89 protein-coding genes and 1 pseudogene are annotated in these 95,448 nt (G+C 67.2%); 53 read left to right on the plus strand and 37 right to left on the minus strand.

Features of this window, described 5'->3' with window-relative positions; all coding sequences use genetic code 11:
- The 3 genes and pseudogenes from A9974_RS19995 to A9974_RS20005 form a co-directional block, all read left to right on the plus strand.
- Window positions 1–246, plus strand: a pseudogene (locus A9974_RS19995) (hypothetical protein); the annotation flags it as partial.
- A 67-nt stretch (window positions 247–313) separates the two neighbouring features.
- Window positions 314–847 (plus strand): YdcF family protein, encoded by a 534-nt coding sequence (locus A9974_RS20000; protein ID WP_370539661.1) that lies wholly within the window; start codon window positions 314–316, stop codon window positions 845–847.
- 32 nt (window positions 848–879) lie between these two features.
- Window positions 880–1,923 carry a histone deacetylase family protein gene (locus tag A9974_RS20005; RefSeq protein ID WP_183005921.1) on the plus strand — a complete coding sequence of 348 codons (1,044 nt, stop codon included), beginning with the start codon at window positions 880–882 and terminating at the stop codon, window positions 1,921–1,923.
- Here the strand turns inward: A9974_RS20005 and A9974_RS20010 are convergent.
- A complete protein-coding gene (locus A9974_RS20010) occupies window positions 1,911–2,810 on the minus strand; it encodes a LysR family transcriptional regulator (protein ID WP_183005922.1) in 900 nt (299 codons plus the stop codon). The genes A9974_RS20005 and A9974_RS20010 overlap by 13 nt on opposite strands.
- A gap of 143 nt (window positions 2,811–2,953) precedes the next feature.
- Here A9974_RS20010 and A9974_RS20015 point away from each other — a divergent pair, with 143 nt between their 5' ends.
- Together A9974_RS20015 and A9974_RS20020 are read left to right on the plus strand one after the other, a co-directional pair.
- Window positions 2,954–4,282 carry an aspartate aminotransferase family protein gene (locus A9974_RS20015; RefSeq protein WP_183005923.1) on the plus strand — a complete coding sequence of 443 codons (1,329 nt, stop codon included), beginning with the start codon at window positions 2,954–2,956 and terminating at the stop codon, window positions 4,280–4,282.
- A gap of 45 nt (window positions 4,283–4,327) precedes the next feature.
- Window positions 4,328–5,356, plus strand: a complete 1,029-nt coding sequence (locus A9974_RS20020) for an amino acid ABC transporter substrate-binding protein (RefSeq protein WP_183005924.1) — start codon at window positions 4,328–4,330, stop codon at window positions 5,354–5,356.
- A gap of 24 nt (window positions 5,357–5,380) precedes the next feature.
- Here the strand turns inward: A9974_RS20020 and A9974_RS20025 are convergent, their stop codons facing one another.
- On the minus strand, window positions 5,381–5,776 hold the full coding sequence (locus A9974_RS20025; protein ID WP_183005925.1) for a hypothetical protein: 396 nt from the start codon (window positions 5,774–5,776) through the stop codon (window positions 5,381–5,383).
- Window positions 5,769–7,103 carry an MFS transporter gene (locus A9974_RS20030; RefSeq protein WP_183005926.1) on the minus strand — a complete coding sequence of 445 codons (1,335 nt, stop codon included), beginning with the start codon at window positions 7,101–7,103 and terminating at the stop codon, window positions 5,769–5,771. Before A9974_RS20030 ends, A9974_RS20025 begins: the two co-directional genes overlap by 8 nt.
- A gap of 224 nt (window positions 7,104–7,327) precedes the next feature.
- Between A9974_RS20030 and cyoA the strand changes: the two genes are divergently transcribed.
- The 6 genes from cyoA to A9974_RS20060 all read left to right on the plus strand — a co-directional run bounded on the left by cyoA (window position 7,328) and on the right by A9974_RS20060 (window position 13,572).
- Window positions 7,328–8,371, plus strand: coding sequence for a ubiquinol oxidase subunit II (gene cyoA / locus A9974_RS20035; protein ID WP_183005927.1), 1,044 nt, complete (start codon window positions 7,328–7,330; stop codon window positions 8,369–8,371).
- Between the two features lie 59 nt (window positions 8,372–8,430).
- The gene (gene cyoB / locus A9974_RS20040) at window positions 8,431–10,434 is read left to right on the plus strand and encodes a cytochrome o ubiquinol oxidase subunit I (RefSeq protein WP_183005928.1); all 2,004 of its coding nucleotides are present in this window, start codon (window positions 8,431–8,433) and stop codon (window positions 10,432–10,434) included.
- Window positions 10,427–11,068, plus strand: a complete 642-nt coding sequence (gene cyoC / locus A9974_RS20045) for a cytochrome o ubiquinol oxidase subunit III (protein ID WP_183005929.1) — start codon at window positions 10,427–10,429, stop codon at window positions 11,066–11,068. The genes cyoB and cyoC overlap by 8 nt, the downstream gene beginning before the upstream one ends.
- On the plus strand, window positions 11,065–11,457 hold the full coding sequence (gene cyoD / locus A9974_RS20050) for a cytochrome o ubiquinol oxidase subunit IV (RefSeq protein ID WP_183005930.1): 393 nt from the start codon (window positions 11,065–11,067) through the stop codon (window positions 11,455–11,457). Before cyoC ends, cyoD begins: the two co-directional genes overlap by 4 nt.
- 4 nt (window positions 11,458–11,461) lie before the next feature.
- Window positions 11,462–12,268, plus strand: a complete 807-nt coding sequence (locus A9974_RS20055) for an SURF1 family protein (RefSeq protein WP_183005931.1) — start codon at window positions 11,462–11,464, stop codon at window positions 12,266–12,268.
- Between the two features lie 197 nt (window positions 12,269–12,465).
- The gene (locus A9974_RS20060) at window positions 12,466–13,572 is read left to right on the plus strand and encodes a porin (RefSeq protein ID WP_183005932.1); all 1,107 of its coding nucleotides are present in this window, start codon (window positions 12,466–12,468) and stop codon (window positions 13,570–13,572) included.
- On the opposite strand, the gene A9974_RS20065 is transcribed toward A9974_RS20060, so the two are convergent.
- Complete coding sequence (locus A9974_RS20065; RefSeq protein WP_183005933.1) at window positions 13,569–14,357, minus strand: helix-turn-helix domain-containing protein; 789 nt, start codon at window positions 14,355–14,357, stop codon at window positions 13,569–13,571. The two genes, A9974_RS20060 and A9974_RS20065, sit on opposite strands and share 4 nt — an antisense overlap.
- A gap of 91 nt (window positions 14,358–14,448) precedes the next feature.
- On the opposite strand from A9974_RS20065, the gene A9974_RS20070 reads away from it, so the two are divergent.
- On the plus strand, window positions 14,449–15,639 hold the full coding sequence (locus A9974_RS20070; protein WP_183005934.1) for an MFS transporter: 1,191 nt from the start codon (window positions 14,449–14,451) through the stop codon (window positions 15,637–15,639).
- Between the two features lie 70 nt (window positions 15,640–15,709).
- Window positions 15,710–17,005 carry a ParB/Srx family N-terminal domain-containing protein gene (locus tag A9974_RS20075; RefSeq protein ID WP_183005935.1) on the plus strand — a complete coding sequence of 432 codons (1,296 nt, stop codon included), beginning with the start codon at window positions 15,710–15,712 and terminating at the stop codon, window positions 17,003–17,005.
- 102 nt (window positions 17,006–17,107) lie between these two features.
- Here the strand turns inward: A9974_RS20075 and A9974_RS20080 are convergent, their stop codons facing one another.
- Window positions 17,108–17,716 (minus strand): glutathione S-transferase family protein, encoded by a 609-nt coding sequence (locus A9974_RS20080; protein ID WP_183005936.1) that lies wholly within the window; start codon window positions 17,714–17,716, stop codon window positions 17,108–17,110.
- A gap of 116 nt (window positions 17,717–17,832) precedes the next feature.
- On the opposite strand from A9974_RS20080, the gene A9974_RS20085 reads away from it, so the two are divergent.
- A complete protein-coding gene (locus A9974_RS20085) occupies window positions 17,833–18,819 on the plus strand; it encodes a YafY family protein (protein WP_183005937.1) in 987 nt (328 codons plus the stop codon).
- Here A9974_RS20085 and A9974_RS20090 read toward each other — a convergent pair.
- Window positions 18,812–19,180: a hypothetical protein gene (locus A9974_RS20090; RefSeq protein ID WP_183005938.1), complete on the minus strand. Its 369-nt coding sequence runs from the start codon at window positions 19,178–19,180 to the stop codon at window positions 18,812–18,814. The genes A9974_RS20085 and A9974_RS20090 overlap by 8 nt on opposite strands.
- 173 nt (window positions 19,181–19,353) lie before the next feature.
- Here A9974_RS20090 and gvpU point away from each other — a divergent pair, with 173 nt between their 5' ends.
- Window positions 19,354–19,806 carry a gas vesicle accessory protein GvpU gene (gene gvpU / locus A9974_RS20095; protein ID WP_183005939.1) on the plus strand — a complete coding sequence of 151 codons (453 nt, stop codon included), beginning with the start codon at window positions 19,354–19,356 and terminating at the stop codon, window positions 19,804–19,806.
- Between the two features lie 46 nt (window positions 19,807–19,852).
- Here gvpU and A9974_RS20100 read toward each other — a convergent pair whose 3' ends face one another.
- Window positions 19,853–20,608 (minus strand): hypothetical protein, encoded by a 756-nt coding sequence (locus A9974_RS20100; protein WP_183005940.1) that lies wholly within the window; start codon window positions 20,606–20,608, stop codon window positions 19,853–19,855.
- A gap of 452 nt (window positions 20,609–21,060) precedes the next feature.
- Here A9974_RS20100 and A9974_RS20105 point away from each other — a divergent pair, with 452 nt between their 5' ends.
- The 3 genes from A9974_RS20105 (at window position 21,061) to A9974_RS20115 (ending at window position 23,946) form a co-directional block, all read left to right on the plus strand.
- The gene (locus A9974_RS20105; protein ID WP_183005941.1) at window positions 21,061–21,711 is read left to right on the plus strand and encodes a response regulator; all 651 of its coding nucleotides are present in this window, start codon (window positions 21,061–21,063) and stop codon (window positions 21,709–21,711) included.
- 28 nt (window positions 21,712–21,739) lie between these two features.
- Complete coding sequence (locus A9974_RS20110) at window positions 21,740–22,435, plus strand: pentapeptide repeat-containing protein (RefSeq protein ID WP_183005942.1); 696 nt, start codon at window positions 21,740–21,742, stop codon at window positions 22,433–22,435.
- Between the two features lie 98 nt (window positions 22,436–22,533).
- Window positions 22,534–23,946, plus strand: a complete 1,413-nt coding sequence (locus tag A9974_RS20115) for a DUF2252 domain-containing protein (protein WP_183005943.1) — start codon at window positions 22,534–22,536, stop codon at window positions 23,944–23,946.
- 13 nt (window positions 23,947–23,959) lie between these two features.
- Here the strand turns inward: A9974_RS20115 and A9974_RS20120 are convergent, their stop codons facing one another.
- The 3 genes from A9974_RS20120 to A9974_RS20130 form a co-directional block, all read right to left on the minus strand.
- Window positions 23,960–26,200 (minus strand): phosphocholine-specific phospholipase C, encoded by a 2,241-nt coding sequence (locus A9974_RS20120; RefSeq protein WP_183005944.1) that lies wholly within the window; start codon window positions 26,198–26,200, stop codon window positions 23,960–23,962.
- 40 nt (window positions 26,201–26,240) lie between these two features.
- A complete protein-coding gene (locus tag A9974_RS20125; RefSeq protein WP_183005945.1) occupies window positions 26,241–26,393 on the minus strand; it encodes a hypothetical protein in 153 nt (50 codons plus the stop codon).
- A gap of 155 nt (window positions 26,394–26,548) precedes the next feature.
- On the minus strand, window positions 26,549–27,526 hold the full coding sequence (locus A9974_RS20130; protein ID WP_183005946.1) for a helix-turn-helix domain-containing GNAT family N-acetyltransferase: 978 nt from the start codon (window positions 27,524–27,526) through the stop codon (window positions 26,549–26,551).
- Window positions 27,527–27,597: 71 nt separating this feature from the next.
- Between A9974_RS20130 and A9974_RS20135 the strand changes: the two genes are divergently transcribed.
- Window positions 27,598–28,410, plus strand: a complete 813-nt coding sequence (locus tag A9974_RS20135) for a metallophosphoesterase (RefSeq protein ID WP_183005947.1) — start codon at window positions 27,598–27,600, stop codon at window positions 28,408–28,410.
- A gap of 43 nt (window positions 28,411–28,453) precedes the next feature.
- Here A9974_RS20135 and A9974_RS20140 read toward each other — a convergent pair whose 3' ends face one another.
- From A9974_RS20140 to nirB, 3 genes are read right to left on the minus strand one after another with little or no spacing between them, the layout of a single operon-like run.
- Complete coding sequence (locus A9974_RS20140; RefSeq protein WP_183005948.1) at window positions 28,454–29,719, minus strand: nitrate regulatory protein; 1,266 nt, start codon at window positions 29,717–29,719, stop codon at window positions 28,454–28,456.
- A gap of 7 nt (window positions 29,720–29,726) precedes the next feature.
- On the minus strand, window positions 29,727–30,125 hold the full coding sequence (gene nirD, locus A9974_RS20145; protein WP_183005949.1) for a nitrite reductase small subunit NirD: 399 nt from the start codon (window positions 30,123–30,125) through the stop codon (window positions 29,727–29,729).
- A complete protein-coding gene (gene nirB / locus A9974_RS20150; protein ID WP_183005950.1) occupies window positions 30,125–32,692 on the minus strand; it encodes a nitrite reductase large subunit NirB in 2,568 nt (855 codons plus the stop codon). Before nirB ends, nirD begins: the two co-directional genes overlap by 1 nt.
- Window positions 32,693–33,093: 401 nt before the next feature.
- On the opposite strand from nirB, the gene A9974_RS20155 reads away from it, so the two are divergent.
- Window positions 33,094–37,065, plus strand: coding sequence for a sulfite reductase subunit alpha (locus A9974_RS20155; protein ID WP_183005951.1), 3,972 nt, complete (start codon window positions 33,094–33,096; stop codon window positions 37,063–37,065).
- On the opposite strand, the gene A9974_RS20160 is transcribed toward A9974_RS20155, so the two are convergent.
- The 3 genes from A9974_RS20160 to dkgB form a co-directional block, all read right to left on the minus strand.
- Entirely contained in the window at window positions 37,044–37,802 is a 759-nt protein-coding gene (locus A9974_RS20160) for a hypothetical protein (RefSeq protein WP_183005952.1), read from the minus strand. The genes A9974_RS20155 and A9974_RS20160 overlap by 22 nt on opposite strands.
- Window positions 37,803–37,829: 27 nt before the next feature.
- Window positions 37,830–38,879 carry an NADP(H)-dependent aldo-keto reductase gene (locus A9974_RS20165; RefSeq protein ID WP_183005953.1) on the minus strand — a complete coding sequence of 350 codons (1,050 nt, stop codon included), beginning with the start codon at window positions 38,877–38,879 and terminating at the stop codon, window positions 37,830–37,832.
- Between the two features lie 114 nt (window positions 38,880–38,993).
- Window positions 38,994–39,797, minus strand: a complete 804-nt coding sequence (gene dkgB, locus A9974_RS20170; protein WP_183005954.1) for a 2,5-didehydrogluconate reductase DkgB — start codon at window positions 39,795–39,797, stop codon at window positions 38,994–38,996.
- Between the two features lie 99 nt (window positions 39,798–39,896).
- Between dkgB and A9974_RS20175 the strand changes: the two genes are divergently transcribed.
- The 3 genes from A9974_RS20175 to A9974_RS20185 all read left to right on the plus strand — a co-directional run bounded on the left by A9974_RS20175 (window position 39,897) and on the right by A9974_RS20185 (window position 41,600).
- Window positions 39,897–40,799: a LysR substrate-binding domain-containing protein gene (locus A9974_RS20175; RefSeq protein ID WP_183005955.1), complete on the plus strand. Its 903-nt coding sequence runs from the start codon at window positions 39,897–39,899 to the stop codon at window positions 40,797–40,799.
- Window positions 40,800–40,885: 86 nt separating this feature from the next.
- Window positions 40,886–41,245 carry a translation initiation factor Sui1 gene (locus A9974_RS20180; RefSeq protein WP_183005956.1) on the plus strand — a complete coding sequence of 120 codons (360 nt, stop codon included), beginning with the start codon at window positions 40,886–40,888 and terminating at the stop codon, window positions 41,243–41,245.
- Between the two features lie 4 nt (window positions 41,246–41,249).
- Window positions 41,250–41,600 (plus strand): DOPA 4,5-dioxygenase family protein, encoded by a 351-nt coding sequence (locus A9974_RS20185; RefSeq protein WP_183005957.1) that lies wholly within the window; start codon window positions 41,250–41,252, stop codon window positions 41,598–41,600.
- Here A9974_RS20185 and A9974_RS20190 read toward each other — a convergent pair.
- The gene (locus A9974_RS20190) at window positions 41,589–42,500 is read right to left on the minus strand and encodes a LysR family transcriptional regulator (protein WP_183005958.1); all 912 of its coding nucleotides are present in this window, start codon (window positions 42,498–42,500) and stop codon (window positions 41,589–41,591) included. The two genes, A9974_RS20185 and A9974_RS20190, sit on opposite strands and share 12 nt — an antisense overlap.
- 165 nt (window positions 42,501–42,665) lie before the next feature.
- Between A9974_RS20190 and A9974_RS20195 the strand changes: the two genes are divergently transcribed.
- A complete protein-coding gene (locus tag A9974_RS20195; protein ID WP_183005959.1) occupies window positions 42,666–43,832 on the plus strand; it encodes a mandelate racemase/muconate lactonizing enzyme family protein in 1,167 nt (388 codons plus the stop codon).
- Window positions 43,833–43,845: 13 nt separating this feature from the next.
- Here the strand turns inward: A9974_RS20195 and A9974_RS20200 are convergent, their stop codons facing one another.
- Entirely contained in the window at window positions 43,846–44,658 is an 813-nt protein-coding gene (locus A9974_RS20200) for a helix-turn-helix transcriptional regulator (RefSeq protein WP_370539662.1), read from the minus strand.
- A 195-nt stretch (window positions 44,659–44,853) separates the two neighbouring features.
- Between A9974_RS20200 and A9974_RS29330 the strand changes: the two genes are divergently transcribed.
- The 3 genes from A9974_RS29330 to A9974_RS20215 all read left to right on the plus strand — a co-directional run bounded on the left by A9974_RS29330 (window position 44,854) and on the right by A9974_RS20215 (window position 47,667).
- Window positions 44,854–45,771 carry a hypothetical protein gene (locus tag A9974_RS29330; protein ID WP_220806050.1) on the plus strand — a complete coding sequence of 306 codons (918 nt, stop codon included), beginning with the start codon at window positions 44,854–44,856 and terminating at the stop codon, window positions 45,769–45,771.
- Between the two features lie 121 nt (window positions 45,772–45,892).
- Window positions 45,893–47,176, plus strand: a complete 1,284-nt coding sequence (locus A9974_RS20210) for an NAD(P)/FAD-dependent oxidoreductase (protein ID WP_183005960.1) — start codon at window positions 45,893–45,895, stop codon at window positions 47,174–47,176.
- A 32-nt stretch (window positions 47,177–47,208) separates the two neighbouring features.
- Window positions 47,209–47,667, plus strand: coding sequence for a lysozyme inhibitor LprI family protein (locus A9974_RS20215; RefSeq protein WP_183005961.1), 459 nt, complete (start codon window positions 47,209–47,211; stop codon window positions 47,665–47,667).
- A gap of 77 nt (window positions 47,668–47,744) precedes the next feature.
- On the opposite strand, the gene A9974_RS20220 is transcribed toward A9974_RS20215, so the two are convergent.
- The 5 genes from A9974_RS20220 to A9974_RS20240 all read right to left on the minus strand — a co-directional run bounded on the left by A9974_RS20220 (window position 47,745) and on the right by A9974_RS20240 (window position 52,714).
- Window positions 47,745–49,256, minus strand: a complete 1,512-nt coding sequence (locus A9974_RS20220) for a tripartite tricarboxylate transporter permease (protein ID WP_183005962.1) — start codon at window positions 49,254–49,256, stop codon at window positions 47,745–47,747.
- Between the two features lie 12 nt (window positions 49,257–49,268).
- On the minus strand, window positions 49,269–49,697 hold the full coding sequence (locus tag A9974_RS20225; protein ID WP_183005963.1) for a tripartite tricarboxylate transporter TctB family protein: 429 nt from the start codon (window positions 49,695–49,697) through the stop codon (window positions 49,269–49,271).
- A complete protein-coding gene (locus tag A9974_RS20230) occupies window positions 49,681–49,878 on the minus strand; it encodes a hypothetical protein (RefSeq protein ID WP_183005964.1) in 198 nt (65 codons plus the stop codon). Before A9974_RS20230 ends, A9974_RS20225 begins: the two co-directional genes overlap by 17 nt.
- A 277-nt stretch (window positions 49,879–50,155) precedes the next feature.
- Window positions 50,156–50,707, minus strand: a complete 552-nt coding sequence (locus tag A9974_RS20235; protein ID WP_183005965.1) for a CHRD domain-containing protein — start codon at window positions 50,705–50,707, stop codon at window positions 50,156–50,158.
- Window positions 50,708–50,821: 114 nt separating this feature from the next.
- The gene (locus A9974_RS20240) at window positions 50,822–52,714 is read right to left on the minus strand and encodes a methyl-accepting chemotaxis protein (RefSeq protein ID WP_183005966.1); all 1,893 of its coding nucleotides are present in this window, start codon (window positions 52,712–52,714) and stop codon (window positions 50,822–50,824) included.
- A gap of 181 nt (window positions 52,715–52,895) precedes the next feature.
- Between A9974_RS20240 and A9974_RS20245 the strand changes: the two genes are divergently transcribed.
- The 4 genes from A9974_RS20245 (at window position 52,896) to A9974_RS20260 (ending at window position 55,336) form a co-directional block, all read left to right on the plus strand.
- Entirely contained in the window at window positions 52,896–53,945 is a 1,050-nt protein-coding gene (locus A9974_RS20245) for a sensor domain-containing diguanylate cyclase (protein WP_183005967.1), read from the plus strand.
- A gap of 44 nt (window positions 53,946–53,989) precedes the next feature.
- Window positions 53,990–54,304, plus strand: coding sequence for a helix-turn-helix transcriptional regulator (locus A9974_RS20250; RefSeq protein WP_183005968.1), 315 nt, complete (start codon window positions 53,990–53,992; stop codon window positions 54,302–54,304).
- Window positions 54,301–54,660, plus strand: coding sequence for an SRPBCC domain-containing protein (locus tag A9974_RS20255; RefSeq protein WP_183005969.1), 360 nt, complete (start codon window positions 54,301–54,303; stop codon window positions 54,658–54,660). The genes A9974_RS20250 and A9974_RS20255 overlap by 4 nt, the downstream gene beginning before the upstream one ends.
- A 70-nt stretch (window positions 54,661–54,730) precedes the next feature.
- Complete coding sequence (locus A9974_RS20260; protein ID WP_183005970.1) at window positions 54,731–55,336, plus strand: ATP-dependent Clp protease proteolytic subunit; 606 nt, start codon at window positions 54,731–54,733, stop codon at window positions 55,334–55,336.
- A 24-nt stretch (window positions 55,337–55,360) separates the two neighbouring features.
- On the opposite strand, the gene A9974_RS20265 is transcribed toward A9974_RS20260, so the two are convergent.
- Entirely contained in the window at window positions 55,361–56,608 is a 1,248-nt protein-coding gene (locus A9974_RS20265; protein WP_183005971.1) for an MFS transporter, read from the minus strand.
- A 217-nt stretch (window positions 56,609–56,825) separates the two neighbouring features.
- On the opposite strand from A9974_RS20265, the gene A9974_RS20270 reads away from it, so the two are divergent.
- On the plus strand, window positions 56,826–57,335 hold the full coding sequence (locus A9974_RS20270) for a DUF1993 family protein (RefSeq protein ID WP_183005972.1): 510 nt from the start codon (window positions 56,826–56,828) through the stop codon (window positions 57,333–57,335).
- Window positions 57,336–57,399: 64 nt separating this feature from the next.
- Here A9974_RS20270 and A9974_RS20275 read toward each other — a convergent pair whose 3' ends face one another.
- Together A9974_RS20275 and A9974_RS20280 are read right to left on the minus strand one after the other, a co-directional pair.
- A complete protein-coding gene (locus A9974_RS20275) occupies window positions 57,400–58,407 on the minus strand; it encodes a tripartite tricarboxylate transporter substrate binding protein (RefSeq protein WP_183005973.1) in 1,008 nt (335 codons plus the stop codon).
- Window positions 58,408–58,543: 136 nt separating this feature from the next.
- Window positions 58,544–59,479 (minus strand): 4-hydroxy-tetrahydrodipicolinate synthase, encoded by a 936-nt coding sequence (locus tag A9974_RS20280; RefSeq protein ID WP_183005974.1) that lies wholly within the window; start codon window positions 59,477–59,479, stop codon window positions 58,544–58,546.
- A gap of 229 nt (window positions 59,480–59,708) precedes the next feature.
- Between A9974_RS20280 and A9974_RS20285 the strand changes: the two genes are divergently transcribed.
- Window positions 59,709–62,057 (plus strand): molybdopterin-dependent oxidoreductase, encoded by a 2,349-nt coding sequence (locus tag A9974_RS20285; protein WP_183005975.1) that lies wholly within the window; start codon window positions 59,709–59,711, stop codon window positions 62,055–62,057.
- A gap of 62 nt (window positions 62,058–62,119) precedes the next feature.
- On the opposite strand, the gene A9974_RS20290 is transcribed toward A9974_RS20285, so the two are convergent.
- Genes A9974_RS20290 through A9974_RS20300 form a run of 3 tightly spaced genes read right to left on the minus strand, consistent with a single transcriptional unit; the run spans window position 62,120 to window position 64,141 of the window.
- A complete protein-coding gene (locus A9974_RS20290; protein WP_183005976.1) occupies window positions 62,120–62,569 on the minus strand; it encodes an acetyltransferase in 450 nt (149 codons plus the stop codon).
- On the minus strand, window positions 62,556–63,440 hold the full coding sequence (locus A9974_RS20295; RefSeq protein ID WP_183005977.1) for an NAD(P)-dependent oxidoreductase: 885 nt from the start codon (window positions 63,438–63,440) through the stop codon (window positions 62,556–62,558). Before A9974_RS20295 ends, A9974_RS20290 begins: the two co-directional genes overlap by 14 nt.
- A 32-nt stretch (window positions 63,441–63,472) precedes the next feature.
- Entirely contained in the window at window positions 63,473–64,141 is a 669-nt protein-coding gene (locus A9974_RS20300) for a metalloregulator ArsR/SmtB family transcription factor (RefSeq protein WP_255468253.1), read from the minus strand.
- Window positions 64,142–64,241: 100 nt separating this feature from the next.
- Here A9974_RS20300 and A9974_RS20305 point away from each other — a divergent pair, with 100 nt between their 5' ends.
- Window positions 64,242–65,669 carry an MFS transporter gene (locus A9974_RS20305; RefSeq protein WP_183005979.1) on the plus strand — a complete coding sequence of 476 codons (1,428 nt, stop codon included), beginning with the start codon at window positions 64,242–64,244 and terminating at the stop codon, window positions 65,667–65,669.
- Window positions 65,670–65,690: 21 nt separating this feature from the next.
- Here A9974_RS20305 and A9974_RS20310 read toward each other — a convergent pair whose 3' ends face one another.
- Complete coding sequence (locus A9974_RS20310) at window positions 65,691–66,662, minus strand: D-2-hydroxyacid dehydrogenase family protein (RefSeq protein WP_183005980.1); 972 nt, start codon at window positions 66,660–66,662, stop codon at window positions 65,691–65,693.
- Between the two features lie 90 nt (window positions 66,663–66,752).
- Between A9974_RS20310 and A9974_RS20315 the strand changes: the two genes are divergently transcribed.
- Together A9974_RS20315 and A9974_RS20320 are read left to right on the plus strand one after the other, a co-directional pair.
- Window positions 66,753–67,649 (plus strand): LysR family transcriptional regulator, encoded by an 897-nt coding sequence (locus tag A9974_RS20315; RefSeq protein WP_183005981.1) that lies wholly within the window; start codon window positions 66,753–66,755, stop codon window positions 67,647–67,649.
- 112 nt (window positions 67,650–67,761) lie between these two features.
- Window positions 67,762–68,553, plus strand: coding sequence for a hypothetical protein (locus A9974_RS20320; protein ID WP_183005982.1), 792 nt, complete (start codon window positions 67,762–67,764; stop codon window positions 68,551–68,553).
- Between the two features lie 60 nt (window positions 68,554–68,613).
- On the opposite strand, the gene A9974_RS20325 is transcribed toward A9974_RS20320, so the two are convergent.
- Together A9974_RS20325 and A9974_RS20330 are read right to left on the minus strand one after the other, a co-directional pair.
- Entirely contained in the window at window positions 68,614–69,375 is a 762-nt protein-coding gene (locus tag A9974_RS20325) for a class II aldolase/adducin family protein (protein WP_183005983.1), read from the minus strand.
- A 62-nt stretch (window positions 69,376–69,437) separates the two neighbouring features.
- Window positions 69,438–70,880, minus strand: coding sequence for a PLP-dependent aminotransferase family protein (locus tag A9974_RS20330; protein ID WP_183005984.1), 1,443 nt, complete (start codon window positions 70,878–70,880; stop codon window positions 69,438–69,440).
- A gap of 177 nt (window positions 70,881–71,057) precedes the next feature.
- Between A9974_RS20330 and A9974_RS20335 the strand changes: the two genes are divergently transcribed.
- Together A9974_RS20335 and A9974_RS20340 are read left to right on the plus strand one after the other, a co-directional pair.
- Window positions 71,058–71,786 (plus strand): sulfite exporter TauE/SafE family protein, encoded by a 729-nt coding sequence (locus A9974_RS20335; protein WP_370539663.1) that lies wholly within the window; start codon window positions 71,058–71,060, stop codon window positions 71,784–71,786.
- Window positions 71,787–71,934: 148 nt separating this feature from the next.
- The gene (locus tag A9974_RS20340) at window positions 71,935–72,804 is read left to right on the plus strand and encodes a glycosyl transferase (protein ID WP_183005986.1); all 870 of its coding nucleotides are present in this window, start codon (window positions 71,935–71,937) and stop codon (window positions 72,802–72,804) included.
- A 259-nt stretch (window positions 72,805–73,063) separates the two neighbouring features.
- On the opposite strand, the gene A9974_RS20345 is transcribed toward A9974_RS20340, so the two are convergent.
- Entirely contained in the window at window positions 73,064–73,561 is a 498-nt protein-coding gene (locus tag A9974_RS20345) for a hypothetical protein (RefSeq protein WP_183005987.1), read from the minus strand.
- Between the two features lie 260 nt (window positions 73,562–73,821).
- Between A9974_RS20345 and A9974_RS20350 the strand changes: the two genes are divergently transcribed.
- The 12 genes from A9974_RS20350 (at window position 73,822) to A9974_RS20405 (ending at window position 88,645) form a co-directional block, all read left to right on the plus strand.
- Window positions 73,822–75,012, plus strand: coding sequence for an EAL domain-containing protein (locus A9974_RS20350; protein WP_183005988.1), 1,191 nt, complete (start codon window positions 73,822–73,824; stop codon window positions 75,010–75,012).
- A gap of 83 nt (window positions 75,013–75,095) precedes the next feature.
- The gene (locus tag A9974_RS20355) at window positions 75,096–78,287 is read left to right on the plus strand and encodes a hybrid sensor histidine kinase/response regulator (RefSeq protein ID WP_183005989.1); all 3,192 of its coding nucleotides are present in this window, start codon (window positions 75,096–75,098) and stop codon (window positions 78,285–78,287) included.
- A 67-nt stretch (window positions 78,288–78,354) separates the two neighbouring features.
- Window positions 78,355–78,999: a response regulator transcription factor gene (locus tag A9974_RS20360; RefSeq protein WP_183005990.1), complete on the plus strand. Its 645-nt coding sequence runs from the start codon at window positions 78,355–78,357 to the stop codon at window positions 78,997–78,999.
- A gap of 45 nt (window positions 79,000–79,044) precedes the next feature.
- Window positions 79,045–80,124, plus strand: coding sequence for a PotD/PotF family extracellular solute-binding protein (locus A9974_RS20365; RefSeq protein ID WP_183005991.1), 1,080 nt, complete (start codon window positions 79,045–79,047; stop codon window positions 80,122–80,124).
- A gap of 172 nt (window positions 80,125–80,296) precedes the next feature.
- Complete coding sequence (locus A9974_RS20370; RefSeq protein WP_183005992.1) at window positions 80,297–81,034, plus strand: hypothetical protein; 738 nt, start codon at window positions 80,297–80,299, stop codon at window positions 81,032–81,034.
- A 47-nt stretch (window positions 81,035–81,081) separates the two neighbouring features.
- Complete coding sequence (locus A9974_RS20375) at window positions 81,082–81,834, plus strand: hypothetical protein (RefSeq protein ID WP_183005993.1); 753 nt, start codon at window positions 81,082–81,084, stop codon at window positions 81,832–81,834.
- Between the two features lie 53 nt (window positions 81,835–81,887).
- A complete protein-coding gene (locus A9974_RS20380) occupies window positions 81,888–82,559 on the plus strand; it encodes a DUF1120 domain-containing protein (RefSeq protein WP_183005994.1) in 672 nt (223 codons plus the stop codon).
- A gap of 38 nt (window positions 82,560–82,597) precedes the next feature.
- On the plus strand, window positions 82,598–83,233 hold the full coding sequence (locus tag A9974_RS20385; protein WP_183005995.1) for a DUF1120 domain-containing protein: 636 nt from the start codon (window positions 82,598–82,600) through the stop codon (window positions 83,231–83,233).
- A 69-nt stretch (window positions 83,234–83,302) separates the two neighbouring features.
- Window positions 83,303–84,013 (plus strand): fimbria/pilus chaperone family protein, encoded by a 711-nt coding sequence (locus A9974_RS20390; protein ID WP_183005996.1) that lies wholly within the window; start codon window positions 83,303–83,305, stop codon window positions 84,011–84,013.
- Window positions 84,010–86,436 (plus strand): fimbria/pilus outer membrane usher protein, encoded by a 2,427-nt coding sequence (locus A9974_RS20395; RefSeq protein ID WP_183005997.1) that lies wholly within the window; start codon window positions 84,010–84,012, stop codon window positions 86,434–86,436. Before A9974_RS20390 ends, A9974_RS20395 begins: the two co-directional genes overlap by 4 nt.
- Window positions 86,437–86,499: 63 nt before the next feature.
- The gene (locus A9974_RS20400) at window positions 86,500–87,228 is read left to right on the plus strand and encodes a hypothetical protein (protein ID WP_183005998.1); all 729 of its coding nucleotides are present in this window, start codon (window positions 86,500–86,502) and stop codon (window positions 87,226–87,228) included.
- 190 nt (window positions 87,229–87,418) lie between these two features.
- The gene (locus A9974_RS20405) at window positions 87,419–88,645 is read left to right on the plus strand and encodes a hypothetical protein (RefSeq protein WP_183005999.1); all 1,227 of its coding nucleotides are present in this window, start codon (window positions 87,419–87,421) and stop codon (window positions 88,643–88,645) included.
- Window positions 88,646–88,742: 97 nt separating this feature from the next.
- Here A9974_RS20405 and A9974_RS20410 read toward each other — a convergent pair whose 3' ends face one another.
- The 3 genes from A9974_RS20410 to A9974_RS20420 all read right to left on the minus strand — a co-directional run bounded on the left by A9974_RS20410 (window position 88,743) and on the right by A9974_RS20420 (window position 90,350).
- Window positions 88,743–89,144 (minus strand): PRC-barrel domain-containing protein, encoded by a 402-nt coding sequence (locus A9974_RS20410; protein WP_183006000.1) that lies wholly within the window; start codon window positions 89,142–89,144, stop codon window positions 88,743–88,745.
- A gap of 62 nt (window positions 89,145–89,206) precedes the next feature.
- Window positions 89,207–89,515: a YqjD family protein gene (locus tag A9974_RS20415; RefSeq protein ID WP_183006001.1), complete on the minus strand. Its 309-nt coding sequence runs from the start codon at window positions 89,513–89,515 to the stop codon at window positions 89,207–89,209.
- A 235-nt stretch (window positions 89,516–89,750) separates the two neighbouring features.
- Window positions 89,751–90,350, minus strand: coding sequence for a TetR/AcrR family transcriptional regulator (locus A9974_RS20420; RefSeq protein WP_183006002.1), 600 nt, complete (start codon window positions 90,348–90,350; stop codon window positions 89,751–89,753).
- 164 nt (window positions 90,351–90,514) lie between these two features.
- On the opposite strand from A9974_RS20420, the gene A9974_RS20425 reads away from it, so the two are divergent.
- Genes A9974_RS20425 through A9974_RS20435 form a run of 3 tightly spaced genes read left to right on the plus strand, consistent with a single transcriptional unit; the run spans window position 90,515 to window position 93,422 of the window.
- Window positions 90,515–91,570, plus strand: coding sequence for a sugar phosphate isomerase/epimerase (locus A9974_RS20425; RefSeq protein WP_183006003.1), 1,056 nt, complete (start codon window positions 90,515–90,517; stop codon window positions 91,568–91,570).
- A gap of 46 nt (window positions 91,571–91,616) precedes the next feature.
- Complete coding sequence (locus A9974_RS20430) at window positions 91,617–92,501, plus strand: alpha/beta fold hydrolase (protein ID WP_183006004.1); 885 nt, start codon at window positions 91,617–91,619, stop codon at window positions 92,499–92,501.
- A gap of 3 nt (window positions 92,502–92,504) precedes the next feature.
- Window positions 92,505–93,422, plus strand: coding sequence for an alpha/beta hydrolase (locus A9974_RS20435; protein ID WP_183006005.1), 918 nt, complete (start codon window positions 92,505–92,507; stop codon window positions 93,420–93,422).
- A 71-nt stretch (window positions 93,423–93,493) separates the two neighbouring features.
- Here A9974_RS20435 and A9974_RS20440 read toward each other — a convergent pair.
- Window positions 93,494–95,448, minus strand: a 1,955-nt coding sequence (locus A9974_RS20440; RefSeq protein WP_255468254.1) for an autotransporter outer membrane beta-barrel domain-containing protein, incomplete at its 5' end; no start/stop codon positions are given.

Below are 95,448 nucleotides of genomic sequence, written 5' to 3' on the forward strand. Positions count from 1 at the left end.
CCTCGCGCCGCGGGCCCGCGCCACGTGGCGGATTGGGCCGACGACCCGGTGGTGTGGCGCGCAGGCGAAGACGGCACACCGCAATACCAGGTCAGCGCCGGCAATGGCCAGTACGTGCCGTTCTTTCCCGACCTGGCGCCGGGCCGCTACCGCCTGGCCGTCGTGCTGACCGACCCGGGCCTGCAAGCGCCGGTCTACTCGAACGAAATCGAAGTCGACTACCCGTTCCCGAAACGCCCCTCCTGATTCCCTGCCGATGCCCCAAGCCTTGAAGGCCTCTTTGCCCAGGCGGTTGCTGCGCGCCGCTGCCGCCGTGGCCGCACTGATTATGGTCTGCGCAGGCGTCCTGACTGCCGCGGGCCTGTATGCCGCGGCCCCCGCCGCCGACGTGGCGGTGGTGCTGGGCAACACCGTCGCTCCCGACGGCAAGCCCTCGCCGCGCTTGGCCGCCCGGCTGGACCGCGCCTACGACTGCTACGCGGCCTCGCAATGCCGCATCCTGTTCGTCAGCGGCGGCGTGGACCCGGCCGGCCACGACGAGGCCGCCGTCATGCGCGACTACCTGCTGGCGCGCGGCGTGCCCGCCGACCGCGTCGTGGCGGACAGCCAGGGCAACGACAGCTGGGCCACCGCCCGCCATGCCAGCGCCTACCTGCGCGAACATGGCTATGCCAGCGCCACGGCCATCACGCAGTATTTCCATGTACCGCGCACGATGCTGGCGCTCAAGCGTCACGGCGTGCGCGATGTCGGCGGCGCGTCGCCCCGCTTCTTCGAAGCCCGCGACCTGTATTCGATTTTCCGCGAGCTGCCGGCCATCGCCTGGTACGCCATCCGCCCGCTATAGTTCCGTATCTTCCCTACCCCGCAGACGACCCCGTGCATATCTTCCACAACACTGTCCACGGCAAACACGATGGCCGCCAGGAAATGTTCCGCGGCAAATTGGTGCCCTGTCACGAAACCCCGGCGCGGCTGGAATATGTGCTGGATGCGCTGCGCCAGCGCGGCATCGGCGCGCTGCAAGCGCCGTCCGCGGCCGACATGGACCTGATCCGGCGCGTGCACAGCTCGCGCTACGTGGACTTCCTGCAACGCGCCTGGGCCGACTGGATCGCGCTGGATCCGGCCAATGCCGACCTGGATATCCTGCCGTCGGTATGGCCGGTGCGGGGTTTTCGCCACGACATCTCGCCCACCAATTTCGCCGCGCAGGTCGGCCTGTTTTCCTTCGACAGCGGCAGCCCGCTGACCGCCGGCACCTGGGAGGCCGCCACGGCCGGCGCCGCCTGCGCCATCGACGCGGCGCGTGCGGTGTCCGCCGCCGGCGGCCCGCAAGCCGCCATGGCGCTGACGCGGCCACCCGGCCACCATGCCGGCGCGGATTTCTTTGGCGGCTATTGTTTCCTGAACAACGCGGCGCTGGCCGCCCAGGCGCTGCGCGAGGCCGGCGCCGAGCGCGTGGCCGTGCTGGATATCGACTACCACCATGGCAACGGCACGCAGAGCATTTTCTACGAGCGCGGCGACGTGCTGACGGTGTCGGTGCATGGCGACCCCACCACCGAATACCCCTTCTTCCTGGGCTATGCCGACGAATCCGGCCAGGGCGCGGGCGCCGGCTGCAACCTGAACCTGCCGCTGCCCGCCGGCACCGATTTTGCCGCCTGGACGCAAGCGCTGGACCAAGGCATCGCCGCCGTCCGCCGCTTCAAGGCGGACGCGGTCGTCATCGCGCTGGGCGTGGACACCTACGCAGGCGACCCGATCTCCAAGTTCACGCTGCAAAGCGCCGACTACTTCCAGGTCGGCGCGCGCTTGGCACAGCTGGGCCTGCCCACCGTGTTCACGATGGAAGGCGGCTACGCGGTCGCCGAGGTCGGCATCAACGTGGCCAACGTGCTGGAAGGCTACGCCGGCTGAGCCGCCGCGCGCATCCGTTGCCACAGGGCGTCGACGGCGGGGCGCGCGTCGCTGCGGTCCTTGAACGCCAGGATCGCTACTTCGATGTCCCAGGCGCGGTTGGCCAGCGGCTGCAAGTCGGCCGCCGGCAACCGTTGCAACGCACTGTCGGCCAGCCAGGCCACGCCCAGGCCCTGCACCGCCATGTCGCCAAGCACATCGGACATCTCGGCCTCGAACAGCCGCACGCCATGCAGCGGCTCCGGCCCGCTTTCGATCGCGGCGTCGATCAGCCGCGCGAAATAGACGCTGGGCGAATACATCAGCAAGGGTACCGGCCGGGCGGTGGTGCCGGGCAGATCCAGGCCGTCACGCGCGATCAGCGCGCGCGATGCATAGGGCCGTATCAATTCATGGCCCAAGGTCAGGCTTTCGTAGCGGGCGGCATCCAGCGGCAAAGGCTGGGACAGCTGGTGAAAACAGATCAGCAGGTCGGCCGTGCCCGAGGTGAAGGCCGATACGGTGTCGTGCACATTGCCGGTCTGCAGGCTGCAACTGAGCTGCAGCCCCGCGCTCCAGCCGCGCCACCACGCCGGCAGGTGCGTCGTCGCCAGGGCATATGAGGTCGCCAGGCGCAGCTGATTGCGCGCCGGCACGGCGGCGATGCCCGCCCGCGCCTCGACCAGCTGGTTGACCAGTTCGATCGCCGCGACGCGAAAGCGCTCGCCGGCCTCGGTCAGTTGGGTCGGGAAGGCCGAGCGGTCGATCAGGCGCGCGCCGGCCCAGTTTTCCAGGCTCTGGATGCGGCGGCTGAACGCAGCCTGCGACAGATTGCGGGCCTCGGCCGCGCGCGTGAAATTGCGCAGCTCCGACAAGGTGATGAAGTCCTGCAGCCACCGGGTATCCATACCGCTCCTTGCGCGATTCGCATGGCCCATGCGCGCCATGCATGACGGCACATGCGTACTTCGCATTGGACGCCCGCGCCGCGCCGCCAGACACTGCGCCTGTCGGTTCCGCATTGGAACCCGCCTACCGCCGGAGTGTAAACATGGATCAAACCCTGCGTGCCGCCGCCCGCGAATACCTCATCCGCTACGGCGGCGACACCTTTCCCAATCTGTTCAAGTCGGCCAAGGGCACGATCGTGCGCGATGACACGGGCCGCGAAATCCTGGACTTCACCTCGGGCCAGATGTGCGCCACCATCGGCCACAATCACCCCGCCATCGTCGAGGCGGTGCACCGCGCGGGCGAAACCGCCTTCCACTTCTTCAGCGGCATGATTCCGGAAGCGGTCGCGCAACTGGCCGCGACCGTGGCGCGCGACTGGATGCCGGCCGGCATGACCAAGTCGATCTTCGTGAACACGGGATCGGAAAGCAACGAGATCGCGCTGCGCATGGCCAAGATGCACAAGAGCGGCTTCGAGATCCTGGCCATCGGCGGCTCGTGGCACGGCGTCACCAGCGGCGCCGGCTCGGTGTCGTACGCCAGCGACCGCAAGGGCTATGGCGTGCCCCCGGCCGGCGTGTTCGTCATGCCCGAGCCCAATGCTTACCGTCCCTACATCGCCGGGCTGGACGCCGAGCAGTCGGCGCTGGCCTGCCTGGAGATCGGCCTGAAAATGTTCGACATGGCCTCGGCCGGCCGCCCCGCGGCCATCATCGTCGAACCGGTAATCAGCGCCGGCGGCGTGCTGGTGCCGCCCAAGTCGTATATGCAGGCGCTGCGCCGCGCTGCCGACGCGCGCGGCATGCTGCTGATCTTCGACGAAGCGCAGACCGCCTTCGGCCGAATCGGCTGCCGCACCGGCGCGGAGCATTTCGGCGTCACGCCCGACATCATCAGCGTGTCCAAGACGCTGGGCGGCGGCCTGCCGCTGGCGGCCACCATCACCACCCCCGCCATCGAACAGGACGTGCACGAAAAGGGCTTCACGTTCTACACCAGCCACGTGTCCGATCCGCTGCCCGCCACGGTCGGCCTGGCCGTGCTGGAAACCCTGCAGCGAGAACGCCTGATCGAGCGCGCGCGCCAGCAGGGCGACTATCTGCGCCGCGGCCTGCAGGAACTGCAGCAACGCCACGAAGCCATCGGCGACGTACGCGGCCTGGGCCTGCTGCTGGGCGTGGAACTGGTGCGCGATCGCGGCACCCGCGAGCCCTACCACGAGCTGGGCGCGCTGACCACGCAGCGCTGCTTTGAACTGGGCCTGTCGATGAACATCCGCCGCCGGCCCGAACGCGGCTCGGTCTGGCGCATCGCGCCGCCCCTGACCGTGAGCAATGACGAGATCGACCGCGCCATCGCCATCCTGGACCAGGCGCTGACCGAAAGCCTGGACGCGATCGCCAAACCCCGCGCGCTGACTGCCTGAGCGGTATCCCCCTTGGCGCCGGGCCGGGCCCGGCCGGAGAATGCAATGCTGATATTCCAAACGGCGTTCCGACCCATCGCCGGCGCCCTGGCGCTGGCCGCCATCACCGGCCTGGCCCACGCCGGCCCCACCCTGGATACCGTCAAGAAGCGCGGCTACGTGCAATGCGGCGTCTCCACCGGTATCCAGGGATTTTCGGCGCCCGACAGCAAGGGAAACTGGCAGGGCCTGGACGTGGACCTGTGCCGCGCTATTGCCGCTGCCGTCTTCAACGACGCCAGCAAATTCCGGTTGACGCCGCTGACCACCCAGGCCCGCTTCACGGCGCTGCAATCGGGCGAGGTGGACGTGCTGACCCGCAACGTCACCCCGACCATGGCCCGCGACACCACCCTGGGCCTGCTCAGCGTCGCCGTGAACTACTACGACAGCCAGGGCGTGATGGTCTCGTCCAAGCTGGGCGTCAAGAAGTTGAAGGAGCTGGACGGCGCCACCATCTGCGTGCAACCCGGCACCGTCACCGAGCTGGACCTGGCCGACTGGTTCCGCGCCAACGGCCTGCGCTTCAAGCCCGTGGTGATCGACAAGTACGACGAGATCGTGCGCGCCTTTTCGTCGGGACGCTGCGACGCCTTCACGTCCGACAAATCACAGCTGGCCGCCTCGCGCACCACGCTGGAGCATCCGGACAGCTACGTGATCCTGGACGAGAACATCGCCAAGAGCCCGCTGGGCCCCATGGTCCGCCAAGGCGACGAGAGCTGGCTCAACGTGGTCCGCTGGACCTTCTACGCCATGCTGGAAGCCGAGGAATTCGGCCTGACCTCGGCCAATGTCGACAGCCAGCTGAACAGCGGCAACCCCAACGTGCAGCGCATCCTGGGCGTCACGCCCGGCATGGGCCGCAACCTGGGCGTGGACGACAAATGGGCGTATTCGGTGATCAAGCAGGTAGGCAACTATGGCGAAAGCTATGAGCGCAGCCTGGGCATGGCCAGCGCCATGAAATTGCCGCGCGCGCTCAATGCGCAGTGGCGCGACGGCGGGCTGATGTACGGCTGGCCCGTGCGCTGACGATTACGGGCGGGCGCCGCGCTATCACGTGCCCTTCGGCGCGCGCCGCCACCACAACGCCTCGAACAGCCACAACAACGGCCAGGCCAGCAACAGCACCGCCAGCATCGTCGGCATCCAGGCAACAGCGGTGCGGCCGCCTTGCAGCAAAGCCGGACTGTAGAGCAGGAAGGCCGAAACGAATCCCCGTGACCAGATATCGCGAAACCCTGGCCCGCGGCCCAGCGCCGCCGCCAGCATGCACACGATCACGAACAGCACGTCGCCCGCGCCGACATACCAGGCAGGCAACACTCGCGCATCCAGGGGACGATAGAAGGCGATCGCGGCCAGCACCGCGCCCAGCACCAGGGCGCGCGCCAGCCGCAAAAAGGAAAGCGGCGCCTGGCCGCGCGATGCCGTCATGCCCGGATCAGTCACGCGTTTCCAGCGCCCTGTTGATGCGCAGCGCCAGCAGCGTGCAGGCCGTGCCGGACAGCAGGTAGATGCTGACCGCCACCAGCCCGAACCGCGCCGACAGCCCCAGCGCCACCAGCGGCGCGAACGCCGCGCCGATCAGCCAGGCCATGTCGGTGGTGAGGGCTGCACCGGTGTAGCGGAAGCGCTTGCTGAAGTTGGCCGTGACGGTCCCGGACGCCTGCCCGTACGACAGGCCCAGCAACGCGAAGCCGATCAGGATGAAGGCGTCCTGCGCCTTGGGGCTGCCGCCCAGGAGCCACGGCGTGAACAGCGCGAACACGCCGATCAGGCCCGCAAGCACGCCCAGTGTGGTGCGCCGGCCGATGCGGTCGGCGATCCAGCCCGAAGCGATGGTGCCCAGGATGCCCACGAACGCGCCGACGATCTGCACAATCAGCACATCGGAAATCTGCTGCGTGGCGCTGACCGCGATCCAGGACAGCGGAAACACGGTCACCAGGTGGAACAGCGCGTAGCTGGCCAGCGCCGCGAATGCCCCCAGGAACAGGTTGTAGCCCTGCTCGCGCACCATTTGCGTGGTGCTGATGGGCTCGAGCTCGCCTTCTTCGAGCAGCTGGGTGTATTCCTCGGTGAGCACCAGGCGCAGCCGCGCGAATAGCGCCACCACGTTGATGGCGAAGGCCACGAAGAACGGATAACGCCAGCCCCAATCGAGGAAGTCGGCTTCGGTCAGTGTGACGTGCAGGAACAGGAACAGCGCGCTGGCGATCATGAAGCCGATAGGCGCGCCCAGCTGGCCCAGCATCGCGTACCAGCCGCGGCGGTTGGGCGGCGCGTTCAGCGCCAGCAGCGACGGCAGGCCGTCCCAGGAACCGCCGAAGGCCAGGCCCTGCAGGCAACGGAACACCGCCAGCAGCACGATGGCGTGCGCGCCGATGACGTTGTAGCCCGGCAGGAAGGCCATGCCGACCGTGGCGGTGCCGAGCAGGAACAAGGCGATGGTGAGCTTGGTGCCGCGGCCCCAGCGCCGCTGGATGGCCATGGACAAGGCAGTGCCGATGGGCCGCGCGATGAAGGCAAAGGAAAAGATGACGAACGCCCACAGCGTGCCTTCCAGCTGGGCCTCGAACGGGAAGAACACCCGCGGGAAAACCAGCACGCAAGCAATGCCGAAGACGAAGAAATCGAAGTACTCGGAGGCGCGGCCGATGACGACCCCCACGGCGATTTCGCCGGGCGCCACCTTGGCGTGGCTGGCCGCGCCGCCCGTCGCACCCGGCGTCGGCAAGGGGGGAACGTGACCGGGATACTGCGTGGTGGTCGCCATGTGATTGCTCGCTGAAAGGAAGTTTGAAAGACGCCTTGTCTACGCTTTTGCAATACACCCGGTATGCCCGTCGGCAAAGGCTTTGCGGGCCGCAGCGCAACAGTGCCCGGCCCCGCCCCGCACGCATCCGGCGCGCATACTTTTGCTCTTTTTACCCTAGATTTTTCGCGGCTTCCAGCGTAGTGTTGCGTTTACCTCCCACGGTTACGTTTCGAGGTATGGCCATGTTGTCTTTCCCTAGGCTTAGCGGATTGCTCCTGATTGCCGCCCTGCCCTTGCTCGCCGGATGCAATGCAGTATTGCTGTCGCCATCGGGCGACGTCGCGGTGCAGCAGCGCAACCTGATCATCGTTTCCACCGGCTTGATGCTGCTGATCATCGTGCCGGTGATCTTCCTGACCTTCCTGTTCGCATGGCGCTACCGCGCCAGCAACCGCGAGGCGCACTACGACCCCGACTGGAACCACTCCACCATGCTGGAGCTGCTGATCTGGGCCGCGCCGCTCCTGATCATCATCGCGCTGGGCGCCCTGACCTGGGTCAGCACCCACCAGCTCGACCCCTACCGGCCGCTGGCGCGCCTGTCCGAAGGGCGCGAAGTGCCGCCCGGCACCAAGCCCCTGGTGGTCGAAGTGGTGGCGCTGGACTGGAAGTGGCTGTTCCTCTACCCCGAACAAGGCATCGCCACGGTCAATGAGATGGCCGCGCCCGTCGACCGCCCAATCCAGTTCAAGATCACCTCGTCCACGGTCATGAATTCGTTCTTCGTGCCCGCGCTGGCCGGCCAGATCTACGCCATGCCCGGCATGCAGACCACGCTGCACGCGGTGATCAACCACCCCGGCGACTACGAAGGCCTGTCGGCCAACTACAGCGGCGCGGGCTTTTCGGGCATGCGCTTTCGCTTCCATGGCGTGGACGCGCAGGGCTTTGATAAGTGGATCGCCGACGCGCGTGCCTCGGGCGCCGCGCTTGACCGCGCCACCTACCTGAAGCTGGAACAGCCCAGCGAACGCAACCCGGTGCAGCGCTACGCCAGCGTGGCGCCCGGCTTGTTCGAGGCCATCGTCAACCGCTGCGTCGAGCCGAACCGCATGTGCATGAAGGACGCCATGGCGATCGATGCTGGCGGCGGCCTGGGCATTCCCGGCGCGCGCAACATCGCCAGCCTGGACCCGGCCACGCGCGAACGCCTGGGCCTGACCGACACGCCGCCGCGCAAGTATGTCGGCGCCATGTGCACGTCGGCCGCCGAATTGACGATGTAAGGCCGGCCCGGCGCACCGGTCCGGCCGCATGAAATCAAGGTCTTCACCCTGGAACCGAGATGACTGATCAACCAGACCTCACCAAGCTGATCTTCGGTCGCCTGACCTGGGACGCCATTCCTTTCCACGAACCCATCCTGCTCATCACCTTCCTGATGGTGGCGGTGGGCGGCGTGGTGGTGCTGGGCGCCATTACCTACTACAAGAAGTGGGGCTACCTGTGGCACGAGTGGTTCACCAGCATCGACCACAAGAAGATCGGCATCATGTACATGATCCTGGGCATCGTGATGCTGCTGCGCGGCTTTGCCGACGCCATCATGATGCGGCTGCAGCAGGCGGTGGCGTTCGGCGATTCGGCCGGCTACCTGCCGCCACACCACTATGACCAGATCTTCACGGCGCACGGCGTCATCATGATCTTCTTCGTGGCCATGCCGCTGGTCACCGGGCTGATGAACTACGTGGTGCCGCTGCAGATCGGCGCGCGCGACGTGGCTTTCCCGTTCCTGAACAACTTCAGCTTCTGGATGACCACCGGCGGCGTGGTGCTGGTGATGATGTCGCTGTTCGTCGGCGAGTTCGCGCGTACCGGCTGGCTGGCATATCCCCCCTTGTCAGGCATCGCGCAGAGTCCGGACGTGGGGGTGGACTATTACATATGGGCGTTGCAGATAGCGGGGGTAGGCACCTTGCTGTCAGGGGTGAACCTGCTGGTGACCATCGTCAAGATGCGCGCGCCCGGCATGTCGCTGATGCGCATGCCGATCTTCACCTGGACCGCCCTGTGCACCAACGTGCTGATCGTGGCGGCGTTCCCGGTGCTGACCGCCGTGCTGGCGCTGCTGTCCATGGACCGCTACGTGGGCACCAATTTCTTCACGGCCGACTTCGGCGGCAACGCCATGATGTACGTGAACCTGATCTGGATCTGGGGCCACCCCGAGGTCTACATCCTGATCCTGCCGGCCTTCGGCATTTTCTCGGAAGTCGTGGCGACCTTCTGCGGCAAGCGCCTGTTCGGCTACGCGTCGATGGTGTACGCCACGGTCGTGATCACGGTGCTGTCGTACCTGGTGTGGCTGCACCACTTCTTCACCATGGGGTCCGGAGCCAGCGTGAACTCGTTCTTCGGGATCACGACCATGATCATCTCGATTCCGACCGGGGCCAAGATCTTCAACTGGCTGTTCACCATGTACCGCGGCCGCATCCGCTTCGAAGTCCCCATGCTCTGGACCATGGGCTTCATGGTGACCTTCGTCATCGGCGGCATGACCGGCGTGCTGCTGGCGGTGCCGCCGGCCGACTTCGTGCTGCACAACAGCCTGTTCCTGATCGCCCACTTCCACAACGTCATCATCGGCGGCGTACTGTTCGGGCTGATGGCCGGCATCACCTACTGGTTCCCCAAGGCCTTCGGCTACAAGCTCGACCCATTCTGGGGCAAGTGCTCGTTCTGGTTCTGGCTGGTGGGCTTTTACTTCGCCTTCATGCCGCTGTACGTGCTGGGCCTGATGGGCGTAACCCGCCGCGTGAACCACTTTGAAGACCTGTCGCTGCAGATCTGGTTCCAGGTGGCCGCGTTCGGCGCTTTCCTGATCGCCATCGGCATCGCCTGCTTCCTGATCCAGCTGGTGGTCAGCTACCGCCGCCGCGAATCGCTGCGCGACGACACGGGCGATCCGTGGGGCGGCCGCACACTGGAATGGTCCACGTCCTCGCCGCCGCCCGCCTACAACTTCGCCTTCACGCCGCGCGTGCATGACCAGGATGCCTGGTGGCAGATGAAGCAGCACGGGTTCCAGCGGCCGCAGACGGGGTTCATCCCCATCCACATGCCCAAAAACACCTGGGCGGGCATCGTGCTGGCGGCCATCAGCGTGGTGATGGGCTTTGCGCTGATCTGGCACATGTGGCCGCTGGCGGTGCTGTCGTTCGCGGCGCTGATCATCGTGTCCATCGTCCATACCTTCAACTACAAGCGCGAGTACTACGTGCCGGCCGACGAGGTTGTGCGCACGGAAGACGCCCGCACCCAATTGTTGGCAAAACATGTCTGATACCCTGGCCCCCACCCTGCCCGGCGGCGCCACGCCGCCCCCGGAGCCCGTGTTCTACGTGCCCGGCGAACACCACCCGAAGAACGGCACCCTGCTGGGCTTCTGGGTCTACCTGATGAGCGACTGCCTCATCTTCGCCTGCCTGTTCGCCACCTATGGCGTGCTGGGGCGCAACTATGCGGCCGGGCCGTCGGGCGCCGACCTGTTCGACCTGCCGCTGGTGGCGGTGAACACGTCGCTGCTGTTGCTGTCGTCCATCACCTACGGCTTCGCCATGCTTGAAATGCGCCGTGACCGGGTGGGCGCCACGCAAGGCTGGCTGGCGGTCACCGGCATCCTGGGGCTGGGCTTCCTGTCACTGGAAATGTACGAATTCGCGCACCTGATCCACCTGGGCGCCGGGCCCCAGCGCAGCGCCTTCCTGTCGGCGTTCTTCACGCTGGTGGGCACGCACGGCCTGCACGTCACGTTCGGCATCGTCTGGCTGGTGACCATGATGGCGCAGGTCAGGAAGCACGGCCTGATCCCCGAAAACCGCCGCCGGCTGATGTGCCTGTCGATGTTCTGGCACTTCCTGGACCTGATCTGGGTCGGCGTGTTCACCTTTGTCTACCTGATGGGAGTGCTGCCATGACCGCCCATGCCGACCACGCTGGCCACGGCGGCCACGACCACCATGACGACGACGGCGCCGCCCACGGCACCCTGAAAAGCTACGTCACCGGCTTCGTGCTGGCGGCCATCCTGACCGCGATTCCGTTCTGGCTGGTGATGGGCCGCGTGTTCGACAGTTCGCGCACGACCGCGCTCATCATCCTGGCGTTCGCGGCGGTCCAGATCGTGGTGCACATCATCTATTTCCTGCACATGGACGCCAAGTCCGAAAGCGGCTGGAACATGTTGGCGTTAATATTCACGCTGGTGCTGGTCGTAATCACGCTCAGCGGATCCATCTGGATCATGTATCACTTGAACTCCAACATGATGCCCATGTCCATCCACGACATGCGGAATATGCCCTGACGTAATGGCGGCAATAAAAGACTCTTCTCTATCCGGCGACACCCCCCGCAGTCCCCGCAGCGCAACCACCCTGACGATACTCGGGGTGATTGCGGTTGCGCTGTTCGCGGGCCTGTGCGCCCTGGGCACCTGGCAGGTGCATCGCCTGGCCTGGAAACAAGGCTTGATCGCGCAGGTGGACCAGCGGGCCCACGCCCCCGCCACACCGGCGCCCGCGCGCGCCGACTGGGCCGGACTGAATTCGGACAACGCCGAATACCGCCGCGTGTCGGCCACCGGCGCCTACCAATATGACAAGCAGACGCTGGTGCAGGCCGCCACCGAACTGGGTAGCGGCTACTGGGTCATGACCCCGCTGCAGCTGGCCGATGGCGGCGGCACGGTGCTGGTCAACCGCGGCTTCGTGCTGCCGGAATGGCGCAAGCGCCAGACCGCCGGCCAGGCCCAGATCCAGGCGCAGGCCGAGGCCGCGCCGGTCCGGGTCAGCGGCCTGTTGCGCATGGGCGAACCCGGCAGCGGGTTCCTGCGCAACAACGATCCGGCCACCAACCTCTGGTATTCCCGCGACCTGCCGGCCATCGCGGCCGCGCGCGGCCTGACGGACGTGGCGCCGTACTTCATCGACGCGGACGCCGCCCCCGGCGCCGGCCGCGATCCGGCCAAGGCCCCAGTGGGGGGCCTGACCGTGCTGACCTTCCCCAACAACCACTTGGTCTATGCCATTACCTGGTACGCCCTGGCCGCCATGATCATCGTCGGCGCGGCCATTGTCGTGCGGGAAGAACGGCGGCTGCGCGGCCGTCGCGGATGAGCGGATGGCGGCGGCCCGCCGCTGTCTGTTCATCGCCAAGACCCGCCTGATAATTGCCGTAAATAGCCAGAAATTCGACCGAATTGCCGGAAAATAGACCAGACTGGTCTACACTAGGGGCTGGGAACACCGCTGGGCGCAACGCCTAACGTGCTGTTCCCTTTGTTTTTTCCACCCCCACTCTAGGAGTTTTCCGGATGAAAAAGACGCTGCTCGCAGCTGCAATGTTGACCTCATTTGCAGGCATCGCTCAGGCAGAAACGTCAGTCACTCTCTATGGTGTCATCGACACCGGCCTCGGCTACAACAAGATCAAGGGCGATGGCTACGACGGCAGCAAGCTCGGCATGATCAACGGCATCCAGGCCGGCTCCCGCTGGGGCCTGCGCGGATCCGAAGACCTGGGCGATGGCCTGCGCGCCGTGTTCAAGCTGGAAAGCGGCTTTGACTCGGGCAATGGTTCGCGCAGCCAGAATGGCCGCCTGTTCGGCCGCCAAGCCACCATCGGCCTGGCCAGCGACGCCTGGGGCACCGTGGAATTCGGCCGCCAGGCCACCGTCGGCTCGAACTACCTGGCCGACATCGACCCCTTCTACACCAGCTACACCCAATCGAACCTGGGCCTGGGTTTCAGCGCGGCCAACACCATGCGCTGGGACAACATGATCATGTACCGCAGCCCTTCGATGAGCGGCTTCGAATTCGCCGCCGGCTACTCGTTCAATGCGGATGACACCAACGCCAACGAAACCGGTTTCCGCACCGCCGACAACTCGCGCGGCATCACCCTCGGCGCGCGCTACGTGCAAGGCCCCCTGAACTTCACGCTGACCTACGACCAGCTCAACGGCTCGAACCGCGCCACCATCGATCACGATGCCACCCCGCGCCAATACGCCGTCGGCGTGTCGTACGACCTGGAAGTCGTGAAGCTGGCCGCCGCCTATGGCCGCACCACCGACGGCTGGTTCGTCGGCCAGGACCTGCCCGGTGGCACGCCGTTCAGCGATGAATTCGGCACCAACCGCTACGTCGACGGCTTCAAGGCCAATGCCTACATGCTGGGCGCCACCTTCCCGGTGGGCGGCGCGAGCAGCGTGTTCACCTCGTGGCAGCACGTGTCGCCGTCCAACGACCGCCTGACCGGCGGCGACGCCAACATGAACGTCTGGAGCGTGGGCTACACCTACGATCTGTCCAAGCGCACCAACCTGTACGCCTACGGTTCGTACGGCAAGGACTACGCGTTCATTTCCGGCCTGAAGAGCACCGCGGCCGGCGTCGGCATCCGTCACGTGTTCTAAGGCAGGCCGGCGCGCCTGCGCAGCCTTCTTCCCGGAGGCTCGCCGTAGGCGCGCCGGTACATTGCAATAAAGGCGCTGTCGCTGGCGTAGCCCACCGAATGCGCCACCTCGGTCACGGAGGCCCCCTCGGCCAGCCGGGCCCGCGCGATCAGCAGCCGGCATTGGGTGCGCCAACGGGTGAACGGCAAGCCCGTCTCGGCCAGAAAGGCCCGCGCCAGCGTGCGGCCGCTCGCCCCCACGCGCCGCCCCCATTCCTCGATAGACAACGTGCAAGCCGGATCGGCCAGCAACGCATCGGCGATGGGTGCCAGCCGCCTGTCGCGCGGCATCGGCAAGTGCAGAGGCGCCGTCGGCGCCGCCGCCAACTCATCCAGCAAGGTGCCGACCAGGCGATGCCGGACCGCGTCCAGCGGCTGGTCGGACGGCCACTGCGTGACGCGCACGATCATCTCGCGCAGCAAGGGGTTGACGTCCAGAATGCACGGGGTCCGCGGCAGATCCGGAAAGACATCCACATCGAAATACAGGCTGCGATAGGCGAACGCGCCTTGCATGACGGTGCGGTGCAAGCAGCCCGCCGGCAGCCAGGCCGCCTGCAGCGGCGCCAGTTGCCCCACGCGGTCCGCCAGGTACAAGGTCACCCCGCCTTGCGCCTGATACAGCAATTGCGCGCGCTGATGCGCGTGCCAATCCGAGGCGTGGGCCCGGGTATCGATGGCCTGTCCCACCACGGGGCATGCGACGCGGTCCGGATCTTCGACGAAAGCGGGGGAATAGACGGGCATGTCCGATTGGCGATGTTTTATGGCTGGATGCCGTGATTTTGCTCAACCGGGCGCCGATACGCTAGCGTCCTTTTGCCGCACCGTCATCGCCATGTCCCACACCGCCCCCCCTTTGCACGGCCACGCTGCGCTGCCGCCGCGTTGGCTCGTCATCGCCCTGCTGGCCCTGCCGCAGATCGCCGAAACCATCATGGCCCCCGCACTGCCGGACCTGGCGCGTCACTGGCGCCTGGATGCGGCCGCCACGCAACCGGTCATGGGCATTTTCTTCGTCGGCTTTGCCGGTGGCGTGTTGCTATGGGGACTGCTGGCCGACGCCTGGGGCCGCCGCCCCGCGCTGCTGGCCGCGCTGGCCACGGGACTGGCCGGCACGCTCTGCGCCAGCCTCGCGCCCGACTATGCGTGGCTGCTGGCGGGGCGCTTCATCCAGGCGCTCGGCCTGGCCGCCTGCTCGGTCGTCGTGCAGACCATGCTGCGGGACTGCCTGGGCGGCGGACCGCTGACGCGCTATTTCGTGACCTTGGGCGCGGTGCTGGCCTGGTCGCCCGCCGCCGGGCCGTTGACGGGGCAATGGGTGGCGGACCGCTACGGCTATGCCGGCGTGCTGGCAGTGATCGCCCTGATGATCGCCGGCCTGTTGTTTTTCACCGCGCGCCACGGCCGGGAAACCCGTCCCGCGCACACGCCCGCCGTGTCCCTGCCCGCCTTGGGACGACGGATGCTGGCCGACGCAGGCTTGCGCCGCACCGTGCTGTGCGTGGCGGGCCTGAACCTGCTGGTGTTTTCCTTCTATGCCGCCGGCCCCTTCATGACGGGCCCCTTGCCCGGACTGGGTTTTGGCTGGATCGGGCTGGGCGTGGCCTTGGCCGGCAGCCTGGGCGCCGCGCTAAACCGCTATTTGCCCGCCACACTGGACGCCGATGGCCGCCTGCGCCACGGCCTGCGCTGCACCGCCGCGGGCGTGGTCGCGCAAGCCGCCGCCGTGTTCTGGCACCCGGCGCCCGGATGGCTGTGGGCCGCCCTGGCGCTGCCGGTGTTCGTGGGCTACGGCTTGGCAATTCCCAATCTGCTGGGGCCCGCGCTGCGCAATTACGGCCATTGCCTGGGACGGGCCGGTGCATTGTTCGGCCTGGCGTATTACAGTCTGCTGGGCCTGGGGCTGGCCGCTACGGCGTGGCTGCCGTTCGATTCGCCGCGACCGCTCTCGGCCGCCTGGATGGCCGTGGCGCTGCTGTTGCTGCGGGGGCACGCAAGGCGCGCGGCGATGGCGCCACGAATATGACAAGTGCAATGATCACGCAACACGGTTCCGTCATCATTGGATACTCCTCTGATCAATCCCCCTGCCGCCCATGTCCCGCACGCCTTCCCTCGCCGCTCCTCTGCCCTTTGCCGCCCGCTGGCGCCCCGCGCTGCGCGTGCTGGCGCTCGCCTCGCTGCCGTTGCTGCTGGCAGCCTGCAACGGTAGCGATGACGACACCCCCCCGGTCGCGCAGAATCCCGCGCCGCCCGTCGACACCCGCAACCCGGCCTACCTGGCCACCAAGCCGGGCGACGTGATCAAGGTGCGCATCGAGGAACTGCGCCCCACCCAGGCCGCCATCGGCTACGACCAGATCTACTACAAGCTCGGCCGCTGGCAGGGCGACTTCAACCGGCCCACCTGGGCCGCCAATGCCGTCAACCAACTGGACTACGTGAACCGCACGGTCGGCAAGAAGTTCAGCGACTACTGCGAGGACATGGGCGGCACCACGGCCCAGGCGTTCACCACGGTCGCCCAGGCCCAGGCAGCCCGCCTGGACAAGCCCGACACCTTCAACTGCACCGCCGCCCCCGGCAGCGACCCGACCAATCTGAAGACGGTAGTAATCGGCTGGGACGGCAACCTGTACCTGACGGACGGACACCACACGTTCTCGTCGCTGCGCGAGATCTCCGATGGCGGGCCCAAACTGCCGGTGTGGGTCAAGGTGGACGCCAACTACAGCGCCATCGGCACGGCCTCGGCGTTCTGGCAACGCATGGTCGACGAACGCAAGGCCTGGTTGCGCGATGGCCAGAACCAGCCGATCACGGTGGACCAACTGCCCTCGCGCCTGGGCATCGCCAACGCGCAGGAAGCCGGCGGCATGCAGGAAGACCGCTACCGCTCGCTGGTGTACTTCACCCGCGACATCGCCTACAGCAACGGCAATCTGCCGGAATTCGCCGAATTCCTGTGGGGTGACTGGCTGCGCCGCCAGGTCGCGGGCGGCCAACTGGCCGGCCTGGACACGTACGCGATGGTGGCGCCATCCACCCCCGCGCAGATCTTGACGGTCAGCACGCTGAGCGCCGCGTTGGCGTCCACCGGTGCCAACGACGGCTACGCCGCCGCCGTGCGCAATGCCGCGCTGAAGATGACCGCGCTGGCCGACACCGACATCGTGTTCCAGGACCGCACCGCCGCCAGCCTGGGCCGTATCGTGCTGGTGCCGGGCGCAGCCAGCGGCACACCGACCAAGACGGCCCGCGATACGCTGGAAGAACTGCCCCGCAACGACGTCAAGACCAATGGCGACCCGCGCACCGCCGGCAAGCTCTGGTATTCCGTGAACTACCGTGCCTGCGGCAAGCCTGCCGCCGGCACCTGCTGGGGCTGGTAAGCGCAGCGCCGGTGGCCGCGCCACGCGGCACCGACTCACGCCGCGCCGTCCAACCGCGCGGCGTGGTCACGTTCAGTGGCCGCCTTGCGTGACAAACGACCTTCAGACCTCGCCCTGCATCGCCGGGCGGCTCTTGACCTTGCCCAGCCAGGCCTGCACCTTCGGATGCGCGGCCACCGGCGCCCCCAGCAAGACGCTGTAGCCGACGACCGACCCCACCACCAGGTCGGCCAGCGAGTAGCTATCGCCCAGCATCCAGGGCTGGCGCGTCAGATGCGCGTCCAGCAGCCCCAGCAGCGCGTCCAAATCGGCGGTGGCGCGCGTTGCCTGGCGGGCGTCTCGTACGGATTCATCGCCGTGGGTCGCGAGGAACAGGCGCGACAGCACCGCGCCATACGTCACGTAGGCCCACGCGCACCACGACATGGCGGCCAGCCGTTCGGGCGTACCCGCGGCCGGCCACAGCCCTTGCTTGACGCCCCAGTTTTCGCCCAGCCACAGGTGGATGGCCAGCGCCTCGAACAGCGGCGCGCCATCGATCGTCAGCGTCGGCACCTTGCCATTCGGATTGAGGGCCAGGAATTCGGGGCGGCGCTGCTCGCCAGCCCGGATGTCCACCTTGACGCGCTCGTGCGGAACCTGCAGTTCGGCCAGGGCGCAGGCGATGGGGGAGGCGCTGGACTGGGGGTACCAATAAAAAACGATAGACATGGAAAGGCTCCGGATTTCAGGGGGAAGTGCCGCGGCCCCATGGCCGCTGACGACGGACGAACTGTAGAATCCATTGCGGACAGTTTCCGCCCTCGATACGGGCTATCGTCAATCTCATGCTTAGTTCCAGCAACCGCCTCCTGCGCCTGCTTTCCTTGCTGCAGACCCGCCGCCACTGGGCCGGCGCCGAACTGGCGCAGACGCTGGCCGTGCACCCGCGCACGCTGCGGCGCGACATCGACCGATTGCGCGAACTAGGCTATCCCATCCAGGCCAGCAGCGGCGTCGCGGGCGGCTACGCCTTTCGCGCGGGCAACGCCCTGCCGCCCCTGCTGCTGGACGACGACGAGGCGCTGACGGTGGCCATCACCCTGCGCACTGCGGCAACGGGCTCGGTCGGCGGCGTGGAAGAAGCGGCGCTGCGCGCGCTGGTCAAGCTGGAACAGGTGATGCCCGCGCGTCTGCGCCACAAGCTGGACGCGCTGCGCTCGGCCATCGTGCCGCTGCCCCGCGGCGGTCCGGTGATCGACGCGGGCCTGTTGGCCGCGTTGGCCGCTGCCTGCCGCGACCAGCTACGCGTCAATTTCGATTACGCCGACAGCCGAGGCCAGGCCAGCACGCGCCAGGTGGAGCCGCAAGGGCTGGCGCACACGGGACACCGCTGGTATCTGGTGGCGTGGGATCCGGCGCGCGATGACTGGCGCACGTTCCGGCTGGACCGCATCACCGGGGCCGTGGCGCTGGGCGCGCACTTCGCGCCGCGTCCGCCGCCTGAAGGCGGCGATCTGCGCGCCTATGTGGCGCGCGCGGTGGGCCAGGCGCCCAATGCCGAAGAGGCCCGTATCGTGCTGCACGCGCCGCATGCGGTGATGGCCGCGCGCATTCCGGTGTCGGCCGGCCAGGTCGAGGCGCTGGACGACGGCCGCTGCCTGCTGCGCTGCACCGGGCAGTCGCTGGAAGCGTTGACGTATTGGCTGATGGCGCTGGAAGTGGAATTCGATGTGCTGGCGCCGGCCTCCCTGGCGCAGCGTTTTCGCAGCGCGGGCGAACGGGTCGCCCGCATGCTGCAACGGCTCGAGGCCGGCGAGTCGGCCCCTAGCTGACGTGCTTGGCCTGCTCGGCCTTGGCCAGCTGCTGCATCACCAGCGACACTTTCTCGGCGACCTTCAGCTTGTCGGCCGCCGACATCGCGTCGTATTCCTTCTTGGAAATGCCCAGCGAAGCCAGCGCGGCGTAGAACATCTTGTCCTGCAGCGACATGGACGCGTAGTCCATGAACTCCTGCTCGGCCTCGGACGATGCCGCCTGCGCCGCGCCTTTGACGCCGCCGCCCAGGGCCGATGCGCCACGCGCCCGGGCATCGACGAAGGCGGCGCGGAAAGCACCGTTCTGCGCGGCAGGGGCGGCGCCCGTCTTGCGGGCGTCTGCGGTGTCGGCGGCGGTCGAGGAATTCACGGCGAGCATGGTCGGCCTTTGCGGATAATGTGTCGATCGTCCGTACGTTAACGCCGGCCGGCCCGGCCCGAATCGCCGGACTGCCGCCCGATCCCGGGCTTTATCCGGCGATTGCCCCCGGTGCGCATTCGCCGCCGTTCGAGTATCTTGTGACTCCCTCGCATCCACCGGAGCGCTCTTCCATGAGTCTCGACCCGACCCCCGACACCCCCGCCGCCGTTCCCGCCAATCCGCACGCCGACGTGTTCCTGCAGTTCCTGGTGAATCTGGTCAACAACGGCGGCCAGCTCCAGAGCATTGGCGTCACGCTGCAGATGGGCGGCATGCTGGTGTCCGGCTCGATCGTCTCCGGCGCGGAATACTTCGACCGCTTCGCCGAGAGCTTCGCGGACTCGTTGTCGGACATGGACGCGACGGCCCGCCTGTCGGTGCGCCATTCGCTGGCCGAACTGGGCGACGTGTTCCGGTTGCCGCAACCCGCCGAACCCCTGCCCAACTACATCCATCTGGCCGACGCGCTGTTCTTCACCGCCGACGGCACGCCCATCGCCGGGCAGCCCACGCTGTGGCGCGGCCGCAGCAGCGCGGTCGACGGCTTCATCCTGGGCCAGTTGCAGGCCGAACAGATCGGTTGAACCGATGGGCCAGGCGCCGGGCCGCCCCCCATCCGGTCGCGGCCGGTCATGCGCCCGTCCAGCGCTTGGTACAGGCGCTGAAGCTGCGCCATGTGTGGCCATCCGCCTCTAGCCAGGTGTCCAGGCACTGTGCGCTGAGCGGCGCGGACAGGGCCTGACCACGAAACAGAAGTTCGCGATGCAAACGCATCCAGGCGAAATCCTGGATGTCGTCGATGCCGTCGGCCACCACGCGCAAGTTGGCGGCCGCCGCGCATTCGATCAAGGCGAAAAAGCGGCTCTGCAAGGTCCGGGCGCTGGCCAGGCCGCGCGGAATCTGCAGGGTCACCCCCACCGCACGCAATACGCCGTGGGCGGCGGGCTCGCCGCCCCGGAAGGCGGGTAGCCGCCGCACCCGCAGCGTCACCTGAAAATCCGGATAGCGCTGCAAGACGTGCGCGCGCGCCAGCAAGCGCTCGGACATGGGCACGCAGTACGTCAGCCGCGCGCCGGCTTGGGGCGGGCCAAGATCCAGATCCCGGCATAGCCGTTCGGCCAAGTCAGCATCTTCGGGCGCATGCAGGGAATGGGTAAACGACAGGTCCAAGGGTGTCCCGAACGTGCCTGCGAATTTCTCGGCAAAGACCATTGCCGCCCGCAAGCGCGCGCGTTGCCGCGACAGGTGCAAGGCCTCGCCCGGCCAAGGCATGAGGCTGTCGGCCACCGCGTATTCATGGACCTGCCCCTGGGCCGTGAAGACCGGCTGAAAGCGCAGGAACAAGGCCTCTTCGCGCGGCGGCCAGTGGCGCGCATCGTCACGCATGGCAACGCCTGGCCGCGGCGGCCGGCCGGGGACGACGCAGGGGGATCAACATTCTTCAGCCTCGCTTGGCGCCTTGCGCGCCGGCAGTCCGGCCGCGGCGCGGCGGCCAGAGACAATGCCCCGGGCCCGTCGGCAGGCTCCAGGTGCGAAGACGATGTTGCCAAAGCGGCCAAGATGATTGAACAAGAAAATTCTCAATCAAGGCCGGGAGACTGCGCCGGAGCGAGCCGATTGCAGCGCGGCTTGATCTGGCGCAGGCAAGCTGCGGCGGCAGGTGCCCACCGTCCTGCGATAATGATGTCCCCATTTTTGAGATTCTTCTTGCTCTCCCGGGCCGGCGTCGCGCCTACGATCGTGGCGGATGGCACAATCCGCGCAACATTCTGGCTCAAGCGTCAATCCTGGTGCAGAATAATCCGTATGCCTCCCCGGCCAACCTGACTGCACCCCGCATGCAAAGACTACGCATCGTCCTCGCCGATGACCATCCGCTGGTGCTGATGGGCATGAACGACCTGCTGAGCAAGGACCTGAGTTTCGATGTGGTGGCCATGCTGTCCAGCCCGACCGCGCTGGTCGAACACTTGGCCCGCGACCTGCCGCAAGTCGTCATCACCGATTATTCAATGCCCGGCGACGAGGCCTATGGCGACGGCATCCGCCTGGTCAAGTATTTGATCCGCCACTATCCCGGCACGCGCATCGTGGTGCTGACCATGGTGTCCAACCCCATGATCATCTCGGCGCTGTACGACGCAGGCGTGGACGCCGTGGTGCAGAAGCACGACGACCTGGGCGAAATCGTGACCGCGCTGCATACGCTGCAGGCCGGCCGCAAATACTATCCGCCCGGATTCCAGCGCGACGGCACCGTGGCGGCGCGCAGCAAGTTCCTGGGCGAGCGCATCAACAGCTTGTCACCCAAGGAATTCGAGGTGCTGCGGCATTTCGTCCGCGGCGAATCGATGATGCAGGTCGCCGACAGCCTGAAGCGCAGCGTCAAGACCGTCAGCGGCCAGAAGATTTCGGCCATGCGCAAGCTGAACGTGCAGACCGACCAGGACCTGGTGACCTTCTGCGCCGAAAGCGGCATGTTCCAATAGCCGCCGCAACACCACAGAGAAGATGGGCATGACGCAGCAATCCATGGGCACCGTGACGGGCTTGACGCTGGACCGCAAGGTGATGCAGGCATTGATCGAGCAGGCGCAGGAGCGCCCGCTGGTCTTCGAGGACTGCGATTTCGAGCAGGCGGATTTTTCCCGGCTGGACCTGCGCGGCGCGCGTTTTACCGCCTGCGCCATCGCCGAGGCCTCGTTCCAGGGCGCCACCCTGGCCGACACCGAATGGCTGCGCTGCCGCGGCGGACACGCCGTGTTCGCCTCGGCCGACGCCAGCGACGCGGTGTTCGCCAATTGCGACCTGAACAATTCCAACTGGCGCCGGGCGCGCTTGGCCAGCGCCCGCTTTCGCGGTTGCAAGCTGACGGGGTCCGACTTCGACGGCATCGCGGCGCTGGGCTGGACGCTTGAGGAATGCCTGTTGATCGGCGCGCTGGTGCGAGGCATCTCGTTTCGCAAGACCGAACTGCAGCAACTGGATTTCTCCGACGCCGACCTGACGGGCTGCGATTTCCGCGACACGGTGTTCCATGGCGGCAGCCTGCGCAACGCCACGCTGAAGAACGCGCGTTTCGAGGGCGCGGACTTGCGCGAGGCCGATCTGGGCGGCATCGACCTGTCCGCGGCCGCCCGGCTGGCGGGCGCGGCCATTTCCAAAGCGCAGGCGGCCACCTTGCTGGCCGAGCTTCGCATCACCGTAATCTGAAGCGGCCGCCGGCCATGCGGCGATAGCCAAGCCGCGGTCTCCCCCGTACACTTGCCCGAGCAGTCGTCGATCGCCGTGTATGCCCAGGGAGATTCCCCATGCTCGAGACAGACAGCATCCAAGCCCGCAAGTCCAACGGACAGAAAGCCCGGGAGCACACCAAGCGGTCTTCCCACGCGGCCGTCGGCAACGTGGACCGCGATCCGGTCAAGCTATTGCGCAGCAACAGCGCCGGACGCGTCAAGGCGCTGATCCCGCTGCGCTACGGCCGCATGGGGGCATCGCCCTTCACCTTCTTTCGCGGCGCGGCCATCCTGCAGGCCCACGACCTGGCCGGCACGCCCCACACCGGCATTTCCATCCCCCTCTGCGGCGACGCGCACCTGCTCAATTTCGGCGGCTTCGCCACCCCTGAGCGGCAACTGCTGTTCGACCTGAACGACTTCGACGAAACCGCCACCGGCCCCTGGGAATGGGACGTCAAGCGGCTGACGGCGAGCCTGGCGGTGGCGGCCCAGCACATGGGCTACGGCCGCGGCGACACCGCCGGCATCGTCATGGCCGCAGCAGCGGAATACCAGCGCCGCATGATCGAATATGCGCAGAACAGCACGCTGGACGTCTGGTACGAAGGCCTGACCTTCGAACGCATGCTGCAGGACGCGGAAACCACCGAGGGCCGCCGGCTGATCAACCGCGCCATGGAAAAGGCCGCCGGCCGCAACAACGAAAGCATGCTGCGCAAGATGGCCTACCAGGACGACGGGCGCTGGCGCATCCGCGACGCGCCGCCGGCGATGTTCCATCCCAACGGACCCGCGTCGCTGCTGGGCCCCGACGAGCACTGGCCCGACACCGCCGCGTGGAAAAAAAAGATGGCCAAGTGCTATGCCGGCTACCTGGACAGCCTGACCCCCGACCGGCGCGCGCTGCTGAACCATTTCACCGTGCAGGACGTGGTGTTCAAGGTGGTCGGCGTGGGCAGCGTCGGCACGGTATGCCTGGTGATGCTGATGGTGGATAGCTGGGGCAACCCGCTGTTCCTGCAGGCCAAGGAGGCGCGCCAGTCCGTCATCGCCCGCTATGCGCGCGACAAGGCGCCGGCGCACGAAGGGCTGCGCGTGGTGGCGGGCCAACGGCTGCTGCAGGCGGCCAGCGACATCTTCCTGGGCTGGGCCAGCGGCCCGCGCGGCCGCCACTATTACTTCCGCCAGTTGCGCGACATGAAGGTGTCGGCCGATATCGAAAGCTTCAACCAGAAGATCCTGACCGGCTACGCCCGCATGTGCGCGCGCGCGCTGGCCCGGGCGCACGCCAAGGCCAGCGGCCATTCGGTGGAGCTGGCGGCCTACATGGGCCGCTCGGCCCAGTTCACCGAGGCGCTGGTCGCCTACGCCCAGGCCTACGCGCGGCAGAACGAAAAAGACTATCGCCTGTTCCTGGACGCCTGTCGCGCCGGCAAACTGCCGATGCGCACCGACGAGGACATGGCGGCGGACTTCCGCCTCTGACGGCGCCCGCCGGCTACGCCCCGGCCACGCCCATGGCCGGATCGCTGACCGTGTGCGCGCCGGTTTCCACGCGGCCCGCGAAGCGGCGATAGAATGCCGGGTCGCTGGAACACGTGACGGCGAAGTCATACCACTGCCCGCTGGCGGCCAGTGACCAGCTCATCGATGCCTTGGCCCCGCCCGCCACCGTGAACGGCCAGGGGCCGTCCTGCCGGTAGGCCACAGGCTGGAGGGTGAAGACGCAGGCCTTGCCGCCCGTATTGAGCAGCTCGGTATAGACATCGCCATTGGCGATGTCGTAGCAAACCCGGATTTCGGGCAGCGAGCCGCTGTCGGCGATGCGGTTGGTGTCGCCCTTGAAGTGGCGGTGAAAGCCGTTGGGGCCCAGCACCCACAGGTCGTACATGCCCAGGTTGTCGGCCAGCGCATTCCAGGTGTCCGACAGCGTCTTGTTCGCCTCCACAACGTAGCGACGCGGCAGGCGGTCCAGGTGGTAGCGGTCATACACGTGGAACACGGCCGCCTGCGCACCGGTGTTGGCGAACATCAGTTCCACCGTGCCGGCCGCCAGACAGCGCGCGCTGGTGTGCAGTTCATAGGGCAGCGCGCGTGACGGCCGCGTGCCGCTGGCCTGGATCGGCAGCTGCATGTCGGTGGGCAGCGGCATCTGCGGCAAGGCTTCCTGCGCGGTGCGCAGCTGATCGGCGGCGCTGCGGGTGGCGCGCCCGGACAGGGTCGGCAGCGACTCGGTGTTGGGCGTCTTGAAGTTGAACGCGCTGGTCAGGTCGCCGCAGACGGCGCGGCGGTACGGGCTGATGTTGGGCTCGGCCACACCGAAGCGCGCCTCCAGGAAGCGCAGCACCGAGGTGTGGTCGAACACCTGCGAATTGACCCAGCCGCCGCGGCTCCAGGGCGAGATCACGTACATCGGCACGCGCGGGCCCGGGCCATAGACCCGGCCGTCCGGCGCGGGCTGGCTGGTGCTGCCGGCGGGCGCGGCGTGGGTGAAGTATTCGAACGCCATGTCGGCATCCGGCAGCGTGCTCTTGCCGGCGTAGGCGCCGCCGCCAGCCGGCGACGGCGCGGACGGCGACGGCACGTGGTCGAAGTAGCCGTCGTTCTCGTCGAAGTTGATCAGCAGCACCGTCTTGCTCCAGACCTCGGGCACGGCGGTCAGCGCGTCCAGCACCTCTTGCAGGAACCAGGCACCCTGCACCGGGCTGGACGGATCGGGGTGTTCACAGTAGATCGACGGCGCGTTCATCCAGCAGACCTGCGGCAGCTTGCCGTCGCGGATGTCGCGCTTGAAGGCGTCCAGGTACTGCTCGGGCGCGGTGCCCGGCAAGGTGTTGGCGATGCCCTTGTAGAGCGGATTGGCGGCATTGTCGGAGGCCGGGTCATAAGCCTTGTACGGCAGCGCCTGGCCGGTGTTGGCGTACGGCGCGCCCGGCGAGCCGCCGCTGGACACCGGAAAGCCCGAGGCGATGTTGGCCTGGCGGAACTGGCGGAACGCGCCCAGCATGTTGTCGCCCCATTCGTCGGGCATGTTCTGGTAAGAGATCCAGCTGACGCCCGCGGCTTCCAGGCGCTCGGCGTACGTCTTCCAGGTGTAGCCCTTGTTCACGCCCGCCGGCAGGCCGTCGATCCAGTCCCATTCGTTGTTGACGAAGGCGGCGTTGGTGGGCATGGCGCCGTTGGTGCCGGTCAGGTGGAACGAGCGATTGGCGTCGGTGCCGGTGTGCATCGCGCAGTGGTAGGCGTCGCACAGTGTGAAGGCGTTGGCCAGCGCGAACTGGAACGGGATCTCGCGCTCCTTGAAGTAGCCCATCGAGATGTCGGTCTTGTAGGTGGGCCAGCGTGCCATGCGGCCGTGGTCCCAGGCGTTCTGACTGTCGTTCCAGCTGTGCGGCGTGCCGTTGGCGCGTTGTGCGTTATTGGTGCTGCCGTCCAGGTGGAACGGGGTCAGCACGGCGCCGTTGTTGCGCTGCTGCTGCCAGACCTTGCGGCCATTGGCCAGCGGAATGGTCATGCGGTCGCCAAACCCGCGCACGCCCTTGAGCGTGCCGAAGTAGTGGTCGAACGAGCGATTCTCCTGCATCAGGATGATCACGTGCTCGACGTCCTTGATGGTGCCGGTGGCGTTGTTGGCGGGGATGGCGAGGGCGCGGCGGATGCTGGGCGGAAAGGCGGTCAGGGCGGCGGCGGCAAAGCCCGCGCCTGTGGCGGTCTGCAGAAAATTGCGGCGAGAGGTCATCGGGTCTACTCGGAATCGTTGAGGTCGGCGCAACCGCCGCTTACGGTGCGCAGCGCAGCTGGGGCGCGGGCTTGGGCTGTTCGGTCGCCGGCGGCTGCGCGGCGTCATCGGAATCGTCACCGCCGCAGGCGGTGAGCGCCGCGGCCGCGATCAGGACCGCGGCAAGGCTTCTTGCAAGACTCTTGGAGGGCATGGGGAGGTTCTTCAGAAAGGGAAAGACCGACCTTGCCGGGACGTGCCGGCAAGACCCCAGCGAGTCTAGGAACGCGACGTGACAGCGCCATGAAAGGTGGCGCGTGCAAGCCGGCCGCGGCGGGTCCGCGCGGCCTCAGTGTGTGTCCAGATGCGTCAGCGCGCGCGTCGGCTGAAGCGCTGTTCGACCACCACGCCACCCCATTGCGAGCCCTCGGCTTCGTCGGTCAGGACGAAGCCTTCGGACTCGTACAGGTGCCGCGCAGCATCCAGTCCCTTGAAGGTCCACAGATACGTTTCGTCAACATCGAGCGTGTCGGCAAAGCGCAGCGCGCGCGTCAAGAGCGCGCGGCCCACGCCCATGCCGCGCAGCGATTCGTCGACGATGAACCAGCGCAGGTGCGCGGTGCGCGCGGCCAGGTCGCTGTCGATGGCAATGGAGGCCAGCGTGCGACTGCCGTCCGTGTAGCGCCACAGGTTCTTGCCCGGCGCGGGCAAGGCTTCGGCGAACGCGGCCAGCCCCGTGGCCACCAGGCGCTCGAACACCACGCCAAAGCCGGCGGCCTGCGCGTAGTAGCGCGCATGCAGGCTGGCGACGTCGCCGATGCAGCCTGGCGCATAGCCTTCGAAGATCTGCGCGTCGATGGCGTCGGTGACCTGGGCCGCGCTGGTGTTGGGGTTTTCGCGGGCCAGCGCGTCGGCGTACAACGACAGGTAGCGGACCAGCACTTCCTGATCGTGCGGCGCCAGTTGGCGCAACGCCTTGGACACCTGGTCGGTGGCGAACTGGTCGATGCGCTTGCGCAGCTCAACCCCGGCTGGCGTCAACGACAGGCGCGAGGCGCGCGCGTCGCCGCTGTCGGTTTCGCGGGCGACCAGGCCGGCGGCCTCCAGCTTGGCGACCTGGCGGCTGGTGTTGGACTTGTCCAGCCGCAGGATCAGCGCCAAGTCGCGCGCCTGGATGCCGGGCTGCAAGCCGATTTCGATGATGGCGTGGACCGCCGACGGCGCCAGCTCGCTGCCAGCCAGGGAAGCGCGCATGAAACCCAGTTCGCGCACCAGCTTGCGGGAGAATTCCCGCAGGTCGCGGATGGTCTGGTCACGGGACCGAACGGGAAAGTCGATAACATCCATGGTGGCGCGTCCTGAAGTTGCGGGTCGCAACCAATATACTTGCGCTACGCAACCAAAACAAGCCCCGGCCCATGAAAATTCAATTGCTTTCCGATCTGCACCTGGAGAACAACCCCACGTTCGTTGCATCCCCCATTCCGGGCGCCGACCTGCTGGTGCTGGCGGGCGACATCGGCTCGTACCAGCAGCGCTCCAAGCTGACCACGGACGACTTCGGCCTGGGCACCTATTCCCCGCGCAACGGCTGGCCGACACCGGTCATCTACGTGCCGGGCAACCACGAATACGACAACCTGGATTTCGACCAGACCCACGAGCGCCTGCAGGCGCTGTGCCATGCGCTGGAGATCCAGTGGCTGGAACGCGAGACGCGGGTCATCGACGGCGTGCGGCTGGTGGGCACCACGCTGTGGACGGATTTCGACGCCCTGGCCGCGCCCGGGGACACGCTGACGCAGGCGCTGAACAAACGCGGCAAGGCCTTTCGCGCGGCCGACTTCTACCTGGAAAAGGCGCAGATGCGGCGCGGCGGCGCGCCCTTCATGGCGGAACAGATGCGCGAGCAGGGCCTAGCCTGTCAGGCGTGGCTGGAGGACGCGCTACGCGCGCCCTTTGACGGCCCCACCCTGGCCATCACCCACTTCGCGCCCACGCTGGCCAGCGCCGATCCGCGCTACGGCGTCACGCCCGGCACCGCGGGCTTCTGCAACGCGCTCGATGCGTTGCTGCCGCTGGCCGACGTCTGGATGCACGGGCACCTGCACTGCGCGCTGGATTACGTGAAAGACGGCTGCCGCGTGATCGCCAATCCGCTGGGCTACGCCAAGAAGGGCGAACAGGAAGGCTTCCTACCCGACGCGCTGTGGCAAGTGCCGGCGCGATAACGCCGCGAATCGCGGGCCTGGCGGCCGGCACGGCCACGCGCCCTCAAGCCGCCCCCTCCAATTCGGCCAGCACCTGCCGCGCGACGTCGTCCAGCGGGCGCCGCTGGTCCATGGCGGCGCGCTGCAGGCGGTCGTGCGCGGCCTGCTCGCTCAGCCCGTAGCGGCTGACCAGCAGCCATTTCGCGCGCTCCACGCGCTTGCGTTCTTCCAGCGCGCCGCGCGCCAGCGCCAGGGCATCGTCAGATTGCCGCAGGCGCAGCGCCTGCTCGCGCATCAGGTCCAGAATCGAACGCTCCATTTCCTCGCCCACGCCATCCTGCGGCGGCGCATCCAGGATGCGGCCCTGCAGCTTGAACAGCATGGCCGGCGCATCGTCGCGGGCCTGGTCGGCGAAGCGGTTCAGCAGCAGGCGGTGGTTGTCCAGTTCGGCGCGCGTCTCGACGATGCGGCGGTGGCATTGCAGCGTCAGCGCTTCGGCCAGCAGGCTCTCGACGGCGCGCATGGCGTCGATGCGCTCGGTACAGACGCCGAACCACACCTCGGCCAGGCCGGCGTCGACGCGCTCGTCCGGCGACGTGCGCAGCGCCATGTCGCGCAAGCGCTGCACCTGGCCGGCGCCCGGTGCCAGCTGCTCCCAGGCCGCCAGCGCGTCGGGCGCGGCGCATTGGGCGAACCCGTCGAAGCAGCGCTTCTGCTGATCCGCCAGTTCCAGCAAGCGGGCCTTTTGCGGCTCGGTGAAATAGCCGGCGGTGTACCCCATGACGCCATGGGCCCGCTCCTGCCCGCACAGTTCCTTGCCTTGCATGAAGTTCAGCAGCGCCACCAGCAACTGCGTCACGCCCGCGTCCAGCGACGAATCGGCCGCCTCGAACACCAGCGCGAACAGGCTGGCGATCAGGCGGGTGAAAGCTGCGCCCGCTTCGTCGGCCAGCACCCGGCGGTCGCGGATGCGGCCGCGCAGGCGCGGCAGCTCGTCCAGCCGGTACAGCGCGATGGCCACGCAGTTCAGCAGCCGCGCCTTGCCGGCGCTGCGCGTGACGTCGGGCTCCAGCCGGTCCAGGAAACGGCGCACCTCTTCTTCCACCGCCGAGGCGTCCGAACTGAGCCCGGCCAACGTCTGCCGCAGCGCATCCTGGCCGCCGCACAGATACAGGTTGGAGCAGCCGCGCTCTTTCTGCAGCACATGCGCCAGTTTGCTGACGCGCGTGGCCAGCTCGCAGGTGCTGGCCAGCGTTTCCAGCCCGTGCAGCTCGCTGCGGCGCGCGGCCAGCAGGAAGCGCAGCGTGGGCGGCATGGCGTACTGGCTCATGGCGGCCTCAGGCGGCGGGCGGCGCGACTTCCACCGCGTCGCCGTTGAAGCGCGCCGGCCAGGCGCGCAGGGATTGATCGGGATATTCCACGCAGGCGCCGTCGCGCAAGCGGAAGTGCTGCTTGTACAGCGGCGAGGCCACCACCAGCTCGCCGCCCAAGTGGCCAACGATGCCGCGGCCGATCACGTTGGCCCCGGATTTCGGATCGCGGTTGTCGATGGCGTACAGCGTCTGGCCCTCCACCTGGGGCAGATAGAACAGCGCCACCTGGCAGCCGTCGACCAGCGCCACCACGCCGGAATTGGCGACCAGGTCGCGGCGCGCGCAGGCCGGGCGCCAGGGCGCGGCGGTTGTCTCGGGCGGGGCGGGCGGCGCGAACGCGCGCACAGCGGTTTGCAGGGACATCAGACAATCTCCTCGGTGATCGGAATGACGCGGGCGGCACCATGGCCCGTCGCCGGCGCGGGCCGCGGCTGCCCTCGCTCCTGCACGAAGCGGATATCGGGATCGCCCCCCGCGCTATTGACGAAGGTGCGGAAGCGCTTGAGCTTTTCCGGATCGGACAGCGCGTTGGCCCACTCGCATTCGTAGCGGTCCACCACGGCCTGCATCTGCGCTTCCAGCTCCGCGCCCAGGCCCAGGCTGTCGTCAATGACCACGGCCTTCAGGTAAGCCAGCCCGCCTTCCAGCGATTCGCGCCAGACCGAGGTGCGTTGCAGCTTGTCGGCCGTGCGGATGTAGAACATCAGCAGCCGGTCGATGTAGCGGATCAGGGTGGCGTCGTCCAGGTCCTGCGCGAACAGTTCCGCATGGCGCGGCCGCATGCCGCCGTTGCCGCACACGTACAGGTTCCAGCCGTTTTCCGTGGCGATGACGCCGATGTCCTTGCTCTGCGCCTCGGCGCATTCGCGGGTGCAGCCGGACACCGCGAACTTGAGCTTGTGCGGCGCGCGCAGGCCCTTGTAGCGGTCTTCGATGCGCAGCGCCATAGCCACGCTGTCCTGCACGCCGTAGCGGCACCAGGTGCTGCCCACGCACGATTTCACGGTGCGGGTGGACTTGCCGTAGGCGTGGCCGGTCTCGAAACCGGCAGCGATCAGCTCGGCCCAGATGTCGGGCAGCTCGTGCAGCTGGGCGCCGAACAGGTCGATGCGCTGGCCGCCCGTGATCTTGGTGTAGAGCTGGTACTTCTTGGCCACGGCGCCGATCGCGATCAGGCCGTCGGGCGTGACCTCGCCGCCGGGAATGCGCGGCACCACCGAATAGGTGCCGTTCTTCTGCATATTGGCCATGAAGGTGTCGTTGGTGTCCTGCAGCGGCACCAGGTGCGGGTCCTGGATGGGCCGGTTCCAGCACGATGCCAGGATCGACGCGACGGTCGGCTTGCAGATATCGCAGCCGACATGGCCGCGGCCATGGCGGGCCAGCAGTTCCTCGAACGATTCGATGCCCTGCACCCGCACGATGGCGTAGAGCTCCTGCCGCGTGTAGGCGAAGTGTTCGCACAGGCTCTTGTCCACCGCCACGCCGCGCCGCGCCAGCTCGTGTTCCACCACCTGCTTGAGCAGCGCCGCGCAGCCGCCGCAGCCGGTGGCCGCCTTGGTGCAGGCCTTCACACCGCCCACATCCGCGCAACCGGCGTCCAGCGCGTCGCAGATGGCGCCCTTGCTGACGTTGTGACACGAACAGACGGTGGCTGCCGCGGGCAGCGCGTCCACGCCCAGCGCCGGCGCGCCCTGCCCCGCCGGCAGGATCAGGCTGGCCGGGTCCGCCGGCGGCGCGATGCCGTTCTGCGCGTATTGCAGCAGCGTGTCGTAATAGCTGTTGTCGCCCACCAGCACCGCGCCCAGCACGCGCTTGCCGTCTTCCGACACCACCAGCCGGCGGTACGAGGCGCCCGCCTCGTCGATATAGCGGTAGCTGCGCGCGCCGGGCGTGACGCCGTGCGCATCGCCGATCGACCCCACGTCCACGCCCAGCAGCTTGAGCTTGGTGGACATGTCGGCGCCGCCGAACGGCGCGGCGTCCTGCCCGCACAGGTCCGCGGCGGCGGTGCGCGCCATCTGATAGCCGGGCGCCACCAAACCGAAGATGGCGCCGTTGAAGGCGGCGCATTCGCCGATGGCGTAGATGTGCGGATCGCTGCTGCGGCAATGACCGTCCACCGCGATGCCGCCGCGCTCGGCCACGGCCAGGCCCGCCTGGCGCGCCAGCGCGTCCTGCGGCCGGATACCGGCGGAAAACACGATCAGGTCCGTTTCCAGCGGCGCGCCTTCGGCAAAGCGCATGCGGTAGCGGTACTGCGTACCTTCCTTGATTTCCTGCGTGGCGCGCGACAGATGCACACCCACGCCCAGCGCCTCGATGCGGGCCTTGAGCGCTGCGCCGCCAGTCTCGTCCAGCTGTACGGGCATCAGGCGCGGCGCAAATTCCACCACATGCGCCTCCAGCCCCAGCGACTTCAAGGCATTGGCCGCTTCCAGCCCCAACAGGCCACCGCCCACCACCACGCCGCGGCGCGCGCCGTCGGCGGCCTGGCGGATCTGGTCCAGGTCGTCCAGCGTGCGGTAGACCAGCCGGGACGCCCCTTCGGCGCCCGCGATCGGCGGCACGAAAGGATAGGACCCCGTGGCCAGCACCAGCTTGTCGTAGCCATGGCTGCCGTCCGCCGTCACCACCTGGCGCTGCTGGCGGTCGATGCGCAGCACCGGCACGCCCAGGCGCAGGGTCAAGCCCGGCTGCTCGTAGAAGGCGGCCTCGCCCATCGCCATCGATTCCGCGTCGCGTCCGCCCATGTATTCGGACAGGTGCACGCGGTCGTAGGCGCGGCGGGTTTCTTCGCCAAGCACCAGGATGCGGTAGCGCGCCAGCGCGCCGCGCTCGACCAGCTGCTCGACGCAGTGATGGCCGACCATGCCGTTGCCGATGACGATCAGGGTCTGCATGGGTAGGGTAGAAGTCGCTGTGCTCATGGAGTTTCCGGCTGCCGTTCGGTTTTGAAAAAGACAAACGGCGCCCGGGACTGGTGGGTCCGGGCGCCGTTGCCTGTGCTGCATGCGTTGTCTGGCCGGACTCGGGCCCGGTACAGGTGTCAAAGCAATAAGCGTGCCATCGGCATCGCGCCCGCGGCCGCTGCGCCGCCCCCTCGCCCGCGCACCCAAACGGGTCCTGCGCGCACCATCGCAGTGCAGCCGCGCACCGGCCTGCGCAGGCCAGCCCCGCCCAGCAGGTCACTGTGCGGGCAGCCCGCCGCTGGCATGGAACTTGCGTCGGACAGGTCATCGACCCGGCCGTGCCGGGCACCAGGGCAATGGCGCCCTGCCCGTCCGGCCCCGCGGCCGCACCGGCAGGGCGCTTTTTTTTGGAAGCGAGCATGAGCGGCAGCCTGCGCACTGTGGATACCGTCTGCCCCTACTGCGGCGTCGGCTGCGGCATGACCCTGCATGTGGACGGCGAACAGGTGGTGAAGATCACCGGCAATCGCGAACACCCCAGCAACTTCGGCCGACTGTGCACCAAGGGCTCGTCGGCCCATGTGGCGCTGCGCCAGTCTGGGCGGCTGGAACACGCCTACGTGCGGACGCGGCGCGACCAGGACCCCGCGCCCCGTCCCATGCAGGAGACCTTGCGTGACGCTGCCACGCGGCTGCGCGCCATCGTCGACGCGCACGGGCCCGATGCGGTGTCGCTGTACGTGTCGGGCCAGATGTCGCTCGAAGCGCAATACCTGGCCAACAAGCTGGCCAAGGGCTTTATCGGCACCAACAACATCGAATCGAATTCGCGCCTGTGCATGGCCAGCGCCGGCAGCGGCTACAAGCTGTCGCTGGGCGCGGACGGTCCGCCCGGCTCGTACCAGGACATCGACCGCGCCAAGCTGTTCCTGGTCATCGGCGCCAATATGGCCGACTGCCATCCGATCCTCTATCTGCGCATGATGGACCGGGTCAAGGCCGGCGCGCGCCTGATCGTGGTGGACCCGCGCCGCACCACCACGGCCGAGAAGGCCGGCCTGCATCTGGCCATCCGGCCCGGCACCGACCTGGCGCTGCTCAATGGCCTGCTGTACCTGTTGCACCAGGCGGGCAAGACCGACCCGGCCTTCATCGCCGCGCACACCGAAGGCTGGGATGGCATGCCGGCCTTCCTGGCGGACTACGCGCCCGAACGGGTCGAAGCCCTCACCGGCATCCCCGCGGCGCAGCTGCGCCAGGCCGCCGACTGGATCGGCGCGGCGCCCGACTGGATGAGCTGCTGGACCATGGGCCTGAACCAGAGCACGCACGGCACCTGGAACACCAACGCGCTGTGCAATCTGCATCTGGCCACCGGCGCGATCTGCCGGCCGGGCAGCGGCCCGTTTTCGCTGACGGGCCAGCCCAACGCCATGGGCGGCCGTGAAATGGGCTACATGGGGCCTGGCCTGCCGGGCCAGCGGACGGTGCTGTCGGCCGACGACCGCGCCTTTGCCGAAGCGCGCTGGGGCGTGCCCGCCGGCACGCTGCACACGCGGCTGGGCGGCGGCGCCATCGACCTGTTCCAGCGCATGGCGGCCGGCCAGGTCAAGGCCTGCTGGATCCTCTGCACCAATCCCGTGGCCAGCGTGGCCAACCGCCAGAACGTGGTAGCCGGGCTGCGCGCGGCGGAGCTGGTGATTGCGCAGGACGCCTACCTGGATACCGAGACCAACCGCTATGCCGACATCCTGCTGCCCGGCGCGCTGTGGGCCGAGGCCGACGGCGTGATGATCAATTCCGAACGCACGCTGACCCTGATGCCGCAGGCCGTGCCGCCGCCGGGCGATGCCCTGCCCGACTGGCGCATCATTGCCGACGTGGCCTGTGCCATGGGCTATGGCCACGCGTTCAGCTATGAAAGCGCGGCCCAGGTGTTCGACGAAATCGCCGGCTTCGCCAACCCCGCCACCGGGTACGACCTGCGCGGCGCCAGCCACGCGCGGCTGCGCGAAACGCCGCTGCAATGGCCCACTGCGCGAGCCGATGGTCCGGCCCGCAATCCCATCCGCTACCTGAACGACGGCGTCAGCCAGACACTGCGCCAGGATGATGCTGGCGGCGCGCCGCCGCGTCTGGCGTTCGCCACCGCCAACGGCCGCGCGCGCTTCTTCGCCCGGCCGCACACCGATCCCGCCGAATTGCCGGACGCCGACTACCCGATGGTGCTCAACACCGGACGCCTGCAGCACCAATGGCACACCTTGACCAAGACAGGCAAGGTGCCGATGCTGAACAAGCTCAATCCCGGCCCCTTCGTCGAGATCCATCCCGACGACGCGCGTGCGCTGGGCATCGAGGCGGACGACCGCGTCGAGATCCGCTCGCGCCGCGGGCGCGCGGTGCTGCCGGCCACGATCACCGACCGGGTGCAGCCGGGCCAGTGTTTCGCGCCGATGCACTGGAACGATGTGTACGGCGACGCGCTGTGCGTCAACGCGGTCACCAGCGACGCGATCGATCCGATCTCGCAGCAGCCCGAGCTGAAGTTCTGTGCGGTGGCGCTATACCGCGTGGCAAGCGCGCCGCGCCAGCCGGCGATACTGCGGGAGGCGGCGCCGATGCAGGCCGTCGAGACGGCCCAGCTCGCGGCGACGGACGCCGGCGGCGGCGTCAGGATCATCGGCCCGCGGCCCCGCGTGACGCTGTTGTGGGCGTCGCAGACCGGCAACGCCGAATCGCTGGTGGAGGACCATGCCACGGCGCTGGCCCAGGCCGGCTTCGATCTGCGCACCGCCTGCATGGCGGACGTGTCGCTGGACGCCTTGACTGGCGGCCAGTACCTGCTGCTCATCAGCAGCACCTTCGGCGACGGCGATGCGCCCGACAACGGCCAGGACCTGTGGCGGGCGCTGGCGGCGGCCGACGCCCCTGCGCTGGCGGCGTTGCGCTATGCGGTGCTGGCGTTGGGCGACAGCAACTACGACGCCTTCTGCGGCCACGGCCGCAAGCTGGACGCGCGGCTGGCGGCGCTGGGCGCGCAACCGCTGCTGACGCGGGTGGATTGCGATACCGACTTCCAGGCGCCCGCCCAGGCGTGGCTGCAAGACGTCATCGCCGCCATCCGCGCGGCCGACGCCACGCGGCATACGCATCCGGCCCATGGGGTGCAGCCGGATGACGTCACCGCCACGCTGTCGGCCGAGCCGGCGGGCGCCACGCCTGCCCAGCCCGGCGCGCGGCTTCACGCAAGCGCGTCTTCCGAGGCTCCGGCTCCGTCCAAGACTCGCCCGGTCATGGCCCGCCTGGTGCGCAACCATCGCCTGAACGCGGCGGGCGGCGCCAAGGACACGCGCGCGTTCGCGCTGGACATCACCGATGCAGGCCTGGTCTACGAGGCCGGCGATGCGCTGGGCGTCTGGCCCGAGAACTGTCCCGAGCTGGTGCTGGAACTGCTGGCGCAGACACGCCTGCCGCCCGATGCCCCCGTGTCCGTGCCCGGCGCGGGCGACATGCCGCTGGCCCAGGCCTGGGCCCTGCATTACGAGATCGCGCGGCCCGCCCCCGCCGCGCTGGCGCTGATCGCCGAGCGCACGCGCGACCCGGGCCTGCGGCACCTGCTGGCCGACGCGCGCCGCGCGGACCTGCAGCAATGGTTGTGGGGCAAGCAACTGGCCGACGTGCTGCACGCATATCCGGCGGCGCTGTCGGCCGAGGAATGGCTGGGCGTGCTCAAGCGCCTGCAACCCAGGTTGTATTCGATCTCGTCCAGCCCCAAGGCGCATCCCGGTCAGGTGCATCTGACCGTTTCCGCCGTGCGCTATGACAACGGCCGGCGCACCCGCAAAGGAGTATCGTCCACCTTCCTGGCGGACCGCGCCGGCGATGCCGACGTGCCGGTGTTCGTGCAGGCGTCGCGCCACTTCCGTCCGCCCCAGGCCGGCGACACGCCCATGATCATGGTGGGCCCCGGCACCGGCATCGCGCCGTTTCGCGCATTCCTGCAGGAACGGCAGGCGCGCGGCGACCGCGGCCGCAACTGGCTGTTCTTCGGCGAGCAGCATGCCGCCAGCGATTTCTACTACCAGGACGAGCTGGAGACGTTGCGCCATCAAGGCCTGTTGACACGCCTGGACCTGGCTTTTTCGCGCGACCAGGCGGCCAAGGTCTACGTGCAGGACCGCATGCGCGAACATGGCGCGCTGCTATGGGCCTGGCTGGAAGCCGGCGCGCATTTCTATGTGTGTGGCGATGCCGGCCGCATGGCCAAGGACGTGGACGCCGCGCTCAAGCACGTGGTGGCCCAACAGGGCGGCATGGATGCCGACGCGGCCGCCGCCTATGTCTCCCGGATGGCCGCGGACAAGCGCTACGTGCGGGACGTGTACTGATCGGGCGGATCCAGCGGATCCGCGGAATCGTGTGACGCCTCGGCCGTCCGTCCCGCGCCCAGGCCCATCCCCACGCCCATGCCGGCCGCGGCGCCGCCGCCGGCACCGCCCCCGCCGCCCTTGCCGCCGCCACGCGCCTCGCCACGGGCATTGCCGTCGCTCTTGGCGCGTCCGGCCACCGGGCGGGTCGGCCCCTGCCTGGGGATGTCCAGGCCCACCGGCACGGGCTCCAGGTCCAGCACGCCGCGAATGAAGTCGCGCAGGGACACCACCAGTTCGGCGGTCTGGATGCTGCGCCCCGCCGTCAGGTCGGACGCGGCGCGGGCCGCCAGCCGCACCTGTTCTTCAGTGCCCAGCAGAATGATGTCGGACAGCGCGGACTCGACCGCGTCGCGCACGCGCCGCCGGCGTTCGCCGCCAGGCGCGTCGGCGCTTGCGGCGTGTTCCGCATCCGGATCGGCAGCGGGATCGGCATCCGCCTGCGCCGGCGGGCGGCGCAGGTCGCGCAGATGGGTCGGATCCACCGCCAGGTTGCCGGTGAACGACCCGCCCAGCGTCTTGTACGCCGCGATCAGCGTGCGCAGGCGCTCGTTGATCTGGCGGTTTTCGCGTTCACGGCGTTGCTGGATGGTCTGCATGACCAGCAGGCGGATCCCCACCCCGATCAGGGTGATGACCGCCAGCCCCAACAGGGTGGACAACACGGCTTGCCAGGAACTGAAGTCGAGATTGCGCATGCAAGTCCTTGTTCCCGGCTACCGGGATCAGGGCGCCGGGTTCGGGTGGCGCACGTGGATCTGGTCAATCGCCTTCAACACGTCGGTGGACAGCTCCACGCCGACGCTGTCGATATTTTCCTTCAATTGATCCAGATTGGTGGCGCCGATCAGGTTGCTGGCGACGAACGGGCGCTGGTTGATCCAGGCCAGCGCCAGGTGCGTGGGCGAAATGCCGTGCTGGCGCGCCAGTTCGACGTATTCGCGGGTGGCGGCCTCGGCCTGGGGATTGCTGTAGCGCGTGAAGCGCGTGTACAGCGTCAGGCGCGCATTGGCCGGACGGGCGCCGTCCAGATACTTGCCGCACAGCATGCCCATCGCCAGCGGCGAATAGGCCAGCAGGCTCACGCCTTCGTGGTGGGAGAATTCGGACAGGCCGATTTCATAGACGCGGTTGAGCAGGCTGAACGCATTCTGGATGGACGCGATGCGCGGCAGGCCAAGATTGTCGGACGCCTTCAGGAACTGCGACACACCCCACGGCGTTTCGTTGGACACGCCGACGTGGCGCACCTTGCCGGCGCGCACGAAATCCTGCAATACCGACAGAGTCTCTTCGATCGGCACGGTGTGTTCGTCCTTCACCCACGGATACGACAGCTGGCCGAAGGTGGCGGTGCTGCGGTCGGGCCAGTGCAGCTGGTACAGGTCCAGGTAGTCCGTCTGCAGGCGCTTCAGGCTGGCGTCCAGCGCTTCGGTCAGGTTCTTGCGGTCCAGGAAGGTCTTGCCGTCGCGGATGTGGCCGGGGCGCTTGGGGTCGCGCACCGGGCCGGCCACTTTGCTGGCCAGCACGATATCCTGGCGGCGCTTGCTGCGGGCCAGCCAGGTGCCGATATAGGTTTCGGTCAGGCCCTGGGTTTCGGGCTTGGGCGGCACCGGGTACATCTCGGCCACGTCCACCAGGTTCACGCCGCGCTCCAGCGCGTAGTCCAGCTGCTGGTGGGCTTCGGCCTCGGTGTTCTGTTCGCCCCAGGTCATGGTGCCCAGGCCGATCAGGCTGACGTCCAGGTCGGTACGGCCGAGTTTGCGGTATTTCAAGTTCTGCTCCGTGCGGAATCGCTCTAGGGAACGGCTACCTTACCGCAACTCGGTTGGCGTTTTGCTGACGGCGGCCGGCCGTTGGGCCATCCCGTGGACGGCCGCCGGCGCGCCTCAGTCCCAGACGGCGGCCAGGCCGTCGGGGTTGACCTCGCGGCCATTGCGGTCCAACGCGGCGATCTGCGCCATGTCGTCAGCGGTCAGGCGCAGGTCGCGCGCCAGCAGGTTGCTGGCCAGGTTCTCGCGCTTGGTCGACGAGGGGATCACGGCAAAGCCGCGTTGCAGCGCCCAGGCCAGGGCCACCTGCGCCGGCGTGGCGTTGTGGCGCTGCGCGATCCGGCCGATCACCGGGTCCTTGAGCACCTTGCCGTAGGCCAGCGTCATGTACGAGGTGATGTGGATGCCCTGTTCCTGCAGGAAATCCACCAGCTTGGGGCTTTGGAGATACGGACTGAGTTCGATCTGGTTGGTCGCGATGGCGTCCTTGCCCACGGCGGCGATGGCTTCGCGGGTTTCGGCAATGGGAAAGTTGGAAATGCCGATCTGGCGGGTCAGGCCCTGTTCGCGGGCGTCAGCCAGCGCCGCCATGAATTCGGCCACGGACACGCCGTTGCCGGGCGCGGGCCAATGGATCAGGGTCAGGTCGACGTAGTCGGTGCGCAGCTTGGCCAGGCTTTCCTTCAGGCTCGGCACCAGCTTGGCACGGCCATAATTCGGCACCCAGATCTTGGTGGTCAGGAACAGGTCGCCGCGCGCCACGCCGCTGGCCTCGATGGCCTGGCCGACCTCGGCTTCGTTTTCATAGATCTGGGCGGTATCGACGGCGCGGTAGCCCACGTCCAGCGCGTTGCGCACCGAATCGATGACAACCTGGCCCTGCAGGCGGAACGTACCCACGCCAAAGGAAGGGATGCTCATGTAAAACTCCGGGTAAGGTTGGAATGGGTCCAGTGTGCCCGCCCAATACTTGCGGAATAAGCCCTGTATCAGCGAAATACTTTTGCTATAACGTCAAATATGAAGACAACACTCGACGAAATGCAGGTCTTTATCGCGATCGTGGACAGCGGCTCGATCACCGCCGCCGCCGACGTGCTGCAGCAGACCATTTCCGCCACCAGCCGCACCATGAGCCGGCTGGAAGAAAAGCTGCAGACCACCCTGATGCGCCGCACCACCCGCCGGCTGGAGCTGACCGAAGAAGGCCGCGCCTACCTCGAGCAGGCCCGCAAGATCATCGCCGCCGTCGAAGAAACCGAGGAACTGATGACCGCGCGCCGCAACCAGCCTGCCGGCCGTCTGCGCGTCGATGCCGCGTCGCCCTTCATGTTGCACGTCATCGTGCCGCTGGTGCCCGGCTACCGCGAACGCTATCCCCAGGTCGAACTGGAACTGAACAGCAATGAAGGCAACATCGACCTGCTCGAGCGCCGCACCGACCTGGCGCTGCGCATAGGCAGCCTGAAAGATTCGTCGTTGCACGCCGTGCCCATCGGCCGCAGCCGCGTGCGCGTGCTGGCCAGCCCCGCCTACCTGGCGGCGCATGGCACGCCCAAGCGCGTCGCCGATCTGCAGGCCCATGCGCTGTTGGGGTTTTCGCAGCTGGAAGCGCTGAACGAATGGCCCCTGGCCGACAGCGATGGCGAGCCGCTGCACATCCGGCCCGCCATCCGTTCGCACAGCGGCGAAACCCTGCGGCAACTGGCGTTGCACGGCGCCGGCATCGTCTGCCTGTCCGACTTCATGACCCGCGCCGACCGCCAGTCCGGCGCCTTGCAGCAGCTGTTTGCCCGGCAGACGCTGGACGTGCGCCAGCCGGTCAACGCGGTCTACTACCGCAACACCGCGATCTCCTCGCGCATCAAGTCCTTCATCGACTACCTGACCGAAACGCTTGGGCCGCGCGGCTTCGACGAATGACGGTCCAGGGGCCTGCGGCGGTACGGCGACCGGCGGCTGGCCGTCCGGCATAATGGCCGCTTGAACACGCCACACCCCGCAAGACCATGAAGAACAGCTCCAAGGGCGGACTCGTCTATTCCACCGACGGCGGCCGGATGTGCCCGGACTGCCGGCGCCCGCTCGCCGCTTGCCAATGCCAGGCGCAAGCCCGCCCTGCTGCCGCGCCCGGCGGCGTGCGCGTCATGCGCGAGACCAAGGGCCGCGGCGGCAAGGCCGTGACCGTGGTGAAAGGCCTGGCGCTGGACGCCGACGCGCTCGCCGCATTGGGCAAGCAGTTGCGCACCGCCTGCGGCTGCGGCGGCACCGTCAAGGACGGCGTCATCGAAGTGCAGGGCGACCACTGCGACCGCATCCTGGACACGCTCAACAAACTGGGCCACCGCGCCAAACGCGCGGGCGGCTGACATCATGACCCTGAACCCCGAACTCGTCGACAGCTGGCACGCCCATGTCTATTTCAATGCCGACAGCCGCGACGCGGCCTGGGCCCTGCGCGAACAGGTCATCGCGCAATTCGGCGCGGCCGTCGACATGGGCCGTTTCCACGAACGCCCGGTGGGTCCGCACCCGCAATGGAGCTACCAGATCGCCTTCGCGCCGCCCGAGCTGCACCGGGTGCTGACCTGGCTGACACTGAACCACGGCGCGCTGGACGTGTTCCTGCACCCCAATACCGGCCAGTCGCTGCGCGACCACCGCGACTGCGCGGTGTGGATCGGCCACAGCCACGTATTGAATCTGGCTGCGCTAGGCGGCTGATGCTGGCGGCGCGTCGAACCGCGCCATCAGGAAATCAATGAACGCGCGCGTGCGCGCCGACAGGTTGCGCTTGCTGGGGTAGTACACGAACAAGTCCGCCGAGGGCAGCATGAAATCGGGCAGCACCACGCGCAGCCGGCCGCTTTCCAGGTACTTGGCCAGGTCCCATTCCGAGCGGATCAGGATGCCGTGGCCGTCCAGCGCCCAGTTCAGCACGATGTCGCCGTCGTTGCTGGACAGCGCGCCGTGCACCTTCACGGTTTCCGCGCGGCCATTGCGCGTAAAGCGCCAGACGCCGTAGGCGTCTTCGTTCTGCCGATGAATGATGCACTGGTGGCGGTCAAGATCCCGCAGGTCGGCGGGTTCACCATGCTGCGCCAGATAGCGCGGCGCCGCGCACAAAAACCGCCGGTTCGACAGGACGCGCCGCGCCACCAGCCGCTGGTCGGGCAAGGCCCCGAAACGGATCCCCAGATCCACCCCGCTTTCCACCAGATCGACCGGCCGGTCCGTCACGTCCAGCTGCACCTCGACCTGCGGATGACGCGCGGCGAATTCGGACACGATGGGCGCGATGGTGGTGCGGCCGAAACCCAGCGTGGCGTTGATGCGCAGCAGCCCCTTGGGCACCGAACGGCTGGACGACACCACGTCTTCCATTTCACGCACGTCGGCCAGGATGCGCGCGGCGTAATGCAGATAGGTCTCGCCTTCCGGGGTCAGGCTGACGCTGCGGGTGGTGCGATTGACCAGCCGCACGCCCAGCCGCGCCTCCAGTTGGGCCAGGCGCTTGGTCGCCGCCGGCGGCGTCAGGTCGAGCATGCGCGCCACCGCCGACAGGTTGCCGTGGCGAGCCAGCAGCACGAAGAATTCCAGCGAGGTCGCCAGGTCGTTATTCACAGGAAGCCACCTACGAGAGAGCGCCGCCACGACCCAGCCGTCGTGGCCCATCCGCCCGGTTTATTCACTTAAAGTTAATAAATAAGTGATTCATAGCGAATCATAAGGCGACGTCGAGCGAATAATCTAGCGCTTTCCCACCTGCCGCCCGGCCCAGGAGACACCATGAAAATCGTAGAAATCCGCGAAAAGACCGTCCCCATCAGCTCGCCCATCCGCAACGCCTATATCGACTTCAGCAAAATGACGCTGAGCCTGGTGGCGGTGGTGACCGACGTGGTGCGCGACGGCAAGCGGGTGATCGGGTATGGCTTCAACTCCAACGGCCGCTACGGCCAGGGCACGCTGATGCGCGAACGCTTCATTCCGCGCCTGCTGGAAGCCGACCCCGCCTGCCTGCTCAACGACGCCGGCGACAACCTGGACCCGCACCGCATCTGGGATGCGATGTACACCAATGAAAAGCCCGGCGGCCACGGCGAACGCTCGGTGGCCATCGGCACCATCGACATGGCGGTGTGGGACGCGGTCGCCAAGATCGAAGGCAAGCCCCTGTTCCAATTGCTGGCCGAGCGCTACGGCAACGGCCGCCCCGACCGCCGCGTGTTCGTTTACGCGGCCGGCGGCTATTACTACCCGGGTCAGGACCACAACAAGCTCAAGGACGAAATGCGCAGCTACGTCGACCGCGGCTACACGGTGGTGAAAAAGAAGATCGGCGGCGCATCGCTAGACGAAGACCTGCGGCGCATCGACTCGATCCTGGGCGTGCTGGGCGATGGCCGCAAACTGGCGGTCGACGCCAACGGCCGCTTCGACCTGGACACCGCCATCCGCTATGCCAAGGCGCTGTCGCAGTACGACCTTTTCTGGTACGAAGAAGCCGGCGATCCGCTGGACTACGAGCTGCAAGCCACGCTGCGCAATTACTACGACAAGCCGATGGCCACCGGCGAGAACCTGTTTTCCATGCAGGATGCGCGCAACCTGATCCGCCACGGCGGCATGCGCCCGGACCGCGACTGGCTGCAATTCGACTGCGCCCTGAGCTACGGGCTGGTGGAATACCTGCGCACACTGGACATGTTGCATCAGCACGGCTGGTCGGCCAGCCGTTGCATTCCGCACGGCGGCCACCAGATGTCGCTGAACATCGCCGCCGGCCTGGGGCTGGGCGGCAATGAATCCTATCCCGACCTGTTCCAGCCCTATGGCGGCTTTCCCGATGGCGTGCGGGTCGACAACGGCTATGTCACGCTGCCGGACTTGCCGGGCATCGGGTTTGAGGGCAAGTCGGATCTGATCGCCGAAATGCGCAGGCTGGCGCAATGATGCCGGGCGGCGGCTATTCCAGGACCGTGGCTTCTTGCAGATATCGTCCGGGCGTCATCCCATAGGCGCGCTTGAACATGGCGATGAAATTGCCGGGCGTGGCGTAACCCAGTGCATCGGCCACCTGGGCCACGGGCTGGCCGACGCTCAGGCGTTCCAGCGCGTGGATCAGGCGCAATTGCTGACGCCATTGCGCAAAGCCCAGGCCGGTTTCCTCGGCGAACAAGCGCTGCGCGGTGCGCGGCGCTAGGCCGGCCTGCGCCGCCAGTAATTCCAGCGGCCGGTTGTCGGCCGGGTCGTCGGCCAGGGCCCGCGTCAATCTCGCCAGGCGCCGGTCGCGCGGCCACGGCAGGTGCAGGGGTTCCTGCGGGGCGGCTTCGATCTCGTCCAGCAACACTGCCGCGAAACGCGACTGCGCCGCGTCCAGCGATAGCTTTTTCGGCCAGTCGCCCGCGCGCCGCACCATGCCGCGCAGCAGGCTGCCGACCCCCAGCACGCAAGGCGCCACCGGCATGCCCGCGGCGGCATCGGGATGCACCAACGCCACCCAGCCGCTGGCGGCGCCCGCCACGCTGACCTGATGACGCTGCCCGGGCGGAATCCAGCCCGCCCGCTGCGGTGGCAGCAACCACGACCCCGCGTCGGTATGCACGCGCATCGAGCCGCTATCCACGCCGAACAACTGGCCGCGCGCATGCGCATGCCAATCGTAGTCGCGCGAGCCCAGGCGAAACTCGTTGCCCGGCGCGTCCGCGCCATGGAAGACGTACAACGCGGGGCCGTCCAGCAGTTCGCTGTAGTCGGGGCCGGCGGACTGGGAAAGCACAGAGGTTGACGACGCTGACACGCCACGCCTTTCCAAAGATTTAGAAAGTTCTTAGATACACCTGCGCGGGCGGCGAGGTCAACTCGAATCAGGCACGTCTTTTTCGCGCCTGAGCAAGAAGGGTAGCCTGCGTTCGCACCGCGCGCCCCCCATACCTATCTTCCGACACAGAGAGACCACAGCCAAGGAAGGAATATGCCTACGACCCCACACCAAACACGACTCGACGACATGCTCAGGCAAGTTGCAGTATGGGCGCAGGACAATTGGCCCCCTAATGGACTGCTGGAGCAATACCTGTCCGGCGCCGGCAGCATCGGGCAGGCGATTATCGAGCTATCCACCATGGGTATGCGCAAATGCGGCCAAGGCCTGCTCGATGCCAGGCATGAGCAGCCTGCCAAGGCCATTCTGAACCTCGCCTCCGGCTTTGCACGCCGAGCGGTCTCCGGCACCCTCTGCATCGAGTGCCTCAAGGGGACCCAACGCATGTCCACCGCTGACCTGGACGCCTTCACCAACCTGGCGCTGGGTTGTCTCGCGCTGGGGCAGTCCGGCCTCGCCGTGCGGGTGCATCAGTCGGTCATGGCTGGCCTGCGCGGCGGATACGGCGTGCGCGACGGCCACAACCCTCACAATCGAACAACGCTACGGTATTCGGCCTTCGGGCTGGGCTTGATCGGCGACTGGCTCGGCCAACCGCTGGATCTGGAGCAACATGCGCTGCCTGCCGATCCGACATGGCAACCGCTGGTTTCGCTGTGGCGCGAGCCGGACCTGGACAGGCTGCTGCCTGCCCTGTTGATGGCTTGCGACGCCCACATCGCCCGCATCGGGCATACCGAACGCGAAGCGGAATCGAAAGACTTCGAGTTCTGCACACCGCTACTGGCCGTCCACCCCACGGAAATCCTCGCCATCCTGCGCCTGCGCGATCAGCTCGACCTGCCCAATCCCGAGCGAATTTCCCATCCCTTGATGCAGACGCCCTACGCGCGGATCACCTGCCGGGCGGCCGACCTTGTCCACGCCAACAAGCCCGACGCATTGCTGGACCGCTTCCTGGAAGTCGTGCGCCAGCGTGATCCCGACGCCGTGCCGGCAGGCTTGTAACCCCGACGGACCCAGACTGGCGCAATGGCATGATTTGTCGGCGCGTCGCCATTACCGCAAAGGCGCCATCAGGCGCCAAGCTTCAAGGGTGCCGGCGCCGCCGGCTTGCCTTGAGGACATCATGCAGAATCTCCACGTTTCCATCATCGGCGCCGGCCTGGGCGGCCTGTGCCTGGCGCAGGGCCTGGCGCGCGCCGGCATCGACTTCGATGTGTACGAGCGCGATGCGCGCACCGACAGCCGGGTGCAGGGCTACCGCCTGCGCATCGACGCGACCGGCCAGGCGGCGCTGGCGCACTGCCTGCCGCCCGAACTGAACGCCCTGTTCCAGCAAAGCTGCTCGATCCACGACAGCCCCGGCGCCATGCTGGACGCCCGCTTGCAGCCCCTGGCGCAACGGGCTGCCGGCACCTGGCGGCTGGACGACAACGCCAATTCCGCGCCCGACCGCTCGGCGCACCGGCAGACGCTGCGCGAGATCCTGTTGTCGGGGCTGGGATCGCGCGTGCATTTCGACAGCCGGGTGATCAGCCTGGATGCGGCGGGTCTACGCCTGGAGGGTGCGCCTGCGCGGCCCGACACGCTGGTGGTCGCGGCCGATGGCGTACATTCCGCGCTGCGGCGCCAACACCTCCCACAGGCGGCCCCCTTGGATACGGGCACCGTCACGATTTTTGGTATGGCGCCCGCGGGCATCCTCGGCGAAACCGTTGAGGCCACGGATTCACTGCGCGAACGCGGCCGGGGCCTGAGCGACGCGGTCCAGCCTGAGCAGCCCCGGGGTGACCTCCCCCCAGTCTTTCAGGCCGGCGCGGGCGTCGTCTTCGGCCCCGGCTACGCACTGGTACTGGATGCCATGCGGCTGCCGGCGCTGGCGCAACTGGCCGAACGCCTGGCACCCGGCGCGCGATTGAGCGATGTGCCCAGCTACCAGTATTGGGCGCTGATCGGTGAGCGCGCCGCCGTGTTGGGTGAGCTGGCGGCAGAGGCAGGCTGCGCCGACCCGGCGCACGCCACGGCCGACGCAGACATCGGCCTTCGCTGGCAACGCTTCGCCGCACGTCTCCTGGCCACGGTGCATCCCGCGCTGGCCGCAATGGTGGCTGCCAGCGATCCGGCGGGCATCGCCTTGAAGACTGTCTACCGCGCGCCCACCCTGCCTCGCTGGGCGCTGCCTGGCCTGACCTTCCTGGGCGACGCCGTGCACGCGATGAGCCCCGCGGGCGGACTGGGCGCGAACACGGCGCTGGCCGACGCCCAATCGCTGGCCAGCTTGCTGGCGCAGACGAGACAAGGCCTGCCGCTGGGGCAGGCTTTGCAACGCTATGAGGAAGATTTGCGACAACGTGGAGATGCCGCCGTACAACAATCCACGCTGGCCGCCGCGCGCATCATGGGTCGCTGACGCCGTGGGTCGGATGAACGATAATCAGCGGCTTGAAGTTGCCGTTCGACACCCGGCCCACCTCCCATCCCACTGCCAACATGCCCACGCGTTCGACACTTTGCCGTAGCCTATTTGCCACGCTCGTCCTGAGCGTGTCGCCCATGGCGCAGGCACAAGACTGCAAGGCGGACGACTACTCGCCGATCTGTACCGACATGCGGGCACAGGCCGCCTACGAGCAGGCGGATGGCGACCTCAACACGGTCTATCAGCAGGTGCTGAAAAGGCTGTCACAGCCTCGCAATGAATATATTGACTACCCTGCGCTCAAGACAAAGTTCACCGCAGCCCAGCGACAATGGGTGCGCTTTCGCGATAGCGAGTGCGATGCCTGGTATGGAGTCAATCAAGCCGGCACCGGGCGCAATGCAGACCAGATGACGTGCCTGCTCAAGAGAACGCAACAGCGAACCCAGCAGTTACAGGAGTGGCAGGCCTATTTGCCCTAGCGCGTGCAAGGCGCGCGCCAGGGCAACCCTTCAGGCCCTATCCACCCGGCAAGCCGAGTCGACCGGGCCACGCGGCATCAATGGTCGGCGGCCTGCGGTTCCAGCACCGGCGCTTTACGCGCCTTGCGCAGGAACAACACCAGCTGCCACACCACCGCGGCGCCGATCAGCGCCAGCAGCGTGCCGCTGATCGGCCGCGAGAAGAACGTGCCGAACTCGCCGCGGCTGAGCAGCATGGCGCGGCGGAAGTTCTCTTCCAGCATCGGGCCCAGAATGAAGCCCAGCATCAGCGGCGCCGCTTCCATGCCCAAGCGCAGGAACAGGTAGCCGATCAAGCCGAAAATCGCCGTGATGTAGATGTCGTCCAGGTTGTTGTTGATGCTGAACGTGCCGATGCAGCAGAAGAACAGGATCGCCGGGAACAGCACCGTGTACGGAATCTTGAACACCGACAACCAGTAGCGCACCAGCGGCACGTTCAGGATCAAGAGGAAGCAGTTGCCCACCCACATGCTGGCCACCAGGCCCCAGAACAGGTCCGGGTGGGTGGCGATCATGTTGGGGCCGGGCTGGATACCCTTGACGATGAAGGCGGCCAGCATCAGCGCCATGACGGCGTTCTCGGGGATGCCGATGGCCATCAGGGGAATGAAGCTGGTGCGCGCGGCCGCTTCGTCGGCGGCAGCTTGACCCGCCACGCCTTCGATGGCGCCGCTACCGATTTCGTCGCGGTACTTGCTGAAGCGCTTGTCGGCCGCATAGGCAGCGAACTGCGCAATCGTCGGGCCGCCGCCGGGCAGGATGCCCAGCACCGAACCCACCACGCTGCCGCGCAGCGCGCTGGGGATGATGCGCTTGAACTCGGGCCACGTCGGAATCAGCTTGATCTTGCCATTGAACGGCGTCAGCGTATTGCGGTTGTCCAGGTTCTTGACGATTTCGGCGATACCGAAGCAGCCCAGCGCGATGCTGATCAGCCCCACGCCATCCTGCAGGAACGCCAGATCCATCGTGTAACGCGCCACGCCGCTGTTCACGTCCGTGCCGATCACGCCCAGCAGGATGCCGATCATGGCCATGGCCAGGCCGTTGAGCAAGCTGCCGCTGCTGACGAAGCTGACGCAGAAAAAGCCCAGCAGCATCAGCGCGCAGTAGTCGGCCGGGCCGAACAGCAAGCCCACCTCGCCCAGCGCGGGCGCCATGGTCGACAGCACCACGATGGCCACGGTGCCGCCGATGAAGCTGGACACCCCTGCCGTGAACAAGGCCAGTCCGGTCTTGCCTTTCAGGTTCATCTGGTACCCGTCGATACACGCCACGATACTGCTCGCGTGCGGGATCTTCATGGTGATGGCGCTGACGCTGTCGCCGTATTGCGCGCCGTAGTAGATGCCGGCCAGCATGATGAGCGCGCCGCCGGTCGGAATGGAATAGGTCAGGGGTAGCAGCAGGCTGATGGTGGACAGCGGGCCCAGGCCCGGCAGCAGACCCACCAGCGTGCCGACCACGCAGCCGATTGCGCAGTACATCAGGTTCTGCAGCGTCAGCGCGTGCTCGAAGCCGAACGCGAGGTTGTTCAGGATTTCCATGGCATAGGCTCTTCAGAACAGGGGCAGGTTAAGGCCGAGCAGATTCCGAAAGGCGAACGCGACGGCGATCAGGCCCAGGGAAATCTTGATGTTGCGCGCCACCGAGTACGAGGTACCGGCCAGCGTCGAGCAAAACACCAGGAACACGATGCCCACGATCATGTTGATCAGGGCGGACACCACCGCGAAGCCGCACAGGCTGAGCATGATGATCGCGATGTTCTTGAAGCTGTAGCTCAGCGGCACCGGCGGCACGAAGCGCGAACGCAGCACGGTGATCAGACCGATCAAGCCCAGAAGCGAACTGATCATCAGCGGAAATAGCCCCGGTCCGGACCGGCTGAAGGTCCCCAGCTGGTACTTCATGGCCGCCAACCCGAACAGCAGGGCGAAGGCGATCATGAAGAGCCCCGCAACGAAGTTTCTATTGCTTAGATACATAAGACTCGCCCTCCCAGGCGATGCGTTTTTGCTTGTTTTTTTCCGCCCGGTTCTCCAACCGGTCAGCTTTGCTCGCCTGTCTTTCCGCTGAAAATTTCGGTGCTGCGGGCGAGTTCGGCAGATAGTAGAGATCGACACTTCCAATCTGCTTTCGCTTTTTGCGCCGGAACGCGTCAAACACTTATCGCTTTCCCGTAGGCCGCGTGACATGAAGCTGACGGCTTCCTGAAGCCGTGTAAAAATTCAGGTAGCCGTCAGGCACGACCCCATTTCGGCGATGCGCAACAAGGCGATCGCCAGCCTGCCCGGCAACGCGGGCATCAAGATCGGAGAAGGGCAATACGCGGCGGCGGGCGGGGTTGCGAGTGCCGTCGCGTCAGGCTCGAGCATCGCGCTCGAGCGGCGGGCGGCAACAGGCCGTTGCCACCCGCCAAAGCGGCTATGGTTCAGCCGCCCTTTCAGCCGCCATGCACGCCGCCACGGTAGGTTTTTATCTGCCCGCGCAGCTCGCCATCGGGGTGCGCCGCCGTGGAGGCGCTGACATACCAGCGCTCGGCGATCAGGTCTTCGATCTGCGCGGCCGTCAGCTGGCTGCGCCCCTCCCGTTCACGCGCGCCCCTGTCTTCATAGAGCACGAACGGCGGCAGCACGATGAGCGCCGGCGCGTTCTCGCGTTCCGTGGCGGGCCCATGAAAGGCCGCCACGGTTTCGGGGCCGGTCATGCGGGCCAGCGTCACGCGCCATTCCAGCACGCCGGTCGCGGTGTACAAGGTGGCCCGCATCGAGCCGCCCGCCGGGGCCTTGACCGGCGGCACCACATACTTGGCATCGATCCAGGCTTCGAAGAACATGAATTCCGGCCGCGGCTTGGCCCCTTCCTGCTCGGCCCGCTCGGCCCGCGAGGGGGCCGTCCCAAAGCCGCCCGGCCATGCCGAGCGCGCCAGGACGACGCCCGCCGCGCCAGCCGTCAGCCTGGAAAGTGCAGAGAGAGCCTGTCGTCGGCTGCGCATGAACGTCCCTTACGGTAGCGATGGATGAAGACTGTCTGGCGGAGGCAAAAAAAAGCCCCCCGGCAATCCGGTGGGGCTATCGTAGCGCGCCAGCCGCGCCGAGGCCGCGGCCTGTCAGGCGTGAGCCAGGGCCAGCCGTTGCTGGGGCAGCCCATGCGGGGGCAGCCCATGCTGGGGCAGCCCCTGCTGCGGCGCGCCCTGCCCATCGTCGCGCAACTTGAACAGCGCCACGGTGCCGGCCAGGGCACGGGCCTGGTCGCTCAGCATGGCGGACGCGGCGGCCGACTCTTCCACCAGCGCCGCGTTCTGCTGCGTCGCCTGGTCCATGTCCGACACCGCGCGGTCGATCTGGCTGATGCCCACGCTCTGTTCGGCCATGGCGCCGTGGATCTCGGTGACCAGGCGCTGCACGCGGGTAATGCCGTCGACAATCTCGCCCATCGTCGCGCCGGCAGCCTGGACGCGTTCGGTGCCGCTCTTCACGTTCTGCACCGAGGCCTGGATCAGGCCGCGGATCTCCTGCGCCGAAGCCGCGCTGCGTTGCGCCAGCGTGCGCACTTCGCCCGCCACCACCGCAAAGCCGCGGCCCTGCTCGCCCGCCCGCGCCGCTTCGACCGCGGCGTTCAGCGCCAGGATATTGGTCTGGAAGGCGATGCCGTCGATCACGCTGATGATCTCGGTGATGCGCTCGGAAGACTGCGAGATCGCGCTCATCGTCGTGACGGCGTCCGTCACCACCTGGCCGCCGCGCTCTGCCGCCGAGCTGGCCTCGGTGGCCAGGCGCGTCGCCTGCTCCGCGGTTTCCTCGGTCTGCCGGACGCTGGAGGTCAGCTGCGTCAGCGCCGACGACGTCTCCTGCAAGGAGCCGGCCGACGTTTCAGTGCGCTGCGACAGATCGCGGTTGCCCATTTCGATCTCGCTCGTGGCGGCCGTCATGGAATGCACGCCGGTGCGCACGTCCAGCATCACATGGCTGATCTTGTCGACAAACGCGTTGAACGACGCGGAGATCTGCGCCACTTCGTCATGGCCCACCACCGCCAGGCGGTGCGTCATGTCGCCGTTGCCCGAACCGATGGTGTCCATGGCATCGCGCACCGCCGACAGGCGCTTGAAGGCGCGCGAGGTCACCACGCTGGCCAGCAGCACCGCGATCAGGGTCAGCACCACCACCGACACCAGGGTCGCGTTGAGCACCTGCGTCAGTCCGGCGGTAGCCTCGGCCCGGTCCAGCGCGATCACCAGGAACCAGTCGGTGCCGGGAATGGCGCGCGCCTTGAGCAGCTTGGGCGCGCCGCCCAGCGTCACCGCGACCGGCGCCGCGCCATCGCGCGCCATGGCGGCCAGGACCGCGGGCGTGAGTTCGGCGGCGACGTCCGTGGACGGTTTCAGCGCCAGCTTGTCGTCCACGTGCGAAATCACCTGACCGTCGGCGGCCAGCACGAACGCGATGCTGGACGGCGTGGGGCGGATGGCCTTGATGATGGCCTGGATGCCGTCCAGCGGCACGGCGCCGCTCAGGGCGCCGACGGTCTGGCCGTTGCGCACCATAGGCGTGGTGAACGCCACGTAGAGCTTGCCGGTGCCCGAATCGCCATAGGGCTTGGTCACGGTCAGCTTGCCTGCGGCGACCGCGCTCTTGTACCAGGGGCGCGCCGTCGGATCGTAGTCGGCGGCCGTCTGCGTGGTGGAAAGGTACGTCTTGTCCGACCAGCCGATCGTGGTGATCGGAAAGCCGTTGGTGTCGCCCATCAGCTTGGCCAACCCGCGCGGGTCGCCCTTTTCCACCACCGCGGCGGTGGCGGTCACGGCCTGGGCCTTGTCGGCCGACCAGCGTTCGATGGCGCTGGCGTTGCCGGCGGCGATGGCGTCCAGGTCCGCCGAGATGGTCGCCATCATGTTGTCGCGCACGATCTGGTACGTGACGATGCCCGAGAGCACCAGCGCACCGACGACGGTAAAGCACGTGATCAACAGGATCCTGTTCCGCAACGAGGTGATTTTCATGCTTGCCTTCTTACTGCAACTGCCCATGCCGGAGGGCACGGGTATCCAGGTACGCGGCGCCAATGGCCGCGTCAACCTCACTTACGGCAGTGCAGCAAAGGACTTTAGGGCCAAGGCATAATGGCGATGGCGCCTGCCGCGGGCCGGCGCCGATACACCAGCGTTTTCCCGGGAGCTTTCGTTGGACCCCATCCTCGCCGAACTGTCGGCGTCGCTGCAGGCGGCCAAATCGGTCGAGCAGCTGACGCGACCCCTGCTCGACATGCTGGGCGCCGTCACGGGCCTGGAATCCACCTACCTCACCGCGATCGACGCCGACCTGCAGCACGTGCGCTATGCGCGCAATGTGGGCGCGTTGCAGATCCCGGAAGGCCTGTCGGTACCCTGGTCCGACACCCTGTGCAAGCGCGCGCTGGACGAAGGCCGCATGACCACCAGCGACGTCCGCGCCTGCTGGCCGGATTCCGACGCGGCACGCCAGTTGGGCATCCAGACCTACGTCAGCGCCCCCATCCGCACCGACGATGGCCTGCTGCTCGGCACGCTGTGTGGCGCCAGCGCCCACCAGCAATCCGTGGCGCCACAGGCTGAATCCATCCTGCGCCTGTTCTCCAGCGTGATCGCCGGCTTCATCGAACGCGAGCAACTGGTCGCGCAGCTGCGGCAAGCCAATGCGCAACTGATGGCCTATGCGCTGACCGATCCGCTCACCGGCCTGCCCAACCGTCGCGCGCTCTACGAAGAACTGGACCGCCTGCGCAGCCGCGCACTGCGCGAAGGCGGCAGCGTGCTGGTCGGCGTGGTCGACCTGGACGGCTTCAAGGGCATCAACGACACCTACGGCCACCAGCAAGGCGACGCCTTCCTGCAGGAAATCGCGCGGCGGCTGGCCATCGCGGTGCGCGCCTCGGACATGGTCGGCCGGCTGGGCGGCGACGAATTCGTGCTGATCGGCCCCGGCCCCGCGCTGGCGCGCGGCGATGCGGCGCCGGGGCAGGATGCCGAACGCGGCGATGCCCAGGAAGCCGCCCGCTCGCTGGAAGACCGCGCCAGCGCCGCCACGGTCGGGCGCTACCAGCTCGGCGACACCGCCCAGCCCTACGAGGGCGCCAGCGTCGGCGTGGTGGCGCTGGACCCGCGCGGCCTGACCGCCGAGGAAGCCGTGCGGCTGGCCGATGCCCGCATGTATGAGATCAAGCGCGCCCGCAAGGCCGTCCGCACGATTCACTAGCGCCAGGGCTTGCACGACACATAAGTATTTGCTAATGTGTCGCCATGCTCGAAAACGACATCTTCAAGGCCCTGGCCGACCCGACCCGCCGTACGCTCTTCGAAAAACTTGCGGCCGGCGGCATGAACGCCAGCGCGCTACGGGACGGCATGGATATCAGCCAGCCCGCGATCTCGCAGCACCTGGCGGTGCTGCGCCAGGCGCGGCTGGTACGCGAACAGCGGCAAGGCCGCTTCGTCCACTACGAAGTCGATCCGGACGGCCTGGCCCTGCTATGCGGCTGGCTGGCCAGGTACCGCGCTTACTGGCCGGCGCGCGTCGAGGCCCTGAAGAGCCTGCTCAAGGACATGGACCAATGAACGCCAAGCATCTCGACCCGCAGGACACCGCGCTGGTGCTCGACTATGACCTGGACGCGCCGCCCGAGAAAGTCTGGCGCGCCCTCAGCATCCCCGCCCTGCGCGACCAGTGGCTGCCGGACGGCGAGCTGGCCGCTGCCGAACCGCTGGCCTGCACGCCCGGCGTCGAGGTCCGCTACCGCATGCGCGAAACCTTGCCGCCCTGCCTCGAAAGCGTGGTGACGTTCCAGTTGCACCCCACCGCCGACGGCGGCACCCGCCTCACCATCATCCACGCGCCGGACGACGCCAGGCTGACCCGCCCCGCGCCGCAGGCCGCCAACGATTCCTGGCACCGGCTCAAGCTGGCCGCCTGACGCGCGCCCGCGCCCTTACCGTTTTTCCGTTTTCGCGGCGCCATCCCCGCCGCCCGACAGGAGTTCGCCCATGAGCGAAACGATGCAGCTCGTCCCGATGGTCGTCGAACAGTCCGGACGCGGTGAAAGATCCTTCGATATCTACTCGCGCCTGCTGCGTGAACGCATCATTTTCCTGAGCGGCGAGGTCAACGACAGCGTGTCCGCGCTGGTCTGCGCGCAGCTGCTGTTCCTGGAAGCCGAGAACCCCGGCAAGCCCATCCACCTGTACATCAACTCGCCGGGCGGCGTCATCACCAGCGGGCTGGCCATGTACGACACCATGCAGTTCATCAAGTCGCCGGTGCACACGCTGTGCATGGGCACCGCGCGGTCGATGGGTTCATTCCTGCTAATGGCGGGCGAACCCGGCCAGCGCGCCGCGCTGGCCAACGCCAGCCTGCACGTGCACCAGCCGCTGGGCGGCTTCCAGGGGCAGGCGTCCGATGTGCTGATCCATGCCGAGGAAATGCAGCGCACCAAGCAGCGCATCACGCGGCTGTATGCCGAGCACTGCGGCCGCAGCATTGAAGACGTGGCGCGCAGCCTGGACCGCGACCGCTACATGAGCGCCGAGGAAGCGGTGGAATGGGGCCTGATCGACCGCGTGATGGATCCGCGCACGATGGGCAATTGAGCCGGCGGCCGCCGAACCTGACGGCTACGCGTCGGCCAGCCGCCGCTGATGGCGGGCGCGCAACAGCGCGTTGACTGCCGCCCCCACCGCCAACAGCGCCGCGGTGCCCAGGAACACCGCCGGCATGCCGAAGTGTCCGCCGATGAATCCGCCCAGCACCGGGCCCGCCACCTGGCCCACGTACTGCGCCGAAATCGACAGGCCCAGCACATTGCCGCCGACGCCATCGGGCACGTTATGGCGGATCACGCTGGTCACGCAGGGCAGCAACCCGCCCAGCGCCAGCCCCATCAGGAAACGCAGCGCCACCAGTTGCCAGCCCGCGGTCACGAAGGCCTGCGGAATCAGCAGCAGCGCGGCCACGGCCAGCGCGCCGACGATCACGGTCCAGTGGCCCACCCGGTCGGCCAGCCGGCCCAGGCGCGAAGCGGACAGGATGGCGCCCAGCGCCGCGGCCGACATCACCACGCCCGACACGAGTGTGACGCGGCTGGCGTCCTGCACCAGTTGCCCCACGTAGACGGTGATGATGGGTTCGATCGACATGGTGGCAAACATCAGCAGCATCCCGGTCGCCAACATCGCGACCACCGGGCGCTTGTCCGGAATCTGCGCCCAGCCGCCTTTCTTGGGCCCGCCGGCCTTGGCCTTGGGCGGACGCGGCATTTCCTTGATCAGGAACACCGTGGCCAGGAACACCAGGAAGATCACGCCGCCGGCCAGCAGAAACGTGGCGCGGATGCCGATCAGGGGCGGCAACGCCCCGCCGATCAGCGGCCCGACCAGGTTGCCCGCCATGATGCCGGCCGACAGCACCCCCAGCGCCCAGCCCGAACGCGCCTTGGGCGCCTGCATCGCCACCAGGATGGTCGACCCCGACGCGTAGCCGCCGGCGAAACCCACCAGCAGCCGCAGCAGCACCAATTGCCACACCGTCTGCACCATGCCCGTCAGCGACATGCAGACCGCCATGCCGAACGACGCGCGCACCAGCATCAGCTTGCGGCCGTAGCGGTCGCCCAGCCGGCCCCAGAGCGGCGCCACCAGCGCCGCGGCGAAAAAGGTGGCGCCATAGGCGATGCCCGACCACTGCACGATCGCCTCGTGCCCCACCGCGCCCAGCTCTTCCACATACAGCGGCAGGAACGGCAGCAGCAGCGTCATTGCCACGATGGTGCTGAACGAACCGGCGAAACAGACCGCCAGGTTGCGCCGCCAGTGGATGTTGTCGTCCGGCGCCGCCGGCGCGGCGGTGTCCGTGGGGGAAGTCATGGGAGGAATCCTTGTTGCGGTCGGTGACGCGCCAGTCGCGCCCTCCGGATTGTTGCCAGCCGGGCCGCCTGTAACAAGGCCAGCCCCGATACCGGTATTGCCGCTACCCCCCAACCGCGCCGCCGGCCTGCTCCGCCGCTGTCATGTGGAATGCTGGTAGTCTTGCAGCGCCGCACGCCGTCCTGCGCGTGCCTTTCTCTTTTTCGGTGAATCCATCATGACCAGCCCCCTGTACCAAGCTTCCGTACCCGTTCTCAAGCAAATGCTGACCGCCCTGTCCGGCGTGCTGCAAAAGGCCGAGGCCCACGTCGCCGCCAAGAACATCGACCCCAACGCCCTGCTGCAGGCCCGCCTGTTCCCCGACATGTTCCCGCTGGTACGCCAGGTGCAGATCGCCTGTGACTTCGCCAAGGGCATCTCGTCGCGCCTGGCCGGCGCCGAAGTGCCGTCCTGGCCGGACACCGAAACCACCTTCGCCGAACTGCAAACGCTGATCGCCAAGGCCCTGGCCCACGTCGGCGCGTTCCAGCCGGAACAGTTCGCCCAGAGCGAAGGCCGCGAAATCGTGCTGCGTCCGGGCACGCCCAAGGAAAAGAAACTGAACGCCAGCGCCTACCTGCTGCACTATGGCCTGCCCCAGTTCTTCTTCCACGTAACCACCGCCTACGACCTGCTGCGCCACAACGGCGTCGAGATCGGCAAGCGCGACTACATGGGCGCCTACTGATCACGGCAGCCGCGCGCCAGCAGGTTGCTGCTGCTGGCGCTGGCGGCGGCCGGTGCGCGTCGGCCTATTCCGTGATCTGGATCTTGGCCTGATCGATGATCACCTGGTAGCGCTTCATTTCCGCGTCGATGAACGTGGCGAAGGCCGCCGAGTCCTTGACCGACGGCTCAAAGCCCAGGCTGTTCAGCTGCTCGACCACCTTGGGGCTGGCCATTACTTTGGCCGACACCGCTTCCAGTTTCCGCAGGATCGGCTGCGGCAGGTTGGCTGGGCCCCACACGCCGTACCAGGAATAGAACTCGAAATTCTTCTGGCCCTGCTCCTTCATGGTGGGCAGGTCAGCCAGCAACGGGCTGCGCTCGGCGCCGGTCAGCGCCACCGCGCGAAGCTTGCCGGCGCGCACCATCGGCAGCGACGACAGCATCGGGTCGATCAAGCCCTGCACCTGGCCGCCGACCATGTCCGACAAGGCCGGGCCGCCGCCGCGATAGAGCACGATGGGAATCTGCTCCAGGCCGTTGTCGTGCAGGAACGAGGCCGCGGCCAGATGGCCGGCCGACCCGAAGCCGGTGGTGGCGAAGGAATACTTCTGCGGATCCGCCTTCAACACCTTGACCAGCTCCTGCACGTTGTTCGCCGGCACTTTGGGGTTGACGCTGAAGATCAGCGCGCCCTGGGCCAGTTCGCTGATCGGCGTGAAGTCCTTGACCGAATCGAACTTGATCGTCTTCTTGTACAGCAGCGGATTGATGGCGTGGATCGAGGCATTCAGATAGAGCGTGTAGCCATCGGGCGCGGCACGCGCCACGTAGGCCGCGCCGATCATGCCCGAGGCGCCGGCGCGGTTTTCCACCACCACCGACTGGCCCAGCTCTTTGCCCAATTGCTCGGCATACAGGCGCGCCACGCCATCGACGGAACCGCCCGGCGGATGCGGCACGACCAGCGTGATGGGACGCTGTGGATAGGCGTCATCGGCCAGCGCGGCGGCGCCGGACGCGGCGCCCGCCGCCAGCAAGGCGGCGCTGAGCAGCCGCTTGAGCGGCGCGGGACGGGACAGGGAACGGAACATGATGGTCTCTCTAGGCGATGGCGCATTCATTTCGAGCGCGCAGGAGTCGTCCACGCCATCGGACGCGACGCGCGCGCCCGCCATGCCGTGGATCGTCAGGATGGGTCCGGCGGCCTGCGCCGCCGGACAAGGGGAATCAGGCCGCCTTGAGCTGCGCGGAACTGAAGCCGTACTTGGTGTCCAGCCCCAGCTCGCGCACGATGCGCAGGCCCTTGGCCAGCGCGTCGCCTTCCAGGCCGCGCAACGGACGGCGCAGATCGCCCACCGGCAGGCCCACCGCCTTCATCAGCGACTTGATGGCCACCGGGTTGATGGCGGAGTACGAGTAGTGCAGCATCGGCAAGAGGCCCAGATAGCCTTCGCGGAAGCTGACCGACACATCGGGCGTATCCCACGGACGCGAGATGTCGGCCATTTCAGCGGGCGCGATGTTGCCGGTCATGTTGGCGGTGCCGTGGCCGCCCAGGCTCATGGTGGGCACCACCAGCCCCAGATTGGGCGAATCGCAGCACATCACCGACACGTCCGGACGGCCGCGCAGCACCTGCGCCACCTGGCCGACGCGCGTGGTCGATTCCTTGTGCACCACGTAGTTCGGATGCTTGAAGATGCGCAGCAGCTGGTCCCAATGCAGGTCGCTCTTGACCCGCGGCGGGTTGTTGTAGATACCCAGCGGCAGGTCGGTGGCATCGGCCACTTCCAGGAAATAGGCTTCGGTGTCCGCCTCGGACGCGCAGATGTAGGCGGGCGCGGCCAGAATCGCGCCGTCGGCGCCGTTGGCCTGCGCGAACTTCAGGTATTCGATGGTGCTGTCGGTGTTGTTGCCGGTGCAGCCGTAGAACAGCTTCATCTTGCCGCTCTTCATCTTGGCGGTCTCGACGATGACCTGGTGCCGTTCTTCCGGCGACAGCAGCGACACTTCTCCAGTGGAGCCCATGATGAGCACCGCGGCGGTGCCGTTGTCCTCCTGGAACTTCAACAGGCTGCGAAAGGCGCTGAAATCGACACTGCCGTCGCGATTGAACGGCGTCACGATAGCGACGAAGGACCCCTGGATTTTCATTTTGCTCATGAACCACTCCACATGCGGAAGGACTGCTCGATAAAAGCCAGGGTCGCGCGCGGTCGGCGCATCCACCTGACCATTCCCCTTGTTGCTTACGCAGTATAGGAAGAGCGGCCCCGAAAATTTTTCTATTTTCCACACTTTCAGGGGGCCCGAAAGACAAAGAATTTCTAAGGCAATGCGTTTAAGTTATGAGGATTTCCATAACAATACGTTTTTGACCGCGCCACACCCCATGCCCGCAGCGACTTCCCGTTATCCGTCCCTATCTCATTGGGGCGCCTACACCGCCCTCGTTCGCGACGGCCGTGTGGTGGGCTGCGAGCCGTTCGCCCACGACCAGGCCCCGTCCCCGCTTATCCATGCCATGCCCGATATGGTGCATTCGCCGCTGCGCATCGCGCGGCCCAGCGTGCGCGCCAGCTGGCTCAAGCATCGCGGCGCGCCCGAACTGCGCGGCATCGACGGCTATGTGGAGGTCGATTGGGATACGGCCCTGGCGCTGGTGCACGGCGAATTGCAGCGGGTGCGTGCGCAGCATGGCCCCACCGCGATCTTCGGCGGCTCGTATGGCTGGTCGTCCGCCGGGCGCCTGCACCATGCCCGCACGCTGACGCACCGCTTCCTGTATGCCGGCGGGGGCTGTGTCGACCAGTCGGGTAACTACAGCTGGGGCGCGGCGCAGTTCCTGCTGCCGCACATCATCGGCACCTATGCGCCCGTAACCGGCCGCATCACCGACTGGAACAGCGTCGTCAACCACACCCAGCTGCTGATCGCGTTCGGCGGCATCCCCTTGCGCAACACCCAGATTGCCTCGGGTGGCGCCGGCGACCACAGCGCACCCGGCTGGCTGGCGCGGGCGCGCCAGGCCGGCATGCGCAGCGTGGTCGTCAGCCCCACCCGCGCCGACGCGCCGGACGCGCTGGCGGCCGAATGGATTCCCATCCGCCCCAACACCGACGCCGCGATGATGCTGGGCATGGCCCATACGCTGCTGACCGAAGACCGCCACGACAGCGCGTTCGTGGCGCGCTACTGCAACGGCTTCGAACAATACGCGGACTATGTGCTGGGGCGCGGCGATGGCCTGCCAAAATCGGCGGAGTGGGCCGAAGCCATCTGCGGCGTGCCGGCAGCCACCATCCGCGAACTGGCCCGGGCCGCGGCCGGCTGCCGCACGCTGCTGTCGTGTTCGTGGTCGCTGCAACGCGGCCATCGCGGCGAGCAGCCTTACTGGGGCAGCGTGGCGCTGGCCTCGCTGCTGGGCCAGATCGGCCTGCCGGGCGGCGGCTTCGCGTTTGGCCACGGGTCCATGAACGGCGCCGGCAATCCGCGCCCCGACCTGCCCGCCCCCGAAATGCGCGCCGGCCGCAACCCGGCGGCCACGTCGATTCCGGTGGCGCGGCTGACCGACATGCTGCTGCAGCCAGGCCAGACCTACGAATTCAACGGCAAGACCGGCGCCTATCCCGACATCCGCCTGGTCTACTGGGCAGGCGGCAATCCGTTCCATCACCACCAGGACCTGAACCGCCTGGCGCAGGCCTGGACGCGGCCCGAGACCATCATCGTGCACGAGCCGTGGTGGACGCCCACCGCGCGCCGCGCCGACATCGTCCTGCCCGCGACCACCACGTTGGAACGCAACGACATCGGCGGCTCGTCGCGCGACCGCTATATCCTGGCGATGCACCAGGCCGTGGCGCCGGTGGGGCACAGCCGCAACGACTTCGACATCTATCGCGAACTCGCCGCGCGCGGCGGCTTCGAGCAGGCCTACACCGAAGGCCGCGACGAAATGGCCTGGATCCGCCACATCTACGAACAGATGCGGCCGGCCTGGGAAGCCGCGCAACTGACGCTGCCCGCGTTCGATGAATTCTGGGACCGCGGCCACATCGCGCTGCCCCCGCCGACGCGCGATTTCGTGCTGTTCGAGCAGTTCCGCCAGGACCCCGCGGCGCATCCGCTCAAGACCCGCTCGGGCCGCCTGGAACTGCACAGCACGGCCATCGCCGAATTCGGCTACGACGATTGTCCGCCGCATCCGGCCTGGTTGCCGCCGGTCGAATGGCTGGGCGCCGCTCGCGCCGCGCGCTGGCCGCTGCACCTGGTGACTTGCCAGCCCGCGGACCGGCTGCACTCGCAGCTGGACCCCGCGCCCGCCACCCGCCAGAACAAGGTCGCCGGCCGCGAAGCCGTGCTGCTGCATCCGATTGACGCCGCCGAACGCGGCATCGCGCAAGGCGACGTGGTGCGCATCTTCAATGACCGCGGCGCCTGCCTGGGCGGCGCGCAACTCAGCGCCGACCTGCTGCGCGGCGTGGTGGTGATGCCTACCGGCGCGTGGTTCGATCCGCAAGGCGCGGCGCTGGAGCGCCACGGCAATCCCAATGTGCTGACGGTGGATGTCGGCACCTCGCGCCTGGCGCAAGGACCCAGCGCGCTGTCGGCGCTGGTGCAGGTGGAACGCTGGCAAGGCGCCGCCCCCGCGGTGCAGGCGTTCGAGCCGCCGGCGCTGGAAACGCTGCCCAAGCAGGAAACGCTGCCAAGCGGCGGCGCGGTTGCGCAGCACCCGTAGCCGTCACGGCGGCGTCGGACGGCTTGGCGCATCCCAGGCCCGTCTGCCGTGGCTGACGAGGTTCATGCTTGCGCGCCGCCGCGATGGCGCAGATGGATCAGCGGATAGGGCCGGCCCTGGCTGTCGCGCTCGGATCGGCCGGTGCGTTCGAACCCCAACCGTTCATAGAAGCCCACGGCTTGGCCGTTCTGTTCGTTCACGTCCGTGGCCAGGCGGGGATGGCGCCGTAATGCGTCGGCCACCAGCAGACGGCCGACGCCCGCGCCGCGATGGTCCGGGTCCACGAACAGGGCTTGCATGCAGTCGCCGTCCAGCAGCATGAACGCGACGGGGCGATCGGCCTCGTCCACCGCCAGCTCCAGCGTGGCGGCGGGCAGGAAGCCTGCGACTTCGGCATCGATGGCGAGGCGGTCTTCGGCGGTCAGGAAATGATGCGTGGCATCGACGGCCCGGCGCCAGATGTCGACGACACGCGCGCCGTCGGCGGGCGTGGATTTTCTAAGCGTGAACATGATTCAAAGTACGTTGTTCGATGGCCCGGATCACCGCCACCATGTCGGACGGGCCCAGCCCCAGCGCCTCGGTTTCGCCATAAAGCGCATGGCTGGCGTCCAGCAGCGGCGAGGCGAGGCCCGCGCTGCGCGCGGCCTCGGCGACCAGGCGGCTGTTCTTGAGCACGTCGGTGATGGCGGCCTGCACCGAAAAATCCTGCGTGACCAGCTTGCCCAGCTTCACGCGGGACACATCGCTGGCCATCGGCCCGGCGTTCAGCACGTCGGCGAACAGGGCCAGGTCGATGCCCTGACGCTCGGCGAAATGCACGGATTCGGTCAGGCCCGTGACCATGGTAATCAGGAACAGGTTCACGGCCAGCTTCATCGCCAGCGCCGACGGTACCGCGCCGCACACGAAGCTGTCGCGGCACAACGGCTGCACCAGCGTGCGAATCGCAGCCACATCGTCGGGTTCGCCTGCCAACATCACCACCAGTTGGCCCGCTTCGGCCGGCTTGCGCGAACCCGACACGGGCGCTTCGACATAGCGGCCGCCGGCCGCCTGGATGTCCGCGCCCAACTGGCGAGAAAAGTCCGTCGAGGTCGTGCCCATATTGACGATCACATGGCCATTGACGCGCGCGGCAAAGTCCTTCGTGCCGCGGCCCAGCGTGGCGTCGATGGCCGCGTCGTTGGCCAGCATCAACACGACCGTGCGGCATTGCGCGTAGACCGCGTCCACGCTGTCCGCGACGCGCGCCCCGGCAGCGCGCAGCGCATCGAAACTGCCGCCCGAACGGCTCCAGACCACCAGCGGCGTGCCGGCGCGGGCCAGGTTCAGGGCCATGGGCGTGCCCATGACGCCCAAGCCGATGAATCCGATATCCATATGTGTCTCCTGCCTGTCCTTGTGTAGGGAATCTAGTGGGGCGCGGATTCGATCCGCAGGCCGGCCGCCTTCCAGGCCGGAAAACCGTCGCCCAGGCGCTGCGCCTCGAACCCGCGGGCGCGCAGCAATGCCACCGCGCGCATCGACAGCACGCAATAGCGGCCGCCGCAATAGGCCACGATGGCCTGGTCGCGCGGCAACTGCGCCAGATGCGCCTCCAGCGCCTCGGTGGGGAGATTCACCGCCCCCGGAATGTGGCCGGCGGCGTAATCATCGGGCGAGCGCACATCCAGCAGCAATGCGCCGTCGTCCAGCTTGGCGACCAGCGCTTCGATGGATACGGCTTCCAGTTGCTCGGGGCGGTTCACGCTGTCGGCCGCCACGCGTTGCATCTCCTGGCGCTGGTGCACCAGGTAGTCCTGCAGCGCCGACAGCACTTCGGACACGGGCCCCGAACCACCGCGGTACAGCACATGCTTGCCATCGCGGCGCGACTGGATGAAACCCGTGCGCTTGAGCTGCTGCAGATGCTGCGAGGCATTGGTGACCGACAGGCCGGACAGCAGCGCCAGCTGCTCGACCGTGCTTTCACGCTGCAACACGGCCTGCAACAGGGCCAGGCGATGAGGATGCCCCAGCGTTTTGGCGGCATCGGCCAAGTCATCGAGCGAATCCGCGGATTCGGTCGTGGGCACGGACATAGACGGGGACGGCGGCAGGGTCTTCATTGACGGAAAGATATCATCTTTCTATCATTCCATCATTTGTTGGATTGATAGATAAAAAGGGAGACACAAGACCATGTCATCGAGCACCAGCCTGCCTTCGGCGGAACCGGCGCATGCGTCCTGGGGCGACCTCGTGCGCGGCCGCAACGGCCTGCGCTCGGTGGCCCTTGCGGGCGGCGTCGCACTGCACGCCATCAATATCTATGTCGTCACCACCATCCTGCCGACCATCATCCAGGAGATAGGCGGCCTGACCTACTACGCCTGGAACACCACCCTGTTCGTGGCCGCCTCCATCGTGGGCTCGGCCCTGTCGGCCAAGCTGGTCGAGCGGCTGGGGCCGCGCCTGGCCTACCTGGCGGCGCTGGCCGTGTTCTCGATCGGCGCCGCGGGCTGCGCGCTGGCGCCGTCGATGCCCGTGCTGCTGCTGGGGCGCACCGTGCAGGGCCTGGGCGGCGGCGTGCTGTTCGCGCTGAGCTACGCGTTGATCCGCGTCGTGTTCGAGGCGCGGCTCTGGCCGCGCGCCATGGCGCTGGTGTCCGGCATGTGGGGCGTGGCCACGCTGGGCGGCCCGGCCATCGGCGGCATCTTCGCGCAAAGCGGCCATTGGCGGCCGGCGTTCTGGGTGCTGGTGCCGGTGGCGCTGCTGCTGGGCCTGATCGTGGCCAGCCAGTTCCGCGGCAAGGCCGACGCCGGCGCGCCGCCCAGCCAGGTGCCGTGGCTGACCATCACGCTGTTGGTGCTGTCGGTGCTGGCGATCTCGGCGGCGGGCCTGTCGCATCACCTGGCCTGGAACGCCGCGGGCATCGCGGCCGGCGTCGCCATCGCCGCCGTCATCGTGCGCATCGACAAGCGCACCCGCGCCAAGCTGCTGCCTACCGGCGCCTATACGCTGGGCACGCAGCTGGGCGTGCTGTATGCGGTGATGAGCCTGCTGGTCGCCGCCCTGACCACCGAAATCTTCGTGCCCTATTTCCTGCAGGTCGTGCACCAGCTGACGCCGCTGGCCGCGGGCTACATGACCGCCATGATGGCCGGCGGCTGGACGCTGGCCTCCGTCTACAGCGCGGGCCGCAGCCAGGCGCAGGCATATCGCCTGATCCGGATCAGCCCCGTGGTCGTGCTGGCGGCCTTGGCCGTGCTGGCCGTCACCATGCCGTTGACCGGATGGCAGCCCGCCTGGCTGGGCGATGCCATCTATTGCATCGCCCTGACGGCGGTGGGCTTCGGCATCGGTCTGGCGTGGCCGCACCTGCTGACGCGCGTGTTCTCGGCCGCAGCGCCCGGCGAAGAGAACCTGGCGTCGTCGTCGATCACGACCGTGCAGCTGTACGCGACCGCGCTGACCGCGGCGCTGGCCGGCGTGGTTGCCAACGCGGGCGGGCTGACCGAGCCCGGCGGCATCGACGGCGCCAAGACCGCGGCGCTGGCCTTGTTCGGCGTGTTCGCGGTGGCGCCAGCGGCCGCCGCCGTGCTGTCGGGCCGCCTGGCACGTCATTGAGAACGAGGTCGGACGCCGCCGTCAGGCCAGCACGGCCGGATTGACGACGTGTATCGGCTTGCCGGCCGCGTACGACACGATCTGGTCAAACACGTCCGAGAACTGGGTTTCGTATTCGTCTTCGGTGACATAGCCAATGTGCGGCGTGCAGATCGCGTTGGACAGTTGCAACAACGGATGCCGCGGGTCGCGCACCGGTTCTTCCTCGAACACATCCACCGCCGCCGCGCCCGGACGGCCGGCGCGTAGCGCCTCTACCAGCGCGCCGGGTTCGATCAGGCCGGCGCGGCTGGTGTTGACCAGCAAGGCCGACGGCTTCATGCGCGCCAGGTCTTGCGCGGTGACGATGCCGCAGGTGTCCTTGACCAGGCGCATATGCAGCGACAGCACATCGCAGGTCTCGAAAAAGGTCTGCTTGTCGGGCGCCACATCCCAGCCGTCTTCGCGGGCGCGCTGGCGCGAGGCCTCGCGCGCCCACACCAGCACCTTCATGCCGAAGGCCGCGCCGTAGCGCGCCACTTCGGCGCCGATGCGGCCATAGCCATAAATGCCCAGCGTGCGCCCCCGCAGGGTGCGGCCCATGCCGGTCTGCCAGATGCCTTCCTTCAGGGCCTGCACCTGTTCGGGAATCCGGCGCATGCCGGCCAGCACCAGGCCCCAGGTCATTTCGGCGGCGGCGTACGACGGGGTGCCGGCGTGCTGGTTGGACGACACGATGACGCCGTGCCCGGTGCAGGCGTCGATGTCGATATGCGGATAGACGCTGCGCTGGCTGATCAGCCGCAGCTTGGGAAGGCGCGCGATCAGCGGCGCGCGGATCTGGGTGCGTTCGCGGATCAGCACCAGCACCTCGGTGTCGCGCAGGCGCTCGGCCAGCGCATCCACGTCCTGCACGTGGTCGTTCCACACCGTCACGGCGTGGCCTTGCAGTTTGCTGAAACAGGGCAAGCCCCGCAGCGTATCGAAATAGTCGTCCAGAATGGTGATGTTCATGATCTACCAGCCTCCTCGGGAACGCGCATTGTGAGCGCTCGTTCACCGGCCGTAAAATGAGATTAATTAGTCCACTGATGCATTTTTCTCATGAAAATAGACGTGCTCGGCGTGCAGGCCTTCGTGGCGATCGCGGACCACAAGAGCTTTCGCCGCGCCGCCAGCGAACTCAGCATCACCCAGACCGCATTGAGCCGGCGGCTGCAGAACCTGGAATCCTTCCTGGGCGTGCGGCTGGTGGAACGCACCACCCGCTCCGTGGCGCTGACGCCGCCCGGTGACAGCTTCCTGCCCCAAGCGCGGCGCCTGCTGGCCGACCTGGCCGCGGCGTTGACCGACATCCGCGAAACCGGCAAGGCCCGGCGCGGCGACGTCACCCTGGCCTGTGTGCCGACCATCGGCGTGCACTACCTGCCGCAGATCCTGCAGCGCTACAGCGCCGAACACCCGCAGAACCGTGTGAAGGTGCTGGACCACTCGTCCGGCGCGGTGGCGCAGGCGGTGCTGACTCGCGAAGCGGAGTTCGGCATCAACATCGCCGAGTCACATCCGCCCACGCTGCAGAGCATTCCCCTGCTGCAAGACGATTTCGTGCTGATTCTCCGCGACGACCATCCGCTGGCCCGCCGCCGCACCCTGCCTTGGAAAAAACTGGAGGGCCACCGGCTGATCTTTCCCGGCGCCAGCAGCAATAACCGGCCGCTGCTGGATCATGCGCTGGCGGATCACGCGCTGCAACTGTCGGCCTTCTATGAAGTGCAGCGCAGTTCCACCGCCGTCGGCCTGGTCGCGGCCGGCGCCGGCATCGCCGTGGTGCCGCGGCTGGCCTGGCAGGCCGGCTCGTATCCAGCGCTGCGGGTGGTGTCGCTGCACACGCCGGTCGTGGGCCGCACCTTTTCGCTGCTCAGCCGCAAAGGCGCGCATCTGTCGCCCGCCGCGCAAGCCCTGTACGACCTGATCCTGCGGCACGCCGAGCCGTCCGCCTGAGGGGCCCGAGGCGGTCGGCGCAACATTCGAAGCGTTTTACACAATTGGTGACGCCTTGCGCGGCGAATCGAGCAACAATGCGCCCGCGCCCCTCCGCCACAAAGGAATCACCATGAATAAAGCATTTGCGTTGCTCATTGCCGGTCTCTTGCCCATGGCGGCCGCGGCCGCCAAGCCCGATGTCGAGCCGCTCAAGCTCGATCCGACGAACAAGCTGTACTGCAACGCCCAGACCGACTGGTGCGTCGGCATCAAGACCGACGGCTCGTTCCAGGACAACGGCCCCTTCGCCACCAGCCGCACCCTGCGCACGGAATGGCCCTTCTGGGACCTGCCCGATATCCCGAATTTCTCGCACTTCACGGTGTGGCCGCACCTGATCCGCCTGGACGAAGAGCGCGCGCTGGTGGGCGTCATCGGCCCCGCCGAACCGGACTACAAGGAAGAAATCCAGTTCTCCGGCGGCAGCTTCTCGCGCCAGAACCTGTACCTGTTCATGGTCAACCTGGGCGACAAGGTGTCCGGCCTGGTGCACGTGATGCCCTACACCGCCAACGCCCGCATCCGCGCCTGCTTCAATGAAGCCGACCAGACCCGGCGCGGCGGCAACTGCATCGACACCTACCGCTACCAGGCGGCCGTGAAGGTGCTGCCCGGCACGCAGAGCTACCCCGACCTGCAGGTCACCACCCATGCCACGCGCGCGCCGGCCGGCGCCAGCCGCTATGCGGATTCGAGCAAACTGCCCGCGCCGACCGAGGCGCAGAAGGCGCCCCAGACCGACAAGCAGTGCAGCTACACGGTGACCTACACGTGGCAGGCAGACGGCTCGGTGTACCGGCCCGCCACGCCGTTGCCGGATTGCTCGGAATTTCTGGAAGCCCAGCCCAGGAAGACGCCCTGAGGGGATTGAAGACCGCGGCAAGCGTGGCCAGGGCCGGGCTTGCCACGACGGGTCTGCGCGTCAGTCGGCGTAGCCCGGGTTGCGGCGGTCAAGCCGGCGCAACAGGCCCGGCCACGCCAGCGCGGCCTTGTGAGCGCGGTCGGCGGGGGATTCCACTGCGGCACGCGCCAGGATCTCGGGCGGAATGAACGTCAATTCGCCGCCCGCCTGGGCCCGCACCTGCACCATGCAGGCCGCCTCCAGGCGATGCATCGCCTGGAACGCTTCAGCCATGGTCTGGCCCACCGTCAACAGGCCATGGTTGCGCAGGATCAGGTAGTTGTTGCTGCCCAGGTCGCGCACCAGCCGCGGCTGCTCTTCGGGGTTGAGCGCCAGGCCTTCGTAGTCGTGATAGCCGAGCGAACGCAGCGCGATGAACGCGAACTGCGACAGCGGCAGCAAACCGCCCTTCTGCGCCGACACGGCCACGCCATTGATCGAATGCGTGTGCAGCACGCACATGGCGTCCTTGCGGGCCGCGTGGATACAGCTGTGGATGGTGAAGCCAGCCGGATTGATGTCGTATTCCGATTCCATCACCTTTCGTCCGTCCAGGTCGATCTTGACCAGGCTGGACGCGGTGATCTCGTCGAACATCATGCCGTAGGGGTTGATCAGGAAGTGCTCGGTGCCCGGCACCTTGGCCGTGATGTGCGTGAAGATCAGGTCGTCCCAACCGAACAGCGCCACCAGCCGGTACAGCGCGGCGAGATCCTTGCGGACCTGCCATTCCGTGTCGCTGACCCGCTCGCGCACGCTCGCGCCCTTGCCTACCGTATCCATGCTGTCTCCCGTTATGGTGTTCTCCCGCGGCATCCACGCCGCGGGGTGCAAGCACTGTACTACTACGGCGCGGCGCGCACGATGGCCGCCAGGGCCACTGCCAGCGCCTCGGACCGCGCCGGCGTGCCTTGCGCGATGCCGAACACCAGCCCCGGCACCGGCGCAACCAGGCAGAATTCGGAGAATGTCCGGGCGCCGTAGCCGCGCTGCGCCAAGGCTTGCGCCACGCGGCGGTCGTCCACGCCGTGGTCACGGAACCGCACGGCCAGCTTCAGCCCCCCCGCGCCGTCGGAGATATCGAGAAAGTCGCCGCAGTGCCGCGTCAACGCCCGCAGCAGGTTGTCCATGCGTTCGGCATACACGCCGCGCATGCGGCGGATGTGGCCGCGAAAGTGCCCGTCGTTCAGGAAGTCCGCCAGCCCGGCCTGGATGTGAACCGGCACATCGCCCTGGCGCAGGGCCATGTCGGCGTGGCAGGCGGCCGCCAGCTCGGGCGGCAGAATCGCGTAGGCCACGCGCAACCCCGGCGCCAGCGTCTTGGAGAACGTGCCGACATACGCCACCCGCTGGCCGCTATCGATGCCCTGCAACGCGGCGATCGGCTGGGTGTCGTAGCGGAATTCGCTGTCGTAGTCGTCTTCGATGATGAAGGCGCCGTGACGCCGCGCGACGTCCAGCAGCGCCAGCCGCCGCGGCAGGCTCATGGAGACGCCAGTGGGACATTGGTGCGACGGCGTCACGTAGATCAGGCGCGGGGCAGTGCTGGTCTGGCCCGATGGGTCGATGCCGTCCGCATCGCAGGGCACCGGCACGAGCCGAGCGCCGGCCCGCCGCAGCAAATCACGCGCGCGTGGCCAGCCGGGGTCTTCGATCCAGGCCGTATCGGCGTGGGGCGCCAACGTCACGCGGGCCAGGGTATCGATGGCGGCCGCGGCCGATGGAAACACCGCGACCTGATCCACTTGCGCGACCACGCCGCGCGCGACGCTCGCGTGCGCCAGGATCGCGGCCCGCAATTCAGGCAGGCCGGCCACCGGCCCATAGCCCAGGTCGTGGATGCGCAATGATTTGATCCGGCCGGCCACGCAGCGCGCCCAAGCCGCGGCCGGAAAACTTTTCAGGTCGGGCACGCCGGGCTGGAACGGCAAGGCGCGCGGCGCGGACGCCAAGGGCGCGTGCACTGATGCCGCCGTTGGCTCCCCCGGCTTCGCGGAGGCCCGGGTTCGCGCCATGCCCGCCAGCTTACGCGGCCGCGCCGTCGAAATCCGCGTGCCCGAGCCGCGCACCGTCTCGAGGTACCCTTCGGCGCGCAGACGCTCGTAGGCCTGCACCACGGTCGACCGGGCGATGCGCAGCGACAGCGCCAGCGCGCGGGTCGACGGCAGTCGTTCACCGGCAGCCAGCCGTCCGGCCTGCACGCGCTCGCGGATGGCGCGGCACAGTTGCCCTTCGAGATCGCCCTGGGGCCGGTCGAGCACCAGCCAGGTCACGGCTTGAGAAGTCATAGGCAGGAAAGCTGAACAGGTGGACGCGAATCGCGCGAAGGCCAGCGGGAATTTTAGAGGCAACGGAGCGCCTCGAGCCCGGCCACTGGTAGGACGGACATCGGTAAAGCGGACGGTTAGCGCACTGCGATCGGCGCTACAAAGATGGCCCTGACCGGCTTTACAAGTGAATCCCGCGTGCTTGCCTCTTCGCTTCTCATCACCGGCGGCGCCCTGGCCGGTGGATTGGTTTCCGGACTGACCGGCTTCGGCACGGGTCTCACGGCCCTGCCGATCTGGCTGCTGGCCCTGCCCCCTGCCCTGGCCTCGCCCCTGGTCATCATCTGTTCGGTGGTGTCGCAGTTGCAGACGCTGCCGTCGATCTGGCACGCCATCGACCTGCGCCGGTCAGCGCCCTTCATCGCGGGCGGGCTCCTGGGCGTGCCGGCCGGCGTCATCGCGCTGCCCTATGTCTCGCCGCGGTTGTTCGAGGGCGGGCTGGGCGTGATCCTGGTGACGCTGTGCACCGTGCTGCTGCTGAACGGCCACTACCGCCTGCCGCGCGCCAACCGCTATGCCGACGGCCTGATAGGCCTGGGCGGCGGTCTGCTGGGCGGCATCGCGGGGCTGTCCGGTCCGCTGCCCACGCTATGGGCGGGCTTGCAGGGCTGGGACAAGGACGAGCGGCGCGCCGTCTTCCAATCGTTCAACCTGACGATCCTGGCGGTGGCGCTGGTATCGCAGGTCCTGTCGGGCTATGTCACCGCGCAGGTCATGTCCCTGGCCTGGCAGGCCCTGCCCGGCACCCTCGCGGGAGCCTGGGCCGGACGGCGGCTGTACCGCCGCATCAATCTCGTCGTCTTCAACCGGATCGTGCTGCTGACCCTGCTGGCGGCCGGCGCCAACATGATGATCCGGGTGCTTTGAATCGCCTTGCTCTCGCGGCGCAGATGGACACATTCACGCAAAAATCAGACAGTTTTTAACGTGAATAGCGTCTAAGCCGTTTACAATTCAGCAATAATTCAGGTTGCCGGTATCGAGGACCGGCGCCATTGCCACGGATGACGAGACAATGCACAACGCCATCAGGATTTTCGTCGGCTGCGACCCCAACGATTGCGATCTGGAACAGATGATGGTGCTGGAATACAGCGCCCGCAAACACGCGTCCCGCCCGGTCGAGATCACCTGGATGCGTCTGTCGCGCGACCCCGCCAGCCCCTGGTATTGCGATCCGGCGCGCAAGCGCGGCTGGCGCACGGAAAAATGGTCGACGCCGTTCTCGGCGTTCCGCTGGGCGGTGCCCGCCGCCGCCGGCTTCCAGGGCCGCGCCTTGTATATGGACGCCGACATGCTGGTGCTGTGCGATCTGGCCGAGATCTGGGACCTGCCCATGCAAGGCGACGCCATCGTCGCCGGCCGCCGCGACGGCGATGGCTGGCGTTCATGCGTGGCGCTCTGGGATTGCGCGCGCGCGCGCGCTCACCTGCCCTCGTTGGAAGCGCTGCGCGCCAAGCAGCACGCCAATCGCGAAATGAAGCACTACTTCGCCGACCGCCCGCAATTGGTCCAGCACCTGGATGCCCGCTACAACAGCATCGACGGCGACGGCCTGGCGCGCGACGACATCCGCATCCTGCACTATTCCGACATGGGGACGCAGTTCTCACATCGCTATGCGCTGCCACGCCTGCGCGCCGAAGGCCGCCATCACTGGTTCGACGGCGTCGTGGTGACGCACGCCCGTGGCGACCTGACGGAACTGTTCGACCGCTACTACCGCGAAGCGATCGATGCCGGCTACTCGCTGGACGCTTACCGCAACGCGGCGCCCTTCGGCGACGTGGTCAAGGCCTCGCAAAAGGACTACACCGGCAACCGGCCTCGGGCCGAACGCCGGTCGTGGCTGCAACGGCTGTGGGCTGGCGCGCTGCGCGGCTGACGGTGTCCGGCAGTCCAGATAGTCGCCCCCCGAAGCCGGGCCAGAACGGCCGCCCCCTCAGCGGCGCCCCGCCCACGCACCGAGGCAGAGCATGCCTATCAGCACGCCGCCTACGGCGCACACGCCACGCCGGGCGAGGCTGGACTCAGGGCAATGCAACAGAATGGCGCCGCAGCAGGCCACTACGATCAGCCCGATCAAGAAGGCCATCCGCCAATGCTCGTTCAACATGCCAAGCACGGCAAGAAGACGGCTCGTGTCAAGGCTCATAGCGCCTGCCGTCAGTTTCCGGTTGCGATTGCGCCGGGCTCGCGGCCTCTTCCGAGCGAGCCAACACCGTCCCATCGTCCACCTCCACGCTACTGGCCAGTAAGGTTCTTCGCTCCATGCGAGACAGCACCGACAACGCGGCCACGATTTCCCTGGGCTGCGCCGTCCCTGGCAAACAAATGTCGACACCGGCCAGCATGAGCTTGGCGCGATCGCCCGAGGACGCCTTGTCCGTCACCAGGGCGATCACACCCGAAAGCTGGGGGCAATGCGGCACGGAAGAAAAACGAAGCAGCCATTGCGAGCGGCCTTCCACCAGCAAGTAGTGCCTGCCAGCGCCGCCGGCACGGGCATACAGGCTGGCCTGGGTATCGGTATAGAAATGGATGGCCGGCACCGCTTCCTGGAGACGGGCAGCCAGGACGGGGGCCCGGTCGATGTATTGAGCATGCACGTGCAACGTGTGCAGAAAGGCAAGATTGGCCACGGCGCTGTGTCGCAGAAGGGTCGAAGCAGCGCATTCTAGGAATGCGGCCGATGCCAGCCCATCAGACAGTTCCGAATCGGCACGCCCGCACGGGCAGCAGACACGGGGCATGGCCCGCCACCGATTCGGAAATGTCTGATGTTCGGGCCCAATACGGATCGGTCTAATAGCGCCTCGCTGAACGCTGGCGCGCACCACCCGTTTCTGCCGGGCCCATTTCTAGCCTCAGGGGAAACGGCGAGCCCTGGAGACCACCACCCATGCTGTCCTATCGCGTCTTGATCGTCGACGACCAGCTCTTGCAACGCGAATACCTCAAAAGCCTGTTCCTTCAAGCAGGTATTGCACATGTAGACACCGCCGAGAACGGCTGTCATGCCTTGCGGCTGCTGGAGCAGCAGCGCTATGACCTGGTGCTGAGCGACCTGATCATGCCCGAGCTGGATGGCGTGCAGTTGATCCAGCGTCTTTCCACCTACGACACGCCGCCGTTGCTGGCGGTGATCAGTTCCTCGCCAAAACGATTGATCTCAGGCGCGAGCCTGGTCGCCAAGACACTAGGCATGCGGGTCATCGATCAGCTCTCCAAGCCCGCCCAGCCGCAGGCCATCATCGCACTGGTCGCCAAACTCAAGGCAGCGGCAAGGCTCAAGGCGGAATCCCTGGTGTCGGGTCAGGTATTCGACCGTTCCGCACTGCAACACGCATTGACGTCGGGTGAGATAAGGGCCTGGTTCCAACCGAAGATGCGTATCGCCGACGGCGCCATCACGGCAACAGAGGCATTGGTGCGCTGGGTTCGCCCCGACGGCAGCGTGTTGTTGCCAGGCCAATTCCTGCCTGCCCTGATACTGGACGAGCTCGAAGACGACCTGCTATTGTCGGTGCTCGCGCAGACGATCGCGGCGCAGCACGCCTGGCAGCAGCACGACTATCGGGTGGAAGTGTCCGTCAACCTGCCGACACATCTGCTGCAAGACGCCGATCTGCCAGATCGCCTGTACGACCACGTCATGCGCCTGGGCGGCAATCCGCAGGATATTTGCTTTGAACTGACCGAGGGTACGACCACGGACGAGATAAGCGACTATTACGCGGGCGCCTGCCGCCTGCGCATGAAGGGCTTCGGCCTGGCCCAGGACGACTCGGGCCAGGGCTACAGCTCGGTATTCAACCTGGTATCCACGCCCTTCACGGAACTGAAGATCGACCGATCCCTGATCAGCCGCTGCGTCGCCGACGACGGCGCGCAGGCCGCCGTCGAGAGTATCGTGTCGCTTGGCCGCCGCCTGACGCTGAACGTGGTGGCCGAGGGCGTCGAGACCTGGGAACAGCTCGCCCTGCTGAAAAAGATGCAATGCGACACGGCCCAGGGATTCCTGATTTCCCGCGCACTCACGCCGGAACTGCTGCTCGGTTTTCTCAAGCGCAATCCCCCCATATCCCGATGATCCGCGCAACGCCCCGACACACGCGCATCGCATCCATTGGCGACCTCGCCAGGGCCTCGCTGCGCGTCCAGGTGCTTTTCATCGTGACGCTGATACTCGCGATCGTGATGCTGGTGCTGTGCTACTGGGTCGTGAACAGTTTGATCAGCTTGGCTAGCAGCGGCGCCCGTTCGCACTTCCAGCAATTGGCCTACAACCTGCACGGCCAGGAGTCCCTCCTGGCGCGCGCCACCGAGAACCACTCCATTCGGCTCGGTCTGGCGCAGCCGCAAGGCGCCCCGGCGCCGTTTGACCTGATCGATAGCGACGCCGTCACCAATACGTACGAGGGCCAAAGCGACAGCCTTTCCATGCCGTACGTCATCAAAGTCAATCGCGGCGAGGGGCCGAGCGGCTCGGACCACAGCCGCCGCCTGCAAATCCCGGCAGCAGGTCTGTCCAACCTGTACGGCAACGGCCGCGGCGCCTGGCAACAGCCCGGCATGCAGGCGTTCCTGCTTGACCTGAACAGCCCGGTCAGCATCTCGGTGCCTTGCTCCGAAGACTCCGTGACCGACGACGTGCACCGCTGGTGGCGCTGTCCGCTGTCGGCGAACCGCGTGCGCGAGCTGATCTACACGCAAACGGCCAAGAAAAGTCCCGGCGGCGCTCAATGGCTCAGCGTCAACCTGCCGGGCAACGGCGAGGACCGTCTCGGCTATGTGGTGTACAGCCACATCGAATTGCCGGATTCGCTGTGGGTGCCTGGCAGCGCCAAGCGCGACCTGGTCGTGGCCACCTTTCTCGAAATGCGCGACGTGTACATCGGCGATCCCGCCTACGGCCGCGTCTACTTCCAGGAGCTGAGCACGACGCACACCGCTACACCGGCGTCGGCCACGCTCCATGAGCATGGCTTGCTGGAGGATATCGAAACCCGCGTGCGCTTCGGACTGCACGGGGCGCATATCGACACCTGGTGCGAGGACGGCTGGCTCGCCAGCTATCTGGTGCCCTACGACCAGTTCTTCCAGGCCGGCCGCTGGCAACTGATTGCGTTCGCCGCGCTGATCCTGTTATGCGTGGGCGTCAGCGTGACGTTGTACCGGCGCCATCGCAACCTGATCGTGCGCCCGGCCCAGGCCACGCATGAGCGCGTGGTGGAAAGCGAATCCTTCAACCGCACCGTGATTGAAGCCGCCCGCGTCGCCGTCTGCGCGCTGCGGGTGAGCGACCGGCAGATCGTCGCCAAGAACAGCCTGGCCGACGCCTGGCTGGGAGACGTCGAAATCGTCAAGCAGCTCACCTTCGCCCCGGGCCATGACACGGACGCCGGCGAAATCGAGATTGGCGGCAGGCACCTGAGCTTCAGCGCGTCGCGGGTCACCTATCAAGGCGAAGACGTCGTCCTGGCCACGTTCAGCGACATCAGCGACCACAAGCGGGTACAAGCGGCGCTGGCCCAGGCCAAGCGCGCCGCCGACGACGCCAACGCGGGCAAGACCGTGTTCCTGGCCACCATGAGCCATGAGATACGCACGCCGCTCTATGGCACCTTGGGCACCGTGGAGCTGCTGGGCCTGACCCCGCTGACCAATCTGCAGCGCGGCTACCTGCGCACCATCCAAGGCTCATCCGCCGGGCTGCTGAACGTCATCAACGACATCCTGGATGTGTCCAAGATCGAGTCGCGGCAAATGACGCTCAAGGATCACCGCCTGGATCCGGCCGCGCTCACCGAGGAAACCTTGCAGTCCTATGCCGCCACCGCGGATGCCAAGGGCTTGCAGTTTTTCTCGACCATCGCCACCGACGTACCGGTCTACGCCCACGGCGACGCGCTGCGCATCAAGCAGGTGCTGAACAACCTCATCAGCAACGCCATCAAGTTCACCGAGGCCGGCTGGGTTCGCGTCGACCTCACCCTCAAGGCAGAGAGCGACGGCCTGGCCACGCTCGAATGGCGCATCGCCGATACCGGCCTGGGGATCCCCGGCGAGCAGCAACCGCAGCTTTTCCAACCGTTCTACCAGGCACAGGGCCCATCGGGGAACGCACTGCCTGGCACCGGGTTGGGGCTCTATATCTGCCACAGCCTGAGTGAGTTGATGCAAGGCCGCATCACGCTGGACAGCAGCCCTGGCCGGGGCAGCACATTCATTTTCACATTGCCGCTGCGCGTTTCGGCCGAGGCCGTAAGTCGGGCCAGCAGCGCAGCAATTGCATCGTCTCCCCCCGTATGGGTGCGCGCGCCAGTCACGGATCTGACGCAGGATACCTGCGCCTGGTTGACATTGGCCGGCGCCAACGCGCGCCCCTTCCTTGGCGGCCAGCCCGCCAAGGAAGGCATCCTGGTCGAACTTCTGCCGGAACGCCTGCCGCCGATCGACTGGAATGGCGCCCGGGTTTCCTGCATTCCGGATGGTCCGGACACGCCCCAATGGAGCCTGTCGGAAATACACGTGACGAGTCACGTCCGGCAGAGCATTGTCGAGGCGGTTGCGCTGGCGCAGCGCGGCCGGCCAACCGCTGCCGACAGCACCTGCGCCGGCGGGGCAACGGCAGATGCCCCCGCCCCTCATGAATACCGGCCCGACGCCGGCTTGCGCCGGCTGGGCCTACGCGTGCTGGTGGCCGAGGACAATCCCGTCAATCGCACGCTGCTGGTTCGACAGCTGGAAGAGCTGGGTTGTGATGTCACTCTATGCACCAATGGCGTCGAGACGCTGGCGCGCTGGAATGCCGACGAGTTCGACGTATTGATCACGGACATGAACATGCCGCTGATGGATGGCTACGAGCTGGTGCGCACCCTGCGCGCGCGCAGCACCAACGCCCCTATCATCGGCCTGACGGCCGATGCGCTGCAGGCGCAACGGGACGCAGGCTTTGCCGCCGGGCTGAACGCATGGGTGGTCAAGCCCGTGGATCTGCGCACCTTGCATGACGCGCTGAGCACGGCCTGCGCCCGAATCATCAGCGCCAAGTTCGCCGGTCCGCCGCCGCCCAACAAGCCCAACGGCTTCTACGACGACCATCTGCAGGCAGCCTTCAATACCACAATGCGCGAGGACATCGCCTCGATGCGCGCGGCGCTGACAACGCACAATGCGCAGGCGGCCGTCGCGACGCTGCACCGGATGCGGGGATCGCTGGTCGTGGTGAATGCGGAAGAAATCGCCCGATTCTGTGGGGTGCTGGAACAGAAGATTGCCGACGAAGGCCTGACGCCCATGCTTGAAAACGCCATCAAAAGCACGCTGGCGCAGCTGGCGGAACAATTCAAGGAGCTATAACCCGGAAGTTCACGCCGAGATAGTCCACAGGTCCACTCGCCAAGCGCATCACACACGGAGCGAAAACATGACAAGAATCCTGCTGGCCGATGATCACCAAGTCGTGATCCTGGGCGTACGCAATGTGCTGGTGGGCGTCGCCGGCTACCAGATCGTCGGCGAAGCCACCAATGCCGCCGAGCTCATCCGCAAGACGCGCGAGCTGGCGCCCGACGTCATCATCACCGACTACAACATGCCGTCCGACGATGGCTACGGCGACGGACTGGCGCTGGTCCAATACCTGCGCCGCAATTTTCCCCAGGTCCGGATCCTGATCCACACGATGATCACCTCGCCGGTGATCGTCGCCAGTCTGTACGAGGAGGGCGTGAGCGGCGTGCTGTTCAAAAGCCGCGACCTGGCCGAAATCCTGAATGCGCTCAGTGCGCTGGACAAGAACCAGATCTACCGCAGCACGCCGCAGACGCTGCCCAGCGCGTATCCGGAGCAGGCGCAAGACGCCTCGGCACGGATTGCACGGCTGTCGCCGAAGGAACTGGAGGTGCTGCGGCATTTCCTGTCCGGCACCTCAGTGGGGGAAATCGCACGCATCATGAACCGTAGCGTGAAGACGGTCAGTACCCACAAGATCGCCGCGATGCGCAAGCTGGACGTGGAAACCGACCATGAGCTGGTCATGTTTGGCGTCAACCACGACGTCTTCAAATAAAGCACCCGTCGATCTGCTCTGAAACCCGGCAAAGGCCCCGTCATCATGAAGAAAATCCAAGCTCGCCTGGCCATCGCCGTAGCGTTCGTTGGTCTGACGTCGCTGCCGGCCGGACTGTCCCACGCCGCCGGCCTCGTCCGCCTCACGGTCATGGCCTATGGCGTGGACGGCTTCGACGAAAAATATCTGGAGAAGGTCATCCGGCCTTTCGAAGCCGCGCATCCGGACATACAGGTGAGCTACTACCCGGTCCGGGACTCGCGCAACGCCTTGGCGGTGTTGCGCGCGCAGCGCCTGGCGCCGCGCGTCGACGTCGTGATTCTCGATCCGTCCAATGCACGCCTGGCCCAGGCAGAGCGGCTGATCGCACCGATGGATCCCAAGCGCATCCCCAATGCCGCCGACCTGGGACCATTTGGCCGAGAAATGGGCTTCTGGGCGCTGCCGGCCATGTACGATTCCATGACGCTCGTCTATGCCAAGACGGCCTTTGCGCAGCCACCCAAGAGCTGGCGGGAGATGTGGGATCCGAAGTACCGCGGCAAGGTCACCATGGCCACCAGCAACGACGTCAACGGCAGCATGGTGGCGATGACGATGCTGGCCAAGCGGCTGGCCGGCGCGCCCGACGGCATTGGCAATTTCGACGCGGCCATCGACTATCTGGAAAAGCTCGCGCCGAACGCCCTGACCTGGACGCCCCGCCCGAATCAGTACTGGCTGGTGGCGGAAAAAAAGGCGCTGTTGGCAGCAGGCTGGAATTCACGCGGCCAAAGCCAGATGGACCGCCTGGGCGGCTATGGTTTGACCGTGCCCCAGGAAGGAACCATCGCGGTTCCCATCCTGATCGCCCGGGTGGCCGACCGCCCCAATGGCGAGGCGGCGCAAGACTTCATCAATTATTCACTCGGTCCGCAGGCGCAGCAGGCCTTTACCGAAGCGATGTACTACGCGCCGGCGAACCAGAAAGCCAAGATCAGCGAGGCTGCACGGGCTCGGATACCGCTGCTGTCGCCGAACATTGCCTCGCGGCTAATCCCGCTGGAATGGGCAAACCTGACCTTCGACCATATCGCCAAGCTGCGCTCGGGCTGGCTGACCCGGGTCATGAAACCCGTGCCATAGTGGCCGACGCGCTACGCCCCTGTTTTCCGGCCCCCAGTACCGGAATTGTCTGATGGTGCGGTGCGGTACCGGATTGTTACCTTGATTCCCGTGATGAATGCACCGCTTTTTCAAGCCGCGCTGCTGCATCACGAGACATCCGACCCGCTCTCACTTTGGCTTTCAGACAATCATGAAACACCACTCCAGCAAGCTTTTCGCCGCCCTCGTGGCCTGCGCCGCCAGCGCCGGCGCCCTCGCACAGACGGCCCCAGCCGCTGCGCCCAGCTTCAAGATCACCGTCACCGGCACCATCGCGCCGGGCAGTTGCACGCCGTCCTCGGGCGACCTGACGTTCGACATGAAGAGCATCAATCCGAAGTCGTTGAACGCCGACAAGGTCACGACGCTCAGCGGCATCACCCAGAAGGTCAAGATCACCTGCACCGCCGACACCGCGATCGCGCTGAACGTGACGGGTTCGACCAAAGCCTCGGGCAAGGCCTACGGCTCGAACATGGACAACCATCCGGCCGGCACGTCCACCTACGAGGCTTCGCTGTATGACCTGGTGAACCCCTCGGATAGCAACAGCCGCGTCGGTGTTTACGCCATGCAGTTCCGCAATTTCACGTACACGGGTGGCGGCACGGGTTCCGTCGCCACCAAAGCGGTGGTCATCAAGAGCGACGACAAGGTCTCGTGGTCGTACAGCGACAACCTGAATGGCTGGGATACGGCGCAACTGAAGCGGGACGGCAGCAACTACGTTTCGTTCGCCGACACCAAGGCCAACACCGTCCCGGTTCTGGCCAGCACGTTCGAGGGCGACCTGATGATTTCGCCGCTCATCCTGGCCAAGAAGGACCTGAAGCTGACCGGTGACCTCAAATTCGAAGGCGGCGCGACCATCACGCTGAACTACCTCTGATCCGCGTCTGCTCGCGCAGCGCAGGCTTCGATATTTCGAGAGCAATCATGAAACACCCACACTCCAGCAAGATCCTGTTCGCGGCACTGGCATGCGCCGCCGCCGCGACGGCTTCGACCGCCCACGCCCAGGCAACCAAGGCAGCGACCCCTGCCGCGCTGCAAGTCAAGGTCGGCGGCGTCATCACCCCGGGCAGCTGCACGCCGGCGGCTGACGCGTTGTCCTTCGACATGAAGAAGCTCAATCCCGCGTCGCTGAAAGACAACGCCGAAACCCCGCTCGCCCCCATCGTCCAGCGCCTGTCCATCAAGTGCCAAGGCGATGCCGCGGTGGCCCTGTCCGTGGCCGGCACCGCCAAGGCGGCCACCGTCTCGGAAGACGCGCTTGATCACAAGGCTACCGGCATCAATGCCGAAGCGAAAAAGGGCTACATCTACGATCTGGTGGACGCAGCGACGTCGAACACCCGCATCGGCCGCTATGTCTTCCAGTTTCGCAACTTCAGCTACACCACCGCGGCGGCCAACGGTACGGCGGCCAAGGCCGTGGTCGTGAGCAGCACCGACAGGGCTGCGTGGACCAATGCCGCCGATACGGCAGCCAATGCGGCGCAGTTGAAATCGGATGGCACCAGCTACGTGAGTTTCGCCGACCCGGCCACGCCCGCCGTGCCGGTATCCGCCTCACTGTTCGATGGCGACATCATGATCGGCGCCGTCATCCTGCCGAAATCGGCGCTGACGCTCAACACCGACCTGTCGTTCCGCGGCGAAACCACCATCACCCTCAGTTATCTCTGATCGGCATGCCTGTCGGTGCATTGCGTGCACCGACGGGCACACCCCCTACGACAATGAAACTCGGAACTCTGCTTGCCTGGTCCTGCGCCATCGCCCCACTCGCAAGCCTGGCGCAAAACGCGCCCTTGAACGTCGCGGTACAAGGGGAAATCAAACCCGCGGCCTGCACGCTGCAGATCGCCCAGCAGGCCATGTTCGACTACGGCAAGGTGAAAGTGCAGGACCTGAAACAGAACACCTACACGCTGCTGCCGGCGATCGATCGCGAGCTGCGCATCTCCTGCGAGGCGAAAACCACGGTGGCCCTGACCATCAGCGACGCCAATGCGGGCCTGGTGCCGTTCAAGGACGATATCGTCTTCTTTGGCGGCCATGGCAAGAGCTGGTCGCCGGCCCGGCAGTACGGCTTGCGCAACGCCGCCGGGCAGGCCATCGGCTCCTGGGCGGTGCAGCTGGTGCCCGGATTCACCGTAGATCAGAAGTCCACCGACTCGATCTACAGCGGCGATAGCGGCAAGACGTGGGAGCCTTCAGTCGGCAATTTCTTCCACGACGACGGCAGCCTGGAAACCTGGAGCGAACCCGGCCGCAAGCAACCGGCATTCGGCTACGAGTTCGTGGGAACCGTGCGGGCACAGGTGGTGTTGGACCGAACCAGCCAGCTCGGCGTGGCCAATGATGTTCCCTTCAGCGGCGGCGCCGTCCTGACGCTCGTCTATCTCTAACCCCTCATGTCGCCTTGCGCCGGGATCGCCGGCTGATCATGAAGCCTTACCTGAAATTCCTTCACGCCTTGCTGGCTGTCATGTTCAGCGCGGCGAGCCTTGCCGCGCCTGCCGAGCCAAGATCGCCCAGCTGCCGCATTCAATTGGGCGGTGGCGCGACGGTCAACTACGGCAAGATCAAGCGCAACCTGTTGCGTGCGGCTGACGCTGCCGCGCTGCCGCCGCAGCAACGCAGCGTGACGATTACCTGTGACCAGCCGGCGGCGATCGCGCTGCAGCAGTCGAACAGAGAGGGTTTGGCCAGCCCGGCGGCGGGCAGCAAACTTGGCTTGGCGCCGGAAGCCAGCCACGGTATCGGCCTGGCATCCGGCAGGCCCCTGGGAGCCTTCGCGCTGCGCTGGCGCCGGGAGGGCGCCACGCTCGACGGTATTCCGGCGCCGTTGATTGTGTCGTCCGATGGCGGCGCGACGTGGCGGCTGATGGATGCCGACACCGTCGTCGGCGCCACCGACCTGATCGCCTGGTCGCGCGGCGAGCAACGCCGTCCGGCCAGCGGCCGCACGCTGACGGTGAGCGTGCGGATCGAAACGGCCATCGCGCCGACCTCCACGCTGTACCTGGGCCGCGAGGCCCTGCTCGATGGCTCGATAAGCCTGTCAGCCATTTTCCAGTAGGCCGTCCTGCCGATGGCCAGTCAACCCAGGTCGGCACCGGCCGGCTTGAACACGTCTATTCCTGCTGATATGAAACCCTTACTGACTTGCGTTTCCCTGGCCTGCGCCCTGCTGGCCAACACGGCCGGCGCCGCCGGCGTCGTCCCTGAAACCTCGGTGTTGATCGTTGACGAAGCGACCGGCGAAGGCACCATGACCGTGCAAAACACCGACACGGCGCCGGTATTGCTCTATACCACCATCGAGAACATCGCCGAAGACCCGGAAGAGCTGGTCGTCGCGACGCCGCCCATGGCGCGGCTGGAGGCCGGCCAATCGCAACTGGTGCGCTTCATGCTGACCAAGAAGGGTCCGCTCGCCACACAGCGCCTCAAGCGCGTGGCGTTCGAAGGCATCCCCTTCGCGCGCGGCGCCGACAACCAGATCCAGACCACTTTCCGCCAGAACATCCCGATGATCATCCAGCCGCGCGCGCTGGAAAAATTGAAGGACCCCTGGACGCGCCTGACCGCCACGGCCGATGGCGGCAAGCTGCGGCTGTGCAATGACAGCGGCTACGTGGTGCGCCTGGCGCAACAGGCCCGCCTGGACAGCCGCAATACCGTCCTGCCGCTGCCCAAGACCTATCTGCTGCCTGGTGAACGCGTTGAATTGCCGACCCGCGACCAACCCGCCAACGGCAGCACGGTCACGATCTGGCCGGCCACCGTCTACGGCTACGCCGCGGGCAGCTACGCCATTCCTTTGACGAGCGGCTGCAAGCCGACCTCCGTGAAATGAATCCGCTCGCGTACCCGGCAGCGGGCCTGGCCGCGCTTATCGGCATGACGGCCTGCGCTACCGCGTTCGCACAGCAATTCGATCCTCAAGCGCTGAAGCGGCTGGGCATCTCGCCCGAAGCGGCCGCATACTTCAGCAAAACTTCGCGCTTTCTTCCCGGCACCAGCCGGGTGCGCCTGAAGGTCAATGGCGCCGATCTGGGCACGATGGACGTGCGCTTCAACGACGAAGGCACGCTGTGCTTCACACCCGAACTGCTAAGCCGCGCGGGGCTGAAGGTGCCCGATGGCACTTCGGAAGAAGCCTGCCAGGACTACCGCAAGGCCTATCCGGAAACCGACATCACGCAGCTGCCGAATCAGTCGGAGGTTGACATCGTCACGCCGCTGGCAGCGCGCGCGCCCGTCGACCAGGCAATACAGGGCCAGTATGCCTCCGGCGGCACCGCCGCCATGATCAATTACAACGTAAGCGGGGCGCGTAGCGGCAGTGGCGATTCGGGCTACCAATATCTGCGCGCCTACAGCGAGACCGGCCTGAACATCGCCGACTGGATCCTGCGCAGCCGCCAGGACTATTACTCGCAGGGCGGGAAGTCGACCTTCACGCAGGGCGACACGTACGCGCAGCGCGCCATACCCAGCCTGCGCGCCACCTTCCAGGCGGGTCAGATCTCGCCTGCCGGCTCCTTGTTCTCGGTCGGCACCCTGCGTGGCCTGCAGCTGTTTCCCGAATACGCGCTGCGGCAGACGCAAGCCTCGGGCGTCAACTTCAATGGCATCGCCAATAGCCAGAGCCGGATTGAAGTGCGGCAGCTGGGCACGCTGATCCTGATGACGCAGGTGCCGGCTGGCGCCTACACCATCACCGACGTGCCTATCATCAGCGGCAATTCCGACCTGGAAGTGCAGGTGATTTCCACCAATGGCGAACGGCAGCAGTTCACGGTCCCGGCCGCGTCGTTCGGCGCCGTGCGCAACACCACGGCGCAAGGACTGTCCATCGCCGTGGGACGCTACCAGGCCAGCCGCGGCAGCGACAGCCAGACGCCGCTGGTGGCCACCGCCAGCAATGGCTGGAACCTGGGAAGCCGCAGCACCCTCAGTGCCGGCGCATTGCTTTCCGCCCCCTATCGGGCGCTGGCGGTCACCATCGCGGCGTCGCCCACCGACGCCCTCAGCGGCTCCATCGGCGTGCGCGCCTCCAGCGCGGTCGCCGACGGCGCCAAGCGGCAAGGGCAGCAGATCGCGGCAACCCTGTCCGTCTCTCCCATGGAGCGGCTGTCCACCAACTTTTCAGCCACCTGGCAGACGGACGGGTATCGTGACATGGCGCAGGTCTTGCAACGCTCGGACACCCCCCACACGGCCAGCCGCGCGAGCCAGACTTACACCGCCGGGGTGTCCTGGTTCCAGCCGACCCTGGGCGCCATTTCCGCCAGCTATACCGCCAGCCGCCTCGCCGGCCTGGACGCCACGCGCCAGCGCGCCACGCTGTCGTGGAGCCGCAGCTTCGGGCGCACCTCGGTCACCCTGTCCGCGGCGAAGGACCTTAGCGCGGACACGCGCGCTCGCTCCGATAACCAGTACTTCCTGACGCTCAGCTTTCCCCTGGGCAGCGCCAGCGCCGGGGTGTATGCCAGCAAGGCGGGCAACAGCAGCGCCATTGGCGCGAGCTATTCGGATACGGTCAGTCCGCAGTTCAGCTATAGCCTGGCGTCCAGCGTGGCCAATCCGGGCAACGCCGTCAATTCGTCGGCATCGATCGATGCGCTACCGCGCTACACCCACGTGAACCTGTCGGCCAACCGTGACGCCCAAGGCAGCGTGTCGACGAACTGGGGCTTGCAGGGCTCGGTCGTGGCGGCCGGCGGTGCCGTGGCCTTTTCCCCCTACGAGGTGGGCGATACGTTCGGCATCGCCAAGGTCGGCGACCTGGGCGGGGTGCAGCTCCAGACACCCGCGGGCCCCGCCTGGACCGACGCCTGGGGTCATGCCGTCATTCCCGGCCTGCCTGCCTACAGCGAAAGCTCGGTGGAAATCAACACCACCAGCCTGCCGCGCAATGCCAACCTGCCCAACGGGGTGCAGTCGGTCAAACCCGCGCGCGGTTCGGTGCAGGTGGTGGACTTCAACCTGCGTCAGGTGCAGCGCTATCTGCTGTCGGCCGTCTCCGCGGCCGACCAGCAGCCGTTGGCGGAACGCCTGCCGGTGATGGACGCGCGCGGCAACCTGATCACCCTGGTGGGTAAAGGCGGCCAGATTTTCCTGGACGATGCCTACGCGATGCCCTTGCAGGTGTCCTTGACCGATGGCGCGAAATGCTTCCTGGACGTCCAGCCCATCGGCAAGCCCGATCCGGACCTGCCCTATCAGGAGGCGCAGGGCGTGTGCCGCGCGACGTCACCGGCCAGGAACGGCTGACGACGGCGCGGGCCGCACACGCACGGACTCGCCTGGCGTCAGGCGGTAACATGGCGGCATCCCATGACATCCGCCCCGCTTTCCTCGCATCGCCTGGTCTCCTATTTCCGGAGCGGCGACCTGATCCGTAGCCGCGGCATCAGCGCACGCGTGGCCACCGCCACGCTCGATATTCCCGTGCCGCCTGCCCGCCTGGTGGCCGACTGGGCGCGCGAGATCGCCTCGAACGTGGCGCTGGAACCCGGCGATGTTGAACAGATGCCCCTGGCGCGCACCATGGCCCGGTGGCCCGAATACCGCGCATGCCTGCGCGCGATGCAGGACTGGACTGGCGCGCTCGGGCTGGGCGACGTGCTGGCGTCCAGCGACCTGGCGTTGATGGCCTGCCGTGGCGCCCGTTACCATCACGACGGCATGCAGTACGGCAGCGCGGCCTTCTGCAATCTATTTGTCAGCGAAGACAAGGGGCTGGACCTGATCTACCCCGGCACGGGCCAGCGCATTGCGCTGATGCGCGGCACGGCCGTGCTGTTCGACACCTGCCAGCCGCATGGCGTGGTGCCGCGCGGCGCCCGCCGCTTTGACGAAAGCGACTTCCCCGACAGCCGCGACCTGTCGCAGTTGTTCCTTACCTGGGAACTGCCGATCGAAGATCCCCGCGTGGCGGGCGCGCTGGATGTCGCTTTCGATATCGATCCCGCGGCCGCGCAGTGGGATGAGGAACAGGTGCGGCAGAACGGCGCGCGCCTGGGCGTCAAGCCGGATTCCGGGGCCTGGGAACCCCTGGCGTGACAACGGACCGCAAGGCGTCCAGGGTCATTGGCACGATGTAGCCGCGCCATGCGTGCAGCGGCCATGCCGTTCCAGGACTCGGAGACCTGGCCCACAACAGCCTGTTTTTATCGTATTGGCAGGTTCTTTTGTTCGCATCGACCTTCCGGTATATTGATCCGGCCCCAAAAATCTCCTGGCGACGATTCCGATGCTCCGCTTATCCACCCGTTTGTCTTTCCTTCTGGCTGGCGCGCTGGCGACCGTGGCGCTCGCCACTCAGGCGGCTCCGCTGATCGTCTACACCGGCACCTTGCAGGGCGCCGGCGAGGTCGTGATGGAACTGGATGCCCAGGCGGCGGCCAATGGCATCCTGACCGGCCGCTATTTCTATCCGAAATCGGGCGTCGACATTCCCCTGAAGGGGCCGGAACAGGCCCTGGCCGAACCGCCGCCCAACTGGAAACGCGAGCAAGCGCGGGCGGGCCAGAAAGGCGGCGCCGCGCCCACTGCCGCCACCTGGCAAGGCACGCGCGACGCGCAAGGCTACCGTGGCACCTGGACGGATGCCCGCAACGGCAAGCAACGCGCGTTCGACCTGCGGCGCGTCGCCGAATACAACTCCAAATCCATGCCCGCCACCGGCGTGAACAACGGCATGGCCACCCTCCCCGAGATCAACGCCGAGCAGGCTCCGTACGACACCCTGAAGATGAACGGTCACGCCGAGCCCGTCGGCGAAGATATCGGCGCTGGCGCCGTGACCTACCGCATGTGGCGCGACCCGCGCACGCAGTTTCTGTACCCGCGCCTGTCGCGGCATCCGGACGAGCAGGTGCGCAAGCGCGTCAACCATCTGCTGGAACAGCGCCACTGGCGCAAGAGCCTGGGCGCGTTGCAGTGCATGGGCGAGGCCTACACCGCCAATGGCGACATTCCCAACACCGGCACGCTGGGCAACTTCGACGATGAAGTCATCACCGTCACCTGGCTGTCGCGCGCGCTGATGACCGTGACCGAAAGCGGCAGCCTGGATTGCGGCGGCGCCCACCCCAGCAACCATTTCGAACCCTACACCTACGACCTGCTGCGGGGTGAATACCTCGACTGGAACCGCATCTTCGACGCCTATGTGCCGGCAGACAGCGGCCGCCCCAAAGCCAGTCCGACCTTGACCGGCATCACCGCTACCGTGCAGCGCACGCTGGCCGCAGCCGAAGCCGAGGGCAACACCCAGGATCCGTCCAAGGACGGCTGCTCGAGCCTGTGGCCCGACTACCTGACCCTGGGCACGCAGGCACCCGGCGCGCTAAGCCTGTCGGTATCCGGCGTCGGCCATGCATCGGGCGTCTGCCTGGGCACGCTGGCGCTGGTGCCGTTCGTGGACCTGGCGCCGTACCTGAAGCCGGGCGGGCAGGCGTATCTGGCGACGGACTGAACGCGACAGACGTTCATCGCGGCGCCAGGACCCGACGCCCGTCCACGGCGAGGCGCCCGGCGCGCGCCCGGCTACCCGGACGCGCCAAGCCTGCCTGCTACCAGTAGATATCCTGGTTGTAGTACTTATGCAGGTCGCGGGCCCAGGTCTCGTCCGCCATGCGCGGCCAGTTGTCCTTGTCAAAACCAGGCGCGTTCTTCAGGGTTTCCTTGTCCACATGCAGCACGAAGCACTTGCGGTCGGTATCCAGCTTCAATGCCGCCCACGGAATGGCGAAGAGCTTTTCGCCCATGCCCAGGATGCCGCCGCGCGACAGCACGGCGTAGGCCACGCGGCCGCGCGGCACGTCGATCATGATCGCCTTGATGTCGCCGAGCGTCTCGCCTTCGGCGTTGTAGACGTCGTTGCCTTCCAGCGTGTTGGCGGCCATGACTTCCGGGCCGGGTCCCTGCGCCGAGGTCTTCGGGCCGCCGACAATATTCGTTTGCTGTTGTTCCATCGCTTCTCTCCTATGCGGGGATGCCCGCTGTCCATCGTGAAATATCGGAATGCCGGAGGGCGCTAGCGGCGCCGGTACTCCGACATGAGGCACACCCCGGCCAGCGCACCCACCAGCGCCGCCCCGGCAATGCTTTTCCAAGCGTTTTCATGCACATAGTCATCCGTGGCCACGGACACATCCCTGGCCCGCCGCCATGCCTTCTTTTTCAAACCACGGGCCTCGGCCCGCGCGGCATCGAGCTGCTCCTTGAGGCGGTCACGCGCCGCCTCGACCTCCGCGCCGCTGTAGCTGGCCGTGGTACGTAGCAGGTTCTCGGTCCCCGAGATCAGGTCGCGCAGCATCGTGCCGTCGCCGTTTCGTGTAGTCATGGCACCTCCTTGAAGAAATGACCGGTTCAATCAGGCCTGTCCCGGCCTGCCCCGGCGCAATCCACGTCCGGGGCCATCCCCTTCCGCAAGTTCCGTGCCGGACCGTGATGCTGGCGGGCAGGGCCGCCCGCCACCGGCTGATGATTCAGCCTGGCGGGTCAGGTCGTCCAGAAAGCGGGAATGAGGTGCGGCCACGTGGGGCCGGAACCTGCCTGCCGTGCCGTCAGCGGTCGATTCAGGCGCCGGACGCGGCCGCGGCCAACGGCGCCATGGCCGGCCCGATCAGGGCCAGCAAGCGCGAGCGGCTGACGCCGTCGCGGGCTTGCACCGACAGGCCGTGCAGCACGGCGGCGTAATAGTCGCCCAGCGCCTGCACGTCGGTGCCCGGCTTGAGTGCGCCGCTGCGTTGCGCGGCGTCGAGGCGGTCGATGATGGATTGCGTGCGGGCCTTGCGGTGCGAGGTCAGCCAACGCATGACCGACTCATTGTCCGCCGCGTAATTGGCCGCGGCCGTGACCACCATGCAGCCTTGCGGCCGGCCCCGGCGGGTGTAGACCGCGACGGCGTCCTGCAGCAGTTTTTCGACGGCGGTCCGCACGTCGGCGGATTGCAGCGCGGCTTGCGCAAAACCGCCATCGCCCGCCTCGTAACGTTCCACCGCCTCGCGGAACAAGGCTTCCTTGGAACCGAAGGCCGCGTACAGACGCGCTGACGCGAGCCCTGTCACCGCCACCAGATCGGCCATCGACGTGCCCTCGTAACCGTGCTGCCAGAAGGCCAGCATGGCTTGCTGCAATGCGAGGTCACGGTCGAATTCCCTGGGTCTGCCTGCCATATCACGCCTGAAGAGTTGGACTTTTTCGTAGTGTACCGCCGCGCCTACCGGCAGAGCCGCGCACGGGGCCGCTTGCAGTGACTGCCATTTTCCGTCTATTCTTTGTCGTTCGACAAACAATTGAAGCCGACCGAATCCCGGTGGGCCAACGACAGAGATACGTCATGCAAACCCTCAAAGGCCCCAGCATCCACCTGGCGCAATTCAGCGACGCCGCCGCCCCGTTCAACAGCCTGCCCGCCATCGCCGAATGGGCGGCCGGCCTGGGCTTCAAGGCCCTGCAGATCCCCGCCTGGGACCAGCGCCTGTTCAATGTGGAATTGGCCGCGACCAGCCAGGACTACTGCGACGAGATCACCGGCATGCTGGCCAGCCACGGCCTGGTGATCAGCGAACTGACAACGCACATCTTCGGCCAATTGCTGGCCGTGCACCCGGCCTACGACGCAATGTTCGACACTTTCGCGCCCGAGCAAGTCCGCGGCAATTCCCAGGCCCGCACCGAGTGGGCGCGCCGCAACCTGTTGCTGGCGGCGCAGGCCTCGCGCCGCCTGGGCCTGACGGACATGGGCACGTTCTCGGGGTCGTTCGCCTGGCCCTACCTGTTCCCGTTCCCGCAACGGCCCGAAGGGCTGATCGAGACCGCCTTCGATGAACTGGCGCGCCGCTGGCTGCCGGTGCTGGACGCCTGCGACGAGCAAGGCGTGAACCTGTGCTACGAGATCCATCCCAGCGAAGACCTGCACGATGGCGCGACCTTCGAGATGTTCCATGAGCGCGTCGGCGGCCACGCCCGCTGCGCCATCCTGTTCGACCCCAGCCATTTCGTGCTGCAGCAGCTGAATTACCTGGATTACCTGGACATCTACAAGGACCACATCCGCATGTTCCATGTGAAGGATGCGGAGTTCAATCCGACCGGACGCCAAGGTATCTACGGCGGCTATCAGTCGTGGGTGAACCGCGCCGGACGCTTCCGCTCGCTGGGTGATGGCCAGGTGGATTTCAAGGCGATCTTCTCCAAGCTCGCGCACCACGGCTATCAAGGCTGGGCCTCGCTGGAATGGGAGTGCTGCCTGAAGGACCAGGAGACGGGCGCGCGCGAAGGCGCCGCCTTCATCAAGCAGCACATCATCCCCGTGACCGGCAAGATTTTCGACGACTTCGCGGGCGCCGCCATCGACGCGCGCCAGATCAACGCCATGCTCGGCATCGCCTGAGCCATTCTTTTCCATCACCCAATAACGAATCTGGACATCCGCAGTCATGACGCATCCCCACGACGCTTACCTTCCGCCCGGCGCCGACTTCTCGCACCGCTATCTCATCGTGAACGGCGCGCGCCTGCATTGCGCCATCGCCGGCAGCGGCACGCCCGTGCTGCTGGTGCCGGGCTGGCCGCAGACCTGGCTGACCTGGCGCCACGTGATGCACGCGCTGGCCAGCCACGGCTACATGGCGATTGCCGTGGACCCGCCCGGCACCGGCGACTCCGACCATCCTCAGGGCGGCTACGACACCGGCGCGATTGCCGCCACCTTGCATCAGTTGATGGCGCAGCTAGGTCACACCCGCTATCAGGTGGTGGGCCACGACATCGGCATGTGGGTGGCCTACGCGCTGGCCAGCGACTTTCCCGGCGCCGTCTCGCGCCTGGCCTTGACCGAGGCCGTGATTCCCGGCCTGGCGCCCGAGCCCACGATCTTCGCGCCGCCGGGCGACAACGTGTTCCTGTGGCATTTCATGTTCAACCGCTTGCCCGACCTGCCCGAAGCGCTGATCGCCGGCCGCGAACAGGCCTACCTGACGTACATGTTCGACAAATGGTCGCACCGCCGCGACCGCGTGGCCGCGCAGGCCTATATCGACGCCTATGCGGCCCCCGGCGGTCTGCGCGGCGGCTTCGCCTACTACCGCGCGATTCCCGAAACGGTGCGCCAGAACACCGAGCGCGCACGCCAACAGCTGGACATGCCGGTGCTGGCCATCGGCGCCGAACACGCCACACGCGACGCGCCGCTGGTGACCATGCAACGCGCCGCGTCCGACGTGCGCGGCGCGATCATTGCCGATTGCGGCCACTTCGTCACAGAAGAATGTCCGGACGAGTTCCTGGCACATCTGCTGCCGTTCCTGTCGCGCGAGGGTTGAGCCATGCCGCTGGATCCTCGCATCAACGACTACCTGCGCCGCCTGTCATCCGTGACGGCGCCACTGGATCTGCAGGCCCGCCGCGACGCCGCCGAGGTCGCGCTGCGTGAATTGCACGGCCCGCTGGAATCCGTGGCAGCCATCGACACGCACATCGCGCCCGGCCACGATGGTCATGCCATCCGCGTACGCGCCTATACCCCTGATGGCACAGCGACCGGCGCGGTCTTGCCGGCCTTGGTATTTGCCCACGGCGGCGGCTGGTTCCAATGCTCGCTGGAGCTTTACGACAACCCGTGCCGCGCGCTGGCCAACGCGACGCAATGCAAGGTGCTGTCGGTGGATTACCGGCTGGCGCCGGAAAGCAGATTTCCGATTCCGCTCGAGGATTTCTACAGCGCGTTGACCTGGGTGGCCCGGCACGCAGACGGGCTGGGCATCGACCCCGCGCGCATCGCGGTGGGCGGCGACAGCGCGGGCGGCAACCTGGCCGCGGCGGCCGCGATCCTGGCGCGAGACCGGGGCGGTCCGGCCATCGCGCACCAACTGCTGTGCTATCCGGTGGTGGACCACAATTTTTCCACCGAGTCGTATCGCGCCTACGGTCAGAATTTCTTCCTGACAGAAGCCGTGATGCGTTACTGCTGGTTCACCTATCTGGTGAACGAGGCAGACGGCGCGTCTCCCTACGCGTCGCCGCTGCGCGCCGACCTGACCGGCTTGCCTGCGGCGACGCTGCTGATCTGCGAATACGATCCGTTGCGCGACGAAGGCCTGGCCTACGCCCGGCGCTTGCGCGAGGCCGGCGTGGAGGCGCGCGACCATCTGCTGCCGGGCATGGTGCATGCCTGCATCCACATGCTCGGGCTGACGCCGGATGCGCGGCGGCTGTTCGACCTGGCGGGCGAGGCGCTGGCATAGCGGGGCCGATGGCAAGGCCTTCACGCACGGGCCGCTGGCGCAACCACCAGCCCTCGTCGAGCCGGCCCGGTTCAGAACTGCCAGCGCACCTCGATCCGGGCGGTATGGTCGCGGTTGGCGTTGGCGTACTGGCCCGCGTAGGCCAATCCGATCGTGGCGCGGCGGCTGACGGCCAGATCGGCGCCCACTTCCACCAGCGCCGCGTCGCGGGCGATCGGCGCCCCGGTGACCGTGAACGCCTGGCCGGCATCAAAGGCCAGGCGCGAGGTTGGCGTCAGATCGCCGAATGCATGGCGCCACCCCAGGCCGGCCGACACCGAGCCCGCCATCGTGCCCAGCGTCACCGCTTGCTTGCCGCGCAGGCCGAGCGTGGTCGTGGTGGTGTCGTTCTTGCTCGATTCGCCGGACAAGGCGGCGCTGCCGCCGGATTCGCTGAAGCCTCGCACCCGCTGACCAGCCCAGGCGAGGCCCGCGTAGGGTTCCAGCGTCAGGCCGTCAGCCACGCCGAAGGCATAGCCCAGTTCGGAGAAGACCTGCGTGGTGTTACCGCCGTAGTCCGCCGTCAGCGTCTGGTTCAGGCCGCCCGCGCCGATCTGACGACGGGTATGGATGTCGTGCCAGGAATACGCCACGCCTGCCATCAGGTTGAGCTTGCCCGCGCCCACGGCGAAGGCTTTGCCGCCATACACGATTGCGCTGTAGCTGGAGATATCGGCGCGCGAGGCCAGGTCGTCCACCGACAGCCGCGAGTCGGTGTAGCCCACCGCGCCGCCCAGGCGCCAGCCCCCGCCGATAGCGCTGTCCGCCCCCGCGAACACGCCGCCGGTGTGCTGGCGCGCGGAGGCCGTGTCGCCGCTGGCGCCGATGCTTTGCCAATTGCCCACGAGTTGCGCCCAAGCGGGACGCGCTTGCGATGCGGGCAAGGCCAACGCCAAGGGCGCCGCATCACTGACGCCGGCCGCGGCGGTCGCCGCGCCAGGCGCGCTGCCGGCTGCCAGGTTGCCCCGTAATTGCGCCAACGGTGTATTGCGCGCCATTCCGGACAAGTTGTTCAAGCCGGACGCCACCGTGGCGTGCGCTTCGCCCGACAGCCCCGAGAAGAAACCTTGCGGCGCACCGACAGGCAGGGAGATCGCCGCACCATACACGCTGTGTGACGCCGGCATCGATTCGACCGCATTGGCCGCGGCGCGGGCATTGCGGCCAGACACAAGATCGGCGAAGCGCAGGGGTGTGCCGCCGGCGCCTGGATCAACGGGCGTGCCAGGATCCACGGGTGGCACTATCGTGCGTGTCAGCGTCAGCGTCACCTGCTTGTTGTCGGTCGAGTACGACAACGACGGGGTCAGGTAGGCCAGATCGGTGGTGACGCCGGCAAAGCGTGATACGCCAAAGGTTCCGCCCGCCGTCAGCACCACTTGGCTGAAGTGTTCGTTATAGGTCCCGGGTTGCGCCACGACATCGACCGTGGCGCCCGACAGCGCCGCACGGCCGCTGACATCCAGCCGGTCCATGGCGGTCGGCGTGGCGCGCACCGCGTAGATGCCGTTCGTGCCAAACGCCAGATTGCCGCTGAGGGCAACCGTGGCCGTCGTACCGCCCGAGAGCTGCAAACGGTTACTACCCATCGGGGCGAACACCACGTCGCCCAGGGTCGTGGAACCCTGCCCCAGCACCAAGGTATTGCCCGTGCCCGCCAGCAAGATGGCGGTGCCGCGGGTGCCGCGTCCGTCCAGACCCGCGATGATGGTTCCCTGTTGAGTCACCAGCGTGCCATTGCCGGCCACCTGCACGCCGACGCCTCCCAGGCCGTAGACAGCCGCCGCCCCCGACCCGGCATTGCCGCCGCGGATTTGACCGGTATTGAGCAGGCTCTGGTTATCGCCCGCCAGAATCACCCCGGCACCACCATCGCCTCCGCGGTTGACGACGATCACCGACGCATGACTGATATCCTGCGCGATCACCCGGCCGCCGCCGCCTCCGCCCCCGCCCCAGATCTGCCCGCTATTGGTCAGCGCCGCGC

The organism is Achromobacter sp. UMC71, from assembly GCF_014170305.1.
Lineage (GTDB): Bacteria > Pseudomonadota > Gammaproteobacteria > Burkholderiales > Burkholderiaceae_B > Achromobacter.

What these genes read in the sequence shown, in the direction of transcription:
- A9974_RS20010 (WP_183005922.1), bottom strand. Translation starts at nt 2,810, where the DNA reads ATGGATACCCGGTGGCTGCAGGACTTCATCACCTTGTCGGAGCTGCGC.
- A9974_RS20015 (WP_183005923.1), top strand. Translation starts at nt 2,954, where the DNA reads ATGGATCAAACCCTGCGTGCCGCCGCCCGCGAATACCTCATCCGCTAC.
- A9974_RS20020 (WP_183005924.1), top strand. Translation starts at nt 4,328, where the DNA reads ATGCTGATATTCCAAACGGCGTTCCGACCCATCGCCGGCGCCCTGGCG.
- A9974_RS20030 (WP_183005926.1), bottom strand. Translation starts at nt 7,103, where the DNA reads ATGGCGACCACCACGCAGTATCCCGGTCACGTTCCCCCCTTGCCGACG.
- cyoA (WP_183005927.1), top strand. Translation starts at nt 7,328, where the DNA reads ATGTTGTCTTTCCCTAGGCTTAGCGGATTGCTCCTGATTGCCGCCCTG.
- cyoB (WP_183005928.1), top strand. Translation starts at nt 8,431, where the DNA reads ATGACTGATCAACCAGACCTCACCAAGCTGATCTTCGGTCGCCTGACC.
- cyoC (WP_183005929.1), top strand. Translation starts at nt 10,427, where the DNA reads ATGTCTGATACCCTGGCCCCCACCCTGCCCGGCGGCGCCACGCCGCCC.
- cyoD (WP_183005930.1), top strand. Translation starts at nt 11,065, where the DNA reads ATGACCGCCCATGCCGACCACGCTGGCCACGGCGGCCACGACCACCAT.
- A9974_RS20055 (WP_183005931.1), top strand. Translation starts at nt 11,462, where the DNA reads ATGGCGGCAATAAAAGACTCTTCTCTATCCGGCGACACCCCCCGCAGT.
- A9974_RS20060 (WP_183005932.1), top strand. Translation starts at nt 12,466, where the DNA reads ATGAAAAAGACGCTGCTCGCAGCTGCAATGTTGACCTCATTTGCAGGC.
- A9974_RS20065 (WP_183005933.1), bottom strand. Translation starts at nt 14,357, where the DNA reads ATGCCCGTCTATTCCCCCGCTTTCGTCGAAGATCCGGACCGCGTCGCA.
- A9974_RS20070 (WP_183005934.1), top strand. Translation starts at nt 14,449, where the DNA reads ATGTCCCACACCGCCCCCCCTTTGCACGGCCACGCTGCGCTGCCGCCG.
- A9974_RS20075 (WP_183005935.1), top strand. Translation starts at nt 15,710, where the DNA reads ATGTCCCGCACGCCTTCCCTCGCCGCTCCTCTGCCCTTTGCCGCCCGC.
- A9974_RS20080 (WP_183005936.1), bottom strand. Translation starts at nt 17,716, where the DNA reads ATGTCTATCGTTTTTTATTGGTACCCCCAGTCCAGCGCCTCCCCCATC.
- A9974_RS20085 (WP_183005937.1), top strand. Translation starts at nt 17,833, where the DNA reads ATGCTTAGTTCCAGCAACCGCCTCCTGCGCCTGCTTTCCTTGCTGCAG.
- A9974_RS20090 (WP_183005938.1), bottom strand. Translation starts at nt 19,180, where the DNA reads ATGCTCGCCGTGAATTCCTCGACCGCCGCCGACACCGCAGACGCCCGC.
- gvpU (WP_183005939.1), top strand. Translation starts at nt 19,354, where the DNA reads ATGAGTCTCGACCCGACCCCCGACACCCCCGCCGCCGTTCCCGCCAAT.
- A9974_RS20100 (WP_183005940.1), bottom strand. Translation starts at nt 20,608, where the DNA reads ATGCGTGACGATGCGCGCCACTGGCCGCCGCGCGAAGAGGCCTTGTTC.
- A9974_RS20105 (WP_183005941.1), top strand. Translation starts at nt 21,061, where the DNA reads ATGCAAAGACTACGCATCGTCCTCGCCGATGACCATCCGCTGGTGCTG.
- A9974_RS20110 (WP_183005942.1), top strand. Translation starts at nt 21,740, where the DNA reads ATGACGCAGCAATCCATGGGCACCGTGACGGGCTTGACGCTGGACCGC.
- A9974_RS20115 (WP_183005943.1), top strand. Translation starts at nt 22,534, where the DNA reads ATGCTCGAGACAGACAGCATCCAAGCCCGCAAGTCCAACGGACAGAAA.
- A9974_RS20120 (WP_183005944.1), bottom strand. Translation starts at nt 26,200, where the DNA reads ATGACCTCTCGCCGCAATTTTCTGCAGACCGCCACAGGCGCGGGCTTT.
- A9974_RS20125 (WP_183005945.1), bottom strand. Translation starts at nt 26,393, where the DNA reads ATGCCCTCCAAGAGTCTTGCAAGAAGCCTTGCCGCGGTCCTGATCGCG.
- A9974_RS20130 (WP_183005946.1), bottom strand. Translation starts at nt 27,526, where the DNA reads ATGGATGTTATCGACTTTCCCGTTCGGTCCCGTGACCAGACCATCCGC.
- A9974_RS20135 (WP_183005947.1), top strand. Translation starts at nt 27,598, where the DNA reads ATGAAAATTCAATTGCTTTCCGATCTGCACCTGGAGAACAACCCCACG.
- A9974_RS20140 (WP_183005948.1), bottom strand. Translation starts at nt 29,719, where the DNA reads ATGAGCCAGTACGCCATGCCGCCCACGCTGCGCTTCCTGCTGGCCGCG.
- nirD (WP_183005949.1), bottom strand. Translation starts at nt 30,125, where the DNA reads ATGTCCCTGCAAACCGCTGTGCGCGCGTTCGCGCCGCCCGCCCCGCCC.
- nirB (WP_183005950.1), bottom strand. Translation starts at nt 32,692, where the DNA reads ATGAGCACAGCGACTTCTACCCTACCCATGCAGACCCTGATCGTCATC.
- A9974_RS20155 (WP_183005951.1), top strand. Translation starts at nt 33,094, where the DNA reads ATGAGCGGCAGCCTGCGCACTGTGGATACCGTCTGCCCCTACTGCGGC.
- A9974_RS20160 (WP_183005952.1), bottom strand. Translation starts at nt 37,802, where the DNA reads ATGCGCAATCTCGACTTCAGTTCCTGGCAAGCCGTGTTGTCCACCCTG.
- dkgB (WP_183005954.1), bottom strand. Translation starts at nt 39,797, where the DNA reads ATGAGCATCCCTTCCTTTGGCGTGGGTACGTTCCGCCTGCAGGGCCAG.
- A9974_RS20175 (WP_183005955.1), top strand. Translation starts at nt 39,897, where the DNA reads ATGAAGACAACACTCGACGAAATGCAGGTCTTTATCGCGATCGTGGAC.
- A9974_RS20180 (WP_183005956.1), top strand. Translation starts at nt 40,886, where the DNA reads ATGAAGAACAGCTCCAAGGGCGGACTCGTCTATTCCACCGACGGCGGC.
- A9974_RS20185 (WP_183005957.1), top strand. Translation starts at nt 41,250, where the DNA reads ATGACCCTGAACCCCGAACTCGTCGACAGCTGGCACGCCCATGTCTAT.
- A9974_RS20195 (WP_183005959.1), top strand. Translation starts at nt 42,666, where the DNA reads ATGAAAATCGTAGAAATCCGCGAAAAGACCGTCCCCATCAGCTCGCCC.
- A9974_RS29330 (WP_220806050.1), top strand. Translation starts at nt 44,854, where the DNA reads ATGCCTACGACCCCACACCAAACACGACTCGACGACATGCTCAGGCAA.
- A9974_RS20210 (WP_183005960.1), top strand. Translation starts at nt 45,893, where the DNA reads ATGCAGAATCTCCACGTTTCCATCATCGGCGCCGGCCTGGGCGGCCTG.
- A9974_RS20220 (WP_183005962.1), bottom strand. Translation starts at nt 49,256, where the DNA reads ATGGAAATCCTGAACAACCTCGCGTTCGGCTTCGAGCACGCGCTGACG.
- A9974_RS20225 (WP_183005963.1), bottom strand. Translation starts at nt 49,697, where the DNA reads ATGTATCTAAGCAATAGAAACTTCGTTGCGGGGCTCTTCATGATCGCC.
- A9974_RS20235 (WP_183005965.1), bottom strand. Translation starts at nt 50,707, where the DNA reads ATGCGCAGCCGACGACAGGCTCTCTCTGCACTTTCCAGGCTGACGGCT.
- A9974_RS20240 (WP_183005966.1), bottom strand. Translation starts at nt 52,714, where the DNA reads ATGAAAATCACCTCGTTGCGGAACAGGATCCTGTTGATCACGTGCTTT.
- A9974_RS20250 (WP_183005968.1), top strand. Translation starts at nt 53,990, where the DNA reads ATGCTCGAAAACGACATCTTCAAGGCCCTGGCCGACCCGACCCGCCGT.
- A9974_RS20255 (WP_183005969.1), top strand. Translation starts at nt 54,301, where the DNA reads ATGAACGCCAAGCATCTCGACCCGCAGGACACCGCGCTGGTGCTCGAC.
- A9974_RS20260 (WP_183005970.1), top strand. Translation starts at nt 54,731, where the DNA reads ATGAGCGAAACGATGCAGCTCGTCCCGATGGTCGTCGAACAGTCCGGA.
- A9974_RS20265 (WP_183005971.1), bottom strand. Translation starts at nt 56,608, where the DNA reads ATGACTTCCCCCACGGACACCGCCGCGCCGGCGGCGCCGGACGACAAC.
- A9974_RS20270 (WP_183005972.1), top strand. Translation starts at nt 56,826, where the DNA reads ATGACCAGCCCCCTGTACCAAGCTTCCGTACCCGTTCTCAAGCAAATG.
- A9974_RS20275 (WP_183005973.1), bottom strand. Translation starts at nt 58,407, where the DNA reads ATGTTCCGTTCCCTGTCCCGTCCCGCGCCGCTCAAGCGGCTGCTCAGC.
- A9974_RS20280 (WP_183005974.1), bottom strand. Translation starts at nt 59,479, where the DNA reads ATGAGCAAAATGAAAATCCAGGGGTCCTTCGTCGCTATCGTGACGCCG.
- A9974_RS20285 (WP_183005975.1), top strand. Translation starts at nt 59,709, where the DNA reads ATGCCCGCAGCGACTTCCCGTTATCCGTCCCTATCTCATTGGGGCGCC.
- A9974_RS20290 (WP_183005976.1), bottom strand. Translation starts at nt 62,569, where the DNA reads ATGTTCACGCTTAGAAAATCCACGCCCGCCGACGGCGCGCGTGTCGTC.
- A9974_RS20295 (WP_183005977.1), bottom strand. Translation starts at nt 63,440, where the DNA reads ATGGATATCGGATTCATCGGCTTGGGCGTCATGGGCACGCCCATGGCC.
- A9974_RS20300 (WP_255468253.1), bottom strand. Translation starts at nt 64,141, where the DNA reads ATGTCCGTGCCCACGACCGAATCCGCGGATTCGCTCGATGACTTGGCC.
- A9974_RS20305 (WP_183005979.1), top strand. Translation starts at nt 64,242, where the DNA reads ATGTCATCGAGCACCAGCCTGCCTTCGGCGGAACCGGCGCATGCGTCC.
- A9974_RS20310 (WP_183005980.1), bottom strand. Translation starts at nt 66,662, where the DNA reads ATGAACATCACCATTCTGGACGACTATTTCGATACGCTGCGGGGCTTG.
- A9974_RS20315 (WP_183005981.1), top strand. Translation starts at nt 66,753, where the DNA reads ATGAAAATAGACGTGCTCGGCGTGCAGGCCTTCGTGGCGATCGCGGAC.
- A9974_RS20320 (WP_183005982.1), top strand. Translation starts at nt 67,762, where the DNA reads ATGAATAAAGCATTTGCGTTGCTCATTGCCGGTCTCTTGCCCATGGCG.
- A9974_RS20325 (WP_183005983.1), bottom strand. Translation starts at nt 69,375, where the DNA reads ATGGATACGGTAGGCAAGGGCGCGAGCGTGCGCGAGCGGGTCAGCGAC.
- A9974_RS20330 (WP_183005984.1), bottom strand. Translation starts at nt 70,880, where the DNA reads ATGACTTCTCAAGCCGTGACCTGGCTGGTGCTCGACCGGCCCCAGGGC.
- A9974_RS20340 (WP_183005986.1), top strand. Translation starts at nt 71,935, where the DNA reads ATGCACAACGCCATCAGGATTTTCGTCGGCTGCGACCCCAACGATTGC.
- A9974_RS20350 (WP_183005988.1), top strand. Translation starts at nt 73,822, where the DNA reads ATGCTGTCCTATCGCGTCTTGATCGTCGACGACCAGCTCTTGCAACGC.
- A9974_RS20360 (WP_183005990.1), top strand. Translation starts at nt 78,355, where the DNA reads ATGACAAGAATCCTGCTGGCCGATGATCACCAAGTCGTGATCCTGGGC.
- A9974_RS20365 (WP_183005991.1), top strand. Translation starts at nt 79,045, where the DNA reads ATGAAGAAAATCCAAGCTCGCCTGGCCATCGCCGTAGCGTTCGTTGGT.
- A9974_RS20370 (WP_183005992.1), top strand. Translation starts at nt 80,297, where the DNA reads ATGAAACACCACTCCAGCAAGCTTTTCGCCGCCCTCGTGGCCTGCGCC.
- A9974_RS20375 (WP_183005993.1), top strand. Translation starts at nt 81,082, where the DNA reads ATGAAACACCCACACTCCAGCAAGATCCTGTTCGCGGCACTGGCATGC.
- A9974_RS20380 (WP_183005994.1), top strand. Translation starts at nt 81,888, where the DNA reads ATGAAACTCGGAACTCTGCTTGCCTGGTCCTGCGCCATCGCCCCACTC.
- A9974_RS20385 (WP_183005995.1), top strand. Translation starts at nt 82,598, where the DNA reads ATGAAGCCTTACCTGAAATTCCTTCACGCCTTGCTGGCTGTCATGTTC.
- A9974_RS20390 (WP_183005996.1), top strand. Translation starts at nt 83,303, where the DNA reads ATGAAACCCTTACTGACTTGCGTTTCCCTGGCCTGCGCCCTGCTGGCC.
- A9974_RS20395 (WP_183005997.1), top strand. Translation starts at nt 84,010, where the DNA reads ATGAATCCGCTCGCGTACCCGGCAGCGGGCCTGGCCGCGCTTATCGGC.
- A9974_RS20400 (WP_183005998.1), top strand. Translation starts at nt 86,500, where the DNA reads ATGACATCCGCCCCGCTTTCCTCGCATCGCCTGGTCTCCTATTTCCGG.
- A9974_RS20405 (WP_183005999.1), top strand. Translation starts at nt 87,419, where the DNA reads ATGCTCCGCTTATCCACCCGTTTGTCTTTCCTTCTGGCTGGCGCGCTG.
- A9974_RS20410 (WP_183006000.1), bottom strand. Translation starts at nt 89,144, where the DNA reads ATGGAACAACAGCAAACGAATATTGTCGGCGGCCCGAAGACCTCGGCG.
- A9974_RS20415 (WP_183006001.1), bottom strand. Translation starts at nt 89,515, where the DNA reads ATGACTACACGAAACGGCGACGGCACGATGCTGCGCGACCTGATCTCG.
- A9974_RS20420 (WP_183006002.1), bottom strand. Translation starts at nt 90,350, where the DNA reads ATGGCAGGCAGACCCAGGGAATTCGACCGTGACCTCGCATTGCAGCAA.
- A9974_RS20425 (WP_183006003.1), top strand. Translation starts at nt 90,515, where the DNA reads ATGCAAACCCTCAAAGGCCCCAGCATCCACCTGGCGCAATTCAGCGAC.
- A9974_RS20430 (WP_183006004.1), top strand. Translation starts at nt 91,617, where the DNA reads ATGACGCATCCCCACGACGCTTACCTTCCGCCCGGCGCCGACTTCTCG.
- A9974_RS20435 (WP_183006005.1), top strand. Translation starts at nt 92,505, where the DNA reads ATGCCGCTGGATCCTCGCATCAACGACTACCTGCGCCGCCTGTCATCC.